General features: G+C 59.6%; 83 protein-coding genes (1 of these 83 running past the window's edge). 60 read left to right on the forward strand and 23 right to left on the reverse strand.

Annotated features, from left to right (window positions below):
• Positions 1-294 precede the first annotated feature (294 nt).
• Positions 295-1,689: an O-antigen ligase family protein gene (locus IG627_RS00865; protein WP_193189258.1), complete on the forward strand. Its 1,395-nt coding sequence runs from the start codon at positions 295-297 to the stop codon at positions 1,687-1,689.
• Between the two features lie 56 nt (positions 1,690-1,745).
• Here IG627_RS00865 and IG627_RS00870 read toward each other — a convergent pair whose 3' ends face one another.
• The gene (locus IG627_RS00870) at positions 1,746-3,089 is read right to left on the reverse strand and encodes a UDP-glucose dehydrogenase family protein (RefSeq protein ID WP_193189259.1); all 1,344 of its coding nucleotides are present in this window, start codon (positions 3,087-3,089) and stop codon (positions 1,746-1,748) included.
• 282 nt (positions 3,090-3,371) lie between these two features.
• Here IG627_RS00870 and IG627_RS00875 point away from each other — a divergent pair, with 282 nt between their 5' ends.
• Positions 3,372-4,268, forward strand: a complete 897-nt coding sequence (locus IG627_RS00875) for an ELM1/GtrOC1 family putative glycosyltransferase (RefSeq protein ID WP_226864578.1) — start codon at positions 3,372-3,374, stop codon at positions 4,266-4,268.
• Between the two features lie 319 nt (positions 4,269-4,587).
• Here the strand turns inward: IG627_RS00875 and IG627_RS00880 are convergent, their stop codons facing one another.
• Positions 4,588-5,253, reverse strand: a complete 666-nt coding sequence (locus IG627_RS00880; RefSeq protein ID WP_193189260.1) for a YrbL family protein — start codon at positions 5,251-5,253, stop codon at positions 4,588-4,590.
• On the reverse strand, positions 5,246-6,364 hold the full coding sequence (locus IG627_RS00885) for a glycosyltransferase family 4 protein (RefSeq protein WP_319024472.1): 1,119 nt from the start codon (positions 6,362-6,364) through the stop codon (positions 5,246-5,248). The genes IG627_RS00880 and IG627_RS00885 overlap by 8 nt, the downstream gene beginning before the upstream one ends.
• 181 nt (positions 6,365-6,545) lie before the next feature.
• Here IG627_RS00885 and waaA point away from each other — a divergent pair, with 181 nt between their 5' ends.
• Positions 6,546-7,835 (forward strand): lipid IV(A) 3-deoxy-D-manno-octulosonic acid transferase, encoded by a 1,290-nt coding sequence (gene waaA / locus IG627_RS00890; RefSeq protein WP_193189262.1) that lies wholly within the window; start codon positions 6,546-6,548, stop codon positions 7,833-7,835.
• 38 nt (positions 7,836-7,873) lie between these two features.
• On the opposite strand, the gene IG627_RS00895 is transcribed toward waaA, so the two are convergent.
• Entirely contained in the window at positions 7,874-9,283 is a 1,410-nt protein-coding gene (locus tag IG627_RS00895; RefSeq protein WP_226864579.1) for a TolC family outer membrane protein, read from the reverse strand.
• Positions 9,284-9,574: 291 nt separating this feature from the next.
• Between IG627_RS00895 and IG627_RS00900 the strand changes: the two genes are divergently transcribed.
• The 6 genes from IG627_RS00900 (at position 9,575) to IG627_RS00925 (ending at position 14,794) form a co-directional block, all read left to right on the forward strand.
• Positions 9,575-9,799: a hypothetical protein gene (locus IG627_RS00900; RefSeq protein ID WP_193189264.1), complete on the forward strand. Its 225-nt coding sequence runs from the start codon at positions 9,575-9,577 to the stop codon at positions 9,797-9,799.
• On the forward strand, positions 9,780-10,448 hold the full coding sequence (locus tag IG627_RS00905; protein WP_193189265.1) for a paraquat-inducible protein A: 669 nt from the start codon (positions 9,780-9,782) through the stop codon (positions 10,446-10,448). Before IG627_RS00900 ends, IG627_RS00905 begins: the two co-directional genes overlap by 20 nt.
• The gene (locus IG627_RS00910) at positions 10,445-11,113 is read left to right on the forward strand and encodes a paraquat-inducible protein A (protein ID WP_193189266.1); all 669 of its coding nucleotides are present in this window, start codon (positions 10,445-10,447) and stop codon (positions 11,111-11,113) included. The genes IG627_RS00905 and IG627_RS00910 overlap by 4 nt, the downstream gene beginning before the upstream one ends.
• Positions 11,106-13,472, forward strand: coding sequence for a PqiB family protein (locus IG627_RS00915; protein ID WP_193189267.1), 2,367 nt, complete (start codon positions 11,106-11,108; stop codon positions 13,470-13,472). The genes IG627_RS00910 and IG627_RS00915 overlap by 8 nt, the downstream gene beginning before the upstream one ends.
• A 35-nt stretch (positions 13,473-13,507) precedes the next feature.
• On the forward strand, positions 13,508-14,053 hold the full coding sequence (locus tag IG627_RS00920; RefSeq protein ID WP_193189268.1) for a DUF4136 domain-containing protein: 546 nt from the start codon (positions 13,508-13,510) through the stop codon (positions 14,051-14,053).
• A gap of 204 nt (positions 14,054-14,257) precedes the next feature.
• A complete protein-coding gene (locus tag IG627_RS00925) occupies positions 14,258-14,794 on the forward strand; it encodes a DUF4136 domain-containing protein (protein ID WP_193189269.1) in 537 nt (178 codons plus the stop codon).
• An 86-nt stretch (positions 14,795-14,880) separates the two neighbouring features.
• Here the strand turns inward: IG627_RS00925 and IG627_RS00930 are convergent, their stop codons facing one another.
• Together IG627_RS00930 and IG627_RS00935 are read right to left on the reverse strand one after the other, a co-directional pair.
• Positions 14,881-15,939 (reverse strand): glycosyltransferase, encoded by a 1,059-nt coding sequence (locus IG627_RS00930; RefSeq protein WP_193189270.1) that lies wholly within the window; start codon positions 15,937-15,939, stop codon positions 14,881-14,883.
• A 34-nt stretch (positions 15,940-15,973) separates the two neighbouring features.
• Complete coding sequence (locus tag IG627_RS00935) at positions 15,974-17,029, reverse strand: glycosyltransferase family protein (RefSeq protein WP_193189271.1); 1,056 nt, start codon at positions 17,027-17,029, stop codon at positions 15,974-15,976.
• A 251-nt stretch (positions 17,030-17,280) separates the two neighbouring features.
• Between IG627_RS00935 and IG627_RS00940 the strand changes: the two genes are divergently transcribed.
• The 6 genes from IG627_RS00940 (at position 17,281) to parE (ending at position 23,040) form a co-directional block, all read left to right on the forward strand.
• On the forward strand, positions 17,281-17,970 hold the full coding sequence (locus IG627_RS00940; protein WP_193189272.1) for an NUDIX domain-containing protein: 690 nt from the start codon (positions 17,281-17,283) through the stop codon (positions 17,968-17,970).
• Between the two features lie 87 nt (positions 17,971-18,057).
• On the forward strand, positions 18,058-18,591 hold the full coding sequence (locus IG627_RS00945) for a DUF1249 domain-containing protein (RefSeq protein ID WP_193189273.1): 534 nt from the start codon (positions 18,058-18,060) through the stop codon (positions 18,589-18,591).
• A 41-nt stretch (positions 18,592-18,632) separates the two neighbouring features.
• Positions 18,633-19,445, forward strand: a complete 813-nt coding sequence (gene cpdA, locus IG627_RS00950) for a 3',5'-cyclic-AMP phosphodiesterase (protein WP_319024457.1) — start codon at positions 18,633-18,635, stop codon at positions 19,443-19,445.
• 137 nt (positions 19,446-19,582) lie between these two features.
• Positions 19,583-20,257, forward strand: a complete 675-nt coding sequence (locus tag IG627_RS00955; RefSeq protein ID WP_193189274.1) for a hypothetical protein — start codon at positions 19,583-19,585, stop codon at positions 20,255-20,257.
• 133 nt (positions 20,258-20,390) lie between these two features.
• Positions 20,391-21,011: a YqiA/YcfP family alpha/beta fold hydrolase gene (locus IG627_RS00960; RefSeq protein ID WP_193189275.1), complete on the forward strand. Its 621-nt coding sequence runs from the start codon at positions 20,391-20,393 to the stop codon at positions 21,009-21,011.
• A gap of 142 nt (positions 21,012-21,153) precedes the next feature.
• The gene (gene parE / locus IG627_RS00965) at positions 21,154-23,040 is read left to right on the forward strand and encodes a DNA topoisomerase IV subunit B (RefSeq protein ID WP_193189276.1); all 1,887 of its coding nucleotides are present in this window, start codon (positions 21,154-21,156) and stop codon (positions 23,038-23,040) included.
• 205 nt (positions 23,041-23,245) lie between these two features.
• Here the strand turns inward: parE and IG627_RS00970 are convergent, their stop codons facing one another.
• On the reverse strand, positions 23,246-23,566 hold the full coding sequence (locus tag IG627_RS00970) for an NAD-binding protein (RefSeq protein ID WP_319024473.1): 321 nt from the start codon (positions 23,564-23,566) through the stop codon (positions 23,246-23,248).
• A 336-nt stretch (positions 23,567-23,902) separates the two neighbouring features.
• Positions 23,903-24,889, reverse strand: a complete 987-nt coding sequence (locus IG627_RS00975) for a transposase (protein WP_193189278.1) — start codon at positions 24,887-24,889, stop codon at positions 23,903-23,905.
• 572 nt (positions 24,890-25,461) lie between these two features.
• Between IG627_RS00975 and IG627_RS00980 the strand changes: the two genes are divergently transcribed.
• Together IG627_RS00980 and IG627_RS00985 are read left to right on the forward strand one after the other, a co-directional pair.
• Entirely contained in the window at positions 25,462-26,934 is a 1,473-nt protein-coding gene (locus tag IG627_RS00980; RefSeq protein WP_193189279.1) for a hypothetical protein, read from the forward strand.
• 133 nt (positions 26,935-27,067) lie between these two features.
• Positions 27,068-27,730 (forward strand): hypothetical protein, encoded by a 663-nt coding sequence (locus IG627_RS00985; RefSeq protein ID WP_193189280.1) that lies wholly within the window; start codon positions 27,068-27,070, stop codon positions 27,728-27,730.
• A gap of 312 nt (positions 27,731-28,042) precedes the next feature.
• On the opposite strand, the gene mmsB is transcribed toward IG627_RS00985, so the two are convergent.
• From mmsB to IG627_RS01000, 3 genes are all read right to left on the reverse strand, one after another.
• Positions 28,043-28,936 carry a 3-hydroxyisobutyrate dehydrogenase gene (mmsB, locus tag IG627_RS00990; RefSeq protein ID WP_193189281.1) on the reverse strand — a complete coding sequence of 298 codons (894 nt, stop codon included), beginning with the start codon at positions 28,934-28,936 and terminating at the stop codon, positions 28,043-28,045.
• Positions 28,937-29,051: 115 nt separating this feature from the next.
• Entirely contained in the window at positions 29,052-30,575 is a 1,524-nt protein-coding gene (locus tag IG627_RS00995) for a CoA-acylating methylmalonate-semialdehyde dehydrogenase (RefSeq protein WP_226864580.1), read from the reverse strand.
• Between the two features lie 120 nt (positions 30,576-30,695).
• Entirely contained in the window at positions 30,696-31,292 is a 597-nt protein-coding gene (locus IG627_RS01000) for a GNAT family N-acetyltransferase (protein WP_226864581.1), read from the reverse strand.
• Positions 31,293-31,575: 283 nt separating this feature from the next.
• On the opposite strand from IG627_RS01000, the gene IG627_RS01005 reads away from it, so the two are divergent.
• Both IG627_RS01005 and IG627_RS01010 read left to right on the forward strand, forming a co-directional pair.
• Positions 31,576-33,282: an alkaline phosphatase D family protein gene (locus IG627_RS01005; RefSeq protein WP_193189283.1), complete on the forward strand. Its 1,707-nt coding sequence runs from the start codon at positions 31,576-31,578 to the stop codon at positions 33,280-33,282.
• A gap of 314 nt (positions 33,283-33,596) precedes the next feature.
• The gene (locus tag IG627_RS01010) at positions 33,597-34,925 is read left to right on the forward strand and encodes a DEAD/DEAH box helicase (RefSeq protein WP_193189284.1); all 1,329 of its coding nucleotides are present in this window, start codon (positions 33,597-33,599) and stop codon (positions 34,923-34,925) included.
• Between the two features lie 143 nt (positions 34,926-35,068).
• On the opposite strand, the gene IG627_RS01015 is transcribed toward IG627_RS01010, so the two are convergent.
• Positions 35,069-36,382: a M20 family metallopeptidase gene (locus IG627_RS01015; protein WP_319024458.1), complete on the reverse strand. Its 1,314-nt coding sequence runs from the start codon at positions 36,380-36,382 to the stop codon at positions 35,069-35,071.
• Positions 36,383-36,444: 62 nt separating this feature from the next.
• Between IG627_RS01015 and IG627_RS01020 the strand changes: the two genes are divergently transcribed.
• The 14 genes from IG627_RS01020 (at position 36,445) to IG627_RS20790 (ending at position 66,590) form a co-directional block, all read left to right on the forward strand.
• Positions 36,445-36,774: a tetratricopeptide repeat protein gene (locus IG627_RS01020; RefSeq protein WP_193189285.1), complete on the forward strand. Its 330-nt coding sequence runs from the start codon at positions 36,445-36,447 to the stop codon at positions 36,772-36,774.
• Positions 36,775-36,843: 69 nt separating this feature from the next.
• Entirely contained in the window at positions 36,844-37,956 is a 1,113-nt protein-coding gene (locus IG627_RS01025) for an ABC transporter ATP-binding protein (RefSeq protein WP_193189286.1), read from the forward strand.
• The gene (locus IG627_RS01030) at positions 37,950-40,196 is read left to right on the forward strand and encodes an extracellular solute-binding protein (RefSeq protein ID WP_193189287.1); all 2,247 of its coding nucleotides are present in this window, start codon (positions 37,950-37,952) and stop codon (positions 40,194-40,196) included. The genes IG627_RS01025 and IG627_RS01030 overlap by 7 nt, the downstream gene beginning before the upstream one ends.
• Entirely contained in the window at positions 40,193-41,068 is an 876-nt protein-coding gene (locus tag IG627_RS01035) for a sugar ABC transporter permease (RefSeq protein WP_193189288.1), read from the forward strand. Before IG627_RS01030 ends, IG627_RS01035 begins: the two co-directional genes overlap by 4 nt.
• 218 nt (positions 41,069-41,286) lie before the next feature.
• Positions 41,287-44,277 (forward strand): TonB-dependent receptor, encoded by a 2,991-nt coding sequence (locus IG627_RS01040; RefSeq protein WP_193189289.1) that lies wholly within the window; start codon positions 41,287-41,289, stop codon positions 44,275-44,277.
• 106 nt (positions 44,278-44,383) lie between these two features.
• Entirely contained in the window at positions 44,384-45,919 is a 1,536-nt protein-coding gene (locus tag IG627_RS01045) for a tryptophan halogenase family protein (RefSeq protein ID WP_193189290.1), read from the forward strand.
• Positions 45,916-47,478 carry a tryptophan halogenase family protein gene (locus tag IG627_RS01050; RefSeq protein WP_193189291.1) on the forward strand — a complete coding sequence of 521 codons (1,563 nt, stop codon included), beginning with the start codon at positions 45,916-45,918 and terminating at the stop codon, positions 47,476-47,478. The genes IG627_RS01045 and IG627_RS01050 overlap by 4 nt, the downstream gene beginning before the upstream one ends.
• Positions 47,479-47,705: 227 nt before the next feature.
• Positions 47,706-50,216, forward strand: coding sequence for a glycoside hydrolase family 3 protein (locus IG627_RS01055; protein ID WP_226864583.1), 2,511 nt, complete (start codon positions 47,706-47,708; stop codon positions 50,214-50,216).
• Between the two features lie 236 nt (positions 50,217-50,452).
• A complete protein-coding gene (locus IG627_RS01060; RefSeq protein ID WP_193189293.1) occupies positions 50,453-52,636 on the forward strand; it encodes a type I secretion system permease/ATPase in 2,184 nt (727 codons plus the stop codon).
• Positions 52,633-54,003, forward strand: a complete 1,371-nt coding sequence (locus IG627_RS01065; protein ID WP_319024459.1) for an HlyD family type I secretion periplasmic adaptor subunit — start codon at positions 52,633-52,635, stop codon at positions 54,001-54,003. The genes IG627_RS01060 and IG627_RS01065 overlap by 4 nt, the downstream gene beginning before the upstream one ends.
• Before the next feature lie 210 nt (positions 54,004-54,213).
• Positions 54,214-54,750, forward strand: coding sequence for a hypothetical protein (locus tag IG627_RS01070; RefSeq protein WP_193189294.1), 537 nt, complete (start codon positions 54,214-54,216; stop codon positions 54,748-54,750).
• A gap of 337 nt (positions 54,751-55,087) precedes the next feature.
• Positions 55,088-55,999 (forward strand): hypothetical protein, encoded by a 912-nt coding sequence (locus IG627_RS01075; RefSeq protein WP_193189295.1) that lies wholly within the window; start codon positions 55,088-55,090, stop codon positions 55,997-55,999.
• 440 nt (positions 56,000-56,439) lie between these two features.
• The gene (locus IG627_RS01080; RefSeq protein WP_193189296.1) at positions 56,440-57,069 is read left to right on the forward strand and encodes a hypothetical protein; all 630 of its coding nucleotides are present in this window, start codon (positions 56,440-56,442) and stop codon (positions 57,067-57,069) included.
• A 638-nt stretch (positions 57,070-57,707) separates the two neighbouring features.
• Entirely contained in the window at positions 57,708-66,590 is an 8,883-nt protein-coding gene (locus tag IG627_RS20790) for a calcium-binding protein (RefSeq protein WP_319024460.1), read from the forward strand.
• Between the two features lie 126 nt (positions 66,591-66,716).
• On the opposite strand, the gene IG627_RS01170 is transcribed toward IG627_RS20790, so the two are convergent.
• Positions 66,717-67,871 carry an AraC family transcriptional regulator gene (locus IG627_RS01170; protein ID WP_193189297.1) on the reverse strand — a complete coding sequence of 385 codons (1,155 nt, stop codon included), beginning with the start codon at positions 67,869-67,871 and terminating at the stop codon, positions 66,717-66,719.
• Positions 67,872-68,126: 255 nt separating this feature from the next.
• On the opposite strand from IG627_RS01170, the gene IG627_RS01175 reads away from it, so the two are divergent.
• The 5 genes from IG627_RS01175 (at position 68,127) to IG627_RS01195 (ending at position 78,455) form a co-directional block, all read left to right on the forward strand.
• Positions 68,127-70,952, forward strand: coding sequence for a glycosyl hydrolase (locus IG627_RS01175; RefSeq protein WP_193189298.1), 2,826 nt, complete (start codon positions 68,127-68,129; stop codon positions 70,950-70,952).
• 92 nt (positions 70,953-71,044) lie between these two features.
• Positions 71,045-72,622 (forward strand): sodium:solute symporter family transporter, encoded by a 1,578-nt coding sequence (locus IG627_RS01180; RefSeq protein ID WP_193189299.1) that lies wholly within the window; start codon positions 71,045-71,047, stop codon positions 72,620-72,622.
• Between the two features lie 220 nt (positions 72,623-72,842).
• On the forward strand, positions 72,843-73,805 hold the full coding sequence (gene glk / locus IG627_RS01185) for a glucokinase (RefSeq protein ID WP_193189300.1): 963 nt from the start codon (positions 72,843-72,845) through the stop codon (positions 73,803-73,805).
• A 174-nt stretch (positions 73,806-73,979) separates the two neighbouring features.
• Entirely contained in the window at positions 73,980-76,802 is a 2,823-nt protein-coding gene (locus IG627_RS01190; RefSeq protein WP_193189301.1) for a TonB-dependent receptor, read from the forward strand.
• Between the two features lie 144 nt (positions 76,803-76,946).
• On the forward strand, positions 76,947-78,455 hold the full coding sequence (locus IG627_RS01195) for a tryptophan halogenase family protein (RefSeq protein WP_193189302.1): 1,509 nt from the start codon (positions 76,947-76,949) through the stop codon (positions 78,453-78,455).
• Positions 78,456-78,577: 122 nt separating this feature from the next.
• On the opposite strand, the gene IG627_RS01200 is transcribed toward IG627_RS01195, so the two are convergent.
• From IG627_RS01200 to IG627_RS01210, 3 genes are all read right to left on the reverse strand, one after another.
• Positions 78,578-79,465, reverse strand: coding sequence for a universal stress protein (locus IG627_RS01200; RefSeq protein WP_193189303.1), 888 nt, complete (start codon positions 79,463-79,465; stop codon positions 78,578-78,580).
• 105 nt (positions 79,466-79,570) lie between these two features.
• Positions 79,571-80,392 carry a DUF3014 domain-containing protein gene (locus tag IG627_RS01205; protein WP_193189304.1) on the reverse strand — a complete coding sequence of 274 codons (822 nt, stop codon included), beginning with the start codon at positions 80,390-80,392 and terminating at the stop codon, positions 79,571-79,573.
• Positions 80,393-80,495: 103 nt separating this feature from the next.
• Entirely contained in the window at positions 80,496-81,428 is a 933-nt protein-coding gene (locus IG627_RS01210) for an alpha/beta hydrolase (protein WP_193189305.1), read from the reverse strand.
• Between the two features lie 152 nt (positions 81,429-81,580).
• Here IG627_RS01210 and IG627_RS01215 point away from each other — a divergent pair, with 152 nt between their 5' ends.
• The 4 genes from IG627_RS01215 to pulA all read left to right on the forward strand — a co-directional run bounded on the left by IG627_RS01215 (position 81,581) and on the right by pulA (position 91,453).
• Positions 81,581-83,242, forward strand: coding sequence for an alpha-amylase family glycosyl hydrolase (locus IG627_RS01215; RefSeq protein WP_193189306.1), 1,662 nt, complete (start codon positions 81,581-81,583; stop codon positions 83,240-83,242).
• A 216-nt stretch (positions 83,243-83,458) separates the two neighbouring features.
• The gene (locus tag IG627_RS01220; protein ID WP_193189307.1) at positions 83,459-86,173 is read left to right on the forward strand and encodes an alpha-amylase family glycosyl hydrolase; all 2,715 of its coding nucleotides are present in this window, start codon (positions 83,459-83,461) and stop codon (positions 86,171-86,173) included.
• Positions 86,174-86,209: 36 nt separating this feature from the next.
• Positions 86,210-88,759 carry an alpha amylase C-terminal domain-containing protein gene (locus IG627_RS01225; RefSeq protein WP_193189308.1) on the forward strand — a complete coding sequence of 850 codons (2,550 nt, stop codon included), beginning with the start codon at positions 86,210-86,212 and terminating at the stop codon, positions 88,757-88,759.
• A 195-nt stretch (positions 88,760-88,954) separates the two neighbouring features.
• On the forward strand, positions 88,955-91,453 hold the full coding sequence (gene pulA, locus IG627_RS01230) for a type I pullulanase (RefSeq protein WP_193189309.1): 2,499 nt from the start codon (positions 88,955-88,957) through the stop codon (positions 91,451-91,453).
• 174 nt (positions 91,454-91,627) lie between these two features.
• Here the strand turns inward: pulA and IG627_RS01235 are convergent, their stop codons facing one another.
• Together IG627_RS01235 and IG627_RS01240 are read right to left on the reverse strand one after the other, a co-directional pair.
• Positions 91,628-93,469 (reverse strand): alpha-amylase family protein, encoded by a 1,842-nt coding sequence (locus IG627_RS01235; protein ID WP_193189310.1) that lies wholly within the window; start codon positions 93,467-93,469, stop codon positions 91,628-91,630.
• A 26-nt stretch (positions 93,470-93,495) separates the two neighbouring features.
• Positions 93,496-95,943, reverse strand: a complete 2,448-nt coding sequence (locus IG627_RS01240) for a glycoside hydrolase family 31 protein (protein ID WP_193189311.1) — start codon at positions 95,941-95,943, stop codon at positions 93,496-93,498.
• A 177-nt stretch (positions 95,944-96,120) separates the two neighbouring features.
• On the opposite strand from IG627_RS01240, the gene IG627_RS01245 reads away from it, so the two are divergent.
• Together IG627_RS01245 and IG627_RS01250 are read left to right on the forward strand one after the other, a co-directional pair.
• On the forward strand, positions 96,121-97,641 hold the full coding sequence (locus IG627_RS01245; protein ID WP_193189312.1) for an MFS transporter: 1,521 nt from the start codon (positions 96,121-96,123) through the stop codon (positions 97,639-97,641).
• A 307-nt stretch (positions 97,642-97,948) separates the two neighbouring features.
• Positions 97,949-99,355, forward strand: a complete 1,407-nt coding sequence (locus IG627_RS01250; RefSeq protein WP_193189313.1) for an alanine/glycine:cation symporter family protein — start codon at positions 97,949-97,951, stop codon at positions 99,353-99,355.
• A gap of 107 nt (positions 99,356-99,462) precedes the next feature.
• Here the strand turns inward: IG627_RS01250 and IG627_RS01255 are convergent, their stop codons facing one another.
• On the reverse strand, positions 99,463-100,068 hold the full coding sequence (locus tag IG627_RS01255) for a L,D-transpeptidase family protein (RefSeq protein ID WP_226864584.1): 606 nt from the start codon (positions 100,066-100,068) through the stop codon (positions 99,463-99,465).
• Between the two features lie 313 nt (positions 100,069-100,381).
• On the opposite strand from IG627_RS01255, the gene IG627_RS01260 reads away from it, so the two are divergent.
• From IG627_RS01260 to IG627_RS21150, 13 genes are all read left to right on the forward strand, one after another.
• The gene (locus tag IG627_RS01260) at positions 100,382-101,116 is read left to right on the forward strand and encodes an AraC family transcriptional regulator (protein ID WP_193189314.1); all 735 of its coding nucleotides are present in this window, start codon (positions 100,382-100,384) and stop codon (positions 101,114-101,116) included.
• Between the two features lie 164 nt (positions 101,117-101,280).
• Positions 101,281-102,198, forward strand: a complete 918-nt coding sequence (yddG, locus tag IG627_RS21145; protein WP_319024461.1) for an aromatic amino acid exporter YddG — start codon at positions 101,281-101,283, stop codon at positions 102,196-102,198.
• A gap of 302 nt (positions 102,199-102,500) precedes the next feature.
• A complete protein-coding gene (locus IG627_RS01270; protein WP_193189316.1) occupies positions 102,501-102,959 on the forward strand; it encodes a hypothetical protein in 459 nt (152 codons plus the stop codon).
• Positions 102,960-103,108: 149 nt separating this feature from the next.
• On the forward strand, positions 103,109-103,978 hold the full coding sequence (locus tag IG627_RS01275; RefSeq protein WP_193189317.1) for a hypothetical protein: 870 nt from the start codon (positions 103,109-103,111) through the stop codon (positions 103,976-103,978).
• Between the two features lie 16 nt (positions 103,979-103,994).
• A complete protein-coding gene (locus tag IG627_RS01280) occupies positions 103,995-104,204 on the forward strand; it encodes a GNAT family N-acetyltransferase (protein ID WP_377482817.1) in 210 nt (69 codons plus the stop codon).
• 531 nt (positions 104,205-104,735) lie between these two features.
• On the forward strand, positions 104,736-105,236 hold the full coding sequence (locus tag IG627_RS01285; protein ID WP_193189318.1) for a GNAT family N-acetyltransferase: 501 nt from the start codon (positions 104,736-104,738) through the stop codon (positions 105,234-105,236).
• Between the two features lie 43 nt (positions 105,237-105,279).
• A complete protein-coding gene (locus IG627_RS01290; RefSeq protein WP_193189319.1) occupies positions 105,280-105,777 on the forward strand; it encodes a hypothetical protein in 498 nt (165 codons plus the stop codon).
• A gap of 73 nt (positions 105,778-105,850) precedes the next feature.
• A complete protein-coding gene (locus tag IG627_RS01295) occupies positions 105,851-106,006 on the forward strand; it encodes a transposase (protein ID WP_226864586.1) in 156 nt (51 codons plus the stop codon).
• A gap of 174 nt (positions 106,007-106,180) precedes the next feature.
• Positions 106,181-106,597 (forward strand): PaaI family thioesterase, encoded by a 417-nt coding sequence (locus tag IG627_RS01300; RefSeq protein WP_193189321.1) that lies wholly within the window; start codon positions 106,181-106,183, stop codon positions 106,595-106,597.
• Positions 106,598-106,711: 114 nt separating this feature from the next.
• Positions 106,712-107,299 (forward strand): GNAT family N-acetyltransferase, encoded by a 588-nt coding sequence (locus tag IG627_RS01305; RefSeq protein ID WP_193189322.1) that lies wholly within the window; start codon positions 106,712-106,714, stop codon positions 107,297-107,299.
• Between the two features lie 44 nt (positions 107,300-107,343).
• Positions 107,344-107,709 carry a hypothetical protein gene (locus IG627_RS01310; RefSeq protein WP_226864587.1) on the forward strand — a complete coding sequence of 122 codons (366 nt, stop codon included), beginning with the start codon at positions 107,344-107,346 and terminating at the stop codon, positions 107,707-107,709.
• A gap of 262 nt (positions 107,710-107,971) precedes the next feature.
• Positions 107,972-108,373: a VOC family protein gene (locus IG627_RS01315; protein WP_193189324.1), complete on the forward strand. Its 402-nt coding sequence runs from the start codon at positions 107,972-107,974 to the stop codon at positions 108,371-108,373.
• 234 nt (positions 108,374-108,607) lie between these two features.
• Positions 108,608-109,213 (forward strand): YdeI/OmpD-associated family protein, encoded by a 606-nt coding sequence (locus tag IG627_RS21150; protein ID WP_319024462.1) that lies wholly within the window; start codon positions 108,608-108,610, stop codon positions 109,211-109,213.
• Positions 109,214-109,250: 37 nt separating this feature from the next.
• On the opposite strand, the gene IG627_RS01325 is transcribed toward IG627_RS21150, so the two are convergent.
• Positions 109,251-109,913 (reverse strand): glutathione S-transferase N-terminal domain-containing protein, encoded by a 663-nt coding sequence (locus IG627_RS01325; protein WP_193189325.1) that lies wholly within the window; start codon positions 109,911-109,913, stop codon positions 109,251-109,253.
• A gap of 19 nt (positions 109,914-109,932) precedes the next feature.
• A complete protein-coding gene (locus IG627_RS01330) occupies positions 109,933-110,391 on the reverse strand; it encodes a cupin domain-containing protein (RefSeq protein ID WP_193189326.1) in 459 nt (152 codons plus the stop codon).
• Between the two features lie 216 nt (positions 110,392-110,607).
• Between IG627_RS01330 and pdxR the strand changes: the two genes are divergently transcribed.
• The 3 genes from pdxR to IG627_RS01345 all read left to right on the forward strand — a co-directional run bounded on the left by pdxR (position 110,608) and on the right by IG627_RS01345 (position 113,318).
• Positions 110,608-112,089: a MocR-like pyridoxine biosynthesis transcription factor PdxR gene (gene pdxR, locus IG627_RS01335; RefSeq protein WP_193189327.1), complete on the forward strand. Its 1,482-nt coding sequence runs from the start codon at positions 110,608-110,610 to the stop codon at positions 112,087-112,089.
• An 18-nt stretch (positions 112,090-112,107) separates the two neighbouring features.
• Complete coding sequence (locus IG627_RS01340; RefSeq protein WP_226864588.1) at positions 112,108-112,872, forward strand: NAD(P)-dependent oxidoreductase; 765 nt, start codon at positions 112,108-112,110, stop codon at positions 112,870-112,872.
• Between the two features lie 65 nt (positions 112,873-112,937).
• Entirely contained in the window at positions 112,938-113,318 is a 381-nt protein-coding gene (locus IG627_RS01345) for a VOC family protein (protein WP_193189328.1), read from the forward strand.
• 95 nt (positions 113,319-113,413) lie between these two features.
• On the opposite strand, the gene IG627_RS01350 is transcribed toward IG627_RS01345, so the two are convergent.
• Together IG627_RS01350 and IG627_RS01355 are read right to left on the reverse strand one after the other, a co-directional pair.
• Positions 113,414-114,292: a polyphosphate kinase 2 family protein gene (locus tag IG627_RS01350; RefSeq protein WP_193189329.1), complete on the reverse strand. Its 879-nt coding sequence runs from the start codon at positions 114,290-114,292 to the stop codon at positions 113,414-113,416.
• A protein-coding gene (locus tag IG627_RS01355) for a plasma-membrane proton-efflux P-type ATPase (RefSeq protein ID WP_193189330.1) crosses the window boundary here: on the reverse strand, positions 114,289-115,343 show its final stretch. The gene runs 1,495 nt beyond the window's last position; 1,055 of the gene's 2,550 nt are visible here — the last part of the coding sequence; its start codon lies off the right edge, out of view; its stop codon occupies positions 114,289-114,291. The genes IG627_RS01350 and IG627_RS01355 overlap by 4 nt, the downstream gene beginning before the upstream one ends.

Genomic DNA, 115,343 nt, shown 5'->3' on the forward strand with positions numbered 1-115,343 from the left:
CGAGTGGATTCCCCCCCCCCCGATGCCCGATTAACCGCCCTCCGAGGGGTGCCTGTTTTTTTACGCCAGTCCTTTACGCCGCGCCTGGAAATCTGCTGGCGATGTGTGTCGGTGCTGGTCTCAGGGAGGAGCGTCGGAAAGACGAGCGGGACTGCCTGCAGCCGCACAGTGGCAATAAATACGGGCGCGGGGCAACTCTCTGGTACGACAAGCTTTCGTACTGTTGTGGTGTCTCACGCTGATTCGACCAGGGGCCGACAAGGCCGGCGCGACAGCGATTGACGGGAGCGGGATTTGCATTCTCCAGGTAGTATTTCGGAAAGGCCGTTCCTCGTCGGGCGCCCCCTCTGGCAGCGCAACCGCCTGCTGGACATCTCCCCTTCCCTACAGCTGTTTGGCTGCCTGGTTATTCTGCTCAGTGCATTTATATGGCCGCTGGCGGAAGACTGGGCCGGCCCCCTGGAAATACTGCTGGTACTGGTCACCGGCTGGGGGGTGCTTCGCCACGGCCGCCAACTGCTCCGCGCCCCGGTGGCCTGGCTGTTTGCCGCCTCCATCCTGGTGCAGATACTGTCCTGGGCCGGCGTGCTACTCGAACATCCGCAGTGGGCCGAATCCTCCCCCAAGATGCATCGCCTGGGACACTGGTTCGCCTTTGCCGCCATCGCCTGCTGGCTCGGTGGCAGTACCCGCAACACACTGATGCTATGGCTGCTGGCACTGGTATCGCTGCTGCTGGCCCCCTGGGTAGTCGGCGGCGGCTTCGCCGAGTGGGCGCTGGGCGCCGACGGCCAGCGCATCGATTTCGGGCTGCACAACGCCCAGCACACCGCCATGCTGTTTGGCACCGCACTGATCGGGCTGCTGGTGCTGGCGCCGCGACTGATCCGTACCGCGAAAGGCTTTTCCTCCCCTGCCGTGGCCGTGGCCGGGCTGCTGTGGCTGGCGGCCGTCGCTATCTGCATGCTGGCGGTACTCTACTCCCAGACCCGCGCCGTGTGGCTGGGGCTGCTTGTGGCGGCGCTGTTTCTCTGTGGAGTGGGCCTGCGCGCCGCATTTCTCAAATACGGATCCAACAGCTGGCCGCGCCTGCTGGCTGCGACAGCCCTGTGTATTGCGCTGCTGGGCGCCCTGGGGGCAAGGTTTGGCGATATCGTTGCCGAGCGGCTGGGCTACGAGAGCGACACCATCAACCTGGTGCTGGCGGGGAATATCGAGGCGGCCCCCTACACCAGTACCGGTATCCGCGTGCACTCCTGGATGGAGGCGCTGTCCTGGATACAGGAGCGCCCACTGTTGGGCTGGGGAGGCAAGGGCCGCAGCCTGGTGATAGAGCACTCCGAGTCCATGCCCCGGCACCTGAAAGATACCATCGGGCATCTGCATAACAGCTACCTGGATCTGCAGGTGAACAATGGTCTGCTGGGAAGCCTGCTGTTTCTGGCGCTGCTCATCTGGCTGCTGCGGGCGGCCGTCAGGACCTGGCGGCGGGGCGAACTGCCCGGGGACCTGCTGCTGTTCTTCCTCTGCTTTATCCTCTACTGGCTGGTGACCAACTGCTTCGAGTCCTATCTGTTTTTTGCCAGCGGCAGCTATGTATTCGGGCTGGTGTGCGCCGGGGTGGCGACCCACATTTTGCGGGCCGGTTTTCCTGCCCGCGGAATTGGAAAACAGAAAACTAAACATTAAAAAGGGGCGCCGCGGCGCCCCTCTTCGTTACCTGACTCGTTACCTGGCAGTCTCGGTTACTGCGCAGCCTGCCTCGACGGGCGACCGACACAGTGATACTCGATGCCGTCGCGGGCCAGTTGCTTTGGATCGTAGAGGTTGCGGCCGTCGAAAATCACAGGCTTCTTCAGCCCGCCGGTGACCGCCTTGATGTCGATGGCCTTGAACTGCTGCCACTCGGTGGCGATGATCAGGGCGTCGGCGCCGGCCAGGGCACTCTCCTTGGTGCCGCACAGCTGCAGGTCGCCGCGCACGCCGTAGATACGCTGGCACTCCTCCATCGCCTGCGGGTCGAACGCCTGTACCTTGGCACCGCGCTCCCACAATTGCTCCATCAGCACGCGGCTCGGCGCCTCGCGCATATCGTCGGTGTTGGGTTTGAAGGCCAGGCCCCACAGGGCGAAGGTCTTGCCGGACAGGTCGTCGCCGAAGTGCGCCTCTATCTTGTCCAGTAGGTAGTGTTTCTGCCGGTGGTTGCGCTGCTCCACGGAATTGAGGATATCCGCTGCCAGGCCCAGCTTGCTGGCGGTGGTGATCAGCGCTTTGACGTCCTTGGGGAAACAGGAACCGCCGTAGCCGATACCGGCGTAGATAAACTGGTAGCCGATGCGCGGGTCCGAGCCTATGCCCTGGCGCACCTGCTCGATATCCGCGCCGACACTGTCTGCGATCTCCGCCATCTCGTTCATAAAGCTGATCTTGGTCGCCAGCATGCAGTTGGCCGCGTACTTGGCCAGTTCCGCACTGCGCACGTCCATGGCCATGATCTTTTCGTGGTTGCGGTTGAAGGGCGCGTACAGCTGGCGCAGTGCCTCCTCGGCCTCCCTGCTGTCGGTGCCGATGATGATGCGGTCCGGGCGCGTGCAGTCGGCGACGGCGGAGCCCTCCTTGAGGAATTCCGGATTGGAAACCACATTGAACGGCAGATCCTGCAGGCCGCGCTTATCCAGCGCACTTTTGATGGCCTCGCGCACCTTGTCGGCGGTACCGACAGGTACCGTGGACTTGTTGACCACTACCTTCGGCTCGCCCATATGCTCGGCGATGGTCCTGGCCACGGCCAGCACGTGGCGCAGGTCCGCAGAGCCGTCCTCGTCCGGCGGTGTGCCCACGGCGATAAAGATGATCTCGCCGTGCTCGACACCGGTCCTGGCATCGGTGGTGAATTGCAGATTGCTGGTGGCGATATTGCGCTCCACCAGCTGCGTCAGGCCAGGTTCGTAAATGGGCACCAGGCCCTTCTTCAGCCCCTCGATCTTTCCCTCATCGATATCGATACAGAAGACTTTATGGCCGGCTTCGGCCAGTACCGCCGCCTGAACCAGGCCCACATAGCCGGTGCCAAATACAGTTACATTCATTCGCGTGTCTCAATTCCAGTCGATGGAGTGAATAATGCGTTGTCCGCTGTGAACACCGAGTCGCCGGGCCACCAGGCCGCCGGAATTGTACCCGAGAAGTGTGAAATTTCCTGAACGGGGACTATGCATAGACGGGGCTGGGGTGGAGGAGCTGGGTGTTCGTGGCGCAGCTGTTCCTACTCGCGCGGCAGTCGGCATTATACTGTGCCCCCCCGGGGCTTCAACATAAGTGCCAAGCTGGGCTATGCTTCCGGGCCTTCCCGATAGTTAGAGGCTATTTCCTTGCAATTGACCGTCTGGCGCTTCCTCGACGGCAACCGCGCCCACGAAAAGCAGAGCGCGGCACTGGTGGCCGGCCTGCGCAGCAGCTTTCCCGGCAGCCTCGACTGCTTCGATATTCCCTGTTCGACCTCCATACGCGAGCTGCTGTTTGGCGACCCACCGCAGCTGCGCGAACTGCCGCGGCCGGATTTCCTGATCGGCACCGGTCGCCGCAGTCGCTGGCCGATGCTGGCGGCGCGCAGGCGCTTCGGCGGTCGCGCGGTGGCGATCAACCTGCCGCTGCTGCCGTTCCGCTGGTTCGATATCGCCATAGTGCCGGAGCATGACCGCCCGCCCCCCCTGGCCAATATCATTCTCAGCCAGGGCGCGCTCACCGAGCCGCTGCCGCAGGACAGGATGCAGCCCGGGCGCGGCCTGATTCTGCTGGGTGGGCCCAGCAAGCACTTCGATTGGGATGCCCAGTCGGTGCAACACCAGGTACTGCGGCTGCTGCAGGCGCCGCTCCAGTGGCAGCTGTCCGACAGCCGGCGCACACCGGCGGGTACACTCGGCCGGTTTTCCACTGCCGGGGTGCGGGTCGCCGACTGGCGCGACTGCCCGCCGGGCTGGGTGCAGGAACAGATGGCCGCGGCGGAGCAGATCTGGGTCAGCGAGGACAGTATCTCGATGGTGTTCGAATCGCTGCAGAGCCGCGCGCGGGTAGGGGTTATCCGCACGCCGAGCCGCGGGCGGGCGAACAAGGTGCGCGCCGCGGTGCAGCGGCTGGTGGATCAGGGGTTGGTCACCGACCGGGTAGAGGATGTGGCTGCGCCCTTTGAGTCGGTCCGCGAGCCGCTCAATCAGTATCTGGTCTGCGCGCGGGCGCTGTTGCACCGCTGCGGGCTGCCGGTGCGTTAGCCCGGATATTGCACCGCGGGCCCCGCCCTCGCTTGATCTCTGCACGCTCAGCGCATTTTCGCGGCTGATACGTGCAATAAGCATGCATGTACGCCGCAAAAATACACTGAGCGCACAGATCTCGGCGCGATCATCGCGGCCCGCGATGCATTATCCGGGCTAGTGGGCCATGCGGAAAGTTGTGTAACAGTTCGCGTCGCCAAAGCGCCCAGCTCTGCGTTGAGAAAGCTTGAAATAACGCTGCTATTCCTGCGCTTTCTCGCCTTGATCTGAACGCTTTGGCTGTGCTCCTTTGTTACCGAACTTCCAGCATGGCCCACTAGCGCCTCAGGCCGCGCGCTTCAAACTTGCGCCACGGAATCTTTTTGTCGGAAATTTCCCAATCCACCCGCAGCCACATGCGCTCTATACGGCGCTGGATATAGCGCCCGGCAAAAAAATCGGAAATTTCCGGTAGCGGCAGGAAGGCGGCACTGCCGAGGCCGTCGATCAGGTAGATCACGAGCTGGCCCTGCTCCTCGCGCAGCACCAGGTTGTGTGCGATCAGGTTCTTGGTCAGTACCCTGTTTTGCAAAAGCCAGTCGGCAAAGCGTTGCAGTGCCGCGCGCACCTTATTGTCCAGGCCGTGCTGGTTCAGGTAGTGACGCAGCGTCGGCGCCGCCGCGCCGGAATCGTCCAGGATCAGATCGGTGACTGCGCCCGGTCCGAGGCTCGTTTCCTGTATCCCGTACCAGCGCGGCAGGTGTCGCCACAGGGATTCGTCGTCGCGCTGCAGGGCGCGTTGTGAATAGCCCTCCAGCTCGCGCAGGTTATCGTCGAAATAGTCCTCGCCGCGCCAGCGCTTGTACCAGGGCGCGCGCCCCAGCAACTCTGCCGTGCGTCCCGGGCGCATCACTTTCACGCACAGCTGTGGATCCTGTGGGTGGCAGTAGCAGAAGCGGTTGCCGCCGCTGGCGAAGGGCTCGCTGTTGCTCAGGTCAATCACGGGTGTCCGCTCCCTGCTGTGCCAGCAGCGACTGGTATATCTCGATGGTGCGCTGCGCCTGGGTCCGCAGGGTAAATTCCGCTGTGAGCACAGATTTTGCTGCGGGGCCGTCGAGCAGCGCACTGACCGTCCGGTAGAGAGCCTCCGCATCGGACTTGTCCACCAGCCCCCGGGGAAAGCAGGCGCGCAGGGATTCCGCCGGGCCGCCGATATCGTAGCCGACAATCGGCGTGCCTATGGCTGCAGCCTCGATGACTGTGCGACCGAAGGGTTCGGGGCGCTGGGACAGGTTGAACACCATCGCCGATTGTTTGTACCAGTAGCGAATATCGGCGCGGTGGCCGACAAAGGTGACGCGGTCCGCGATACCGAGATCGCGCACCCGCTGCTTCAGTTCTTCTTCGTAGTGCGCCTTGTTCGGTTCGCTGCCGCCGAGGATTACACCGTGGATATCTGAATAATTCTGTGCGAGGCGCGCCACTAGGTCGATAAAATCCTCCTGTCCCTTCCAGCGCGTCAGGCGCCCGGGCAGCAACAGCCAGCGCTTGTCGCGCAACTGCGGAAATTCCGTGCAGTTCTTTTCCAGCCAGTCCTGCGGCAGTTGCAGTTCGGGATAAAACTCCCGCGTATCCACACCGCGGTAGACAACCTGCGGCGGCCTGCGCAAATCCCCGGGGTAATTCTGCAGCAGGTAGTCGCGCACGCATTCGGAGATGGCAATCACCTGCTCGCTCTTCGCCATGATGGCGCTGTAGCGATTGATCGAGTAGAGGCCGTGGGCGGTACTGACCAGCCTGGGGCGGTTGGTTGCGGGCATTTTTTTCCAGGCCAGGTAGCTCAGCCAGGCCGGTACCCGCGAGCGCACATGCACTATATCCGCGTTCAGTTCGGTGAAGAGCCTGCGCAGCGGGCGCACCTGCCACAGGCTGGCGAGGGACTTTCTGTGGATCGGCAGGGTGATATGGCGCGAGCCCTCGCGCTGCAGCTGCTCGACCATGCGGCCGCCGCTGGAGACAACGATGGACTCGTGCCCGGCCTCCACCAGGGCGCGGGCGAAATCCACGGTGCCGCGTTCAACGCCGCCCGAATTCAAGGCGGGCAGCAGTTGCACTACCTTCAAAGGTTCAACTCCGATATCAGAAGAGGAAAGTTTCCCGTCGATGATATGATGGGCCCGGATTGGGGCGGCCGGACAGGGCGCCCATTATAGGCAGCGGAGCCATATCCCGTACAGGCGACGGCACCGCAATTCCCGTCAACCCGTTTTTATTTGGTTACCTGCAAAGTCGTCGATGCGCACTCTCTACACCTGGTTATTTCGAGCCGCTCTTCCCCTGGTCCTGTTGCGTCTCTGGTGGCGCGGCCGGGTGCAGCCGGAATACCGCCAGCGGTTGCGCGAGCGCATGGGGCGGGTGCCGGCGCGGGCCAGTCGTGCGCCCCTGACCTGGGTACACTCGGTATCGGTGGGGGAGACGCTGGCGGCGGTGCCGGTGATAGAGCAGCTGGCAGCGCGCCACCCGGACTGGCAGTGGCTGGTCACCACCACTACGCCCACCGGTTCCGAGCGGGTGCGGGCGGCATTGAAGCCCCTGCTCGGCGGGCGGCTGCTGCACTACTACCTGCCCTACGACCTGCCCGAGTGCCTGGGGCCATTTCTCGATGCGCTGCGCCCGGACAGGCTGGTGATTATCGAAACCGAACTTTGGCCCAACCTTCTCTCTATCTGCGCAAGGCGAAGCATTCCCACGCTGCTGGCCAACGCGCGCCTCAGTGAAAAATCCGCGCGGGGCTATGGGCGCTTCCCCCGATTGACGAAGGCCATGCTCGGTAACCTGAGTCGCGTTGTGGCCCAGTATCCCGCCGACGCCGAGCGCTTCGTGGCGCTGGGGCTGCCGCCGGAGCGGGTAACGGCCAGCGGCAATATCAAGTTCGACCTGAGTATCGACCCGGGCCTGGAAAGCGAGGCCCAGGCGGTGGCGCACCAGTGGCGCGGCCGCAGCGGGCGGAAGGTGTGGCTGGCGGCCAGCACCCACTCGGGGGAGGAGGAAATAGTCCTGGATGCGCTGGCGCAGCTGCGGGCGGAATTTCCCGGTCTGTTGCTGGTACTGGTGCCGCGCCACCCGCAGCGCTTCGACAGCGTCGCACGCCTGTGCCGCGAGCGCGGCTTCAAGCTGCTGCGTCGCAGCAGCGGCGGCCTGCCGCAACCGGAACACCAGATACTGCTCGGCGACACCATGGGCGAGCTGTTGAAATTCTATGGCGCCTGCGATGTGGCTTTTGTCGGCGGCAGCCTGGTGCCGGTCGGCGGGCACAATATGATCGAGCCGGCCGCCTGGGGGATACCGGTGGCCTGCGGTCCGCACCTGCACAATTTTGCCACCGTGGCGGAATTGCTGTCACGGGCGGGCGCTATGGCCGTGGTGGAGGATGCCGAACAGCTGGCGGACGAGCTGGAGGGCTGGCTGAACAGTGACGGCGAGCGGCACAGCGCCGGCGCGCGCGGCCGGGAGGTCGCGGAGGAGAACAGCGGTGCGCTGCAGCGGTTGCTGGATGAAATAGAAGGTGTGGCAGCTGGTCGGTGATGGATGGCCGGCGGCCGTAGCCGCCGACCAGTGACCGCTTACTTGACCGGTGCCGCAGTGGCGCTGGCCTCTGCGACCCGAGTCACCGGCACCGCAGGATTCAGCTTGACCTCCAGTTGCTGCAGGTCGTCCGGTGCCAGTAGACCCGCCACCCGCTTCAGGCTCAGGGTGTTGAGGATGTAGTCGTAGAGGGCATTGGCATAGTCGGTCTGGTTCTGGAACAGGGTGCGCTGGGCCAGCAACACGTCGACGATATTGCGTGTGCCCACCTCGTAACCGGCGCGGGTCGCGTCCAGGGCGCTCCTGGCGGAAATCACCGCCTGTTCGCGGGCCCGAACCCGGGATACATCGGTTACCACGGCGCGGTGCAGTGTGCGGGTGTTTTGCACCGTGTCGCGCTCGGCCAGATTGCTCAGGTCCTCGGCCTGGAAGGCCTGGTTGCGCGCCTCGCGGCGGCTGGCACTGAGACGGCCGCCGGTGTAAATGGGCATCTCTAGTGTAATGGCCGCTATCGTGGTTTCTCTACTGGTGTCCACAGGTTGGGATGAGCGTTCTTCTCTACCCAGCGTGGGGAAAGTCAGAGTCGAGCTTGTATCCCCGTCTTCCTCGAGGTTTCGGTAAGTCACCGAACCTGTCAGGGTCGGCAGGTGCTCACTGGCGGCGGCGCGGGCACCGTAGCGGGCACCATCGGCGGCCAGGCGCGCGGCCTTGAGATCGAAATTGTTGGCCAGGGCGAAGTCCACCCAGGCGGCGCGCTCTACCGGCTCCGGCGGTGCCACTTTAAAGCTCTGGACCAGAGGCGCGACATTGTCGTGATGCGTGCCGGTGAGAACCGACAGGGCGTCGAAATTGCTCAGCAGGTTGTCCTGGGCAGTCAGGCGGCGCGCAACGGCGCTGTCGTAGGCGGCCTGGGAGTCGTAGACATCGGTGATCGCGGTCAGGCCCACCTCAAAGCGCTGCTGGGTCTGCTCCAGCTGCTTGGCCAGTGCCTCCTCCTCGGCGATGGCGGCTTCCAGCACATCGTGAGCGCGCAGCACATCGAAATAGGCGGTGGCCACGCGCAGCATCATTTCCTGCTGGTTGGCGCTGAATTCCGCCGCGGCCTGTTCGCTGACCTTTTTGCCCTGTTTGTAGCCAAACCAGGCGGGCATATCAAAAATGGCCTGGTCCAGTCTGGCACTGTAGATACGGCCGTCTACATCGCTGTCCCCTACGGTCCTGGTATCGACCAGACCGAAGAGATCGTCGAACTGGGTGCCGATAGTGTCAAAATCGGTTTTGGTTCTGTTGACCTCTGCGCTGGCATTGATCTGTGGCAGCAGCGCAGAGCGGCCCAGGTTCTTCGCCTCCAGGCCCGCGTGGTAAGCGGCGCGGTCGGCGGCCAGCTGCTGGTCGTTGTCCAGTGCCTGCAGGTAGATCTCCCACAGGGTGTCGGCCTGGGCCTGCATGGCACCGAGTCCCAGTAAGGCGGCGGCCAGTGGAGCCTTCAGCGCGGTGGCAATAGGAGCCCTCAGCGCGGCTGTAAAATAAGTTTTCAGCGGGCGCAATTGTCTGCCTCGCGATTCTGAGCAATCACTTCTTTTCATCTGTTTCAACTTCCTGTGGCGGGTGCGGTCTTAAAGCTTCAGCTTTGCCGTTCGGGGTATGTCCCAGTCGATCTGGAGAACTTATTGGCCCCCTGAACTCTCAAAGTGAGAAATGCTGCCAGTCTCCCCAAAAGCAGTCGCGAGAGTGTACCCGTGGGCCGCATGGCCGTCGAGGCGACGCTTGCGGCTTTTTGGTATATCTTCGTTAAACCGACGCGAATGTGCGGTTACTGGCGAACGTCCGGCAATTACGCTGCGGCTGTGGATATGGCCGCGACGCAATATTTCAATAGACGCGCTCGCAACCTGTTTGGATGCGGCAATCATCGTGCAGAAAAAGGCAAGGATTTCCCGGCGTATGCAAGACGGGCGAAATGAGGCAGCGACACCCTGGCAGCGCGCCTGTCACGAGTGCGACCTGCTGCTGGCGAAAGCAGTGGCACCGACCGGTCAGAAACTGGTGTGCCCGCGCTGCAATGCCACCCTGCACCGCAAGGCAAAACACGGTATCCGTTATACCGCGGCCCTGAGCCTTACCGGATTGTTGCTGTTTATTCCCGCGGCATCGTTGCCGCTGCTGCAATTTTCCCTATTCGCCTTCGGTGCGGAAAACACCCTGTTGAACGGCGTCATGTCCCTGTTCGACGCCGGTTATTACTGGCTGTCGTCACTGGTGCTTTTCTGCAGCGTACTGGCGCCACTGTGGAAATTCCTGTTACTGGCTTTTGTTTGCTGGGGCAGCAACTGGGCTTTTCTCGATCGCCCTGTTGCGGCCTCGGTGCGCTGGTATCAGCACCTGAAAGAGTGGGGCATGCTGGACGTATATATGCTCGGGATACTGGTGGCGCTGGTGAAAATGAGCGACCTGGGCAAGATGGAGATAGAGCCGGGCCTCTATTGTTTTGTGGCCATGATGTTGATCGCCAACCTGACCACACTCAGTTTCGATCCCGAGGCGATCTGGGAGCGTATTGCCCATCGGCGAGCGCTTCGCATTGCGGCTGCGGCCCCTGGGGGTTCGACGTGAGACGCCCGCACAAGGCACTGCAGCAGGGACTCACCGCCTGTCTCTGCTGTCACAAGCTGGTGACACTGCCGGCGTCCGGCCGCTGCATCTGCCCGCGCTGCGGTGCCAGGGTACACGGGCGTATCGACGGCAGCCTGATGCTGACCTGGGCCCTGACCATCACCGGCGCACTGTTGTTATTACCCGCCAATATCCTGCCAATCATGACGGTCATCTACCTGGGCTCCGGTGAGCCCAGCACCATAATCAGCGGCGTGATGCAGCTGTATAACGCCGGCCTCTGGGGCATAGCGCTGATTGTCTTCGTCGCCAGCATTGCGGTTCCGGTAATGAAGCTCGTGGGGCTGGCACTGCTGCTGGTGCAGATCCAGCTGCGCCTGCCGCTGATTCCGCTGCAGGCGATGAGGCTCTATCGGGTGGTTTCCGGTATCGGTCGCTGGTCGCTGCTGGACCTGTTCATGATTTCCATTCTGGTGGCGCTGGTGGATATGGGGGCCATAGCCCAGGTCGAGGCCGGTCCCGGCAGCACCGCCTTTGCCACCGTGGTGGTGGTCACCATGATGGCAGCGCGCAGCTTCGATCCGCGCCTGATCTGGGATATCTACGACGAGAATCTGGAAGTGGAAGCCGAAAGCGAGAACAAGGGAGTCGCCGGGAATGGCTGAAGGCTTGCCCCAGGGAGAGGGATCCGGCGAAAGCGGACCCCAGCAGGGACTGGTAAGGACCAGTCGCGGCCTGCCGCTGGTGTGGATTCTGCCGCTGATTGCCGCGCTGATCGCCGTGTGGCTGCTGTACCGGGATTTTACCCAGGGCGATATCAAGGCCACCATCCTGTTCCGCTCCGGCGACGGCCTGGTCAAGGGCAAGACGGTGGTGAAGTACTCCGGCGTCGATATCGGTGTGGTGCGGGATTTTCGCCTGGTGCCCCAGGCCGAGGGCCTGAATGGCGAGGATGGCGTGCTGGCGGAGGTGGACTTCAACCGCAGCGCCGAGCACCTGCTGGTGGAGGGCACCGACTTCTGGGTGGTCAAACCGGAGTTCACGATTACCGGGGTGCGCGGCCTGGAGACACTGGTGTCGGGCAACTATATCGCCGTCGAACCCGGCAGCGGCGAACGCAAGCGCAAGTTCACGGCCCTGGACAGGCCGCCGGCCTTTGTGCGCGGCGATGGCCTGCGCGTGGTATTGAAGGCGCCCAGGCTCGGCTCGCTGAACCGCGGTTCGCCGGTCTACTACCGCCAGCTGCGGGTCGGCCAGGTGGAGGATTTCAGCCTCAGTGAGGATGCCGGCCGGGTAGAGATAAACCTGTTTATCCGCCGCGAGTACGCTCACCTGGTGCACCGCGGCAGTCGCTTCTGGAACAGTTCCGGGCTCTCCGTCGAGGGCGGCATCGGCGGCATCACGGTCAACATGGAATCCCTCGCCGCGCTGGTGGCCGGCGGTGTCAGCTTTCACACTCCCGAGGCGCAGCGCCAGTCGCCACTGGCGGTCAACGGTACCGAATACAAACTGTTCAAGAGTTTTGCCGCCGCCGATGCCGGCATTCCGGTGACCCTCAATTTCGACCGCGGCATCAATGTCACCGCCGGCACCACCAGGGTCTACTACCAGGGGATCCAGGTGGGCGAAGTGAGCGGCGCCAAGGCCAGCCGCCAGATGGACGGCATGGAAGTGCGTGTGCTGATGGACCCGATCACCGACGACCTGCTCAGCGAGAATACCCGTTTCTGGCTGGCGCCGCCGACCCTGGATTTCACCAGCGGCCTCGACGACCTGCTCAAGGGCAACCGTATCGAGGTGGACCTGCGCCGCGGCCAGCGCTCCCAGCGCACCTTCGACGCGCGCGCCTCGGCGCCGCCGATGGACCCCCGTGTGCCCGGCCTGCACCTGCGCCTGACGGCGCGCAATCCCGGCTCCCTGCAGCGAGGCGCCTCGGTCTATTACCGGCGCATCGAAGTGGGCACAGTGCAGGGAATGGAGCTGCGCGAGGGGGGTGACGGCGTCGAGGTCTATGTGGTGATAGAGCCGCGCTACGCGCACCTGGTCAACAGGGAATCCCGTTTCTGGAATGTCAGCGGCCTGCGCGCCACGGCCAGCCTGAGCGGCATAGAGGTGGAGGCCGACTCGCTGCTGTCGCTGGTGCGCGGCGGTATTGCCTTCGGCAGCCCCGCGCGCGCGCGGGAAAACGCCGCGCCGGCACGCAGTGGGGAGCGCTTCCCGCTCTACAGCAGTCGCGAGGCGGCGCTGGAGGAGGGAGTGCAGATACAGATATCGCTACCGGATGCCGAGGGCCTCAAGGAGGGCTCGCCGCTGCGCTACCGGGGTATCCAGGTGGGCGAGATCACCCGCCTGCGCCTGGAGCGGGACCTGACCTCGGTGCGCGCCCGCGCCAAGCTCTACCACCGCGGCGAGCACTTCGCCCGCGAGGGCACGCGTATCTGGGTGGTGTCGCCACAACTGGGCATCAGCAAGGTGGCCAACCTGGATACCCTGATCACGGGCCGCTACCTGGCGCTGGAGCCGGGCACCGGTGCGGAGAAGACCGAGTTCGTCGCCCTGGCGGAGCCGCCAAAAGAAGACCTGGCGGACACCATGAGCCGCCCCGGGCTGACGGTGATTCTCGACGCGGCGCGGCGCGGTTCCCTGGTCGCGGGCAGTCCCGTCTACTACCGCCAGGTGCAGGTGGGCGAGGTAACCGGCTTCGCGCTGGGGGAACTGGCGGACCGGGTTTACATCTATGTACATATCCAGCCGTGCTATCGTCCCCTGGTGCGCGAACACACGGTGTTCTGGAACGCCAGCGGCGTGGAAGTGAATTTCGGCCTCAAGACCGGCCTCAAGATCAATACCGAGTCCACCCAGGCGCTGCTCGCCGGTGGTCTCACCTTTGCGACACCGGAGCCGCCGCAGATGGGTTTCGAGGTGGAATCGGGCAGCCATTTCCCGCTCTATCCCGAGGCCGAACCGGAGTGGTACAGCTGGAGTCCTAAAATAGAGATTTGCAGTGCCGAGCCGGCCAAGTAGGGTCGAAATACAACGAGAGAAGTAAGGGAGTAACTATGCGATCAATTCTGATGGGCCTGTTCGGGCTGCTGCTCGCCGGCTGCCAGGACATGGATGTGCAGCGCGTCCAGCAGGGTGCTGCTCCGGTGGCGTTTTCCACCTATGCCTGGGGCGAGGCGGCACTGAGCGATGTGCCGGAGGCCTCGGCGCAGCTGGTGGAGCTGGATGAAGAGATGCGCGCGGCGGTGACCGCCGAGCTGCGCGCGCGGGGCTACCGCGAAGTGACGGAGGCGGCGCGCGCGGACATGCTGGTGGACTACCAGGTGGCGGTGGTGGAGGAGCATTTCTCCGGCGACCCGAGCAATCCCAGTTGGGATGCCCAGTTCGATGCCAACGCCCCCCAGGATGTGGTGGAGTTGCCGTCGCGCACCGGTGCACCGCGCGTCACCGTGAGCCTGGGAATCGGTCGCGCCGGCGGTGCGCCCATCTGGGGCGGCAGCGCCACCAAGCTGCTGACCCGCCCGGAGAGCGCCCAGGAGCGCCAGCGCATTATCGGCGCGGCGGTGCGGGAGCTATTGAAGGATCTGCCGGCGGCTTACTGAAAACGATAATGTATCTCTAATCTCGTAAGCCTGCTTCTCGCTGTAGGGTGCGCCGTGCGCACCAACCCAAGCCTGGCGCAGGTTTAGAGTCTTTCGGTGCGCACGGCGCACCCTACGGTTGCAATTTATAGAGTTGCCCAATAAGGAAAACTTCTTCGGTACGGATGCCGGATCTTCAGCCATTCAGTATTGGGAGTGAGAGGCATGAGTGCCATTTTACGGGCCGGCGTTACGGCCCTGATCGTGTTGATTCTGGCGGGCTGTGTGTCCGCGCCGCCGGTTGCGGTGGACTACGATTCCCAGGCGGATTTTTCCAGCCTGCACAGCTACTACCTGCTCGATCCCCTGGCCACGGGGCCCGTATCGCCGCTGGAAATCAAGCGTGTGAAGCGGGCGGCGGACGATATGCTGCGCCGGCGCTATATGTCGGCCGACAGTCCCGAGAGCGCGGACTTCCTGGTGCGCGTGCAACTGAATTCAGTGGATAAGGTCGCTGTCTACGAGGACCACCTGGATCTCTACGGCGGCTACCGCTACTGGGGGTTCGGCTGGCGCGCACCGCTGCAGGTGCGGCAATACCGGGAGAGCACCCTGGTGATGGATGTGATGTCGACGGACAATTCGCCCCTGTGGACTGGCAGCCTGCGCTCTGCTGTTACCCGCCTGGACGATCCTGTGCAAAAGCAACAGAGATTGCGGGAGGAAATGGGGTTGTTACTGAGCCGCTTTCCGCCCAATTAAGCTCTTTCTCGCGGACAAACCCATGTAGGAGCGGCGGATGGCCGCCCCACCGCTCCTACAGGTCGCATCCTTAACTGCGGGATGATCTAGAGTTCGCGCCTTTTCGCCATCAGCTGCTGATACAGCTCGATATAGGCATCGACGATATGCTGTCGCGAATAGCCCTTCGCGTACACCTCTGCCGCGCCCTCGATCAGGCTCTGGCGCAGTTCCGGGTTGTCCAGCACTGATTTGATCGCCTGCGCCAGCGCATCGGCGTCGTCGATGGGGGTGATCAGTCCGCTGAGGCCGTCGGTAATGGCCTCACCGGGCCCCTGGGAGTTGGTCGCCACTATCGGGCAGCGGTGCGCCCAGGACTCCATGACGATGGAGCCCAGCCCCTCGTGGCGCGATGGGCACACGAATAGATCGGCGGTCCGCATCAGCGACGTCACATCATTGCGCCAGCCGAGGAAGCGCACCCGCTCGTCCAGGCCCAGCTTGTTGCACAGGGCCTTGAGGTTTTTCTCCTCGGGGCCTGTGCCGGCGAGCCACAGCATTGCGTCGGGAATCTGCACCAGGGAGTGCAGCAGTACGTCGAAGGCCTTGTTCTCGTGCAGGCGGCCGGCGGCCAGTATCAGCGGCCTGTCTTCCGGTGTGTCGAAGCTGTTTCTGGGCAGCGGTTCCACCGGTGTCTCGTCGGCGAAATTGGGGATGTGGAAGATGCGCTCCCTGGGAAAACCGCCGTCAATCATGTGCTGGCAGATACCCTTGCTGATCCCGACCCAGTAATCCGCGTGGTTGTAGTATTTCAGGTTGTAGTAGTGCCCCAGGCGGTTCACCAGCAGGTAGTCGTCGGAGTGGGGGGTGATGATACTGGCGCGTCCCATCCAGGTCATCACGATATCCGGCCGCCAGCTGCTGAGGGACTTGCGGTAAGCCTTGCGGCCGAGAAAATCCAGCTTGCCGCCGAACTTGAATCCCTCGGTTTCCACGCCGTTGTTGCGCAGCGACTGGACCCGGTGATCGTGATTGCGGATAAACGCCTTCTCATCAATTTGCGGCCGCTCGTTGAGGCCGCTGACCAGGCGCACGAAGAAGTTTTCCGCTCCGCCGTGCTCCGCCCCGGCCAGGACCTGGGCCACTCGAATTGGCTTGTCGTTCATAGTCGATCGTATCTGTGTTTATTGTCCGGCGGCGCTACTTGAGCGTGCCGTCCAGATTGATATCGCGCGCCCACACATAGTCGTGGCTGAAGGGCTGCAGGGTCGAGGCCTCGACAATGTACTGCGCGTAGAGTTTCGAATTCATTTCCGACTGGAAAAAATCCCGCGCGCGTGCGGCCCAGTCCTGGCGCTTGGCGTCGTCGTTGTGGAATTCGCGGATCTTCGCCAGCAGGTCCTGTTCGTCACTGAAGTAGACGGCGCTCTCCGGCGGCAGCAGTTGGTCGAAGTGCAGCTTGTCACTGGTGAATTGCAGGATGCCGTTACCGGCCAGCTGTGCCATGCGCGCGGACGAGTACCAGTAGTGGGTGTCCTGGCGATTGAAATTCAGGCCCATCTTGGTCTGCGCCAGGGCGCGGTCGTAGTCGCGCCCCCACACCGGCGCCTCGCCGAAACTGCCGTAGGTCTTGAAGTTCAGTTCTTCGCCGAGTGCGTCTTTCAGGTTCTTGACCATCTGCAGGCGCTTGGTGAAATTGTTGCTGTTGCTGCAAAACAGCAGATCGATGGGCAGGTCGGTGCGCCGGGCGTTGTCCAGGTTCTCGATCGAGGGGTCCACCGGATTGGGCATATGGTAGACGCGCGCACCCTTTCCCCTCGAGCCGCCGCCCTCGAATATCTTCAGCTCGCGCCGGCCGGTGGAGACAAAGATTGCGTCGACCACTTCCGCGCGGTACTTGATACGCTCCACGTTGCTGGGCACGAACAGCGGGTCGTTGTTGCAGTGGGCAATGGTGCAGTTCGGCAGTTGCCGCTTGATCACCTGCAGGGTGTCGTTGCCGATCATGTCGCAGTGCCCGGCGATGACCAGGTCGGGCTCGAAGGCCTCGACGGTTTCCAGCAGGCGCCGGTTGGCCTTCTTTACGCCCAGGTCGCGGATACCCAGCGGCGCCTCGAAGGCGGCCACATCGCGGTCGCTGAAGACCTGGGTATAGTGGTCGTTCTTGATCAGGCCAAAAGTCAGCTTCTGCGCCCAGCTGACCCGGGTCTTGCCGTAGCGGCGCAGTTGCTGGTAGGCAATATTGAGCACTCTCATAAGGTGCCTTCTCTATACATACAGGGAAAAAATGGAATAGGGTGGTTTGTGTGGCCGTTGAGTCAAAGCTGTACCAGCGAGTGCTCAGGGCCGTTTTTAGCAGCGCTCAGGGTCGTTTCTAGCAGCGCTCAGGGCTGCTTATACCAACGCTCAGGGCTGTTTCAGTGGGCGCAGAGTATAGCAGCTGCCCGGCGGCGATATAGCCCCATGACAGCGACGTCGCCGCGCCGCCAGTTCAATGAGATGCGATAATGAAGAAGAGAGATACAGAAAACGATCTGTCCCCCGAGTTTACCCGCGGTGCGGTGGATATCATTTCCCGCACGCCGGTTTTCCAGGGGTTTTTCACCATGCTGCGCCTGCGGCTGCGCCACCGGTTGTTTCGCGGTGGCTGGAGCGGCGAATTCGAGCGCGAGCTGTTCGTGCGCGACCCGGCGGTGGGAGTGCTGCTCTACGATCCCCACAATGACCTGGTGGGGCTCACAGAGCAGTTCCGCGTCGGTGCCCTGGAGCGCCCCGGCGGCCCCTGGTGCCTGGAAGTGGTCGCGGGTATGGTGGAGGCAGGCGAGTCCCTAGAGGATGTCGCCAGGCGCGAGGTGCTCGAGGAGGCCGGTCAGGAGGTGGAGCAGCTGCACTTTGTCCGCAGCTATATGCCCAGTCCCGGCGGCAGCTCGGAGCGCCTGCATCTCTACTGTGCGCTGGTGGACCTGAGCGATGCGGAGGGACACTTCGGCCTCGAGCACGAGAACGAGGATATCCGCCTGCGGGTATTCCCGCGGCAGGCGGTCGTGGATTCGATGGAACAGGAGGGTCCGGCCGGGAGCGGTCCGGCCGGGAGCGGTCCCGAGGGCTGCCCGATCGACAACGCGGCCACGGTCATCTGCATGCAGTGGCTGCAGCTGAACCGGGAAAAACTGACCGCGGAAACGGCCGCGGGCTAACCGGTCACCGAGGATTTCACTCATTTGCCCGCGAGGCGCACAAACTGAGATCTGAATCACGGCGACAATAGAATTGGAGTGCCGATAATGGCCCTACTGACAGAATCCGGGGCAGGTACCGGGCAGGAGGCGCGTAGAGACGCGAATCTGTCGCGAAAAGACAGGCAAGGGCCGGCATATCGCGTCGATCTGCCGACCTACCATGCCGACTGCGATGCCAATTACCTGCGCCTGTGCAAGCTGCTACCGGAACTGGCCAGCCGGGAGCGCTGGCGCTACCAGATGCCCCACGGGGCCCTGGAGCTTTCGGTCATGGAGCGCTCCAGGTACACGACGGAAGTGCAGCTGAGCGCGGAGGCCAATGACAGCGAGCGCCGCTGGCTGGCCCCGCCGCAGATTACCGTGCGCCTCTACCACGATGCGCGCATGGCGGAGGTGGTTGCAGTGGACGGGCGCGGGCCCGTGGGGGGCGATGGAGTGAATAATGCCTACCCCAACCCGCGCATGCAGCGCGCGGACGAACGGCAGCAGGCCAACCGCTTTCTCGGCGAGTGGCTGGGACACTGCCTCGCAAGTGGCCGCGCGGAGTTTGAATTAGTGTTGGACGGCCGGCGATTCTAGATTCGCCGACCCGCACACGGATGTGTATACAAGGTGAGCAAGTGAGTCGCGAGCGCAAAGAGTCAATCGGGTCCGTACATCGCCTGGTTCAGTTTACCGACCCCCATATTGGCGGCCGGCCGGACTACCAGTTGCTGGGCCTGGACACGGGGCACACCCTGGATCAGGTGCTGCGCGCTATTGGGCGCGAGCAGCCCGGTGCAGAGCTGCTGGTCGCCACCGGCGATATCACTGCCAACGGTTCGGAAGCCGCCTACCGCCGGTTCCTGCAGAAAATGCAGCCGGTGCGCACGCCCTGGTACTGGCTGCCCGGCAACCACGATGACGCCGCGCGTATGCAGCGGCTGGCGCCGAGTCGCAGCGTGGAAGTGGTTGCACTGGGCAACTGGCGGCTGTTATTGCTGGATACCAGCCTGGAAAACCAGATCTGCGGCGGCCTCAGCGATGTGCAGCTACAGCGATTGCAGCAGCTGTTGCAGGAGTGCCGCGAACACCCGGTAATGATCCTGATGCACCACCAGCCGGTGCCGGTGGGCAGCGACTGGATCGACGGCCACATGCTGCGTCAGGGCAGTGAGCGCTTCCTGCAGATGGTCGGCGAGGCGCAGAATGTAAAGGCCCTGGTGTGGGGCCATGTGCACCAGCAGTTCGACAGCCAGCTGGCTCACCTTGGCCTGCACGCGACACCGTCCACCTCGGTGCAATTCACTCCCGGCAGCGGCCCTTTCGCTGTGGACGACGAGATGCCGGGCTACCGCTGGTTCGAACTCAGTGACGACGGCAGCTATACCACCGGTGTGCAGCGGGTCACTGTGTCGGAGTACAGTGTCGACCTGGCCTCGGCGGGCTACTGAGCTTCCGCGATCTCGCATTCGTGAACCACTGGTCGGGGAAATCCGGCCGCCCGGCGCATTTACCCTTCTTGACCTGTCTTTCCTGACTTCCCGCCTTACAATGGAGCTTCCATTCGGTTACAGGAAGTTGTGTCGATATGCGTAATTTTTCCCTGCCATTTGTCCTGGTTTCCCTGTTTCTGGCCGCCTGTGCCCAGCAGCCGTCTCCGCAGGGCAACGCCCTGTCCGCCGCGGCCGGCGCCGATACGTCTGCCGCTGGCCTGCAGCCGCGCAAGAGCGGGCTGGATCAGGTGTCCGCAGTTTTCGCCTTCGACCTGAGCGGCGCCTCCGTCTATGTGGCGCCAGTGCAGATCGACTATACAAAGCGCTTTTCCGCTCCGGCCACCCTGCGCGCGCGGGACTACGAGCTGGACCAGAAAGACCGGCAGAAGCTGGATGAGGTGATGGCGCAGACCTTCAGTGAAAAATTCCTCGCCCCGCGCGGAAGCCAGCTGGCGGCGAGCCCGGCAAATGCCGACTACACGATGAAGCTGTCATTGGAAAACTTCTCCCTGGCCGCCCCGCTGGAGCCCTCTGGCTGGCTGTGGCGCGTGTACACGGAGCAGAGCGCTTACGGCGTGCTGGTCGGCACACTCTACGACCGCAACGGCAATGCGGTGATGCGTTTCCGCGACCGCCGCGATTTCGGCGATACCTTCGGCACCCTGAGTGGCCCCGGCCGCTTCGAGCGCTTTACCAGCGTCACCTTCTGGGCGGATATGCGCGTCGATCTGCGCCGCGCCTTCTCCAGCCTGGACAGGTCCCTGCGCTGATATTTTTCGGAGCTTGAAAGAATCGCCCCCCTCTCCCGCTTGCGGGAGAGGGCCCGGGCCGCAGGCCCGCCACTGATCACCCGCAACCAACCACTCACCACTTCAACAGCCATGGGCGCTATAATCCCCGCCCATGTCGCAAGCAGAACAACAAAACCGGCCGCTGCTGATCTACCTGCACGGCTTCCTCTCCTCGCCGCAGTCTTTCAAGTGCCAGCTGATGCGCGAGCGCCTCGTCGCGGATCACCCGCGCATTGTCTTCTGCGCACCCCAGGTTTCCCCCTATCCGGAGATCGCCCGACAGTCTCTCGTTGCCCTGGTGGAGAATTTCCTCGAGGGCGGGGGCTGCGGCCCCATAGGCCTGGTGGGCAGCTCCATGGGCGGCTTCTGGTCCAGCTACCTGGCGGAGCGCTACCGATTGCCGGCGGTGCTGGTAAACCCCGCGGTACATCCGGCGCGCTTTATGCCGGGCTACCTGGGGCAGGTCCTGAAGCCCTACAGCGGCGAGTCCCGGGAGTATCGCCTTACCGGGGCAGACGTTGATACCATGCGCCGTCTGGAATCCGAACTGCAGCAGCCGCTGCGCGGCCGCTACTGGCTGCTGGCCCAGCGCGGCGACGAAACCCTCGACTGCCGCGAGGCGGAGGATTTCTACCGCGGCCAGCGCCAGACCATCGAGGACGGCGGCGACCACGGTTTCCAGGGGTTCGCGCGCTACTGCGAACCCATCGTCGAATTTTTATTTAGTCTGTAGGAGCGGCGGGGCGGCCATCCGCCCATGGCCGCGATCAATGACTCGGGCTGCAAGGTCCGATCGCGGCCACCGGCGGATGGCCGCCTCGCCGCTCCTACAGGGTTAAGAACGCAGAATTTGTTAAAGAGCAGTCAATAAGAATATGGCCAACTATTCCGCCGAAGATATCGAGGTACTCACGGGACTGGACCCGGTGCGTAAGCGCCCGGGCATGTACACGGATACCACGCGCCCCAACCACCTGGCGCAGGAAGTGATCGACAACAGCGTCGACGAGGCCCTCGCAGGCCACGCCAAGAAAATCGAAGTGGTGCTGCACAAGGACCAGTCGCTGTCGGTCAGCGACGACGGCCGCGGCATGCCGGTGGATATCCACCCGGAACAGGGCCGCCCCGGGGTCGAGGTGATCCTTTCCACCCTGCACGCCGGCGGCAAATTCTCCAACAAGAACTACCAGTTCTCCGGCGGCCTGCACGGCGTCGGTGTGTCGGTGGTCAACGCCCTGTCCAGGGTGATGGAAGTCACCATCCAGCGCGAGGGCAAGGTGCACCGCATTGGCTTCCAGAACGGTGACAAGGCCTCGGACCTGGAAGTGATCGGCGACTGCGGCAAGCGCACCACCGGCACCAGCCTGCGCTTCCTGCCGGACCCGAAATATTTCGACTCGGCCAAATTCTCCGTGCCGCGCCTGCGCCACCTGCTGCGCGCCAAGGCGGTGCTCTGCCCCGGCCTGACAGTGGTGTTTATCAACGAGCAGGACGGCGAATCGGACCAGTGGTATTACGAAGACGGCCTCAAGGACTACCTGGCGGCCGCCAACCAGGGCTGGGAAATACTGCCGGCAGAGCCCTTCGTCGGCAGCTTCGCCGCATCCACCGAGGCCGCCGACTGGGCGGTACAGTGGCTGCCGGAGGGCGGTGAGGTCACCGCCGAGTCCTATGTCAACCTGATCCCCACCGCCCAGGGCGGCACCCACGTAAACGGCCTGCGCGCCGGCCTGCTGGATGCGATGCGCGACTACTGCGAGATCCGCAATCTGCTGCCGCGCGGCATCAAGCTGGGGCCGGAGGATATCTGGGGCCAGTGCTCCTATGTGCTGTCCGCCAAGCTGGCGGATCCGCAGTTCTCCGGCCAGACCAAGGAGCGGCTGTCCTCCCGTGAGGCCACCGCGTTTATTTCCGGCGTGGCCAAGGATGCTTTCAGCCTATGGCTGAACCAACACACCGAGGAGGGCGATCGCCTCGCCGAACTGTGCATCAGTAACGCGCAGAAGCGCGTGCGCTCGGCGAAAAAAGTCGCGCGTAAGAAGGTCACCCAGGGCCCGGCACTACCCGGCAAATTGGCAGACTGTTCCAGCGGTGATACGGCGCGTTCCGAGCTCTTTCTGGTGGAGGGTGACTCCGCCGGCGGCTCCGCCAAACAGGCCCGCGACCGCGAATTCCAGGCCATCATGCCCCTGCGTGGCAAGATTCTGAACACCTGGGAAGTGGACTCGGCGGAAATTCTCGCCAGCCAGGAAGTGCACGATATCGCCGTGGCGCTCGGCGTGGATCCGGGTAGCGACAACCTGGAAGGCCTGCGCTACAACAAGATCTGCATTCTCGCCGACGCCGATTCCGACGGCCTGCATATCGCCACCCTGCTGTGCGCCCTCTTCCTGCGCCACTTCCGCCCGCTCGTAACCAACGGCCACGTCTATGTCGCCATGCCGCCCCTGTTCCGCATCGATATCGGCAAGGACGTCTACTACGCGCTGGATGAGGCGGAAAAACAGGGCATTCTCGATCGCATCACCGCGGAGAAGAAAAAGGGCAAGATCCAGGTCACGCGCTTCAAGGGCCTGGGCGAGATGAACCCGCTGCAGCTGCGCGAGACCACCATGGATCCGGACACGCGCCGGCTGGTGCAGCTCTATATCGACGCTGGCGATGACAGCAATCAGCTGCTGGATATGTTGCTGGCTAAGAAGCGCGCGGGGGATCGCAAGCAGTGGCTGGAGAGTAAGGGCAACCTGGCAGAGGTAGGTTGATACTTAGTTGTCGTATCACTGAGCTTCTAATCCGATTGGTGATTTTATCAGCGATTACCAATCAGTTTTGAATGCTGGAGAAATCCAGCTCTTCACTGCCTGCCAATAAGTGCCGTCTGTAGGATGGGCAAAGGAGCGCAGCGACGTGCCCATCAGGCAGAGTGTGATGGGCACGCTACGCTTTGCCCATCCTACAAACTTTCATCTATCTTTTGATGAGTTTTTGAACACTGGAAAAATCCAGCTCTTCATTGCCCGCCAATAAGTGCAGCCCATATAGGTTGCGCGCCAGCGAGCCCATCGGTGTATAGGACTTGCTTGCGGTCGCTGTCTGCTGCGCCAGACCCAGATCCTTGCACATCAGCTTCACCATAAAGCCGCCTTCATAATTGTTGCTGGCCGGCACATTCTCCATAACGCCAGGGTATGGGTTGTATTTCTCCAGCGACCAGTTGGCGCCGGAGCTTTTCAGCATTATCTCCGGCAGCACCTTTGGGTTCAGACCGTTGTCGACACCCTCGTGCAGCTCCCAGTCGGCCGCCCGCGCAGCACCACATGGTAGTGGTTACTCATCACCGCATAGGCGCAGACATCCAGTGCAAATACTTGAGTTGGTGCCAGCAATTTGTCTTCTATCCTCTGGTAACAGAACAGGACACCCATCCAATAACAGAACAGGACACCCATCAATCAGAAAACTGATTGGAAATAGCCGCAGGCTCAGCCTAGAAAGGGTGTGAGCCCAATGCCTGGATAAATTAGCCGGGGATCCGTGTATAGCGACGCCACGCAGAATTGTTGAGGCGCTGCAATTTCTCGCAGCGAGCCTGCGATGATGCTTTTTAAGAGATAGCAGTAAAGGTTAGGAGGCAGGCGGCGGAGAGAGATAGCGTTCGCAGTCTCGGATGCCGTGGCTCCAGCGCTTGCCGAGCCGCTCGCAGGCAGCGCGCACTGAGTGGGCGGTGCCGACCAGGGAGCTGAAACGGCTCTCGAAGTTTTTGTTCAGGTAGAGCCAGTGCTGAGGATCTATCTGCAATCGATCGAGAATCGGTGGAAGCTGTTCATCAATGGCTCCGCGTTTGCCCTCGCGCAGAATGCGTCCACTCCAGGCCACCAGCTCCAAGTAATCCTGTGGCCGAAAGGGCAGTCCCGCCGACATGGGTTTCCTCGGATTACCGGCGAACGGGAACAGCTGCTCCGGCTGTTGACCATCTTTAGCCGCCGAGATGCGCCACTGGATGGAGGTGTGATCCGACGCTTCCGGTGTCTCCGCCATGTTCGCGCGGATCGGATTCAGATCCACATAAGCCAAGCAGGCGGCTAGCGCCCGCTCGTCGAGAAGCGCCTGGGACTTGAATCGGCCTTCCCAGAATCGACCCGTGCACTGGTCTTCGCGGTTCGCCTCGCGGGCGATGGACTCATTCAACATACGCATAAACCAGCTGATATTCATCAGTCTCGCTCGCCACACCTCCGCCACCTCGGTGAGCCGGTCCAGCTCCGCGGCATCCAGAGTCTCATTGCGGGCGAAGCGCTGGGAGAGCGCAGAGCCTTTGCACAACTGGTGCCAACGCTCCACCACTTCGCGCAGATCCCAGCCGGCCGCCCGCGCCTGGTTGATATGCAACACCACATGATAGTGGTTACTCATCACCGCGTAGGCACAGACATCCAGCGCGAATACCTGGGCCAGTGCCAGCATTCTGTCTTCGACCCATTGGCGGCGGTGCTCAAAGCACTGGCCGGTACGATCGTCCCCCCCGCACAGGAAGGCGCGACGTACGCAGCGGGAGACGCAGTGGTAGTAGGGCGTGGCATCGAGGGATACCAGAGCTTTGCGGGGAGGCATAACGGTATTACTCGAATATGTGTATGGGTAGCCAGTATTTTGTGAGAGGTTATAGAGATATCAATCTGGTTGGCGCGAGATAGGCCTTGCCTGATGGGTGTCCTTTTTTCTTTCTTCACAACGGGAGGTGCGGTGGTAACAGGACTTGGTCTATAGCGGTACGAGTGCTTTGCGCGGGATTTCCATGGCTGTCTATCTGCAAATATGGGTACAATAAGCAGTGCTGTGCGAAGGCTCGGAGGAATCTCGGCAGGACCGGTAAGAGACGTGTTTTCCTGGTGGGTGTGCAGTTTTTTCTACCGTGTAATTGCGTGTAATTTTATAAATGTGAGCCAGTTCCGATCTTCCTGTGAAGAGAAAAATATAAGGCCGTAAAATGGTTGCTGACTTGTGAGATGAGGATCGGGTAGAAGATTCCGCCTCCGGCGATGTTCTTCTGTGACAGTGAGTGTCTCACCCTTCTAAGTTCGTTGTACCTAGAGGTAACGATGCCTGCCCGTCAATTGCTAGAAGTTCGGGGGTGGTGAGGCAGTGATTACTAAAGATGTCTATATCTGAGTTCGAGAAGAAAAATGAAATCAATGAAGTTCTATTCTGGGGTTGCTCTACTCTCCATGGCGTTATTGCTGGCCGCATGTGGTGGCGGCTCTGGCTCTGGAGGTGATGGAGCGCAAATCGGTTCGAGTAGTTCCAGCGGATCTAGTAGTTCCGGAGGTTCCTCAAGTTCGAGCAGTTCTAGCGGCTCAAGTAGCTCGGGAGGTGCTGGCGATACTTACGCTAAGGCCTACCAGTTAGGCGAAGAGCAGTTAATTGGTGGGCGCCCGTTGGTTGCTCTTGCTGACGGTGGGATGATTTACTCAGGGAACTCAGACAACGACGATACCTTCGTGGCCAGACTAGATAAAGACGGGAATCCCAAGTGGGTTCGCTATATCGAATCGGTAGATGAGTATGAGTTCTTTAGTGAGGCTTGGGTTCATGCATCGGACGAGCTTTATCTCATAGGTCAGATGCGACACGAATCTTGGGGTGGGCTTGGCGCGGGAAGGTTGATATTAGATCTTGAAACCGGTGACCTAAAATCCAGCAAGTATCTGAAGTTGGCCGACATACAGATCTACAGTATTAAGCCAGTAGATGATAATCAAGATGGCGCGATTGATGCCGTCATTCTTGTTACTCAGAATCATGCACAAATTTCTGACTATTTTGTTGTCAAGGTTGACTTGGACCTTAGTATTATCTGGGCTAAAGAAATTTCTGCGCCAAAAGCGTTTGCAGGAGATGTAGTCTCAACTGCAGATGGCAGCGTGTTTATGACAGCACAAATAGAAGATCCAGAGGATTATACGAGAAGGAAATTGTACCTTATCAAATTCGATCGAGATGGAAATCTGCAGTTTCAAAAATCCATGGAATTTGGTGAAGGCGTGCCACGTATAGATGTTTATTCCATACATGCCATACCAGTAGGGAGTGCATCCGATGAGTATCGATTAATCCTTTCGGGCGCTGCAGAGTTTGGTGTTTCAGAAGAATTAGATCCCGATATTTGGTTTATGGGCATTGACGGCAATGGCGAGGTAATTTGGAGTAGTCAAATTGAATCTGAAATTCCGCTGTTGGTATTTGGAGCACGGAAAAATGGCAGGCTGCTAATTGGCAGGCATACAGATACCCATGTTTATTATGGGGATATTAAGTTTGATGGTTCCATAAGTTTACTCTCTGTAGAAAATACCTTGGAGATTGAAATAGATCACATGATTGAGTTGAGCGATGGAGGGTTAGCCTTAAAAGTCGATACCAATAGGTTTGATGAAGAGTATGTAGATATAATAGCGAAGATTGACAGTGAGAATAATCTCCCCAGTTTAGAAATTGATTTAGTGGCAATGGCGGCCACTATTGAAACTTTACCAATAGAAAGTTCCTCTAAGGATGAGGTTTTTTCGGTGATGAATTGGGCCGTGGAGGCCCCGATTGACTCCGAAAGGGTTAATAGGGAGGTAGAGTTGTACGTTACAGACTTGGTGATTAAATAGATTTAAGATGACAGGGTTTATATTTAATTTGAATTGATAAATACAAGGAGAGGGAACCATTCTGCTATTAAAATAAGATTTAACATTACTATACCTTTATAGTCTATAGGCCTAAATAACCCTTGGGGGAAAAATGATAAAGAAGCTAATCATCCTGAGCCTCGCTCTCACCGCAGTTGGCTGTGCCGGTGTCAAAACTGTCCCATTGTCGGAAGAGTCGATCCCTATGATCGAGGGGCGTGCCATCAGTGGCTCCTTCTCCAATGAGAAGCCAGGTTTCGCAGCGATGACAGCCGGGAAAGGTGCATTTGGTGCTCTTGGCGCCGTGGCCATGATCTCGGCAGGCAATAAATTGATTGCGGAGAATAATGTTGAAGATCCCGCTGATTACATCTATGAAGCTCTGGCCACTGAGTTGGCCAAACAATACGCACTTCGCCTACTTGAGGGCAGCAGGGTTGAAACCTCTGGTGCCAAATTGGATGAACTTAGTGCGCAAGTCAATGATTCAAGGTTGCTGCTGGATGTTCGCACAGTAGGTTGGAATTTTGTATATTTCCCGACAACTTGGAATAAGTACAAAGTTGGCTACAGTGCCATGTTGCGATTGATCGATACCTCCACGAAGGAAGTGCTTGCCGAATCCATGTGTAGCAAAACCAGTCATGAGGACAGCGATACAGCACCGACTTATGATGAACTTGTAGCCAATCAGGCTGAACGTCTGAAGCAGGAGTTACACGCGGCTGCGAACTACTGTATTAAAGACTTTAAGGGCAACACATTGCGCCTATAGTTGGGCCTGAATAGAGGAGAGTGGCGGCGTATCTGGGATACCTTTATTTCATTTCTTAATGTCTTCAGGTGATTCCAGTAGTACGCCGCTGCTTGATGTTCTCTAAAGCGGCTGAAAGTAGTCAATAAATTCGTCGGTTTAAATTGGATGGTGTGCAGGGAGGGTGTTAATCTGATAGTTATCCCCTGGGATATGTGGGTAAATCAGTTGGATTGGTTCATGCTTGATATGGAGGTTGCCGGTTTTTCAGGAGGGTATGTCAGTTCAAACCTGAACTACTGCAAGTAATTAAATATAAGCAGGCAGCTTTTCTTAATTAGTCCTGCCGAAAATTCTTTGGATACTGGAAAAATCCAGCTTTTCGTTACCCGCCATCAAGTGCAGCCCATAGAGGTTGCGCGCCAGCGAGCCCAGCGGTGTGTAGGTTTTGCTCGCCGTAGCGGCCTGCTGTGCCAGCCCCAGATCCTTGCACATCAACTTCACCATAAATCCGCCTTCATAGTTGTTGCTGGCCGGCACATTCTCCATAACGCCAGGGTAGGGATTGTATTTCTCCAGCGACCAGTTGGCACCGGAGCTCTTCAGCATTATCTCCGACAGCACCTTTGGGTCCAGACCGTTGTCGACGCCCAACTGCAATGCCTCGGCGGTGCCGATCATATGCACGGCGAGCAGCATGTTGTTGCACATCTTCGCTGTCTGCCCTGCACCGGCGGATCCGGCATGAAATACGTTGCTGCCCATATGCTGCAGCAGCTGGCGCGCGGCGTCCACATCGGCCGCCTCGCCGCCACACATAAAACTCAGGGTGCCGGCGACGGCGCCGGCTACGCCGCCGGATACCGGTGCTTCTATTGCGCGCAGCCCGCGCTTCCGCGCTTCCGTAATCAGGCGTCTGGAGCTGGAGGCGGCGACGGTGGAGCAGTCGATGACCAGCGTTTTCCTGTTGATATGGTCCAGCAGTTTTTCATCGTCGATATACAGCGCCTCCACATCCTCGCCATTCGGCAGCATGCTCAGTACAAAGTCGGCCCCGGTGATGGTTTCCAGCGGTGAGGCCGATTTTTTCACCCCGTGCTCCGCGGCCAGATTCAGTAATTCTTTCACCGGATCGAAACCGGTCACATTGAATCCGGCTTTGATCAGATTGGCGGACATGGGGCCGCCCATATGCCCGAGGCCAAAAAATGCCACTGACTTGTTCATATCCTTTCCCGCATTCGAAGTTCCGTGCCGTAGGAGCCTGCCTGCAGGCGAATGGCAACGGAGTTCTGTTCTTTTTCGCCTGCAGGCAGGCTCCTACAATTTCGGCGCGTGTCGGCTATTTTAGGTGAATGGTCATATTCGGGTGCTCCGCGTGCTCGATATCCGTATCGAACCAGCGCGCAGTCACCGTCTTGGTTTCGGTGTAGAAACGCACCGCCTGCTTGCCGTAAGCGTGCTGGTCGCCGTAGAAGGAGGCGCGCCAGCCGGTGAAGCTGAAAAACGGTAGCGGTACCGGTATCGGCACATTGATACCCACTTGGCCGACCAGAATATCGTGCTGGTATCTGCGCGCGGCGGCGCCGCTGGCGGTGAAGATGGAGGTGCCGTTGCCGTAGGGGCAGTCGTTGATCAGCCGTATGGCGTCCTCAAGGCGGTCGGCATTGACCAGGCAGAGTACCGGGCCGAATATCTCATCTTTGTAGATGGACATCTCCGGGGTGACATCGGCGAACAGTGTCGGCCCGACCCAGTTGCCATCCGGATAGCCCTCCACACTTGCGTCGGTGCCGTCGAGCAAGCAGCTGGCACCTTCCTGTTTACCCCTGGCGATATAGTCTTTTACCCGATCGCGCGCCGCGGGTGAGATCAGCGGCCCGAAGTCCGCCTTGGGGTCCTTCCATACGCCGGGCCTGACCTTGGCCATGGTGTCGCGGATTTCCGCAATCCACTGCTGCGCCTCGCCCACCAGCACGACAACGGAGATGGCCATGCAGCGCTGGCCGGCGGCGCCCACCGAGGAGCCGACGATATTGTTCAGCACCGCCTGCTTGTTGGCGTCCGGCATCACCACCATATGGTTCTTGGCGCCGGCGAAGGCCTGCACCCGTTTCAGGTGGTCGGTGCCGGTGCGGTAGATATGCTGGCCGACCGGCACAGAGCCGACAAAAGAGATGGCCTTGATATCCGGGTGGGTGAGCAGGAAATCCACCTGCGCCTTGCCGCCGTGCACCACCTGCAGTACCCCCTTGGGCGCGCCCGCCTCGGCGAAGAGTTCCGCCAGCTTGCAGGGAGTGATCGGATCCTGTTCCGAGGGTTTGAGCACGAAGGTGTTGCCGCAGGCGATGGCCATCGGGAACATCCACAGCGGAATCATGGCCGGGAAGTTGAACGGTGTGATGCCGGTGCAGACGCCCAGCGGCTGGGTGTAGGAGTAGCAGTCGATACTCGATGCCACATTCTCCACCGTTTCCCCCATCATCAGTGCGGCGATATTGGCCGCCTGCTCCACCACCTCGATACCGCGCCAGATATCGCCCTTGGCGTCCTCGAAGGTCTTGCCGGTTTCCTCGCAGAGGATTTCTGCCAGTTCCTCCTGATGCTCCTTGAGCAGCTGCTGATACCTCAGCATCAGCCTGGCACGACTGGGTACGGGAGTCTTGCGCCAGCTCTGAAAGGCCGCACTGGCGGCATCGACTGCCCGCTGCAGTTCGTCGACGGTCGTGTAGGGCGCCCGGGTCAGCAGCTCGCCGCTGGCCGGGTTGGTGACGTCGAGCCAGTGGTCGCTGCGGGATTGAATCCATTCGCCATTGATATAGAGCGGCAGCTTTTCGGGGATAGTGGCGGGAATCGTCTTGTCCATGCGTATCTTCCAGATCGATTGGCATGAACAGTTTAGGTGCGGGTGGAAAGTGGGGCAGAAAAGTGGCGCGTCCGTTCTCGCGGACGCGCCGCCGCTTTCCTCCGCAATTTTCATCGTCGCTTAGCGGGTACGGAGCGTGACTCTGTACGCTCTATCGTCGCGACTGGCCACTGCGCGGGGCAGATCCCGTGTATAGGTCAGCAGCGTATAGTCACGCGGGTCCGCTACGCATCTGAATCCCATGGACTTGGCGAAACTTTTTACGCGCACGTTGTCGGCCGATTCGATGGAGTAGATGCGTTCCAGCCCCTGTTCACACGCGGAGTCGATCAGGCGCTGCAGCATCAGGCTGCCCAGACCCAGGCCCTGCCAGTCATCACTGACCACTACCGCGCACTCGGCAGCCTGGCCATCGTCGTCCAGCGCGTAGTGGGCCACCGCCACCGCCCTCTGCGAATGATTGCTGCCGGACACGGCGATATACGCTTCGTGCTGCTGGTGATCATTATCGGTCAACAGCTCGATCAGTTTTTCGCTCGCCTTGCAGCTACCGCCGATAAAGCGGTCGCGACGTGTTTCGGGCGACAGGTTCTCAATCAGGTCTTTTTCCAGCTGGCCGTCCTTTCTGCTCACAGGGCGTACCACCACTCTGCGTCCGTTACCCAGAGTCACTGTCTCCGTTCGGTAATCTTTGTTGGTCGTGTTGTAGGTAGACATATTCAACCTCCCGACTGCTACTGGCAGCTTGTCTACCGAAGGTTCCTCAACAGAAATTTTATTTCTACAGAGTCCTCGGCCACTTGTTGTGGTCGTGACTGAATCCTATGGTGTGTCTCTTTCGACTCCAAGGGTTCTGCGGGTCAATAAATTAAATCGTTTAACAGCGGCGGGAGCTAGAACTGCAAGTTGCTGCTGTGCAACAAATGCATCACAAAGGTTAAACACAGAGTCCCTAAGCTGCGGCGTTTCCGACAATAACAATCCAACAAAGGAATTTGTGATGAGACTTTCAACTCTCTGCAGTGTCGCTGCGCTGCTGCCCCTGTCCGCCCTGGCTGCCCCGGAGGTGCACTACGACCTGTGCCAGGAGCCCTTCTACTATCGCGGAGTGACCTACCTGGGTACTACAGACAAAGACAACGACGGCACCCAGTGGTGCTACCTGAAGACTCCGAAGTCCGGCAGCAGCTGGGGCAATGTGCGGCTGGAGACAATCCCGCCTCGAAAAACCCTGAGCGGCCAGGCGTGCAGCCAGACCACCGGCTACCAGGGAGAGACGGTATACGGCTGTACCTCCAGGAATCATCACGAGCCCTGGTGCTACCTGCCGTCGGGGGCCTGGGAGGCCTGCGAGGCCCCGGCGCCAGCCGAACCGCTGCTGGCGCACACCCAGCCACAAGCGACGCAGACAGTTTCGACCCTCGCCCTCGGTTCCTGCTTCAAGGAGCTGGGCAGTGCCGGCCAGGCTATGGAGCGGGTGATAGAGCAAGATCCCGATCTTTTTCTGTGGTTGGGGGACAATATCTACGGCGACACCACCGACATGACCCTGCTGCGCCAGAAATACGATGCCAAGAAGCGCAGCCCCTACTACGAAAGATTTCTCGAGGCGGAAATCCCGGTGATGGCCACCTGGGATGACCACGACTACGGGGCCAACAACAGCGGCGCCGAATATTCCAGGCGCGCGGAGAGCCAGCTGGAGTTTCTGCGCCACTTCGATATTCCCGAGGGTGACCCGCGCTACGGCAGTCGCGATGGCGTCTACAGTGCGCAGCTGTTCGGCAGTGGCGACCGGCAACTACACGTGATCATGCTGGATGCCCGCTATCACCGCTCTCCCACCTTTTCCGACTACGGTCGCTGTGAGGGCGATAACTCCAGTATGCTGGGCGAAGCACAGTGGGCCTGGCTGGAACAGGAACTCGCCCGGCCGTCTGAGATCAAGGTGATAGGGTCCGGTATCCAGGTGTTGCCGCCGCTGCATCGCGACCGCAACCTGAACCAGTACTGCGCCTACGGCGATGGCAAGAAGTTCAATCAGGCGATTGCCAACCTGGACGAGGAGACACTCTCCGGCACCGAGTACGAATCCTGGGCGGAATTCCCCCTGGAGCGGGAGCGGTTGCTGCGCCTGGTGCAGAAGAGTATCAACGAAGGCAACGCAAAGACGATCGTCTTTGTCAGCGGCGACCAGCACTGGGGTGAGCTGTTACAGAAGGATCTGCCCGCATCTGCCGAGTATGGCGATGCCGCCACCCTCTACGAGATCACGGCCTCCGGCTTTGGCCAGAACTGGCCCTATGCAGTGCCCAATCCCAACCGCATGCCGGTGTGGGCGGACTACCGCGGCAGTGGCAGCTATGACAAGCGCTGTGTCTTCCCCTTCAGTTATGGCGGTGTTCAGTACCGGCGCTGTACCAGCGAGGACCACGATCGCCCCTGGTGTTATCTGTCCGTGGATGCCTCCGGCAAGGGCGTGGCCGGCGAGTGGGGCAACTGCGCCGCGGAGGGGGCGACGATTCCCACCGGCAGCGTGGGCGTCGTGGCCGACGATGTCGAAAGCCTCTCCACCGCCGACCGCCACCTGGTGAACAAACCCGGCAGCAATTACGGTTTTATTCGAGTGGACTGGCAGAAGCGGGAGTTGAGGCTGTCGCTGGAGACAGAGTCCGAAGAGGCGGTGTCTACCCTGGTGAAGTTTTGACGGGCCCTTTGAAATAAATCTGTTGTCGCCAGGCAGATCTGCTATAGTGGCGCGGCTGGTGTATTGCCAGCTGCGTCATCTGTAGGCCGGAATATAGATCTCCGGCACCCTCCCCGGAATTTTTTCCCAAATTCTTCCCGGAAGCCTCTACTGAATGCCGCACCATGCCGGTCTCGCTCCACAGAAGCGCCGGCTATTAGACGGCGGCGCGAACCCTGATTCTGACCAGGGATTCGCAAACTCCGAATTTTCTTATCGCCCGCAAGCGGGCGGAACTGTTTGATTGCGCTGCTGGCGTAACTCGAGGTTTTTCTATGTTGTTTGAAGATCTGGGCCTGACCCAGGAAATTGCCCGCGCCGTATCCGAGCAGGGCTATACCCAGCCCACGCCGATCCAGGCGCAGGCCATCCCCGCGGTCATGAAAGGTGGCGATATCATGGCCGCCGCGCAGACGGGTACCGGCAAGACCGCCGGCTTTACCCTGCCGCTGCTGCACCGTCTGTCCGGCGGCGAGCGCGCCCGCAATACCCAGGTGCGCGCCCTGGTGTTGACGCCGACCCGCGAACTGGCGGCGCAGGTATTCGACAATGTGCAGAGCTACAGCAAGTACCTGCCCCTGCGTCACGCGGTGGTCTTCGGCGGTGTGAAAATCAATCCGCAGATATCGCGCCTGCGCGGCGGTACCGATATTCTCGTGGCTACTCCCGGCCGCCTGCTGGACCTACACGGCCAGGGCGCGGTGCGCTTCGACAAGCTGGAAGCACTGGTGCTGGATGAAGCCGACCGCATGCTGGACATGGGCTTTATCCACGATATCAAGCGCATCCTGAAAATACTGCCGGCGAAGCGCCAGAACCTGCTCTTCTCCGCCACTTTCTCCCCGGAGATTCGCCAGCTGGCCAAGGGCCTGGTAAAGGATCCGCTGGAGATAGATGTCAGCCCGCGCAACACCACTACCGAGACGGTGCGGCAGAAATTGCACCCGGTGGACAAGGCGCGCAAGCAGAAACTGCTGAGCCACCTGATACGCGAGAACAACTGGCACCAGGCGCTGGTGTTCAGTCGCACCAAACACGGCGCCAACAAGCTGGTGAAGCAGCTGGAGGCGGACAATATCCGCGCTGCTGCCATTCACGGCAACAAGAGCCAGAATGCGCGCACAAAAGCCCTGGCGGATTTCAAGAACGGCAAGGTGCAGATACTGGTGGCGACGGACATCGCCGCGCGCGGTATCGATATCGACCAGCTGCCGCAGGTTGTGAATTTCGACTTGCCCAATGTACCCGAGGACTATGTGCACCGTATCGGCCGCACCGGCCGCGCCGGTGCCCGCGGCCAGGCGGTGTCCCTGGTGAGTGCGGACGAGATCAAGCAGCTGCGCGATATCGAGCGGCTGATCAACAAGCCGGTGCCGCGGGAAGAGATTGAGGGATTCGAACCGAGTCACGCACTGCCGGAATCCGGCAATCCCAGGCGCGGTGGCGGTGGGCAGAAACGCAGCGGTGGTGGACAGGCGCGCGGCAACGGCCAGGGGCGCGGACAGAATCGCGGCAACGGCCAGAATCGTGGCGATACACCGCGCGGCGATGCCCAGCGCCCGCGCCGCCGCAGGCGCCCGGCGCGCAGCACCGAATCCGCGTAATTTCCCGAACCCCTATCATGTAGGAGCGGCGGGGCGGCCGTCCGCCTAAGTAGGTAAAAGGTAAATCCCGTAGGGTGCGCCGCGCGCACCATTGATCCATTTGGTACGCGCGGCGCACCCTACGGTAGACCTGATTCCCGAAATTACTGCTTCTGGTTGTTGGCCATATAATCCAGCGTCAGCCGGGTAATGGTCTCGGTACCTATCTTCAGTGCACTCTCGTCGACATAGAAGCGCGGCGAGTGATTGCTGGCGGCAGTGGCCGCATCCTTGCCTGCCGGCGTCACGCCGAGGAAGTAGTAGAAACCGGGTACCTCGTTGGCGAAGAAGGAAAAGTCCTCGGCGCCGGTAATCTTCGGCACCTCTATGACTCTCTTGTCGCCGGCGACGGCTTTCACTACCGGCAGTACTTTTTCGGTCAGTGCCGGATTGTTCACCGTCACCGGATAGCCCTCGAGAATTTCCACTTCCGCCTTGGTGCCGGCGCTTTCGGCGATCAGCTCGGCGGTGGTTTTCAGCTTGTCGAAAATCTGCCGGCGGTTGTCCATATCGAAATTGCGTATTGTCCCGTTCAGGAAGACGCTGTCCGGGATGATATTGTTGCGCACGCCGCCGTCTATCTTGCCGAAGGACACCACCGCCGGCTCCTTGGTGATGTCAATCTGGCGGCTGACGATGGTCTGGGTGCCCATGACGATCTGCGCCGCGGCGGTGATGGGGTCGGCCCCGCCCCAGGGGCGCGAGCCGTGGGTCTGGCGGCCATTGACGGTAATGCGGAATTCGTCCGAGCTGGCCATCAGCGGGCCGGATCTGTAGCCGATCACACCGGAGGGCAGGGTAGAGGTCACATGCTGGCCGAAGGCCACATCCGGCTTGTACTTCCTGAACAGCCCCTCTTTCAGCATCAGCTCTGCACCGCCCTCCTCACCGTCCGGCGCGCCCTCTTCGGCGGGCTGGAAGATAAACAGCACATTGCCGGCCAGCTCTTCGCGCATATTTGCCAGCACCTCCGCTGCGCCCATCAGCATGGCCACATGGGTGTCGTGACCGCAGGCGTGCATCACTCCCACATCCTTGCCCTGGTAGCTGGTCCTGACCTTGGAGGCGAAGGGCAGATCCACCTGCTCGGTGACCGGCAGTGCGTCCATATCCGCGCGCAGCGCCACCGTAGGGCCCGGTTTGCCGCCCTTCAGCAGGCCGATGACGCCGGTGTGCGCCACGCCCGTCTCCACTTCCATGCCGAGGGATTTCAGGTGTTTCTCAATATATTTGGCGGTCTCGAATTCGCGATTGCCCAGCTCCGGATGCTGATGGATATGGCGGCGCCAATCGATCACCTTGGCTTCGGTGTTCTTCAGCAGCTGATCCGGGGCGGCGGCGGTGGCCGGATTGGCGCCCAGCGGAATGCCGCCCGACAGCGTTGCGCCCATGGCGAAAGACAGGAATACTTTTTTCACGGCTGTTTTCCTTGATTGTCGTTATCGTCGACCGATTCTAACTCGAGTCAGTAAGGTGCCCCATGACCAATCCGATCATCCCCCGCCTGCGCGCCCAACTGCAGCAGGGCAGAGATTCGCCCCTGTTGCGCTTTGGCCTCGGCAGTGCCCTGTTCAATGAGAAGAACTACCGCGAGGCGGCGGAACAGCTGTCGGTCTGCGTCGCGCAGATGCCGGATCACTCGGCGGCCTGGAAGCTACTGGGGCGCAGCCATATGGCACTGGGGGAGCGGGGCCTGGCCCGCGAGGCTTTCACCGAGGGGCTGGGTGTGGCGCGCGACAGGGGGGACAGGCAGGTGGAGCGGGAGATAGAGGTATTCCTGAAGAAACTGGGCAGACTGGCTAAAAATTGATCTTTCGCCGTTGATCAATTATTGTGCAGTCTCTTTTCGTCTACGCCAGCGCCGATAAGGGTGACCACCGTGGCCAGTATTGAATTCAAGCAGGTGGTGAAACGCTACGGAGACAGCCCGCCCACGGTGCCCGGCCTGGACCTGCACATCCGCGACGGCGAGTTGATGGTGCTGGTGGGCCCGTCCGGCTGCGGCAAGTCCACCACCCTGCGCATGATCGCCGGGCTCGAATCGGTCACATCCGGCGAGCTGTGGATCGGTGATCGCCTGGCCAACCAGCTGCCGCCGAAAGACCGCGATGTGGCCATGGTGTTCCAGAACTACGCCCTCTACCCCCATATGACCGTGTTCGAAAACCTGGCCTTCGGCTTGCGGGTGCGCAGGCAACCGCAATCCCTGATCAAGTCCAGAGTGGAGATGGCCGCGGAGAGCCTCGGCCTGGGCGACCTGCTGGCGCGCAAGCCGGGCCAGCTGTCCGGGGGCCAGTGCCAGCGGGTGGCCCTGGGCCGCGCCATGGTGCGCGACCCGCAGGTGTTCCTGTTCGACGAACCGCTGTCCAACCTGGATGCGGAACTGCGGGTGCAGATGCGCGGCAATATCGGTCGCCTGCACCGGGAACTGGCCACCACTTCCGTCTATGTGACCCACGACCAGGTAGAGGCCATGACCCTGGGCTCGCGCATCGCGATTCTCAATGGCGGTGAGCTGATGCAGGTGGGTACGCCGATGGCGCTCTACGGCGACCCGGACAATGTCTTCGTGGCGGGCTTTATGGGCGCGCCGCCGATGAACATAGTGACGGTACAGAACCGCGGTTCGGGCCTGAAGAATTCCCTGGTCGACCTGCAGCGTGACGGGGTCGAGGGCCTGGCCGGCGAACTGCTGCTCGGCCTTCGCCCGGAGAAGCTGTGTCACGCCGCCGCGGCACCGGCTCACTGGCCGCGTATCCGCGCCGCCATCGAGATGGTGGAAACACTGGGTGCGGAGATGCTGGTGCACCTGAGTGTGGGTGGAGTCCAGGGCGATGAGCGGATGATCGCGCGGCTGCCGGGTTTGCAACTGCTCACTCCGGGTGACTCGCTCGAGCTGGCCTTCGATCCCGACGCCGTCTACCTGTTCGATGCCGCCAGCCACCGGCGTATTCGCGAATCCCGGCCGGTCGCGGTGGCCGAGCCGTGCTAGCCGTAGGGTGGGCAAAGCTACTGCTTCTGCTGCTGTGCCTCGGCGCGACCAAGTCCTTTGCGACGGAAGAATTGCTGCTCTGGCACGGCTATCGCGGCGCCGAGCGCCAGGCGCTGGAGCGGCTGCTGGACGACTACAACCGCAGCCAGGTGGACGTGAGGGTCAGGGCGCTGGCGGTGCCCTACGGCGGCTACGCAGACAAACTGTCCGCGGCACTGCCGCGGGGGCAGGGGCCGGACCTGTTTATCTTCGCCCACGACCGCATCGGCGGGTGGGGCCGGGCCGGCCCCACCATCGCGCCGATCGGCGAGGTCGCCGCTCCGGAAGTGCTGCAGCGCTTCCCGGAGAAACTGCTCGGGGCCATGCGCTATCGCGGTCATCTCTACGGCCTGCCGTTCAATTTCAAGAGTACGGCGCTGATCTACAACCGCGCGCTGATCGCGCAGCCCCCGGTGGGCAGCGATGAGATGATCGCGCTGGCCCGCGCCCACACGGATCGCAAGCGGGGTCGCTTCGGGCTCGCCTACAGCTATACCGAGCCCTTCTTTCACGGCGCGCTGATGAATGCCTTCGGCCCCGGTCCCTTTGACGGCAACAATCGCCTGGCGCTGGACAGCGAGGCCAATATCCGCTCGCTGCAACTGCTGGCAGACTGGGCCAGGGGGGACGCGGTGCTGCCGGAAGAGCCCAACAGCACCCTGGTCTCGGAGCTGTTCAACCAGGGCCGCGCGGCCATGGTGATCAGCGGGCCCTGGATGCTCGGTGAGATAGCGCCGCAGATCGACTACGGCGTGGCAACCCTGCCGCTGATCAGCGAGAGCGGCCGGCCGCTGGCGCCCTGGGTGGCAGTGGAGGGGCTGTTCATGTCGCCCTGGTCCAGGCACAGGGCCGCCAGCTACCGGGTGATGGAATTCCTGACCCGGCGCAGTGCCGCCGAGACCATGGCCATCAGTGGCGGCCAGCTGCCGGCCAACCTGTCCGCCTTCGAACACCCGCAGCTGGCTGCCAATAGAGCCGCCGTGGCCTTCCGCAGCCAGCTGGATAGCGCCGTGCCGATACCCAACCTACCGGAGATGACCCTGTTGTGGGCGCCGCTGGAAAATGTGCTGAAAAAGGTGGTCAAGGGCGCGGCGCAGCCGGCGGCGGAGTTGCAGCGGCTGCAGCGCAAGCTGGAAAGGGATATCGCCGCGCTCGAGGCGTCGCGCCAGCAGGATGCTGAGCGGGGCCCACCCGTCTGGTTGCAGGGTGCGGTGCCGTTACTGCTACTGGCTGTCGTGACAGCGGTCATTCTCCGGCGTCGGCGTATCGCCGAGAGCTGGCGCCGCAACAGGACCGCCTATCTCTATGTGCTGCCGGCGATGCTGGGCATGCTGCTACTGGTGTTCTTCCCGCTACTCTACGGCCTGCTGCTCTCTTTTACCGATACCACTCTGCTGAACGAGAATTCGCCACTGGCCTCGCGCTGGCTGGGGCTGGATAACTATGTCGGCATCCTCGGAGACTGGAATCTCTGGTACGGCGAGGGCGCCGAGCGCAGTATCAATTTCGACAACTTCTACTGGACCCTGCTGGTCACCGTCTGCTGGACTGTCAGCAACGTGATCATCTCCGTCGGCCTGGCGCTGCTGCTGGCGCTGGCCCTGCACAGGCCGATATTCGGCCGCACCGGGTTCCGCCTGCTGTTGATACTGCCCTGGGCGATCCCCAACTACATCACCGCGCTGGTTTGGAAGGGCATGTTCCACCCGCAGTTCGGGGTCATCAATCAGGCGCTGCAGATTTTCGGCATTGCGCCTGTGGCCTGGTTCGATTCGGTCGGTGCCAGCTTCTTTACCGGTCTTGTCACCAATTTGTGGCTCAGCATTCCGTTTATGATGGTGGTGATTCTCGGTGGCCTGCAGTCGATACCGCGGGAACTCTACGAGGCGGCCAGGGTGGAGGGCGCCGGTCGCTGGTTCCAGTTCAGGTCCATCACTTTGCCGTTGCTGAAACCGGTGCTGGTCCCGGCCACGATTCTGTCGGTGGTCTGGACCTTCAATATGTTCAATGTCATTTATCTGGTCAGCGACGGCGCGCCGGCCGGGGCCAACGATATCCTGATCACCAGGGCCTTCCGTATCGGTTTCGAAAAATACCAGTACGCCTACGCCGCCGCCTACTCGATGGTGATACTGGCGCTGCTCTTCTGCTACGCCCTGTGGCAGACGCGCGTCTCCAGAGCTCTGGAGGTGGCGCGATGAGGAGAATACTGGGCGACATCTGTTCCTGGCGCTTCGCGTTTCTGCTGTTCGCCAGCGCGATTGTGATCTACCCGCTGCTGTGGGTGGTCAGCCTGGCTTTCTCCGGCCAGCAGTCGCTGCAGCTGGTGGTGGATCCGCCGGACGCCGGTTTCTGGGGGCAGCTGGCGGCGCTGGTGCCACTGCCTGAGCAGTGGTCCCTGGACAACTTTCGCGCGGTGCTCACCGAGCAGCTGTTTATGCGCTGGCTGTTCAACAGCCTGGTGGTCGCGCTCAGCACCACTATCGTCGGGCTGTCCCTGTCCTGCACCGCGGCCTATGCCTTCTCGCGTTTCAGCTTCCCCGGCCGCGAGCGCGGCCTGATGCTGTTTTTGATCTCGCAGATGTTCCCGGCGGTGCTGATGCTGATACCGCTCTACGTGATAGTGGTGCAGTGGCTGGGGCTGGGCAATTCCTGGCTGGGGCTGGTGCTGGTCTACTCCATCACCGCGCTGCCCTTCTGCGTGTGGATGCTGAAGGGCTACTTCGACACTCTGCCCTACGAAATCGAGGAGTCGGCGCTGCTGGAGGGTGCCTCGCGCCTGCAGATCTTCTACAGAATAATCCTGCCGCTGGCGCGCCCGGCCATTGCCGTGACCGGACTCTTCTCCTTTATGACCGCCTGGAACGAATTTATCCTCGCCTCCATCTTTATGGACGACGAATCCAGATACACGGTACCGGTGGGCCTGCGCTTTTTCGTCAGCGATTACGCCTCCGACTGGGGCTTCTTTGCCGCCGGCTCGGTACTCGTCTCCATTCCGGTGATACTGCTATTCCTCGCCCTGCAGCGTTTCCTGGTGTCCGGGTTGTCCGCCGGGGCCGTCAAGGGCTAATCTGTAACACGTTGAATTTAAAGGTAATTTCACCTTCCCACTCTGCCCCCGGGAAGGTGGGATAGCTCATCTTCCCCCCGCTGCCAAAACTGGGACGACACCTGCCGGTCGCGCCGCGGAGTATAGGCTGGCGCCAGATAGCGCTATCCTGTCGGTCCCCTGGGTAGTCATCTGCCGCCAATAAAAAATAACGACGTGATGATGGGGGAGAGAACTCCATGAACAATCAATTCGGGTTTAGGAAGAAATCCATCGCTGCGGCCGTGGCCTGTGCGCTCTCCGGCGCTGTCCTGGCGCAGGGCCAGGACAATACGCTGGAAGAGGTGACTGTGCTGGGTGTGCGCGGTGCGCAGAGCTCCGCGGTCAATCTGAAACGGGATACCCTGTCCATGGTGGACGGTATCGTGGCCGAGGATATCGGCAAGCTGCCAGACGTGACTATCGTCGACTCGTTGCAGCGAATACCCGGTATCCAGATTCAGCGCGACGCCGGCGAGGGTGCCAAGGCGAATATCCGCGGCCTGCCGCAGGTGATGACCCTGCTGAATGGCGAGCAGTACCTGGCCGCCGGCAACCTGGGCGGTGCCCAGCCCACCCTGACCGATGTGCCCTCCCAACTGATGGGAGGTGTGAACGTCTACAAGTCCACCGATCTCGACAATGCGCTGTCCGGCATTACCGGCACCATTGACCTGCGCACCCGCAGGCCGCTGCAATTCGAGCAGGGGCTGACCAGCAGTATCGCCGTGGACGCAGCGCAGGGTACAGACACCGGCGAAACCGATCCCTCCGTGAATGGCCTGCTGAACTGGCGTAACGAGCAGTTGGGCGTGATGGTCTCCGCCAGCCAGAGCGATGCCAACCTGGGGAACAATTACGCCGGTTATTCCGGCGGCGTCTTCGGTAACAACGACTGGGGTGGCAGCGGCAGCAACTTCAGCGCGCCGCACGGTTTCGACAGCTTCCACCGCGTGGTGGAGCGCAATCGCACCGGCCTCAACCTGGCCCTGGAGGCGGAGCTCGGCAGCGGGTTCAATTTTGTCGCCGAGGGCTTTTACACCGAGCTGGAAGAGTACGATCGCAAGGTGGGCCTGAATATTTCCAACCGCTGGCAGACGCTGGACTGGCTGACGCCGACGGACTACTCCGATACCGGTGTGGCCGGTAGTAACGGCGAGAGCTGGCTGGCGGTGGACGAGTACGATGTGCACGCGCAGTGGGTCAACTCCTTCACGGTCAACCGTACCTCCAAGTCGGACTCCAAAAATATCAACCTGGAACTGAATTACGACAACGGCGGCCACTTCCGCGGCGGCCTGAGAGCCATTCACGGCGAGGCCAATCGCCTGTCAATGAACGGCCAGGCCCAGGGCGACCTGTCCAACTGGCGCGATGACACACCCAAGCAGCTGGTGCCCTTCTACCCGGCAGATATCGCCAGTCGGTTTGACGTCAGCCGCTATCGCGACGACCTGGGCGTGGGCGCCGACGGCGGCCGCTTTATCGATCCCAACCCGCTCGGTTACGGCGAGACACCGGAACTGCACTACAGCATCGGTGGCAGTCACCCGCGCTGGAGCGGCTTCGACTCGCCCATAGCTGGCGGTCTGGGTGCAGGCGCAACTATGCGTGATTACATGGCAAACGTGGACAGCTACGCGGTGGCCGCTTTCTCCTCCGAGGGCAACAACGAATCGGATGCGAGCCTGGATATCTTCTCCGCGAAAGGTACCTACGAATTCGAACAGCCCGCAGGCGGATTTGTCACCCGTGTGGATTTCGGCCTGCGCCGCAGCGATCGCGAAGTGGAAATCGAGCAGTTCCACCTGTTCTCGCGTTTCTACGGCGGCAATGGCGCCACTGATGTGGCAGGTTGTGAGGCCCAGTGGAAGGCCATCGACGTGGTGATGAACCAGGATCAATGCCGGGCTGGAGAACTGGTCGATGGTGAATTCCAGGGTTACACCGTCAATCGCCCAACGCAGTTGAATGAGTACAACAATGTTGTTTTTGTCGACGACTACGGTTCCGTAACTTCCGGCCTGCCCGGCGTCTGGGCCGTGGATCCGGAAGACTTCGACGATGTGGTGGCATTCCAGAAGCGGGTCTTCGGCGATGCCTACCGGGTGATAGTGCCGGGGCAGAGTTACGACGTGGGGTTTGTCGAGGACAGCTTTACCCTGAGCGCCGATTTTGAATACGGTATTGTCAGCGGTGACATTGGCGTGCGCGTGGTGGAAACCGAGATCAGTGTGCGCCAGAACCTGACCGGTGCCATCAAGAATTACGGCGATACCAATATCGATGATGGTGACTACCACGCCGAAAATGATTACACCGATGTCCTGCCGAGCCTGAACCTGGTGGTGGCGCCGCGGGATGACCTGCTGCTGCGCTTTGCCGCCAGCGAGAACATGATGCCGCTGGATCTCGGCAATTACGGCGGTGGATTGAAAATCAATACCCAGGACTGCCCGGAGTTCGGCACCCGCTGTGTCACCAGCGCCGACTCCAGCGGTAACCCCTTCCTGGATCCCTGGCGCTCGACGAACCTGGATGCCGCCGTGGAGTACTATTTCGGCGATGCCTCCATGGTCAACTTGGCGGTATTCCATGTGGATATCGAAAGTTTCGTCGTCAACGGTGCCGGTCCCAAGCGGGCCTTTGCCGACCTGGATGGGGTAGTGCGTCGCGAGGTGCCGGTAACCGGGCCGATTCAGGGCGAGGGTGGCAATATCAAGGGTGTTGAAGTGGGTACCAAGCTGGCCTTCGGCGATTTTACCGACGGTTTCCTCGGCAACTTCGGTATCGACACCAACTACACCTATTCGCCGAGCACCCAGCAAGACGAAGATCTGAAGGGTGACAAGCTGCCGTTTGATGACAACAGCGAGCACCAGTTCAACTTCGTGGCCTGGTATCAGGACGACCGGCTGCAGGCGCGTATTGCCTACAACTACCGCAGCGACCGGCTGGAAGACGGCAATATCGGCGGTACCGGCCTGCAGGCATACCAGGATGCCACCAGTTATGTCGACGCCCAGGTGAGTTACGATGTGATGGATAATGTCACTGTGTTCCTGAACGGTTCCAACATTACCGGTGAGATAGAGAACTACTACCTCGATTTTGCCGGAGAGGACGAGCAATACCTGTGGCAGAACGAGTTTGAGCCGCGTTACTCCCTGGGGGTGCGCGCCAAGTTCTGATCCGCACCACCGCCCCCTTTGGGGGCGGCCCTGGGAACGCCGATCTGGAGCTCGGCGCTCCCAGGATTCCAAAATAACAATAAGCGCACCGCGTAAAGATGTATTCATGACGACAGACAATCGAATTCAAGACCTGGTCATCGTCGGCGGTGGCACCGCCGGCTGGATGGCGGCGGCGAGCCTGCAGCAGCACTTTGCCGGTACTCCGCTGAAAATCACATTGGTGGAATCGCCACAGATAGGCACCGTCGGTGTCGGCGAGGCGACCACGCCGACCATTCGCCGCTTCTACCAACAGCTGGGCCTGGACGACCTGCAGGTGATGCGGGCCGTGGGCGGCACCTGCAAACTGGGCATACAGTTCAATCACTGGCGCCAGCCGGGCCACAGTTTTTTTCATCCCTTTAGTGTTTTCGGCCAGGATCTCGACGGTGTGGCTTTCCACCACTACTGGTTGCGCGCCCGGGAGATTGGCCTGGATGTGCCCATCACCGACTTTTCCCTCGGCGCCAGCCTGGCGCTGGACGGTCGCTTTTCCCCACCGTCGCCGCGGCCGCCTTCCACGCTGAGTGTCTACGACTGGGCCCTGCACCTGGACGCGGGACGTTTCGCCGAGTTGCTGCGAGATATTGCGGTCGAGCGCGGTGTCACTCACCTGCGCGATACCATCGTCGATGTGCGGCAAGGCGAGAACGGGTTTATACGCAGCCTCCAACTCGCCAGCGGCGCAGAGATTTGCGGCGACCTGTTTATCGACTGCTCCGGCTTCAATGGCCTGCTGATCGAGAAAACTTTAAATACCGGTTTCGAGGATTGGGGCCACTGGCTACTGTGCGACAGCGCCTGGGTGGCACAGACAGAGCGTGGCGGCGAGCCGGCGCCCTACACAAAAGTGGATGCCCATTGTGCCGGCTGGCGCTGGCGTATCCCGCTGCAGCACCGCGACGGTAACGGCCACGTTTTCTCCAGTCGCTACCGGGATAAGGATCAGGCGCGAAAGGAATTTGTCGACAGCCTGGAAAGTGCGCCGACTGCGGAACCACGGCTGTTGCGCTTCCTGCCCGGGCGGCGCAAGCAGGCGTGGAACAGGAACGTCATAGCGCTGGGGCTCGCCGCCGGCTTCCTCGAGCCGCTGGAGAGCACTTCCATAGCGATGATCGAAACCGGCATAGCGCGCATCAAGCAGCTGTTTCCGGACAGGAGTTTCGCTCCGGAAATCATCGACGAATTCAATGAGGATACACGGCTGGAGTACGAGCGGGTGCGCGACTTCCTGATACTGCACTACGCCCTGAATCGACGCCAGGACAGCGATTTCTGGCGCGACTGCCGGCAGATGTGGCTGAATGGTGATCTACCGCAAACGTTACAGAAAAAAATGGCCCTGTTTAAATTGCGTGGACACCTGATCCGCTACCGCTGGGAAATGTTCCAGCCCGCCAGCTGGCTGGCCATCTACGCCGGCTTCGGTTTGCTGCCACAATCCTGCGATCCAGCCGCCGAGCGATTGTCCGGGAAAAAATTGGTCGAGAGCCTGCGGGCCATGCGCGCGGGCGTGCAGCAGGCCGTGCAGCAGGCACCTGCGCACGGCGAATTCCTCGCACGCTATTGCGGCACCGCAACAGAGACGGAAAAGGTATGAATAATTCCATCGGCCCGGATTTGAGAAATCCGAAAAGAATAGTGATCGTCGGCGGCGGATCCACCGGCTGGATTGCCGCCGCAGTGCTCGCCAACCAGTTCCGCCCGGAGGTGTGCAACATCACGCTGGTGGAGTCGGAGGAGATAGGCACCATCGGCGTCGGCGAATCCACGATACCGCCATTCGTCGGTCTGCTGCGGGGCCTCGGTATCGACGAGGCGGATTTTATCCGCGAGACCCAGGCCAGTTTCAAGCTGGGTATCCGCTTCGGCGACTGGCTGCAAAAGGGACAGAGTTATTTCCACCCCTTCGGCGTAATCGGCAACCGGCTCGGCACACACGAGTTCTACCAGGCCTGGCTCTGGGCGCAGCTGTGTGGTGAATCTTCACAGTTACAGGACCACGCCCCCTGTTCGGTGATGGCACAACAGGGAAAATTTTTCCTGCCGCAGAAGGCCCAGAAGACACCGATAGGCGGCGCCAGCTATGCACTGCACCTGGATGCAAAACTGGCCGGGCACTACCTGCGCCGCTACGCCGAGACGCGCGGTGTGCAGCGCGTAGAGGGCAGGGTCGAAGAAGTGTACAGTGCCGAAAACGGAGTGATCGAAAAGCTGCGGCTGGCCGACGGCCGCGAAATCGACGGGGACTTCTTTATCGACTGCAGCGGCTTTCGCGCGCTGCTGATTGAAAAACACCTGGATGTCGGGTTTGAAGACTGGAAGGACAGCCTGCCCTGTGACAGGGCCGTCGCGGTGCAGACGAGCAACACCGGCGCCACCACGCCCTACACCCAGGCCATCGCCGAGGACGCCGGCTGGCGCTGGCGAATACCGCTGCAGCACCGCACCGGCAACGGCTATGTCTACGACTCGCGCTTCGTCAGCGATGACCAGGCGCGCGCGCGACTGCTGGCGGCGGTGGACGGCGAGCCGCTTACCGAGCCGGCATTGATTCCCTTTCGCACCGGCGTCCGCCGCGAACTGTGGAAAAGCAACTGCCTGTCCCTGGGGCTGGCTGCCGGATTTATCGAGCCACTGGAGAGTACCGCGATTCACCTGGTGACGCGTGGTCTGGATTTTTTCCTGCGCTACTTCCCGGCGCATACTGCCGATACCGAAGGCAACCGCGTGCTGGCTGCCGAATACAACCGCCGCATGCGCCTCGACCACGAGGAGATCCGCGATTTTATCGTGCTGCACTACTGCCTGACCCGCCGCGACGACACTCCCTTCTGGCGCTGGTGGCAGCAGGCGGAAATCCCCCCGTCATTGCGCGAGCGCATAGCGCTCTTCCGGGCAAACGGTGCGCTGCGCGAGGGTGTCGACGAACTCTTCCGCAGCCCCAGTTGGCAGTCGGTATTCGAGGGTATGGGCGTGCGCCCATCGGCCTGCGACCCGCGCCTCGACAACCTGCCGCCGGGACAGGTACGCCGATCCCTGGACGCCGCGCGCGAGTCGATCGCGCAGATGGTGGAGACGCTGCCGAACCACGACGAGTTCCTGCGCGAGCACTGCCCGGCCGTCGATCTGTCACCGGGGTGCAGCGCCACCGGGTAAAACGTCACCCCGCTTTCCATCTGTCTTCTCCTGCTTCCCGCCCGCGATATCGCGGGCTTTTTTTGTCTGCGAGGCGGGTACTGCGAGTCCCACTTTGCATTTTTTCCGGCGCGGCAAGGTGAAATGCGCCACCTTGGCGTCAGTCGTCAAAGTGGGACGACTGGCCCGGACTGGCAGGGGTACAACGCCTGTGACAGAGGTGAAAAAAATAACAGGAGTCTATGGCGATGAAGAGGCATCTACTGCTGGGTACGATTACCGGCGCAATTCTGGGGCTGGCCGGCTGCGGCGAAAAAACCGCGAACGCGACCGTGTCCGAAATCCAAACCGAGACGAGCGCACAGTGGCCGCGAATCGCGAGCCGGGTTGCCCGCGACGAGCAGCTGGAGAAAAAGGTCGAGGCGCTGCTCGCGCGTATGAGCGATGCCGAGAAGGTGGGGCAGATAATCCAGGCCGAGCTGAAGCAGGTCACCCCGCAGGATGTGCGCGACTACCACCTGGGATCGGTACTGAACGGCGGCGGCAGCTTTCCCGACAATGACAAGTACGCGCGCCTGGATGACTGGGTGGCGCTGGCGGATGAGTTCTATCGCGCCTCCACCGACACCGCCGACGGCGGCGTGGCCATTCCCGTCATCTGGGGCACGGACGCGGTGCACGGGCACAACAACGTGATCGGCGCGACCCTGTTCCCCCACAATATTGCCCTGGGCGCCGCCAGGAATCCGCAGCTGATGCGCGAAATCGGTGCGGCCACCGCGCGGGAAGTCGCCGCCACCGGTATCGACTGGGCCTTTGCACCGACCCTGGCGGTGGTGCAGGACGACCGCTGGGGTCGTACCTATGAGTCTTTCTCCGAGGACCCGTCCATAGTCGCCAGCTACGGCGGCCCGCTGGTGGAAGGACTGCAGGGCGATCCCGAGGGCGAGGGTTTTCTCGGCAGCGCGCAGGTGATCGCCACCGCCAAGCACTTTATCGCCGACGGCGGCACCCGCGACGGTATAGACCGCGGCGATGTGCTGATCAGCGAGGAGGAACTGCTGGCAATCCACGCCCCCGGCTATTTCACCGCACTGGAGCGCGGCGCGCAGACGGTGATGGCCTCCTTCAGCAGTTGGCAGGGCAGAAAACTGCACGGCCACAAATACCTGCTCACCGATGTGCTGAAGGAGCGCATGGGTTTCGACGGCTTTGTGATCGGCGACTGGAATGGCCACGCCTTTGTCGACGGCTGCAGCGTGGTGAGCTGCCCCCAGGCGATCAATGCCGGCCTGGATATGTTTATGGCAGCGGAGGGCGACTGGAAACAGCTCTACGCCAACACCCTGAGACAGGTACAAGACGGTAGAATCCCCGGGGCGCGCCTCGACGACGCGGTGCGGCGCATACTGCGGGTGAAAATACGCGCGGGCATGTTCGACAAGAGGGCGCCGTCCACACGCCCACTGGCGGGCGACAGTGCTATCGTCGGTGCACCCGAGCACAGGGCCATAGCCCGCCGCGCGGTGCGCGAATCCCTGGTGCTGCTGAAAAACCGCGACCATTTGCTGCCCCTGGCGCGTAACCAGCGGGTGCTGGTAGCCGGCGACGGTGCCGACAATATCGGCAAGCAGGCCGGTGGCTGGACCATCAGCTGGCAGGGCACCGGCAACCGCAACAGCGATTTCCCCGGGGCCACTTCGATCTATCGCGGTATTGTCGACGCCGTCGAGTCCGCCGGCGGCGAGGCGATTCTGAGCGAGGACGGCAGCTTCGCGACAAAGCCGGATGTGGCGCTAGTGGTGTTCGGCGAGAATCCCTACGCGGAGATGCAGGGAGATATTCCCAATTTGTCCTACAAATACTCCGAGCGGGACCTGGCGCTGCTGAAAAAACTGCGGGCGCAGAATATTCCGGTGGCCTCCCTGTTCATCACCGGCCGCCCGCTGTGGGTAAATCGCGAGATCAATGCCTCGGATGCCTTCGCGGTAATCTGGCAGCCGGGCAGCGAGGGCGCTGGTGTGGCCGATGTGATCTTCCGCAAGGCGGACGGTTCGGTGAATTACGATTTCACCGGACGCCTGCCGTTTACCTGGCCCCAGACCGCCGCGCCGGAAGACAGCGGTGTTCAGTACGCTTTCGATTTCGGCCTGGACTACGACACGGAAGACCTGGCCGGGCTGCTGCCGGAAGACAGCGGCCTGGGTGAGCGGCAACTGGCCTCTGAACTGAAGGTCTTCGAGGGCCGGCCGATGGAACCCTGGAGCCTGCAGGTCACCGATATCGGCAACAAGCGTCGCTCAGTGGACAGCAGCGTTACCGAACTGGAAGGCATACGTGTGCAGGCGGTGGACCGCAATGTGCAGGAGGACAGCCGCCGCCTGACCTGGGATGGCAGCGGTGTGGCCAGCGTCGGTTTCTTTGCCAATCGGAGAACGGACCTGTCCGCCTATCTCGAGGCAGGCGGCGCGCTGGTATTTGATGTAAAAGTCGACCGCGCGCCGAGCGCCGACGTGCGCCTGGGCATGAACTGCGGTACCGGTTGCACTGCGGAACAGCCGATTTCAGATCTGCTGCGGGACTCGGAATCGGCCCAGTGGCGCACCGTTTCTGTGGCCCTGCAGTGCCTGGTGGATGGCGGTGCGCAGCTGGATATGTTGCTGTCGCCCTTCTATCTGGTGACCGATGGTGCGATGGATATTTCCCTGAACAGTATCCGCGTGGCCAGCGGCGTGGAGGCAGATATCCACTGCGGATAATTACTAATTTTTTATTGAGCGGCCAGCCATCGAACACTGGGAAGGCGTGAATGCTGAGTCACTATTTGGTTGCTTGCCGCTCTTGCGTAACCACTTCGCGGGAGCGGTCTTTCAACGATGTTACATTAATCACAAAATTCTTTTACATGGGATGGTTGCTAGTTGATTCGTTTTTGCGGCCCTGATAAGGTCGCCGCCTCCTGAAAAAAATGTAGTTCTAATAAGTAGTAAAAAGAATGGATTCTACCCAGTCCAACGGGAATTTGGACTCTGGCCTTGCTGCGCTTATTTTCCTGGCACGATTTCACCAGGTTGCGGCCGACCCGGAACAGCTGCGTCACCATTACGGCATTGGTGGGCAGAAATTCGGCGAATCCGAAATTGTACGTGCGGCGCGACGTCTTCAGCTCAAAGCCCGCAGCTTTTCTTCTTCCTGGGATAAATTATCCGACCTCGCTCAGCCGGCAATCGTCGAGTTGAACGATGGATCCTATGTTGTCCTCGCGCGAGTGTCCGGGGATAAGGTTCTGATCCAGCGCCCCTCCGGCGGCAGCCCGGAAACTCTATTGAAAGAGGCATTCCTCTCCCAATGGAATGGCCGTCTGGTGCTGGTCGCAAAACGCTCTCTGCTGCCGGGAATGAGCGGAAAGTTCGATATCAGCTGGTTTATTCCCGCCATCTTGAAGTACAAACACCTGCTGCGGGATGTCATCCTGGCCTCCTTTTTTATCCAGCTGTTTGCATTGATTACGCCGCTGTTCTTCCAGGTAATGATCGACAAGGTACTGGTACACAAGGGGCTGACTACCCTCGATGTACTGGCATTCGGTCTTATCGTGATCTCTGTTTTCGATGTACTGCTGAACGGATTGCGCAACTATCTGTTTACCCACACTACCAACAGGGTGGATGTCACCCTGGGGGCCAAGCTCTATCACCACCTGACTCATCTGCCCGTTGCCTATTTCCTCTCCCGCCAAGTGGGCAATACGGTCGCGCGCGTGCGCGAGCTGGACACTATTCGAAGTTTTATCACTAGTTCGGCGCTCACCCTGGTGATCGACCTGTTCTTTACCATCGTGTTCTTTGCGGTGATGTACTTTTACAGTCCGACACTGACCTGGATTGTTTTGGGTTCTATCCCCTTCTATGTTGCGCTGTCGGTCTACATCACGCCCATACTGCGCCGCCGGCTGGACGAAAAATTCCAGCGCGGAGCGGAAAACCAGGCCTTTCTTACCGAGTCTATCTCCGGTATCGAGACGGTAAAAGCCATGGCGGTGGAGCCACAGATGCAACGCCGCTGGGAAGAGAACCTGGCGGGCTATGTGGCCGCTTCCTTCAAGGCCAACAACCTGGGCAATATCGCGGGCCAGGTATCGCAGCTGATCAATAAAGTGGTCACAGTGCTGATCCTGTGGGTGGGGGCGACCCTGGTGATGCGCAATGACCTGAGTATCGGCCAGCTGATTGCCTTCAATATGATTGCCGGGCGAGTCAGCGCCCCCATCCTCAAGCTGGTGCAGCTCTGGCAGGACTTCCAGCAGGCGGGAATCTCCATAGAGCGGCTGGGGGATATTCTCAATACCCCGACCGAACCCGGTCACAACCCCAACCGCACCACACTGCCGCGGGTTCAGGGAAGGGTAACTTTCGACAATGTCTCCTTCCGCTACGGGCCGGACCAGCCCCATATCCTGCGCCAGCTCTCGCTGGAAGTGAAACCGGGGGAAGTGGTGGGCATTGTCGGCCGCTCCGGATCGGGAAAGAGCACCCTGACCAAGCTGGTCCAGCGCCTCTATCTGCCGGAATCCGGCCGCGTGCTGGTGGACGGTATAGATCTGGCGCAGATGGAGCCCGCCTGGCTGCGCCGCCAGGTGGGTGTGGTGTTACAGGAAAACCGTCTGTTCAATCGATCGGTCAAGGACAATATCGCCCTGGTCGATCCCAGCCTGCCAATGGAGCGGGTGGTGCAAGCTGCCAAGCTCGCCGGTGCCCACGACTTTATCGTCGAGCTGTCCGAAGGTTATGACACGCTGGTGGGTGAGCAGGGCGCCTCACTGTCCGGCGGCCAGCGACAGCGCATAGCGATTGCCCGCGCCCTGATCAGCAACCCGCGCATCCTGATCTTCGACGAGGCCACCAGCGCCCTGGACTATGAGTCGGAGCGTATTATCCAGGAGAACATGCGGCATATATGTCGGGACCGCACGGTATTCATTATCGCCCACCGCCTCTCCACCGTGCGCCACGCGGATCGCATACTGGTGGTGGACAAGGGCCGGATTGTCGAGAGTGGTCCCCACGACCAGTTGCTGGAGCAGGAAGGTTATTACGCGCGGTTGCACAGCTACCAGAATCACACGCCGGTCTTGAAGGCGGTATCCATCGATAGCGGTGCGGGGAGGCAGCAGTCGTGAAGCTACCGTCTTTGGGTGCGGAAAAACAGGCGTTACTGACCGACAGGGATATCCACAGCTTCCGCCCCGCCGCGATAGAAATCGAGCAGACACCGCCCTCGCCCCTGGGGCGAGCATTCCTGTGGGCGATTGTGGCGCTGTTTGTGATTGCCCTGTTGTGGGCCTGCTTCGGCCGCATCGATATCGTTGCCACCGCCCAGGGCAAGGTGATTCCCAGCGAGCGGGTAAAGACCATACAGCCGCTGGAAACCGCTGCGGTAGCGGCAATCCACGTGCGCGAGGGGCAGCGGGTTGCCTCCGGAGATCCGCTGATCACCCTGGATACCGCCATTACCGAAGCCGATGTGCGCCGCCTGAGTCAGGAGTGGCGCGATACGTCGCTAGAGCGCTACCGACTGCAGGCACTCGCCGACTGGTTTGAGGGGGGGCGACTGCAATTTCCGGTCCTGGACACTGACATCCCTGAATTCGTTCCCTTTCTCCCAAAATACCGGGCACTGCTGCGACAGGAGGCCGCGGAGATTGTTGCCAACCTGAACGCAATGGAGCGGGAAGCCGCGCGCATGCAGGCCGAATACCGGATGACGGAGGCCGAGGTAACCAAGAGCCAGCGTTTGTTGGAGGTATTGAATGAACGGGTGAGCGCCTACGAGCTGATGCAGCGAAAAAAGCTCGGCCCGCGCATGGAGTATCTGGAGGTCAAGCAAAGTCAGATTGAAGTGGAGCAGGATATTGGTATACAGCGGGCACAGCTGCAGCAGCTCGAAGCCTCCCTCGAGGCCAACCGGGCGCAGCAGGATGCGCTAATTCACCAGCAGTACAAAAGCACTCTGCAACAGCTGCAGGAGGCCCAAACTCGGGAGGCGTCCTTGCTGGAAGAAAAGATTAAGGCCGAACAACGCAGCAAGCAATATCACATCAAGGCGCCTATAAATGGCTCTGTGCAGCAGTTGGCTGTGCACACCATTGGCGGTGTGGTTACACCGGCCCAGGAGCTGATGCTGATTGTGCCCGAGCAGAGTGAAATGGAGGTGGAAGCCTTTATCCTAAACAAGGATATCGGGTTTGTGCAGGAAGGCCAGGCGGCGGAAGTCAAGATCGATACTTTCAACTTTACCAAATACGGAGTAATTGACGCGGAGCTTATCAACCTGTCCGATGATGCCCTGCAGGATGAGGAGCTCGGACTTATATATAAGGCGCGGCTGAGGTTAAAACAGGATGGTCTTGCGGTGGCGGGAAAGCATGCCCGACTATCGCCGGGCATGTCGGTAATGGCTGAAGTGAAAACCGGGCAGAGGCGGATAATCGAGTTTTTCCTATCGCCTTTGCTGCGACACAAAGAGGATAGCCTTAGAGAGAGATAAAAAAATAAGCGCTTATGGAAGTTGAAAAGCTTGGATCTGGATAGTGGAAACGATTTTCTTTGATTGAGGGAGTCTCGGACGGTATCAGTTGGTCACTATTTCAAGTGGATTGCGTTTGTGTTCTTCTGACTCAAGATGTTCGGTTAATGTAAATTGGGAAAGCGTGAGCGACCGAAATATCAATGATTAAAATATTATAAGGGGAGTTTGGTGTTGGGTGGAAATGAAGAGATAGAAAGTAAATATGTGGTTTTCGGCTGTTTGATTCCAGTTTTTATAAGCTTTCTATTCTATCTATTGCTGATGGCATTTTCTCTAGATGATGCTCTGTCTGAATTTTGGGCGAAGGTCTTTGTAAGGTTTCCTTTATATGTAAACGTTATTGATTTTTCTCCTTATAAATTTGAGTTTTTTTTCTTGTTCTTTTTTAGTCTGATATCAATTCCTGTATCTATGCTTTATTGGTGGAGGGTGGTTCCTTCAGGGTTTAGAGGCTGGTTGTATAGGTCAAGTGGAAAATTTGTTGTTAAGTTAGTTTTGTCAGTAATTTTTTTAGCCCTTATCTTTGTTGGTTCTTGGTTTATAAGTGTTGAATCGTTAAGCGATAGAAGGGCTGGGTTTTTCAGGTATTCATTTGAAAATCCAGTGCTTTATTACACCCTCTTCATTTTTCCGGTATCGCTTGTTAGCTGGTTTTCTGCTGGTGCTGCAAAGTTCGCGTATTTTAAGTATAAAAACACATATTAAATGGAGGTTTATATGTCCGATAGTCAAGAGTCATTAGATAACAATAATATACTCTACTTTTAATCATGGAGGGTATGGTGTCAATAGAGCTTTTAGGCGCTGAGGGGATGGTGTTGACTTCAACAGTATTGGCATCGCTGTGTTAAGTAGGTTGTTTTGGCCTCTTTGTTTTTATGGGTTTTAAGGCTGATGAAAAATATACTGTTTTTTGGAGTTGGTGATGAATAGGTCTTCAATTGGTTCATGCAGGCCTTATTTTATACTTTTTCTTTGCGTGCTCGGGTGGGATTGTGTTGCTAAAGATTTGAGATTCTCTGTGAATACGGTACGAGATCGTATGGAGAATGACTCCGTATACTCACACGATGCGGTTTATTATTTAACCAAAGGTAGCGCCCAAATAGGAATTTACTCTAGACAACCCTATAAACGCATTGGATCAATCTGCTGCCATAGAGGGAAATTTACAGATGAGTATTTTTTGAAAGGGGGCTTTGGCGATTATCGTCTGCTTCAAGCAGTTAAAAGCGGAGACGGTTTAGAGGAGCTCCTGGTATCAATTTATAGTGTTGAAGGTGATCTGTTAGCAGGGCCAAAGAAGTCGCATTCTGTTCGTGAGGGGCTGCTAGCAGTTGATAGGGAGAGAACACATTTTGCCGTGCTTAACGAAAAGAGCATAGAGGTTTACGACTCTGATTTGAATAGAGTAAAGGAGCATCTCTTTTCGGCTGACTTAATAGATGTTGAATCCGTTGCGATATCAAACAAGGTTAGTGGGGCACTTATTAAAGATGCTGAGAGCCTTGTTTTTATAGATTTTCGCACGGGCGAAGAGACTTTTATTGATTCGTGCAATATGCCCAAAGGAACTCAGTTTAGGATGGTTTCTTATGAAGCTACATTAAATAAGTTTCTTATGGTTTCCCAGTCAGGTAGCTCCTGTGTTATTGACGAAAATGTTGTTCAAGAATTTGAGGTGGATGTAACAGGAAAGTTAGGAAGCGTCTACGCAACGAATGATGTTTTGCTTGTTGTGACATCGGATACAGTTGCAGCTCTCGATGCAAATACTTTTACTTTGAATGGCCTGTTTGAGTTAAAAACATACTATGAAAATAAGTTTGGTAAGGATCCTGCAGTAAGGCCGTTCTTTGTTCAGAATGAGTACGATTATTCAAGTAATACCATGTATCTTAGTGGTGGTGGAAATACAGGTTCTTTTTTTGAATTAAAACCTATCAAGCAGTAAATCAAGGAGCGAATCAATGAGTGTTTTAGATGGTCAAGGCGGCCAGGGTAATGTTCAAAGGTTTCCGGGAAAAACACTGACAGAGCGATCTGGATCGCGACTCTGGTTGACTCGATACTCGGAACGATACGGCGCAGATCAGAACGTTAAATAAGCAGCCGTCGAAAGACGGCATGCTGCATATACATTTCAGGCTCGGAGTTCGCACGGAAGATAAACTGATAAAATTATGGTCATTGATTTTCTGGCAAGGGTCATCAGCGGGCTGAAGTTAAAATATGAAGATGGGGTGACAGTAGCCGATCAGAGCGCTGATTGATTAGGTTTCTGATCGTAGAATTGACGATATTTACATATGAATATGATTCTCGTATTTCATGATCTATGTGATCTGTATTTTGTTGTGAATTTTCTATTTGGATATGTTGAGGAAGAATTTTATGGGAAAGTCATTTTGGTGCTTATGTAAGTTTTCCATTTATTTTTCTTTGTTGTTTCATTTACTCATTGGTGTCTTTTATTTTATAGGCTCTAAATGCTTTTATAAGTCATACGAACCCCTAGACAATTTCTCGGAGGGGGTTTTATCTGGCGTTAAGGTCTTCGATGTTCGTGAGGTTTCGCTGCAGGATGAGGATGTATATTTAAAAGTACCTGATGCCCCTAGTGAGCTTCGGGTGGGTAGAAAGGATAGGGGGAGTGTGGCCACAAAGCTGGTTTGTAATGGGGTTGTCATCAATGATGAAATGCGCAGGCTAAATGGCGACTATGCCTTATCGAGTCGCGCTGTCTACATACCCTTGTTGAAAGATGTGTCTGCTTCGGACTGTGCCATGGAAATTAGATTAAGCTCGGCAGCTTTTGTGGATTTATCCGTTGAAATGGTTCCAGTGGTAAAAAAATATGGGTGTGATTTTTTAAGTGGATCTCCAGTTCTATCGGGAGTGCTTGGTTTGGGGTTTTACTTTTCAGGTTGGTACATAAGTTTTCTCTATGGTCTTCCTGTTATTTTGGGTGTGCTATTAACAGTGGTATCTATTGTTTTTGTAAAAAAAGGATGTAAGCAATGAGCTATTCAGTAACCACTTACACTGACTCCAGTTTGACTGATGGTCAGGGCTTTGTTCATACATGGATTGAGGTAACAAATCATGAGACAGGGGATACTACTACTTATAGTTATGGCCCAGAGAGTGGAAGTGACACTTTTAATGGTAACGGGGATTGGGCTGATCAGGAGAATCCAGACAGAATAAGTGAGGACAGAACTCAAGAAATCACGAAAGATCAATATGACGCAATTAGAAAGGAAGGTGATCGCCTGAGAGATAATCCGCCTACTTATGATTTATTTCCGGAAAGGGAAGATGGAGAGCATAATTGCGTTACGATGTCTGATCATTTATTGCAGCAGGCTGGGATAAATGACTTGGATGGTTTAGAGACGCCGGGTAGTGTTGAAGACAGGCTTAGAGAGTTAAATGAAAATGACGCTAATGGAGGTGCTGGTGGAGCTGCTGGAGATTCAGCCGAAGCTGGCAGTGGTGGATCTAATCGTGGTATTCCCAGAGATCCTTTAGTTTTGGATTTAGATGGGGATGGAATAGAGTTGTCATCATTAGCTGAAAGTGATGCCTATTTCGATCTTAATGGTGATGGTTTCGCAACACGCACCTCATGGCTGAATGGTGATGATGGCTTCCTGGCCTTGGATCGCAATGCAGATGGCACCATCAACGACATCAGTGAGCTGTTTGGCAGCCCCGAGCGCACCGGTTACGAAGAGCTTTCCGATCTGGATAGCAATGCCGATGGCATGATCGACGCGAATGACGAGCGCTTTGCCGAGCTACAGATCTGGCAGGATGTCAATGGTGATGGTGTAAGCCAATCTGACGAGCTTCAGTCACTGACAGATCTGGGGATAGCCAAAATTAGCTTGGCTTATGCGGAGGTCGATGAGCAGGCTGGTGCGGATGCACAAATTGCACGGCAAGGTACTTTTACCTGGTCCGATGGTTCACAGGGAGTAGCGGCCGAGACGTCAGGCATTGCCGCCGACGTTCTGTTCGCATCCGATCCCACCTTCACACACTTTGTTGGTGAGGTAACCCTGGACCCCGATGTATTGGCGGTTTCCGATATCAAGGGATATGGACAGATGCCCAACTTGCATCAGGCCATGAGTCTTGACAGCGACTTGAAAGACTATGCGCTCAGCCTGCTTAGTGCGCCGACCGCAGAATCATTGCTGGCTGGCTTTGAAGGCTTGCTCGTCAAATGGGCGGGCGTCGAAGGTATTGCCATCGACGATATAGACCCCAATCATCGGCTCAACGTCAATTCCGAAACAGGCCTCGTCGATTTCCGCTTGGCAGGTGAATCCTTTACCTTGGAGCAATTGGGAATAATCAAGCAGTACGCCGGCTTGGATGCATTGCTGTTGGGTGATGGGCAGTGGCGCGAAGATGGAAAACTTGTCACCACCGGGGGGTATTATCGCCAGGCCTACAATGAGCTGTCCCGAAATCTACTGGTGAAGCTCTCGGTGGCCAGTGGCTTACTGGCGGATATCGCCCCCGGATTGTCTTACGATTCGGCCACCGACTTGCTCACTACCAGTACCGATATTGGCGCTCCAGTACTCGACGATGCGCTGGCCGATATCGCCGCTGCGTTGGGTGACGAGGAGGTGATAGCCAAACAGTGGCTGAAGCTGACCGCATTAGTGGAGATAGATCCGTCCGCTCGCCCTGAGCTCTCGGATGCAATTGGCCGTATCGTCTCCTCATACGGTGATATCGAGTCATTGCTGCCGGCTTTCGAGAATCCGGTATTTGAATACTTGGATATCGACTCCAGCATTGGGTCCTCCGGTGCCGATATTATCTATGGTGGTGAGCCCGAGGACGTAATCGTCGGTTTCGACGGCAACGACCGCCTGTACGGGCGTTCCGGCGATGATGCATTGTATGGCAATGGCGACGACGATTACCTCTATGGGGAGGCGGGCAGTGATATCCTCGATGGCGGCGATGGCCGCGATCGGCTGTACGGTGGTGACGGCGACGATACTCTGCGCGGTGGTACGGGCGTGAATGACTATCTGTCGGGTGGTGCCGGCAGCGACACTTACTTGTTCGGTGCCGGAGACGGCAACACCACTGTGTACAACTACGACAAGGGTGCGGAGCGCAGCGATGTTCTGCGCTTCCTGGAAGGAGTAGAGGCGAGTGACGTCGTAGCCACGCGTAACAGTAACAACCTTTTACTGACCATCGGTGCAACCGGTGAGGTGATTACCGTCTCGAACTACTTCAACAGCGACGGCGCCGGTGGTTACGCCCTGAATACCATCGAGTTCGTCGATGGCACCGCCTGGGATGTTGATACTGTCAAGCAAAAAGTGCTCACCCCCACTGAAGGCTCTGATGAGATCTGGGGCTATGATGCCACCGATGACAACTTGGAAGGGCTCGGCGGTAATGACCAACTGCGTGGTCAAGCAGGCGCCGACACATTGGATGGTGGCACCGGTAACGATACGATCTACGGTGGCGAGGGCAACGATGACCTGAGCGGCGGCGAAGGCCGGGATTACCTGTATGGTGATGCCGGAGATGATGTTCTCAATGGTGGTGCCGGTAATGACTCCCTGAGAGGTGGGGGCGGCAACGATATCTACGATATTGTCAGCGGCGACGGCCACGACACCATCTGGGAGGTCTCCAACGCAGAAGATAATGACAGGTTGCGTCTGGGGGAAAACATTCTGCCGGAAAATACGGTACTACTTCGCCGCGGTTGGGATCTTCTGATCGAAATTGATACTGGCGAGCAGTCCGTTCGAGTTTCCAACTATTTCCGTGACGACGCGACTAGCGGCCAAGCGGTGGATGCCATCGAGTTTTCTGATGGCACTGTCTGGGATATCGATACCGTCAAACAAAAAGTACTGGTTCCCACCGAAGGCGCCGACGAAATATGGGGTTACGATGCCACAGACGATAACCTGCAAGGCCTCGGCGGTAGTGACCAATTACGCGGACAGGCGGGCGCCGATGTTTTGGATGGCGGTGCGGGCAACGATGCGATCTACGGCGGCGATGGAAACGACCAACTGATCGGGGGCGAAGGCCGGGATTCCCTGCGCGGCGATGCCGGGGATGATCTTCTCAGCGGTGGCACCGGTAATGATTCCCTGATGGGAGGTGCCGGCAATGACGTCTACGATATCGCCAGCGGCGATGGCCATGACACCATCCAGGAGATCTCCAGTGCAGACGACAATGACAGGCTGCGCCTGGGAGAAAATATCCTGCCGGAGAATACCGTACTGCTCCGTCGCGGTTGGGATCTTCTGATCGAAATCGACAGTGGTGGCCAATCTGTTCGGGTCTCCAATTATTTCCGTGATGATGCCACCAGCGGCCAGGCAATTGATGCTATCGAGTTTGCCGATGGCACCGTTTGGGATATCGATACTGTCAAGGAGAAGGTGCTTATACCCACAGAGGGCGCCGATGAAATCTGGGGTTATGATGCAACGGATGACCAGCTTACAGGTCTGGCCGGAAACGATTTTATAGAAGGCCAGGCAGGCAACGATACGATCGACGCCGGTGATGGCGAAGATCGTATTTATGGCGGCGATGGCAACGATTTTCTGTCAGGCGGTAAAGGCAACGACACCCTGTACGGTGAACAGGGAAGCGATACTTATATCTTCAGCCTCGGCGATGGTATCGACACCATCCTGGATCGGAACCAGAGTGGGGCCGATATCAATACCCTGCAGTTTGGACCGGATATCACTTCGGATGACCTCTGGGTGCGCCGCAGTGGCGACGACCTGGTGCTCTATCACCAGAATATGCAGGACCGGGTAACTGTCCAGCGCTACTTTGAAGAGGACGGGCTTGGCGAATACGCCCTGAGCCATATCCGCTTCGATGACGGCACTGAACTGGACCTGGCGGCGCTGAAGGAGCGCGCCATTCAGCCCACGGAAGAAAGCGATACCATTTACGGATTTTCCACCAACGATGTGCTCACCGGCCTGGGGGGGAATGACAATCTCCATGGCCAGCAGGGCGACGACATAATCCTCGGTCAGGACGGCGAGGACCGTCTATATGGCGAGGAAGGTCAGGACGAACTGCAGGGTGGCCTGGGTGACGACACACTGAATGGCGGCAAGGACAGCGATCGTTTGTTTGGCCAGGAGGGTAACGACTCTCTCTACGGCAACGATGGCGACGACCAGTTGTCGGGCGGGCTGGGCGATGACTACCTGGAGGGCGGTGCTGGCGACGACAAGTACTACTTCACCGCGGGTGATGGCCAGGACACTATTGTCGATAGCGGCACCATCTATATCTATGTCAGCGATATTGAGCTTGAGGATGTTGTTTTCCGCCGGGACGGCCTCGATCTCAATGTGCTTTTTAAGCAAAGTGAGTCTGACAAAATTACCATCCGCGATTACTTCCCCGATTATAGCGGTATTGCCGGAAGGAAAATTGGATTCCATCAGGCACTCTACGGCACGTCTTGGGATGTTTCTGCTGAGGAAATAAATAGCAAGATGCTAGAGGGTACTGAAAATGCAGATTACATTTTTGGTAACGTCAACTCCAATATAGTAGATGGCTTGACGGGTGATGACATCATAGATGGCTATGATGGAGACGATGAACTTAGTGGAAATATAGGTAATGACCGCCTCATCGGTGGTAAGGGTGACGATCTCCTGATAGGCGGTGTCGGTGATGATGTCTTGACTGGTGGTGAGGGAAGTGATCTCTATCAGTTTAGCAGTGGTGATGGAAAAGATCAGATCAATAATAGTGATACTGATGGAACAGATCAGATCAATAATAGTGATACTGATGGAACAGATCAGATCAATAATAGTGATACTGATGGAACAGATCAGATCAATAATAGTGATACTGATGGAACAGATCAGATCAATAATAGTGATACTGATGGAACAGATCAGATCAATAATAGTGATACTGATGGAACAGATCAGATCAATAATAGTGATACTGATGGAACAGACACTGTGGTATTTACTGCAGATGTATCACCGGAATCCGTTTCCGTCTCCCGCTCGGGCGACAACCTGTTGCTGGATTACGGCTCCGGGGACCAGGTGCTGGTGCACAACTTTTTCCGCGAAGAGGGGGCCAGCAGCTATGCCATCGACGAGGTCCGCTTCGACGACGGTACTGTCTGGGATCGGGAAGCCCTGCTGGATATGGCGCTGATCGGCGCCGACAGCGACGACAACCTGATCGGCTACAGCACGGACGATGTGCTGGAAGGTCATGGCGGCGCCGATGTGCTGCAAGCCCACGCAGGCAACGACAGCCTGTCCGGTGGTGCCGGTGATGACCGGCTGTACGGCGGTGAGGGCAACGACATCCTTGTGGGTGGCACAGGCAGCGACGAGCTGTCCGGCGGCTCCGGTGATGATATTTACCGCTTCACCCGCGGCGATGGTCTGGACACGCTTGCTGATACCGGCGGTGCGGATCGGGTGGAGTTCACTGATATCGCCTCCAGCGAGGTGCGCGTACGCCGCGAGGGCGCGAACCTGGTGATCAGCCTGCCGGGCACTGCGGACAAATTGATCCTTTCCAGCCAGTACCAGGGTGAGGAGTTGAGCGCAGCCGATACCAGTTTTGAATCCGTCTCCTTTAGCGACGGCGTCACCTGGGATTTCGCCGCATTGATGGACAGAGCCATTGCCGGCAGTACGGACGGCGATGTGATCCAGGGCTTCAGTGCCGACGAAGTGATCGAAACCCTCGGCGGAGACGATAGCGTACATGCCGGTGCCGGTAGCGACCGGGTCGACGGCGGTGCGGGCAGTGATGTGCTGTATGGCGAGCTCGGCAATGACCATCTGCTGGGTGGCGACGGTGTCGATACCTTGCACGGCGGTGGCGGTGATGACGAGCTGTTCGGCCAAGCGGGTGCCGATATCCTCCATGGGGATAGTGGCGACGACCAGCTGTACGGCGGACTGGATAACGACGAGCTATCCGGCGGCAGCGGCGCAGACACGCTTTCCGGGGGCACAGGTGATGATCTGCTGCGCGGCGGCAGTGACAACGATAGCCTCCACGGCGACGCCGGCAACGACAAGCTCTACGGCGATAGTGGCGAGGACTCGCTGCACGGTGGCGATGGCGACGACGAACTCTATGGTTCGGGCCAGCTGTATGGCGACGCCGGCGCGGACTTGTTGGAGGGCACCGGAACCCTGGCCGGTGGTGCGGACAATGACGAACTGCGCGGTCTGGGTTCTGCCACCCTGCTGGGCGGGGCCGGTGACGACACTCTGATTGCCGATATCGATCCCTGGTCCGGCAGCGCCAGCACCCTCGCCGGCGGCACCGGCGACGACACCCTGTACGGCTCCTTCGGCGACGATATTTACCAGTTCAATCTCGGCGACGGCCGCGACACGCTGATCGAGCGCCGCGACGGTGAGGCTTACAGCAATGTCGATCCGTCCGCGGATACCCTGCAGTTCGGCGCCGGCATCGATGCCGAGGACCTGCAGTTTGTTCGCACCGGTGACGACCTGCAGGTGCAACACAGCAACGGCACCGATGCGATCACCATCCGCAATTGGTTCCAGGAGCCGACCGATCACTACAAGGTAAACCGCTTCGAGTTTGCCGGCGGCACTGTGCTCACCGACACGGATGTGGAAGCGCGCACAGTGACCCTGGGAACCGATGGGGCGGACACCCTGCTGGGCTACCGCGATTTGCACGAGGAAATCCGTGCGGGTGCCGGCGACGACCAAGTCTGGGGTCGCACCGGCAACGACGAAATCCACGGCGAAGCCGGGAACGACTACCTGGACGGCGAAGAGGGCGACGATCGCCTGTTCGGCGGCGACGGTGTCGACAACCTGGTGGGGCGCAGTGGCGACGATCACATCGAGGGTGGCCTGGGCGGTGACAGCCTCCAGGGTGGCACCGGGGCCGATCAGCTGTTCGGCCAGGAGGGTGCAGACAAGTTGTTCGGCGGTGACGGAGACGATTACCTGGATGGCGGCGCCGACGATGACTATTTCGAGGCGGGTGCCGGCAACGACACACTGCTCGGCGGAAGTGGCAACGATCAGCTCAGCGGTAATGGCGGTGACGACCAACTGTCCGGCGGTGCCGGCGATGATAAATATGTCTTCGGTGCCGGTAATGGCCACGATGTGATCCTCAACGGCGACGGTGGTGTCGACGGTATCCTCTTCACCGGCGGCCTGTCCGAAGAACGCCTGACCTTTACCCGAGACGGCGACGACCTGCTGGTCCTGATCGACGACGGCAGCGTCGACAGCGTGCGCGTCCGCGATCATTTCCTCGGCGGCGAGACTGCCATCGACTGGGTGCAGCCGGACGGCGGTTTCATGATTTCCACTGCGCAGATCAACCAGCGTGTCGGTGGCGGGCAGACCGGTGACTACGACAGCGTGGTCGAAGGTACCGCCGCTGGCGAACAGCTGGTGGGCAGTGGCGGCAAGGATCTGGTGCAGGGCCTCGGGGGCGACGATACCGTCTTTGCCATGGGCGGCGACGACCGCATCGAGGGTGGTGACGGCAACGACCAGCTTTACGGCGGCAACGGTGGCGGTGTCGGCACCGGCAACGACGTGATTGTCGGCGGCGCCGGCAACGATATCCTGGTCGGTGAGGACGGCGACGATCAACTGGCCGGGGGTACCGGTGACGACAGCTACTACTACAAGGCCGGTCACGGCGTTGATGTGATCGACAACAGCGGCGGCGGCACCGATGGCGTCTTCTTCCTCGACGGCCTGGAGCGCTCCCGCCTCAGCTACCACCGCGACGGTGACGATCTGGTGGTACTGGTCGACGGCGACCTGCAGCAGCAGGTGCGGGTCACGGACCACTTCCTCGGCGGCGATTACGCCATCAGCTATATCCAGCCCACAGACGGCGGCAACGCGATTATGGCTTCCGAACTGGACGGATTGCTGACGCCGCTGCCCGATGGCAATGGCGGTGACAACGGCGGCGGTGAAACCGATCCGGACGAAGGCGACGGTGGAAATGGCGGCGACAATGAGCCGTCACCGGAACCCGGTCTGGGCGGAGACGATGTCATTAACGGTACGGCCGCCAGTGAAACCTTGGTGGCAGGTTCCGGCAACGATACCTTGTCCGGCGGCGCTGGCAACGACCGTCTGCTCGGCGGTGAGGGCGACGACGTATACGTCTTTACCGGTGGGCAGGACCTGATTGATGAGTCGGCAGGGGCGGATACGCTGAGGTTCTCTGCCGGCATTACCTTCAACCAGGTGGCTTCCGGGCTGCTCAAGTCCAGCGACGACCTGGTGTTGCGGGTGGACGGCGGCCCCGACCAGGTAACACTGACGGACTTCTTCCTCGGCGGAGGCGCATTGGTGGAGACCATTGAGTTCGAAAGTGGTGGCCAGCTGACCGCGGAGCAGATATTCGGCGCCTTCGGCCTGCCGATGCCGACGCCGCAGGAAGGCTACGCACAGACCCTGGATGGCAGCACCGGAGACGATGCAGCCCTGGACGGTGGCTCGGATGCCGACCTGATCCGGGGCTTCAATGGTAACGACCAGTTGCGCGGCGCCGCAGGAAGCGACCGCCTAGAGGGTGGCAACGGCGCCGACAGGCTGACCGGCGGCAGCGGCGACGATCTGCTGATTGGCGGACGCGGTGATGACACCTATTTCTTCAATGCGGGAGACGGCCAGGATGTGGTCGACAATACCGGCGGAGGCCTGGATGTGCTGCGCTTTGAAGGTATCGGCTTCAGTGATGTGGCCAGCGGCCTGTTGAAGTCCGGTGACAACCTGGTGTTGCAGGTAAGCGGTGGCAGCGACCAGGTAACCCTGCGCGACTTTTTCAAGGGCGGCGATCACGCCATTGATCGCATCGAGTTCTCGTCCGGCGGTGAACTGACGGCCGGCCAGATCTTTGGGGCCTTCGGTTTGAGCAACCCGGATCCCCAGGGTTCGCCGGAATACCAGGGGCTTCCGGATGAGCGCGCTTTCGGTACTGTGACTGTCGGTGACGCGGCAGATGAGATTTTACTCGCATCGTCCGATGCCGATTTCATCGATGCCGGTGCGGGTAACGACCAGCTGCATGGAAGCCTCGGCGACGACTACCTGATCGGCGGTGAGGGTGACGATACCTACCACATCGCCGCCGGAGGAGGCGTCGATACCATCAACAACTTCTCCAGCTTGGCGGGTAACGATGAGTTGCAGTTGGCCGATGGTATCGAAGAGTCGGAACTGTGGTTCCACCGCGATGGCGACGATCTGGTCGTGGACCTGCTCGGCACCGAGGATCAGGTGCGGGTGCAGGATTGGTATCTGGACGCCGCCAACCAGCTGGATGCCGTGCGCACCGATGACTCGGTGATTACCGCCAGTGAGATCGAGCAGCTGGTAACGGCGATGGCCGCGTTCGGCGCGCCCGCCGGCGGTGAGGTCAACTTGACTTCGGAAGAGCAGAGTCAGGTGAATGCGGCTATTACGGCTGCCTGGCAGGCCAGCGCCTAAGCGGTAAGACCCCGGCCCGGAATTCTAGTTTTCCGGGCCTGGGCCACAGTCCACAATTGGTGCGATCCATGTCCGCGATCAGAATTCGGTGCGTGCATCGAGTCAGATCGCGGTCATGGGCCGCTGCTACACAGAGGCCACTTCTTTCTTGTTCAGCGCCTGCCTACGGTACTCGGTAGGCGACATACCCACCAACCTGCTGAAAAACCGGTGAAACGCCGACTTGCTGTTGAAACCGGATTCCATCAATACATCCAGGACGGTCATATCCGCCCTGCCCGCATCCGCCAGCAGTGCCTTGGCCTCCTCCACCCGGTAGGAATTGATAAATTCGAAGAAGTTGGTGCCGAAGTGTTTGTTGATCACCGCTGAGACCTCTTTTGCCGGCAATTCGATGCGGCCGGAAAACTGTTCCAGGTTCAGGTTTTTTTTCAGGTAGAGTTTCTCCACTTCCATCGCCTGGCGCACCTTGGTGATGGCGCTGTCCGAGGGTTCACCCGGGGCCGATTCGCGGCTGCTCGAGGGGCGGGTGACCAGCAGCTGGTGGGCGTAGCTGAGGCTGTAGGCGAAGAAGGCGTTGATCAGGATAAAGGTGACATAGTTGTCGGCGATACCGAGCAGGTCGGCGGTCTCCACCGACGAGTACTTGGCCAGCACGTGTACCGCCAGGGTCCAGCCCCAGCTGATCAGTACGCCGTAGGTGAGAATATTCAGCCAGTGCAGTTCGGTGGTGGAGAAATGCGAGTACTCGTCTTCCAGCTCGCCCCGGTAGCGGCGCAGCGACAGCACCGCCGCCAGCGCATAGGCCAGCGGCACCGCGGTGGATATATCCCACACCAGGTCCACAGCGCTTTCCGGGAAGCCCTGGCCGGCGATGGCGATGCGACGCAGGTCGTCGCTGCTGAGGTCGAAGATGAACAGGTAGAGCACCAGTAGCAGCGCCGGGACCAGGTGCAGCGCGTGGTGTCGCTGCAGGCGCAGGTTCTGCTGGGTAAGGGCAGACACATAGAGGTAGATGGCCGGTCCCTTCAGCATCAGGGCGCCGAAGAGCAAATAGGGCAGCAGTGTCTGGCCGAACAGCGGCGCCACCTGGAACTGGTCGTTCCACATGACCAGGGTACAGGCGGAGGCGGTTGCCACTATCAGCAGGAAGGCGGTCAGCAGCAGGCCGTAATTGCGTGCGCGGATCGGCAGCACCTGCTGGAAGATCGACAGCAGCAGGCACTCCGCCGCGGTCATCAACAGAACCACGTCGTGAACATTGAAGATGTAGTCTTTCATCAGCGCACCGGTACAGCATTTTTTATAGGAGTTATGGCCGCTGAGTATACCCGAAAGCGCCCCGGTGGGCGGCCACAACGGCTGTCCCTGTTTGATGGCGACAAAGTGATACGCCCCGTCTAGCGCCGTACTTGGCCCTGCATTGCGCCCCACTTTGCGCGAGACGACAAAGTGGGGCGACGCCCCCGGCCCCCGGCGGGATGATGCCTTCCTGAGTAGTCCCCAAAAACGATAAATACTCAGGCGGAATCAGCGATGAAACTTCTCAGCAAAACCTTCTGGCTGGGCATGGCCCTGTCAGCGGCGCCTCTCGCACAGGCGGACTTTTCCAGCCATGGCGCCGGCAATATCAGCGACACCATCAACCCGGCCGGCTACGGCTGTGTGGTCGATCACGGCACCTGGATTCACAACGCGGGGGTGGTGGAACCGGGCGTCAGCTCCTGCAACCCGATTGGCGCACCGACGCCGCGCTACCCGCAGCTGGTGGCGCCGGCCAGCCAGAAGCCCACCATGACCCACCGCTGGTGGGGCTCGGTATCCTTCCTCGGTGAGATGACCGTGGGCGATTCCGCGGACGCGGCCTATATCACCCCGGACCCGGTCACCGCGCGTATCAGCAACCGCGGCGCGCGACTCCTGTCGATCCCCGCCGGCATCCGCACCGCGGGCATCGAGAGCAGCTACCCGATTCCCGACCCCTTCAGCGAGGTGTTCGACGGTATCGCGGTGGGCAACTCGGCCCACGCCGACATGGACGCCTACCTGAAGGATTACAGCGATGGCTCTGTCACCGTGCAGTGGCGCAGCGGCGCCACCCCGGTGATGGAGGCGACCTTCGTCTACGGTTCGCCCTATGTGTATTTCACCGCGCTGCAGGGACAGCTGGTGCTGCGCACCAAGGCCGGTGACGGACCGGAGAAGGGGACCTTCTACAGCGACGGCAACAGTCTCGGTGTCTGGACCGATGTGGCCAGCGTGCGCAACCACTTCCTCGCCGTCGGCGATGGCAGCACCCAGTTCAACAATGCCAGCGGCTCGGAAATTACCGTCAGCGGCAGCAGCACCCTCACCGTCGCCTGGTTGCCGGATACCGGTGCCGGCACCATCCAGACCTTTGCCCAGTATGCGCAACAGTCGGTAGATGAAGTCTTTATCGATTACTCGGTTGAGCGCAGCGACAACTCGGTGACCGTCTCCCACCAGTACCGCTACCAGGGCACGCCGGTGAATACCCTCGCCGGCCTGATGCCGCTGCAGTGGAAGAATTCCGCCCAGCCGCTCACCGGCTACAAGGCGCGCAGCGCCCGCGGCGTGGTGCAGTTTGCGGCCACCAGCCAGTTCAGCTACCAGCTGCCGTTTGTCGGCCTGCTGCCCTATTTCCCCGAGGGCATCGGCGACTACGACCAGAACCAATTGCAGCAGCTGGTGCAGGAATTTATCGATGGCGGCAACTGGAACACCCACACCGATACCTACTGGTCCGGCAAGAATTACGGCAAGGTGGCGGAGCTGGCGGCCATAGCGCGCAGCAATGGCATGAGCGCCCAGGCGGACCAGCTGCTCAACTGGCTGAAGGCGGAGCTGGAGGACTGGTTCCGCGCGAACACCAGCGGCTCGCTGGATATCAACAAGTACTTCGTCTACGACGACAACTGGAACACGCTGCTCGGCTTCGACGAATCCTTCGGCGCCCAGCAGCAGCTGAACGACCACCACTTCCACTACGGTTATTTCGTGCGCGCGGCGGCGGAGATCTGCCGCGTGGATCCAGGCTGGTGCTCACCCTCCGTCTGGGGGCCGATGGTGGAACTGCTGATCCGCGATTACGCCGGCGGTCGCAACGACAGCATGTTCCCCTACCTGCGCAATTTCGATCCGGCCAACGGCTTTTCCTGGGCCTCGGGCCACGCCAATTTCGTGCTCGGCAACAACAATGAATCTACCTCCGAGGCGGCCAACGCCTACGGCGCCATCATCCTGTACGGCCTGATTACCGGCGACGAGGCGCTGGTGGACCGCGGCATCTACCTGCACGCTTCCTCCACCGCGGCCTACTGGGAGTACTGGAACAATATCGATCGCTACCGCGGCCTCGGCGGCGACTACGACAACTTCCTGCCCGACTATACGCGCATGACCACCTCGATTATCTGGGGCAACGGCCATGTGTTCTCCACCTGGTTCAGCGGTGCCTACGCGCATATTCTCGGTATCCAGGGACTGCCGCTGAGCCCACTGGTGCTGCATATCGGCCAGCAGCCGGATTACCTGCAGGACTATGTGGCGCTGGGCATGAGCGGTGAATCCAGCAACGGCAAACCCTCGGGCCTGCCCGCCGACCACTGGCGCGATGTCTGGTGGAATATCTGGGCCATGACCGACGGCGCCGCCGCAGTGGCCGACTTCAATACGATGAATTTCAATTACACCCCGGAACAGGGAGAGACCAGGGCGCACACCTACCACTGGATTCACACCTACAAAAACCTGGGTCACCTGGCCAGCGGCAATGGCAGCCTGAGTGCCGACTACCCGGCGGCGCTGGCCTTCGACAACAATGGCCAGAAGACCTACTTGGCCTACAACTTCGGCGCCACTGCGCGCACGGTCAATTTCTCCGACGGCACCAGCTTTTCCGTCCCCGCCGGGCAGATGTCGGTCAACGGCTCCGGCAGCGAGCCACCGCCGCCGGCATTCGATCTGACCATCCAGGCCGAAGACTACACCGCTATGGCCGGTGTGCAGACAGAAGCCACAACGGACAGCGGCGGCGGCCTGAATGTGGGCTGGATCGATGCGGGCGACTGGCTGGCCTATGCCAATGTGCAGATTCCCGAGACCGGCAACTACCGCATCGAGTACCGCGTGGCCAGCGAATCAGCCGGCGGCCGCCTGTCCCTGGACAAGGACGCGGGCCAGGTATTGCTGGGCCAGGTGGATATTCCGGTGACCGGCGGCTGGCAGAACTGGACCACGGTGCAGCACACGGTGCAGCTGCCGGCGGGCAATTACCAGCTGGGGATTTTTGCGGAGCAGGGCGGCTGGAATATCAACTGGTTCCGTATCGTAAAAATATAAACAACCCTAAAGAGTCGTCACTCCGGCCTGCGCCGGGGTGACGACCGTCGTTATTAAGATATCTCAAAAATTATAAAAACCTGGTGAGAGAAATGCAGTTAGCAGCAATCGATATTCTGATCTTCGCCGTCTACGTGGCCGCCCTGGTGACCATCGGCATCCTGGTCTCGCGGGAGAAATCCGGTCACCAGAAAAATACCCAGGACTATTTCCTGGCCGGCAAGGGCCTGCCCTGGTGGGCGGTGGGGGCCTCGCTGATTGCGGCCAATATATCCGCCGAGCAGATCATCGGTATGTCCGGTTCCGGCTATGCATTGGGTCTGGCGATCGCCTCCTACGAGTGGATGGCGGCCATCACGCTCATTTTGGTCGGTAAATATTTCCTGCCGGTATTCGTGCGCAAGAAAATCTTTACCATGCCGCAGTTCCTCGAGCAGCGTTACGACCACCGGGTTAAAGTGGTGCTGGCGATCTTCTGGCTGGGCGTCTACACCTTCGTGAATTTGACCGCGGTGCTGTGGCTGGGTGCGCTGGCGATCAATGCCATCGCCGGCGTCGAGCTGTTGTTCGGCCTGCTGTTCCTCGGGCTCTTCTCCGCGGCCTATTCCCTCTACGGCGGCCTCAAGGCGGTGGCACTGACCGATATTATCCAGGTAGTGCTGCTGGTGTTCGGCGGCCTGCTGCTGTCCTACCTGGCCCTGGACCTGATCGCCAATGGCAATGGCCCCATTGCGGGCTTTGTCGAACTCACGCGCCAGGCGCCGGAAAAATTCGACATGATCCTGGCGAAAGACAATCCGCACTACGCCAGCCTGCCGGGACTCTCCGTTTTGGTTGGCGGTATGTGGGTGATGAATTTCTCCTACTGGGGCTTCAACCAGTACATAGTGCAGCGCGCGCTGGCAGCGAAGAGCCTGGAGGAGGGGCAGAAGGGCATTGCCTTCGCCGCCTACCTGAAACTGCTGATGCCGATCATCGTCGTGCTGCCGGGTATTGCCGCGGTCGTGCTGATCCCGGATCTGGAACGCCCGGACCAGGCCTATCCGCAGCTGATGAACCTGATGCCGGTGGGCTTCAAGGGGCTGGTGTTCGCGGCCCTGGTGGCGGCTATAGTGTCGTCGCTGGCGTCCATGACCAACAGCATCGCCACCATCTTTACCATGGATATCTACGCCCGCTACCAACCGCAGCAGAGCGAGCGCCACTATGTGACCGTGGGCCGGGTCGCCAGCCTGGTGTCCCTGCTGCTGGCGATGCTCTGCGCCCAGCCTTTACTGGGGCAGTTCGAGCAGGCCTTCCAGTATATCCAGGAGTTCACCGGCTTCTTCACGCCGGGCATTGTGGTGCTCTTCGTGCTCGGCGTCTTCTGGCCCCGCGCCACCGCCAACTCCGCACTGGCCGCTGCCATCGCCTCGGCGCTGCTGTCGCTGGGGCTCAAGCTGTGGTGGCCGGAGCTGCCGTTTATCGATCGGGTGGGTCTGGTGTTCCTCTGCTGCACCGGCCTGGCGGTGGCGGTGTCCCTGCTGCAGGGGCGGGGCCGGTTGCTGGTGAGCAGCGCCGGAGGTGCAGTGGCCCTGCGTGAAATCAATTTCTCCACCAGCCAGGGCTTCAACCTGGCCGCGCTGGGGGTCACCCTGGTACTGGCAGCCCTCTACGCCACCTGGTGGTAGGGCTTCTTCCGGGCAATCCCAGGGTTTGCCCCCTCTTTCCCAGCCGGCCTCAGCGCCGGCTTTTTTAGTGCCAGGATCGCGGTAGTGGCGCCCTGTCCTCCTCTGGGCGCGGGGGTGGAGGCTATATCGCGGTCCCGTTATGGGGCTGGGGGGCTGGTTTTATTTTGCCCGACACCGTACCTTATACCGCCGTTTTTTGGGGTCTGGAACAGGGATAAAGATGACAAGTATCGTAGCGGATATCGGCGGCACCAATGCCCGTTTTGCCATAGCCAAACCAGTGGCGGGAGGCTACCAGCTGGAGTCGCTGAAAGTGGTCGACTGCAGGCGCTTCGGCGGTTTCGACGCGGCACTGCGCCACTGGCTGGAGGAACTGGAGCAGCCGCGCCCGCAGAGGGCCTGTATCGCCGCGGCCGGGCCACTGGAAAAGACCGACAGCGGCAGCCGCGTCTATATGACCAACCTGGGCTGGACCATCACCACCGAACCCCTGCAGCAGGAATTCGGCTTCACGCAACTGGAGCTGATCAACGATTTCGCCGCCCTGGCGCTGTCGCTGCCGCGGCTGACCGGGGACGACTACCAGGTGCTGCGGGACCAGCCGCGGGCGTCGGGCGCGGCCATGGTGGTATTGGGGCCCGGCACCGGCCTGGGCGTGGCCGGTCTCGGCGTGGACAACGGTCACTATCATGTGCTGGCCGGCGAGGGCGGCCACGCCAACCTGGCCGCTTCCACCGAGCGCGAGCTGCAACTGCTGCAGATACTGATGCAGTCCCGCCAGCCGGTGTTCAACGAGTGGGTGCTGTCCGGCAGCGGCCTGGTCAACCTCTATCGCGCCGTGTGCGCACTGAACGGTCGCCAGCCCGAGGAGCTGACGCCACCGGACGTCAGCGCCCGCGGCCTGGACAATTCGGACCCCCTGTGCCGGGAGACGCTGCTGGATTTCCTCAACTTCCTCGGCAGCGCCGCCGGCGATGCAGCCCTCTACCTGGGCGCCCGCGGCGGCGTATTCCTCGGTGGTGGTATACTGCCCCGAATCGCCGAGCTGCTGCCGGAGAGTGACTTCGAGCAGCGCTTCCTGAACAAGGGCAGGGTGGAGCAGTGGATGGCAACTGTCCCCCTCTACGCCCTCAACGCCGGCTACCAGGCCCTGATCGGCGCCGCCGCGCACCTGGAAGACTGAAGTCGGCAAATGCCAAAGCTTAAATAAATCAAAGAGTTACGGTGTTTTTAGGCGCCCCTGTCGCGGGCGTCACGGATTCTCCCACCTCCTCCCCCCTCGGGGGAGGATGTTACGGATATCGGGCAGGCCTAGGATGCAAGGTCTCACCATAACGATAAATCCAGGGAGAAGATGATGAGTCTATCCAACAAAAGCAAAGGGGCCTTTCGGCCGACTTTGCTGTCAGCGGCTGTCGCGGCCTCTGTGACGGCCTCTTTTGGGGTCTATGCGCAGGAGAGCCAGGAGGCGCTGGAAGAGGTTACCGTTACCGGCATTCGCACCAGTGTGCTGGATTCCCTTGAAGCCAAGCGCAATGCCGATGTAGTCGCCGACGTGGTCGACGCCGGCGCGCTGGGTTCCCTGCCGGACCAGTCCATCGCCGACGCCCTGGGCCGCCTGCCGGGCGTGACCACCGTGCGCTCCAATGGCCAGTCCTCGCAGCTGAACATTCGCGGCATGAACGGCGACTTCCTGCAGACCACCCTGAACGGTCGCGAGCAGGCTTCCACCGCCGGTTACACCGAGAGCACCCGCTGGATTTCCTTCGACCAGTACCCGGCCGAGCTGATCAGCCAGGCTGCGGTATACAAGTCGCCCAAGGCTTCCCTGATCGAGGGCGGTGTTGCCGGCTCCGTAGAGCTGAAGACCGCCAACCCGCTGGATGCCGCCAATCCGCACAACTTCAATGCCAATGTGCGTATGTCCTACAACGACGGCGCCGACGCCGTCGGCGCGGACGAGTTCGGCCAGCGCGTGACCATGTCCTATATGGGCAAGTTTATGGACGACAAGCTGGGCGTTGCGCTGGGTTACTCCAATCTGGAGCAGCCGAACAGCTTTAACAAGGCCCGTGCCGGTGCCGATGACCTGAACGGATATGTCGAGGGCGCCGACGGCAACTACCGCCCGCAGGCCTTCCAGTGGCAGGCCGGCAACGGTACCGATACACGCAATGGCTACCTGGCCAGTGTGGTTTTCCAGCCCACCGATAACCTGAAAGCGCAGTTGGACTACTTCAAGTCCGACTTCGAGCGCGAGGACACTCGCCACGGTATTACCGCCAGCGGCCTCACCCGCATCGACTCCAGCAATGCCAGCGTCAGCGGCGGTGTCGAGAGCAGTGCAACCGTGGGCATCGGCGATCCCACCGCTACCAGCCCCTGGTTTGAGGCGCGCACCGAGGACCAGTCCACCCAGGCGGACACCGACAGCCTCGGCCTCAACCTCGAGTGGAATATCGACGATCGCAATACCATCGTATTCGACTACTCCACCAGCGAAGGCACCAAGACCCGCAAGGACCAGATTGTGTCCATGCACGCCTACGACCTGACCACCGATGGCAGCGGCAACCTGGTCGCCTGGCAGGAAGCAACTGGCCAGGAGCTGACTTACGCGCTGAACGGCGAAGAATTCCCCAGCGCAAACTTCAGCGGTGTGGACTTTACCGACCTGGACACCATGCGCCTGTCGCGCTACGAGGAATACCCGCACAAGTACACCGATGAAGTGGAATCCTTCAAGGTGGATTACAAGTTCGATCTCGAGTGGGGTGCTATTGCCTCCATCGAAGCGGGTTTCCGCAGTTCCGAGCGCACCTTCGATTCCGATCGCGGCGCCTTCCTGTACGGCAGCCGCGATGGTCAGTACAACGGTTACTGTGCCGACAACCTGTCCAGCATCGACTGCATGCCGCAGGAGCTGGATGGCTTTGTCAAAGTCGAGTCGGTCTCCGGCGCACCGGATCATCTGGTGATCACCGATATGGATGCCCTGGCGACAAGCATCTTCGGCGCGGGCAACTACGCGGGTAAAAAGGTATTCAGCCAGGACTGGACTTTCGTCGAATCCGGCGCTGTCACCGAAGAGGTGTTTGCCTACTACCTGATGGCCAATATCGACACCCAGCTGGGCAGTATCCCGGTCACCGGTAACTTCGGTGTGCGCGTGGTCGATACCGACGTGAAATCCAGCGGCGTACAGAATGTTGGCGACGGCAACGGTATTGAAATCACCGATGACGTGGGCGTTACCCGCAACAACTACGACCACGTGACCTACGGTCCCGAGTACACCGATACCCTGCCGTCCCTGAACCTGAACTTCGAGCTGACCGAGCAGGATTACATCCGCTTCGCCGCAGCCAAGGTCATGGGGCGCCCGCCGGTCGGCCAGTTGAAAGGTGGTGCCGGTTCCTGGAACACCACTGGCACCAACGAGTACAACGTCTGGACCAAAGGTTCTCCCTACCTGGATCCGTTCCGCGCCAACCAGATCGACCTGGCCTACGAGCACTACTTCGAGGACGGCGGTGCGGTAACCGCGGCGCTGTTCTGGAAAGACATCGAGAGCCTGGTGGAGAAGCAGTACATCTATCTCGATTCACAGGCGGACAGAACCGCGCTGTTCAATGAGCTGGGTATCGATATTCCGGAAGGCGATGTTGCCGGCGCCTTCGAAACCTTCGTCAACAATGACAAGGGCGGCTACATCCGCGGTATCGAACTGGCCGGCACCAAGACCTTCGATCAACTGCCGGGAGTCTTTGCCGGCCTGGGTCTGACCGCCAGCTACTCCTACACCGAGAGTGAAACCGAAGTGACCGGGGGCAATCTGTACGGCCAGAACCTGCCGCTGCCGGGCCTGTCCGAGAATGTGTGGAGCACCACTGTCTTCTGGGATATCGGTAACTTCAGCTCTCACGTGAACGTGCGCTACCGCGATGAGTTCATCCTGAATATGCCGATTCCGGGCAGCTCCACCCCGGTCATGGCCCAGGAGTACACTACGGTTGATGCGCAGGTATCCTACGCCTTCAACAACGGTATCGATGTGGTCTTCTCGGCCAATAACCTGACCGACGAAGGTGACGTTGTCGAATATGGAGTCGACAACGCCTTCGGCGAGTACACCGAGTTCGGCCGCCAGTATTACCTGGGTGTGAACTACAAGTATTAAGCGTCAGTGGTTTTCCCGGGGACTACCCCCGGGGTCTCACAGGGAACCGCCCGTCGAGCCTGGCTTGCCGGGCGGTTTTTGTTTTCTGGCCCCGAAACTTCCAGGCTGGCCATAGCGCGGGCCTGCAGACATTGAAGAGGTACCATGAATAACGATAAGAAAAGCATCATCATCCTCGGCGGTGGCACCGCCGGTTGGATTACTGCCAACCTGATGGCCACCAACTGGCAGGACAAGGGTTTCGATATCACCCTGGTGGAATCGCCGGATATCGGCATTATCGGTGTCGGCGAGGGCTCCACGCCGCCACTCAAGGGCTTTATGGATACCATCGGTGTCGAGGAGTCCGAGTGGATGCCGGAGTGTAATGCCACCTACAAGGTCGGCATTACTTTTCGGGACTGGTCCACCAAGCCGGGCTTTACCCAGTATGTCCACCCCTTCCTGGCGCAGCCGGACCAGTTCACGGTACCCGCTTTTTTCCACAACAGCTTCCTGCGCCGCAAGGGTATCGACCTGGAAGGACACCCGGATCACTTCTTCCTCGCCACCGAACTGATCAAACAGAAACTGGCGCCGGTCACGCCGGAAAACTTCCCGTTTGAAATCGCCTACGGCTACCACTTCGATTCCGGCCTGCTGGGCAAATTCCTCGCGCGCACCGCGGCGAAGAAGGGCGTTAAATACAAGACCGCCAAAGTGACGGACGCGCTGCTGGATCCGCAGGGCAATATCGACTGCCTCAAAACCGCCGAGGGCGAGACGTTAAAGGCCGACCTCTATGTGGACTGTTCCGGTTTCCGCGGCCAGCTGATCCAGCAGGTCCTTAAAGTGCCTTTCCAGAGCTGTGCCGAGAGCCTGTTCAATGATTCCGCAGTGGTGTTCCCGACGGAGCAGGAGGGCGACTTCGGACCGCACACCATTTCCACTGCGCTGAAATACGGCTGGGCCTGGAAGATTCCACTGACCAATCGCAACGGCAACGGCTATGTGTACAGTTCCGGCTTTGTCGACGATGACAAGGCCGAGACAGAGTTTCGCCAGTACCTGGGGCTGCTCGACAGCGATGTCGAGGCGCGCCGCCTGAAGTTCAAGGTAGGACGCGTCGAACAGCACTGGGCCAAAAATTGCCTGGCGGTGGGGCTGTCACAGGGCTTTATCGAGCCGCTGGAAGCGACGGCACTTGATATGGTGCAGGAAACGGTGGTGCGCTTTATCGAGGCCTACAACAACGGCAACCACACCGATAAATTCCGCAGTGAATTCAATGATCGCATCAGTGCCCGCTTCGATGCGGTGCGCGATTATATTGTCTGCCACTACCGCATCACCTCGCGCACGGACACCGATTACTGGATCGCAAATGGCAGCAACGAGAAAATATCCCCGTCGCTGCGCTCTATCCTGATGGCCTGGATGGCCGGCAAGAATATTACCGATGAATTGCTGGACCAGAAGCTGGATGTCTATTTCCCCAACGTGTCCTGGAACTGCCTGCTGACCGGCAAGGGGATTTACCCGGCACAGGAGCAACTGCGTCCGGGCAACGAGATGGCCCATCAATACAATGTTGACGAGTTGCGCGAGTTTATCCGCCGCTGTGCGCTGAACTTCAGGCCGCACCTGGAGCAGCTTGAATCGCTGCGGCAGTAACCACGGTGGATATCTTGAAACCCGTCGGGGCTAAGTTTTTTCGGGCAATAAAAAACCGCGGCGACAGGCCGCGGTTTTTGTCGGACTTTCTTCTAATATCCTGATACTGCCAGGGTAGGCAATTAACTCAGGGCGTCCTCGGTTCCGATGTCGGCTTGTGCCTTTGGTGCTTCGGTACTGGTAAATTCGTTACACACCATCACATCCACATCCAGTGACCCTATCACCCGCTCCGCGGTATTGCCGCGCAGCAGCGAGCCGGTTTCGCCGTACTGGTTGAGGGTGCCCATTACCACCAGATCCGCATCTATGTCCTTTGCCACCTCGGCCACCACTTCGTTGGTATAACCCCGCTTGACGTGGATGCGGCTGGTGGGCACGCCGGTCTTGTCCGCCAGCTTGGCCAGGGCGCCGCGGTCCGGGTAGAGCATGGAGTCGAGGAAGGCGTTGACCAGGTGCAGCTCGGCGCCGTAGACGTTGGCGATATAGTTGGCGCGCTCGGTGATCTGGCGGTTGAGCTGGCGCTGCTGGTTGGTCTGGGCCTGGTAGTTGACCGTGGCCAGCACCACCTTGCGTCTGTCCTTGGCCCCGGGACGGATGAGTACCACCGGGCACCTGGCGCTCTTCAATACCTGCCACTTGGATTCGGCGAAAGTGAAACGGCGGCTGGACGTGGCGTGGACCGGCAGGTAGACCATCTCGGCGTTGTAGCGCTTGGATTCCTGGATAATGGCACCCTGCCAGTCGCTGGACCAGCACACCAGCAGTTCGCACTCCAGCCCCGCGTCTTCCACCGGCTTGCGGATCTGTTCCCTGAACCAGGACTCGTCGCGGAAAAGGTGATCGTTGGTTGCGCGGGTGTCCACTGCCTCGCCGTCGACAGCGACGAAAATGACCAGTTTTGGTTGGGGAGTGCGCAGTTTGGCGGTGGTGAGGGCGCGTTCCAGCGCTACCTGCTGGTCGTCGTTGGGGTCTACGACGATAAAGATGCTTTTCTGCTCGGCTTGCATTGTCTCTCCTCGGCTGGAAAAGGTTTCCCTGTTTTTCCGTGCCGCGTCGGCCGCGCATACCCCTCGGCCGGCAGCGGCCGGCTCGGGGTGGAGATTAACACAAGCCTAGTCGGATTGTTGCAGCGGAATCTGCTCCAGTTCCGTTTTCAGTTCTTGCAGTTTTTCCTTTACCCGCGCCGCGTTGTCCGGCCCCATGCGGATCATCAGCTTGTGCAGCCCGGGCAGCTTCTCCAGCTTGGGATCGGCAAATTTGTAATAGACAGACGGGCGCACCAGTTGGATGGGCTCGTCGACCTGCGGCGCCGCCAGTACCTGGTCTATGGCCTCCAGTACTTCCTGGTGGAAATTCTTGTTGCGGATACCCAGTTCGCCGTAGGCCTGGGCCAGGCGCGGGTACCAGTAGCGGTAGATCTCCACCGCCGTGCCTGTGTCCATCATTGCGAAGAGGCGCACCGGCTGGTCGTAGCGGTGGTAGTTGTCTGCGGACAGGCGCATGCCGGTAGCGCCCTCCTCGGCGACCAGGATCGGGCCCTTGATGGTTTTCAGCGGACGGTGTTTGTGAATCAGCTCGCCGCGGGAGCCGGCGTTGACCGCGGCCACCCATTTGCGCACCACCTCGTCCGGTACCAGCCACTGCGCCAGGGCGCCATCCGGGGCCAGGCTCAGCAGCTCCTTGTAGGCGGTTTCGTCGCTTTCATTCAGCGGTGGGGGAGGGCCCTTCTCTGGCTCGGGAGCGGGTGCCGGCTCCGGGGGAGGCGGTGCCTCGATTTCAGGCATGGGTTCGGGTGTGGGCTCGGGTTCTTCCACCACTGCCGAGGGCGGGGCCTCGGCCTTTTTCCCGGACAGAAACCAGTAGGCCCCCGCCGCCAGTGCGGCGACGACGACCAGGCCTATGATCCAACCCTGATTCGACTGGTGATCCGACATTCCCTGCCTCCTGTAGCTGCGGTATGGTCATTGGACCCCTGCGGACGCCGGCGGTTTCACGCCGGAACGGGTGCGGTGCCTCTCGTAAACCTCAGCCGCTACATTACTCTGCGCCGGGGCGGGTCGCAAAACTTTCGCCGGGGTCGAACAGCCACAGGATTGCCTCCGCCAGCTCGCTGCGCCAGAAGCCCTCGTTGTGCTCACCGCTTTCAACCAGCTTCGCGCGCCAGCCCTCTGTCGGGTGGCGGCGGGCCAGCAGCTTACCCATCTGCTCGAAGTTGCCCACCATGTCCTCACCTTCGCGACCGCCCATCAACAGGTAGAGGCGGGTGTCTGCGGGCAGTTTCTGTTCGGCACGGGAAAAGATCTGCGGGCCGACCCAGTAGGCGGGTGAGAAGATGCCGGCCTTGCTGAATACCTGCGGGTGGCGGCCGATGGCGTAGTGGGAGATGAGGCCTCCCATGGAGCTGCCCATGATGGCTGTGTTGTCCCTGTCCGGCAGGGTGCGGTAGTCGCGATCGACCCGCGGTTTCAGCTGCCCGACGACGAAGTCCAGGTAGGCGTCGCCCTGGCCCTTGCCGAACCTGTCATTATCGAAGGGATTCAGCTCGGTCATACGGTGGTCGCCGCCGTGGTCTATGCCGACCACGATCAGCTCCAGGCCGTGAGATTCCGCCAGTGCATTCAGTGTCTCGTCCACTCCCCATTCGCCCACAAAGGAGGTGGCGTCATCGAACAGATTCTGGCCGTCGTGCATATAGAGTACCGGGTAGCGCCGGTCGGAATCTGCATAGGACGGCGGCAGGTAGATGCGCACATGGCGCTCGCGCTGCAGGGTTTCGATGGTCAGCGGTGGCTGGGTGCTGACGTTCTCCTGCGCCGTGGAGGCGACGGTGTCGGTGTCGCTGGAGTCGCAGGCTACGAGCAGGGCGGCCAGGAATCCGGCGAGCAGGCCGCCGAGGGTGCGCCGCCAGCGCTGGTATCCGGGAGTCTGTTGTCCGTTACTGCATCTGGCTGGAATTATTTTTCTGTTCATGCCGGCTTCCTCTGCTATCGGTTGCGGGAATGTACATATTAGGCGCGGCCAAAGCATGCGTGCCTACGCCCCCCGAGCGGGAGGATGCGGGATTTCCCAGCGTCATTAGAGTAACCTGATCAAAGTGCGATCGATGAGACCGAGAGAAAATAATGAAAAGATTCGCCAGCCTGTGCATGGCGCTGTGCCTGGGTGGCGCGCTGCCGGCCTGCAGTGCGCCCGAGAAAGTCGAGCGAGCGGGGAGCGACCCCTTCTGGCGCGGTGCCACTGTCTACTTCCTGCTGCCGGACCGCTTCCACAACGGCGACCCGGGCAACGACCTGGCCTACGGGCGCGCGGACGATGCGGACCGGCTGCGCGGTTTCCACGGCGGTGATCTGCAGGGTGTACTCGACAGGCTGAACGAGGGCTACTTCGACAGGCTGGGCGTGGATGTATTGTGGATGTCCCCCTTTTACGAACAGATTCACGGCGCCACCGACGAGGGTACCGGCCGCACCTACGCCTACCACGGTTACTGGCCCAGGGACTGGACGGCGGTGGACCGCAATTTTGGCAGCGAGGCGCTGCTGGCGGAGCTGGTGGAGACGGCCCACCGGCGCGGCATTCGCGTGCTGCTGGACGTCATCGTCAACCATATCGGCCCGGTGACCGATAAGGACTCACCCTGGCCGTCGGAATGGAATCGCACCGAATCGGTATGCGACTGGTCCGGCTTTGCCGGAACCGTTAGCTGCATGCTGGTCGACAATCTGCCGGATATTCGCACCGAGCGCGATGAGGCGGTGGCACTGCCGCCGCAACTGCTCGAGAAGTGGCAGCGGGAAGGGCGCCTGCAGCAGGAGCGGGCAGAACTGGATGCGTTTTTCGAGCGCACCGGTTACCCGCGCGCGCCCAAATACTACCTGGTGAAGTGGGCCACCGACTGGGTGCGCGAATACGGCGTGGACGGTTTCCGTGTGGATACGGTCAAGCATGTGGAGCCGGAAGTCTGGCGGGCACTCAAAGAGGAGGCGAGCCTCGCCCTGGCGGACTGGAAGGCGCGCAACCCGGACCGGAAACTCGACGACCGCGGTTTTTATATGGTGGGGGAAGTCTACGGCTATGGTATTGCCGGCGGGCGCGACTACGACTTCGGCGATCGCAAGGTGGACTTCTTCGACTACGGCTTCGACAGCCTGATCAATTTCGATATGGCGCCGCGGGTCAAGCGGGAAAACATGGAGCCTGTTTTCTCCCGCTATTCCGATATGCTGCACGGTGGAGACCTAGACGGCGTGGGGGTGCTCAACTACCTGACCTCCCACGACGATATGAACTCTTACGATCGCGAGCGCAAGAATGCGTGGGATGCGGCGCTCACGCTGATGCTGGCTCCGGGTGCCGCACAGATCTACTACGGTGACGAACTGGCCCGTCCGCTTACGGATAACGCCGCCGAGGGCGATGCCCAACTGCGCAGTCCGATGAACTGGAGCGACCTGGAGAAAGGCGAAACCCGCGCGCTGCTGGCGCACTGGCAGAAGCTGGGACAGTTCCGCCGCGCGCATCCGGCGGTGGGGGCCGGGGTGCACCGGAAACTGCAGGACAAGCCCTATACCTTTGCGCGGACGCTGGATGATGACGAGCGGGTACTGGTGGCCATTGGTACCGGTACTGGCGAGAAATCCCTGTCCGTGCACGGCCTGTTTACCGACGGCACTCTGCTGAAGGACCACTACTCCGGCACTGTGGCCCGGGTTGCAGACGGCGCGGTCAGCTTCGATACCGCCTTCGACCTGCTGCTGCTGGCCCGGACCAGCGACAACCACTGAACCCTCTCGAGAGCACAACCCCGCTATTCCGGTAGCGGGGATTTTGTGCCCCCTGTCGCATTTCTCCGCTACGCCCCCTTTTGGGGAGGATGTGCCCCAAAGTCTGGCTTTCATAAGCTGTGTGATCAGCGGTTGTATTCAGCCGAAGACACAGCAGTACCGTGCCGTTCGGCCCATAAAAATTTAATTCAATAATAATTAATACGGTACATAGCGATGAGAGAGTCCCTGTTCGGCGGCCGGTCCCGGCTGCTTGCCGTTCCCTGCCTGTTGATTGCCGGCTACTCGAGCGGCGCCGCGGCGGAATGGTTTTTCCGCGGAACCCCCAACAACTGGAGTGCCACCGCGCTCGAATCTGCTGGCGGTACCGAATACACCACCTGCCAGAGCTTCGCCAGCGGTGGCGATCCGCGCTTCAAGATAGACCGCTACGCCGACTGGGCAGAGAGTTACCCGGCTGCCGATTTCGCCGTTACCGGCAACAAGAGCTACGAGATCACCTTCGACAGCGGCAGCCACAGTATTTCCGTCAGCGAAGTGGCCAGTTGCGACGGCGGCAGCGGCGGCTTTGCCAGCAACTTCCCGTCACTGTATTTCCGCGGCACGCCCAACGGCTGGGGCAGCTCGTCCATGCAGCTGGTGGCGGACAATATCTGGGAGCTGACTGTGGCCTTCGACGGTCAGCCGGATCAGCGCTACAAGCTGGATCTCTACGGCGACTGGAGCCAGGACTACGGCGACAACAACGGCGACGGCGTGCTGGAGGCGGGCGGTGGGGATATCCCTGCGAGTGTTTCCGGCACTTACCTGCTGCGGGTCGACGACAGCGACCTGAGTTATGAACTGGTTGGCGAGAGCAATGGCGGTGGCACAGACAGCTGGTATTTCCGCGGCACCGCCAACGGCTGGGCCGCGACTGAGATGAGCAGCAGCGACGGCATCAACTTCTGCACCGAGCAGAGTTTCGCCAGCGGCGACGCCGGCGGCGGTCCGCGTTTCAAGATCGACCACCACGGCGACTGGGTTGAGAGCTACCCGACCGCCGACTATTCGGTAAATGCCAATACCGATTACGAGATCTGCTTCGACGCCGACAGCCATGACATTACCGCGACTGCGGTCGGTACACCGCCGCCGCCCCCGCCGGTCGGCGAAGGCAGCGACTTCCGCTCCGAGACCATCTACTTCCTGCTCACCGCGCGTTTCTATGACGGTGACCAGAGCAACAACTACTACAACCGTGACCGTATCATGCCCGGCGACCCCCACTGGCGCGGCGACTTCAAGGGGCTGATCGAGAAGCTCGATTACATTGTGGATCTGGGCTTCAGCGCCATCTGGATAACGCCGCCGGTGGAAAACCGCAGCGGTCTCGATTACCACGGTTACCACGCCTACGACTGGACCAGGGTCGACCCGCGCCTGGAATCCCCCGGCGCGACCTACCAGGATTTTATCGACGCGGCGCACGCCAGGGGCCTGAAAGTAATTCAGGATGTGGTGGTCAATCACTCCAGCCAGTACGGCATCCGCGACCAGGTGTGGATAGACCACCTGCCGATCAAATACTACGTGCCCGAGGGCAGCAGCCAGGGCATGATCAGCAACAATCCCTATTTCGACAACCTGGGCGATTACCAGAGCACATTCCGCGATGACAACGACAATCCGCTGGCGCCGCAGTGGTTTCGCGATCGCCACACATCCGACCCCGACGGCACAGAGCCGCTGGTGGATCCGAAGACCGGCGTCACTGTGCCGCTGGCCGGTTACGACCCCAACCGCTTCTTCGGCATAGACGCCGGCAACCTGGATCCCGCCTGGTACCACCTGGACGGCTTTATGGCAGGCGGCGACTGGGAAAATCCCACCGCACTGCAGAACAAACATATGGCCGGCGACACCATCGACCTGGCCACCGGCAACCAGAACGTCAAAGACTATATCAACGGCGCCATCAAGCAGTATCTGGATATGGGCGTGGACGCCATCCGCGTGGACACGGTCAAACACGTGGAGCGCGACGAGTTGCTGAGCTATGTGCACGAGTGGCAGGCGCACAAGCCGGATCTGTTCGTGTTCGGCGAGGCGCTGGTGTTCGGTCTCGGTTTCGGCTCCGAACTGGGCAACGACAATGCCTCTGCGGTCATCCGCCCCTGGTGGTTTACGCGCACCGGTGCCGACCCGTCCAACCCCCAGGGGGATTCGGACCTGGCGGTGATCGACTTCCCGCTCTTCTCCACCTTCCGCGACAACGTCACCCGCGGCAGCTTCGGCGGCGTCAAGGGCGCGCTGGATATGGACTGGACCTACGCCGATCCCACCGAGCTGGTGACCTTCTTCCAGAACCACGACGTGGGCCCGGACAACGATTTCAAATACCGCTTCGGCGGCGCCGAGCAGGATGCCGCCCTGGCCTACAACCTGCTGTGGACCATTCGCGGTATTCCGACGCTCTACTACGGCGAGGAAATCATGTTCCAGGCCGGTCTCGGCCAGGATATCCACTCCGCCAACGACACCATCGACCAGACCGGCCGCGCCTACTTCGGCCCGCACCTGGACGACCTGGCCACCACCCAGAGCCACAACCTGTACCGCCATATCCAGCGCCTGAACCAGATACGGCATGCAGTACCGGCACTACAGAAAGGGCAGATGGAAAAAGTCAGCGAGTGGGGCGCGGGTATGAGTTTCGTGCGCAATGATTCGAGTGGCAATTCCTATGCGGTGGTGGGGCTCGCCGCCGGAAGTGATCAGGGTATCTCCGTTTCCGGTGTTCCCAACGGCAGCTACACCGATGTGGTGACCGGTGCGCAGCTGCAGGTAAACAACGGCAGCCTCACTTTCACCGTCAAGGCCTACTCGGCTGGTATCTATGTGCTGAACGGTTCGGGAAAGATCGGTACGGACGGCGCCTATCTGCGCTAGCGCCACAAAATAACAAAGAGAGAAAGGGAAACTGCAATGAAAAAACCACAGCGACTCAGAAGCTGGCTCACCGGTGCGGGTCTCGCACTGGGTGCACTCTCCGCCGGCAATGCCAGTGCCGGTACCGCCTTTGTGCACCTGTTCGAGTGGCGCTGGAACGATATCGCCAGCGAGTGCGAAAACTTTCTCGGTCCCAAGGGCTTCGATGCGGTACAGATATCCCCACCGCAGGAACACATCAGCCTGGACACCTGGTGGGCGCGCTATCAGCCGGTTACCTATACCAACCTGAGCAGCCGCAGCGGCACCGAGGCGGAGCTGGCGAGCATGATCCAGCGCTGCCACGCCGTCGGGGTGAAAGTCTATGCGGATATGGTGATCAACCACACCGCCGCCTGGGACCAGGGCGGCACCGGCTGGGGTGGTACGCCCTGGACTGTGACCAATCACCCGGAATTCTCGCCGCAGGACTACCATTCCAACTGCACCATCAGTAACTACGGCGATGCCAACCATGTGTGGAGCTGTCGACTCAGCGGGCTGCCGGATCTGAATACCGGCTCCGGCTATGTGCAGGACACACTGGCGGCCTACTTCAACAAGCTGGAGGGCCTGGGGATGGACGGCTTCCGCATAGATGCGGTCAAGCATATGTCGCCCGGAGACCTGCAGGCCATTCTCAGCAAGGCCGGTAACCCCTGGGTCTTCTCTGAAGTCATCGGCGCGGCCGGCGAGGCGGCGGAGATCCAGCCGGGGAATTACACCTACCTGGGCCATGTCACCGAGTTCAAGTACGGCAACGACCTGGCCAGCAACTTCAACGGCCAGATCAAAAATCTCGCCACTATCGGTGAGTCCTGGGGGCTGCTGCCGTCGGACAAGTCGGTCCACTTCGTCGACAACCACGATCGCGAGCGCGGCCACGGTGGCGGCGGCAACCTGACCTACAAGGACGGGGCCAAATACAATCTCGCCAATGTGTTTATGCTCGCGCACCCTTACGGCTACCCGAAGGTAATGTCCGGCTACAGCTTCACCGACACCGATATAGGCCCGCCCGCCAGCGGTCCACAGGACTGCGATAACGGCGAGTGGGTGTGCCAGCACCGCTGGGGCAATATCGCCAATATGGTCGGCTTCCGTAATTACGTCGACGGCGCGGCCATGGCCAACTGGTGGGACAACGGCAACAACCAGATCGCCTTCGGCCGCGGCAACAGGGGCTTTGTGGTGATTAACAACGAGGGCGGCAGTCTCAGCCAGACGCTGTACACGGGCCTGCCCGCCGGCGACTACTGCAATGTGCTCGCCGGTGACGACGCCTGCAGCGGCCAGACGATTACCGTCGACGGCAGCGGCTACGCCACCTTCAATGTCGGCGCCAATGCCGCGGCGGCCATTCACGGCGGCGCCATAGCGACGCCCTGCAGCGAGTGCGTCGCGCAGAATCTGCCGCAGCTGAACTTCCGCGGCACCGCCAACGACTGGGCGGCGGGCGCCATGGAGCTGGTCGCCGACCACACCTGGCAGATTGCGGTGACCTTCGACGGCCAGGCGGACCAGCGCTTCAAATTCGATGTGTACGGGGACTGGAGTGAAAATTACGGCGACGACGGTGCCGACGGAATTCTCGATCAGACCGGAGCGGATATCTACACGTCCGTGAGCGGCGACTACCGGGTGGAAGTCAATGATCAGAGCATGACCTACAGCCTCACACCCACCGGGCCTGTACAGCAGGCGCCGAGCGCGTTGGTCACGCCGCCCAGCGTATCGGTGCAGATCGACCAGAGCTTTACCCTGGACGCCAGCGCTTCCAGTGACAGCGACGGCAGTATCGTGTCCTACAGCTGGAGCAGCGGCGGCAGCGGTGTCAGCAAATCGCTGAGCTTTGTCAGCGCCGGCACCTATACCGAGACAGTCACCGTGACCGACAACGACGGCCTCACGGATACGGCCACGGCCACCATTACCGTCACCGACCCCGGCGCCGGCTACGCGGCCAATTTTGCCTCGCTGAATTTCCGCGGCACACCCAACGCCTGGGGCACCCAGGCCATGACCCTGGTGGCGGATCACATCTGGCAGGCGACGGTGGTGTTCGACGGCAGTGCCGGCCAGCGCTTCAAGTTCGATGTCCACGGTGACTGGAGTCAGGACTACGGTGACAGCAATGGTGACGGCACCCTGGAATCCGGCGGCGGCGATATTTCCACCGCGGTCAGCGGCACCTATCTGGTAAGCGTCAACGACCAGACACTGACCTACAGCCTGAGCTGCACTGACTGCAGCGGTTACCAGTCGAACCTCACCTCCCTCAATTTCCGCGGCACGCCAAATAGCTGGGGCAATTCCGCCATGCAACTGGTGGCGGACCACACCTGGGAAATCACCGTGGTGTTCGACGGCCAGGCACAGCAGCGCTTCAAGTTCGACGTCAACGGCGACTGGGGCGAGAACTACGGTGATAACAACAGCGATGGCCTGCTGGAGCAGAGTGGTGCGGATATCTACACGGCAGTTGCCGGTTCATACAGGGTCACCGTCAACGACCAGGATATGAGTTACAGCATCAGCCCACAGTAACTATTCGTATTGCCCTGTAGGAACGGCGGATGGCCGCCCCGCCGCTCCTACAGAGTACAGTCGTCATTCCGGCGCAGGCGGGAATCCCGGTGCTACCAAACTGGATACCGGCCTGCGCCGGTATGACGAGCGAACAACAGCTTGACCCAAAACAGAGTAACTACAAATTCCTATAAAAATAATTTGGAAAGAGCGATGAAGAGAAAACTAATGATCAGCGCGCTGCTAGTGTGCAGCGCCAATGCCAGCGCCGACTGGTATTTCCGCGGAACCCCCAACGACTGGAGTGCCGAGGCGCTGGATTTTGTCGGCGGCAGCCAGTACAAAACCTGCCAGAGCTTCGCCAGCGGCGACGCCGGCGGCGGTCCGCGCTTCAAGATCGACCGATTCGGTGACTGGCAGCAGGCCTATCCGACGTCCGATTACGCGGTGACCGGCAATAAAAGCTACGAAATATTTTTTGACAGCGACAGCCAGTCGATCCAGATCAGCGAGGTGGCCAGTTGTGACGGCGGCGGAATGGCCAGTAATTTCCCCAGTCTGTATTTCCGCGGTACCGCCAACGGCTGGGGCACCAGTGCCATGGCGCTGGTGGCGGACAACACCTGGCAGATCGAAGTCAATTTTGATGGCCAGACCAACCAGCGCTTCAAGCTGGATGTGCAGGGCGACTGGAGTCAGAACTACGGCGACGACAATAGCGATGGCACCCTGGAGCAGACGGGTGCGGATATCTATACCCCGGTGAGTGGCGACCACCTGCTCACGGTGGACGATGCCAGCCTCGGCTACTCCCTCGAGCCGCTGGGCTGCACGCAGAACTGCGGCGGTGTGCAGAGCCTGGGGGCCGTCTATTCGGTGAATGAAACCACCTTCTCGCTCTGGTCGCCGGATCACAGCGAGGTGCAGCTGGTGCTGGATGGGCAGAGCCATGCGTTGAACAAAGTCCCCAATTCGAACGGAATGACCGATATCTATTCCGTTACCGTGCCAGGCGACTGGAAACTGAAACCCTACTATTTCGTCGTCAACGGCGTGGTGGTGCGCGACCCCTACGGAAAAATGGCGGAACCCAATAGCGACAACAATATCGTCATGGATCCCGACGGCACCGACCCGCCGGGCGGCTGGTCGGCGCGACCGGCACTGGCCGAGCGCGAGGATGCGGTTATTTACGAAGTGCACGTGCGCGATTTCACCATAGCGCCGGAATCCGGCGTCAGCGCGAACAAGCGCGGCAAATTTCTCGGTATGGTGGAGGGCGGCACTCGTTTCAATGGCGTCGCGACCGGTATCGATCACCTGAAGGAACTGGGGGTGACCCATGTGCAGCTGATGCCGGCCTACGACTTCGGTTCCTGTCCCGATCTGGCCGATAGCAGCTGTTACAACTGGGGCTACGATCCGCGCAACTACAGTGTGCCGGAGGAGCGCTATTCGCAGACGCCCTACGACTACGAGAACCGCGTGCGCGAATTCAAGCAGATGGTGGACGAATTCCACCAGGCGGGCATCCGCGTGATCATGGATGTGGTCTACAACCACACCTACTCGAAGGAGATGTTTGAGCCGATCTCGACCAGCTATTACACGCCCACCGACCTGTCCGGCACTGGCAACAGCATCGACGCCAATGTGCCCATGGTCAGTCGCATGATTCGCGACTCCCTCGAGTACTGGGTGGACGAATACAACATCGACGGCTTCCGCTTCGACCTGATCGGAATCTTCGATTACGACGAGGTGGAGGACTGGGCCAGCCACCTGAACGACAAGTTCCCGGACAGAAACCTGCTGATCTACGGCGAGCCCTGGAACGGCTATGCATCGGATCCGCGCGAATCCGAACGGGTGCGCCTCGGCACCATCGGTCGTATTCATCAGTCCCGCGTGGGCGTGTTCAATCCGAAATTCCGCGAGGCCATCAAGGGCCAGAACGACAACGGCGGCTGTAACAGCGGCGACTGCTTCGCGATGAACAACAGCCCGGATACCTGGCGTATCGAAGTGGGCAGCCGTGCTGGTATCCGCTTTGCAAACGACAAGGATGCAGTGATCGACACCTGGGATCCGATGTTTGCGATGGACCCGGAGCAGAGCATCAATTACGTCTCCGCCCACGACAATCTCAGCCTGCGCGACAAACTACTGCAGTGGGCCGACCTGAACGGTGTCGACCGGGGGGATCCCTACCTGCGCCGTATGCAGATGTTTGCCAACGGCATAGTACTCACCAGCCAGGGGATTCCCTTCCTGCACGGCGGTGTGGAACTGATGCGCGACAAGCAGGAGGACCACAACAGCTACCAGTCACCGGACGCAATCAATCAGTACTACTGGCAGTGGAAGATCGACAACGCGGATGTTTTTGCCTACTACCGGGATGCCATTGCACTGCGCCGCGCCCACCCGGCCTTCCGCCTGACCAGCTGGGATGCCATCAACCAGCATATGACCAGCAGCCGCCCGCGCTACGGCGTGGTGGTGAATCGTATCGACGGTGCGGCGGTGGGGGACAGCTGGAGCGAGATTATCGTGATCTACAACAGCGCCGACAATTACACCCATAGCTTGCCGGCCGGCGATTGGAAGGTGGCGATGGAGAAGTCGGATCCGGCGGCGGGGAATGGACGTGTCGTGAGCGGGTCGGTGGTCGCCGAGGGTACCGCGGTGACCGTGCTCTACCGCGATTGAGGTGGGGCCGAACCTTGTAGGAGCGGCCCATGGCCGCGATAAGTCTGTACTGCGAAGCGAGATCTATCGTGGCCACCGGCGGATGGCCGCCCCACCGCTCCTACAAAGTTCCTTCGTCATGCCGGCGCAGGCCGGCATCCAGTCTGGATTGCAGTCTGCGCCGCAATGACGACTTTAGTTTACGCGGAAAATATGGCTGGCCAGCGGCTCAAGCTGCAGGGAAATTTCCCCCTCGCCTTCGCTGACAACAAGCTCGCCCTTCGCAGCGCTGAGCTGGTCGGCAATTGCAAAGCTGCCATTGCCCAGCTGCCACTGCTGCAGTAATTCCGGCGGCAGTTGCAATTTCACGGCTTTCTCTTCCCCGCCAAAGTTGGCGATCACCAGCAACTTCTCCTGCCCGGCCCAGCGCGCAAACGCAAACAGCTGTTCGTCGTAGCCCTGGCTGCGCTCGCGGTTGTAACGGTGCAGGTCCCGATAGTCGCCGCGCAGGGCTTCACTGCTGGCGGAGAAATTCATCAGGCGCTGATAGAAATCGCGCAGCTGTTTTTCTTCCGCGGTGGATTCGCCCTGCAGCCAGCGGCGCACGCTGGGTACTGACCAGTAGTCGAAGATGGTGGTGCGGCTGGCCTTGCCGAAACCGGCGTCCTCACTCGCGACTTCGCCCAGCTCCTGGCCGAAGTAGACCAGGGTCGGCGCCGCGGACAGGGTGGCGGAAACCAGCATGGCGGGCCTGCCGGCTTTGGCGCTGCCGGCAAATTCCGGGCTGGCGATACGCTGCTCGTCGTGGTTTTCCATAAAGTGCAGCATATGCGGGGCTATGTCCTGCAGCGCTGTCTGGATTTCCGCGACCTTGTCCGTGCTGCCCTTACCCTCCATCACCGCGCGAACAGCGTCGTAAGTGCCCACCTTGTCGTAGAGGAAATCCATCTTGCCCAGGTGGATATAGTCGCGGTAGCGCTCCGGGGTGTAGATCTCGGCGAGCAGCAGTGCATCCGGCTTTTTCATTTTGATCGACGAGTTTAGGTAGCTCCAGAACTCCACCGGCACCATGCCGGCCATGTCGTAGCGGAAACCGTCCACGCCGAAGTCGAGCCAGTAGAGGGCGATAGCGCGGAACTTCTGCCAGGATTCCGGCACCTCCTTGTCCGCCCAGAATGCTGCGTGGGCGCTGTAGTCCCGCTGCGCAAATTCCGCCGACAGCTCGGGGAAATCTTTACTGCCGTCCGGGCGCACACCGAAATTGATTTTTACCGTCTCGTACCAGTCGTCGATGGCCGGCTGCGCCGCGCGCGCGCCGTTGCCGGTCCACTTGGCCGGGCTCTCCGCAAAGCGGTCGTCCACCAGCGGATTCCTCTCGCCATTTAAAGGGCGATAGCCGGCGTCGGATACCGGTACCCGGAAGTCCTCGCCGATCACGTAATAGAAGTTGTTGTCGCGGGCATAGGTGCGCGAGGTGTCGTCGTCAGCGCCGAAATCGCGCACACCCTCGGGCTTGTCCAGCGACTGATAGGCGCGCGCCACATGGTTGGGCACTATATCGATTATGACCCTGAGGCCCTGTTCGTGGCTGCGCGCTACCAGGGCGCGGAATTCCTGCAATCGCTCGGCCGGGTTGTCCGCGAGGTCGGGGTTTACGCTGTAGTAATCCTTGATCGCATAGGGGGAGCCGGCGCGGCCCTTGACCACGTCCGGGTCATCGTTGCCGATACCGTACTGGGTGTAGTCTCCGACGAGTGCGTGGTGCAGGGCACCGGTATACCAGATATGGGTGGCGCCCAGTTCGCGGATATCCTGCAGCCGTTGCGGGGTAAAGTCACTGAACTTGCCCACGCCGTTTTCTTCCAGGGTGCCCCAGGGTTTGTTGGTGGAATTGGTGTTGCCGAACAGGCGCGTCATCACCTGGTAGATCACCGGCTTTTCCGCCGCAGTGATTTCTGAACGGCTTTCCTGCTTTTCCGCACAGCCAGTCGCGGTGGCGAGCAGGGCCGCGGCAAACAGGGATTGGATCTTGTTCATTGATTCGTATGCCCTCGAATTTTTTATCAGTTTTTGACAGCCAGTTGCAGCGCTTGCTGACGCCAGGCGAATTTCACCAGCAGCTGGTCACTGCGTTTGTCATACCAGGCCCCCTGCGCAGCGCGGGCGAAGTCTTTCTCGCGCTGGTGCAGCTGTATTGTCTGGCCGCCGGCCTCGATCGCCGCCGGTGCCTGCTGCCAGTTGTGGATTTTCAGGGTGATTTGCCGCTGCGCCGGCATGCCTTCGTAGCCGTCGCCGCTGCGCTGGAAATCAAAGGCAATGCCATCGCCGTTTCTGCTGGCGGAGAAGGCCAGCTTTTCGTATTGGCCGCGATCGTATGCGTTCACGGTCGCACCGTCGTCCTCGTATATATAGCCGTTGGAGCGAACGGCGGTCGGGTGGGCGTAGTAGTCCAGTGTCAGCTTTGCGCTGGAATAGTCGCGGGTGCTGGTCATGTCCTCGACCGTGGGAATAAAGGCACCGGCGCGCACCAGTACCGGGATGGATTCCAGGTCCACTTTCACCTGCGCCGTCTCGCCGCCGTACTGATCGTCGTTCCAGTAATCGAACCAGACACCGCCGGGCAGTTGGACTTCCACCGCGTCGACACCGGCTTCGGTCACCGGCGCTACCAGGAAGTCGTTGCCCCACAGATAGGCATCCTTGTAATCGATCAGCGCGGTATCGCTGTCATTTTCGAAGAACAGCGGGCGCATCAGCGGCATGCCGGTGCGGCTGTTCTCGAAGGCCAGGGTGTAGTTGTAGGGCAGCAGGCGGTAGCGCAGCTTGATGAACTCGCGGGTGATATCGCGGGTCTTGCGGTCGTGGAAGACCGGCTCCGAGGCGATATGCTCCTGTGCGTGCGGGCGGTAGACCGGCTGGAAGGTGCCGTACTGCAGCCAGCGGATATACAGCTCGCGGTCGAACTCCTCACCGCCGGCGAAGCCGCCCAGATCCGAGTGGGTATAGCCGAAGCCGAGCAGGCTCATGGACAGCGCCAGTTCCACCTGCGGCTGCAGGCCGCCCCATTCGCGCGCCACGTCGCCGGTCCAGGGAATCATGCCGTAGCGCTGGGAGCCGGCAAAGCCGGCGCGCATCATGATAAAGGGGCGCTCGGCCGGGTTTTCGGACTTCTCGTTTTCGTACAGCATCTGCGCCCAGCGGTGGCCGTAGGCGTTGTGTATCTCGTCGGCCATGCCGATCGCGTGCACCGTATCCGACGGATGCACTTCCGGCTCGCCCAGGTCGCCCCACCAGCCGGCTACCCCCTGTTGCTTGAGGCCGCGGTAGATATTCCAGAACCAGTCGCGGCCGTCCTCGGCGAAGACATCGATCAGGCCGGTATTGCCGAAATAGAAGTCGAAGCGCTTGGGCTTGCCGGTGAGGTCCTTCGCCAGGGCGTTGCTGGCCACTGCCTCGTCCCAGCGCTCGGAGGTGGAGAGGACAAATGGCTCGGTGACCAGAATGGTGTTGATGCCGCGCTCCTTGAGGTCGGCGATCATCTTCTCCGGCTCGGGGAAAGCGTTCTTGTCCCAGGCCAGGTTACCCATATGGCCCTTGATATCCGCGCCGAACCAGTAGAGATCCAGCACCAGCGCGTCCAGCGGAAAATCCTCCTCGGCGAACTTATCCACGGTGTCGCGCACCTGCTGCTCGGTGCGGTAGCCGAAGCGGGAGGCGAAATTGCCCAGCGCCCAGCGCGGCGGCAGTGGCTGCCTGCCGGTGACCGAGACATAGTTCTCGATCAGCTGTGGATAGCTGTCGCCGGCGACGATGATGTAGGCGGTGCGACCGCCAACCGCCTCGAATTGCAGCACATCCTTCTCGCTGGCACCCAGGTCCAGGTTGCCGGTGGCGGAGTTGTCGAACAGCAGTATGTATTTGTTGCTCGACATGACCGCCGGCAGGGAGAAATACATCTGGTTGGATTCGGTGGTGTAGCCGTAGTGGGCCTTGTTGTACAGCGGCAGGCGCTGGCCGCGACGGTCCATACCCAATACCCGCTCGCCGCCGCCGAGGAGTTTTTCCTCCGCGGCCAGGGCAAAGCGGAAGCCGCGCAGCGTCTCGTTGGCAAAGAAGCCGAGCTCCTCGCCGGTCAGTCGCTGCGCGCCGCGCAGGTACTCGATGTAGAAGGGCGATTTGTGAATCACTGCCTTGAGCTGGTCAGTGCCGTACTCCAGCCTGTCTCTCTTCTCGTCCAGCCGCGCGGCGCCGGGTGCCCGCTCGGCGATGGCAAAGGAGGGCAGCTGTTTGAGCCCCTCGCGTTGGTAGTGCACCTCCAGCGCCCCTTTCCTTAGCGGGGTCAGGGTGACAGTGCCGTCACTGGTCTCTACGGTGAGTGAGTGCTCGCTGAGCTGGTGATTGCGGTAGACTCGCTGGTCGGCGGCCTGAACCTGGGCGGCAGTGCAGAGTGCGGCGAAGCACAGTGCGGCGGCGAGGCCCTGCAGACGCAAAAGAGAGGATTTCAAGATCATCGCGCAGACTTCATCTTTATGTTGTTGGGTATCGGCACCGTGCGGGCGCAGGATGCCTGAGCCTATGCTAGAGCCGTGACCGCCGCCCGCATCCTCCCCCGCGGGGGAGGATGGCCCAGGCTATCCCCGGTGCCACAATCTGCGTATAACCATAATCAGTTATCAGCGGTGATCCCCATGACCGAATCAACATCCGGCGCCTCGGCGCGGCCCGTGAAACAGCCCAAGTTGCCTTTCTGGCAGGTGTGGAACGTCAGCCTCGGCTTTCTCGGCGTGCAGTTCGGTTTTGCGCTGCAGAATGCCAACGCCAGCCGTATCCTCTCCGATCTGGGCGCCGACCTGCACTCGCTGTCGCTCTTCTGGATTGTGGCTCCGCTGATGGGCCTACTGGTGCAGCCGATCGTCGGCTCGGCCTCCGACCGCACCTGGAACCGCTTCGGTCGCCGCAACCCCTATATCCTGTTCGGTGCCATCGCCGCCGCCCTGGGCATGGCGTTTATGCCCAATGCCGGCATAGTGGTGGCCTTCGTCGCGCCGATCCTGTTCGGCGGCGTGATGCTGGCGCTGATGGACGCCGCCTTCAATGTGACCATGCAGCCCTTCCGCGCCCTGGTATCCGATATGGTGCCCTCGGAGCAGCGCACCCTGGGTTACTCGGTGCAGTCGCTGTTGATCAATATCGGCGCTGTGTTCGGCTCCATGCTGCCGTTTATCCTGACCAATGTCATCGGTCTGGAAAACACCGCCCAGGCGGGCGAAGTGGCGCCGTCGGTGATCTGGGCCTTCTATATCGGTGCAACCGTATTGCTGGGTTCGGTGCTGTGGACGGTTTTCCGCACCAAAGAGTACGCACCGGAGCAGTACAACGCCTACAAGGGGATCGATGCCGAGCAGCTGGCGCGCGAGCAGGCCGAGCGCCAGTCCCTGCCGCAGCGGATCAAAGGTTTCTTCCGGCTGCTGATCACCATGCCCAAGACCATGCGCCAGCTGGCGCTGGTGCAATTCTTCTCCTGGTTCGCGCTCTTTATCATGTGGGTCTACACCACACCGGCCATCACCCAGCACGTCTGGGGTGTGGAGGCCAAGTGGTTCGACTCCCACTACCTGGAGAGCGTCGGTCAGATCCCCGCGCATATCGCCGCGGCCAAGGGCGCAGCCGGCGACTGGGTGGGGATTATCTTTGCCGCCTACTCCCTGTTCGCCGCGATTTTCTCCATCGTCCTGGTCAAGGTCGCCAACACTCTGGGACGAAAGCCCACCTACGCACTGTCCCTGCTGCTGGGTGGTCTGGGCTATATCAGCTTCCTGCTGTTCCAGGGCGGTGAGGCGACCCAGGTGGATCTGCTGATTACCCAGGTCACTGTGCCCAGCGGTGCGCTCGGCCTGCTGCTGCCGATGGTGGGCGTGGGTATCGCCTGGGCGGCGATCCTGGCCATGCCCTATGCGATACTCTCCGACTCGCTGCCGGCTTCCAAGACCGGCGTGTATATGGGGATTTTCAATTTCACCATCGCCGCGCCGCAGATTATCTCGGCGTTGCTGGCGGGCCAGATTCTGAAGGGCGTTTTCGACAACCAGGCGATCTACATTATCGTGCTGGCCGGGGTGTGCATGATACTCGGCGCTGTGTCTGTGTTCTTCGTCCGTGAACAGCAGGCAGAGGAGGGCAGTAGGGTGAAAGAGGCGGTCGCCGCCTGACGCGGGCGAACACAAGTTTCGTTCCGGCCGCTCCAGGTATTCACGGCGCCTTCGGCCCCTACGGATTACTATCGTCATTCCGGCGAAGGCCGGAATTCAGGCACCTCGGAACTGGATACCGGCCTGCGCCGGCATGGCGAGCCAATGAACTCTCGATCTGAATCAGACTCCTGCGCATGTGCAGGAGGTGGGTGGCTCCGTCTCTCGCCCAGGCCTGAAAATCCGTTTTGTTGGCAGCGGTCAACTTTGACAAGCCGCTGCGACCGTCCCTAGACTGGTTCGCTAACTAATAATTAGCGAATAACGCATGTCCTTTCTCTCTGCCATCGATTCCGCCCTCGCCGCCTTCGCCAATTTCGTCTGGGGCCCCCCGCTGCTGGTTCTGCTGGTGGGTGGTGGCCTGGCGCTGCTGATCTATTCCCGCGGCCGTCCCTACCGGCATCTGGGTCACAGTATCGACTTGCTGCGCGGCAAGTATGACGACCCCAATGACCCGGGTCAGGTGCCGCACCGACAGGCGCTCTCCACGGCCCTGTCCGGCACCCTGGGCCTCGGCAATATCGCCGGGGTGGCCATCGCCATCAGCACCGGCGGGCCGGGGGCCATCTTCTGGATGTGGGTGACGGCGTTGGTGGGGGTGGCCACCAAGTTTTATACCGGCTCGCTGGCTGTGATGTTCCGCGGGCGCGACGCCGCCGGTGAGCTGCAGGGCGGCCCCATGTACGTGATCCGCGAGGGGCTGGGCAAAAAATGGATGCCGCTGGCACTGCTGTTTGCGGTGGCCGGCCTGTGCGGCATGTTACCGGTATTCCAGTCCAACCAGACGGCGCAACTGCTGCGGGAATCCTTCGCGGTGCCCCTGGGCTGGGTGCCGGCGGACGGCTCGCTGATGTTCGATTTCGTTGTCGGCCTGGTGTTGGCCGTTGCGGCGGCGGTGGTGATTGCCGGGCGCATACAGCGCATTGGCAAATTCGCAGTGCGGGTGGTGCCGGGTATGGTGCTCTTCTACCTGGCGCTGACGCTGATCGTGATCGGCTATTTCTGGCAGCAGGTGCCGGCCGCCTTCGCGCTGATTTTCAGCGATGCTTTCAGTGGCAAGGCGGTAGCCGGCGGCGCGCTGGGTGCGGTGATCGCCACTGGTATCAGCCGCGGGGCCTTTTCCAACGAGGCCGGTATCGGCACCGAGTCCCTGGCCCACGGCGCTGCCAAGACCCGCGAGCCGATTCGCGAGGGCGTGGTGGCCATGCTCGGGCCGATTGTCGATACCCTGGTGATCTGCACCTGTACCGCGCTGGTGATTCTGCTCACCGGCGTCTGGCAGCAGGGCGAGGGCATTGCCGGGGTGACCCTGACCGCGAATGCGTTTTCCCAGGTGTTCGGCCACGTGGGGCCGATACTGCTGCTGCTGATGGTGTTGCCGCTGGCGTTCAGCACCATGGTCACCTTCTGGTATTACGGCGTTAAGTGTTTCGTCTTCCTGTTCGGCAGTCGCTGGCAGGGACTTTATACCGCCGCCTATATCGCGCTGATCGTGATCGGTGCCGTGGCGTCGCTCAACGCGGTCAACAGCATCATTATCGGCATGTACGCGATTATGGCGATCCCGACCATGACCTCCACGCTGCTGCTGGCCAGGCACGTCAATCGCGCGGCCCACGACTATTTTGTGCGGCTGGCGGAAAGCGAAAAGGCCGCGTTGAAAGACCCCACCTGAAAAAGCCGAGGGCGAACATCGGTTCGCCCTCGTATCCTACTGTCGTCATTCCGGCGCAGAGCCTGTGCCGGGCTTGATCCGGTACCGGAACCCAACTTCCGCCGCGCTTAGGGCACCACGGTAACCTTGGTGCCCACGGTGGCATTCTGGAAGAAAATCTTCGCCATATGCCAGGGCAGGCGCACACAGCCGTGCGAGGCAGGGTAGCCGGGTACGCGCCCGGCGTGCATGGTCACCGCACCGTTGAAACGCATCATGTAGTCCATCGAGGCGCCGCGGAAAACGGAACCGGCCGGTCTGCGATGGCGGCGCACGTCCACGTTGCTCCGCATCACATAGCCGCTGGGCGCCACATAGTGCCCGTAGAGGTTGGAGCGGTGGTTAATTTTCTTTTGGGTGACTCGGAAGCTGCCGGTGGGTGTCTTGTATCCGGCCATGCCGGTGGACACCGGGGAAATCCCAGCCAGGCGCCCGCCCTTGTAGAAATAGGCCTTCTGCTCGCTCAGCACAATCCTGATATGCGCGGCGCCGCCGACGACTTCAGGCCGCCACCAGGCCCGGCCGACAAAGCGATCCTGGTAAGTGGTGCCCCTCTGCAGGAACTGGTAACCATAGTCGACCGCTTGGGCCACCGAGCTGAAAAATGCACTGCTGCCGAGCAGCAGGGCCCCCATAATGAACCCATTTCTGAGCAGCGAAGATCGTTTTTGCATTGCGCACCTCTCATTGCAAATGGACATTGCAAACTACAGCGATTTGCGAGCAGTACCCGCAGCGCGCGCATCAGCGGGGCAAACGGTTCCCACGCGTCCTGGCGGCGCAACAACAGGCAGTGAATTTCCCCAGAGCAGCTTGCCGATATATTCCGGCATTCGCCGCGGAATGGGACTGCTGCGGCAGTTACCACAGCGAGTGGGAACGATGGTAGGGTCGCCAGCCGGGGGCAATTACATCAAAAAGTAATGAGGGTGGATTTGGTTAGAGCTGGCGCTGCTTGGGTATTGGTTGCGGTGCTATGATGGCTCCATGTCCAGTGCCAGCCTGTTGATCGACCTGCGCAGCTACGACCGGGAAACCCGGCGGCATCACCACGACTACCACCAGCTGGTACTGCCGCTGGCGGGTGCTCTCGAAACCAGTATCGCCGGGCGCGATGGCTGTGTCGGCGCCGCACAGGCCGCATTGATTTCCGCGGGTGCGGAGCACGCCTTTGCCGCGACCGGCGAGGAGAACCGCTTTATCGTCGCCGACATCCCTTTCGCGCTGGCACCGGAGCTGGAACGGCTGCCGGCGTTTATTCCGCTGGATACGGCCCTGGGCCACTACACCGCCTTCCTGCACTCCGAACTGGAGCACAACCGATCCGGCAGCCACGCACAACGCCAGATGCTGCTGTTGCTGGTGCAGCTTCTGACCGAGCGCTTCGGTGGCGAACTGCAGATTGACCGGCGGGTTCTGGCTGCGCGGGCCTGGATCGACGAACATCTGGATCAGCCGCTGCCGCTCGCCCGCCTGGCGGCCATCGCCAACCTGAGCCCGCGCCGGCTCACCCAGCTGTTCAAGAGCTGCTTCGACATGACGCCGCAACAGTACCTGCTGGAGCGCCGTATGCAGCTGGCCTGGACACTGCTGGAGCGCGGCGACCTGAGTGTGCAGCGCGTTGCCGAACGAGCCGGATACGGCAACCTGGCCGCCTTCAGCGATCGTTTCCGCCGCCATTTCGGCAAGTCACCGCGCTATTTCCGGGGACCGAAAGAATAGCTCCTACCGCCCTCCGGGAGAGCGCTGGGGGAGAGAAGCCGGGGATTGAAGTCGTCAATCGAGCCCTCCGCCATTCCAGCAAAGTTTTCTGCACATTTGCCAAAGTCACTGTCGCTCGGCTGCGTTAATGTCCTGTGCTCCGGAACTTCTGTGGAGCGCACAGCGTGAACAAGGCAAGGGCCACCGCCATCGGCAGTATTTCAATTCTACTCTGGGGCACACTCGCGCTGCTGACGCAGCTGACCGAAAACCGCCTGCCGCCATTTCAACTGCTGGCCATGACCTTCACCATCGCCTGGTTGCTGATGTTCACCAAGGGACTGCTGTTCGGCCCTCCACCATTGGCGGCGCTGCGCCAGCCGCCCCGGGCCTGGTTGCTGGGCGTCGGCGGGCTCTTCGGCTACCACGCCTGTTACTTCGCCGCCATGGCCCTGGCGCCGGCGGTAGAGGTGAGCCTGCTGGCCTATTTATGGCCGCTCCTGATAGTGCTGCTCTCCGCCTTGCTGCCGGGGCAAAAACTGCAGCTTGCGCATATTGCCGGTGCGCTGCTGGCACTGGCCGGCTGCTGGCTTTTACTGGATCGGGGCGACGGCGGTTTCGAATGGCGATACTGGCCCGGCTATGCGCTAGCCATCGGCTGCGCGCTGCTCTGGTCCGGTTACTCGGTGGCCAGCCGCCTGCTGGCCCAGGGGCGGGAAGAGGCAGCGACCGATGCGGTCGGCGGCCACTGCGCCGCCACCGCCGCACTGGGTTTCACCTGCCACCTGCTGTGGGAAACCTGGGCCTGGCCGCAAGGCACGCTGCAGTGGCTGGGCATCGTCGGCCTGGGGCTCGGGCCCGTCGGCGTCGCCTTCTACACCTGGGATTACGGCATCAAGCGCGGCGACCTGCGCCTGCTGGGGGTGCTGGCCTACGGCGCGCCGCTGGTTTCGACATTGCTGCTGGTACTCTGGGGCTACGCCGAATCCAGCTGGGGCCTGGCCCTGTCCTGCCTGCTGATCGTTGGCGGCGCCCTGCTGGCCGGCATGGGTCCACGCCTGTGGGGCCGCCAAACGGATCGCGATACCGCGACGCCTGCGTGATTGCCAACGGCGGCGTAAAAACACTCTGGAAAAACGGTCGCGGGGACTGCTATTTCGAAACGGGGCCGGAAACAACGAGAAAAGTCAATTTGTTCAGGAAGTTACGTGCTATCGGTGCGTTCGGGATAGGAGGCTCGACGACCGTTTTGTCCTGGACGGAGAAGAGCGGTAATATCTCTGAAAGCTATACGTCTCGCGGTTCTCGACGTGTTATGGGGTGAATCGTACCAATTGGTATATGAGGCGGGGGATAGTGGTCGTTACGACTACGATACAAATGTTATGTTTGAAGGAGAGAAACATTGGAAACTTTTGGAACAGTAATTTTATCAATAGTCGGATTTATCGTAGCTTTCTACATCCTTCTATATGGCTTGTCTTTTGGGATGCGTAGAGCTGCAAAAAAATTTCTAAAATCCTTGAGAGATAAAAATTATACAAAAGCTTTTACTATATTGTCAGAGAAGATTCAGAGGGACGTATGGGTTGAAGGGAGTGAGCGTTTTCTCTATAGAAGATACATGGATGATTTTTCGGCATACAGAGGTAGTGATTTTAGTGTGGCTGCTGACGGAACATCAGGTACTTTCAAAACGTACTTAATGCTTAGAAATGAAACAATGGTTCCTCTTAAGCTACAGTTTATGAAAATTTCTGGGAAATGGAAAATCTGTGCAATCGATATTCAATTTCGCGTCGCCGATAGCATCATAAAAAACAATGTAGAAAAATTTGAGCAACCAAAGCAGAAAGCAACATAACCATTCGATCCAGGGGACATCGTACAATATGCACCTTTTTGTGCGGTCGCTGCGCTCCCATTTTCGCACAAAAAGGTGCATATTGTACGATGTCCCTGATCTCGGCGTTAATGCGATAATTGGTTTCGTTGAAATATAAAGAGAAGACTATGAAACAATTTAGTATTCAAATTATTCTGCTTATTTTTATCCTCACTATGAGTAACAGAAACTATGGTCAAGATGAGTTATCGGTCCTCGAAGGGCCCTACCTTGGCCAACAACCACCAGGCTTGATACCTAAACTATTCGCACCCGGTATTATTTCAACTGAAAATCTTGAAATTGAAGGTGTCTTTGCTCCTGGCATGAATGAGTTCTACTTTACCCGACAGGTTAGAGGCAACGAAGTTAAAACCCACGCCTTTCAATATGAAGATGGTGTGTGGAAAAAGTTTATGGATGAGCCCCGCTCAGGTGAAGTTTTCATATCGACTGACGGCAATACGATGTATCTGGGTAACAAATATAGAGAGAGAACAGCATCAGGATGGTCGGAAGTCAAAAGCTTAGGGCCAATTTTCGAAGAGTTTCCTATTATGCGCCTTACCGCTTCAGAGGATGATACTTATATTTTTGATGAACGAGACGAAATCGGGACCATCCGATACTCCCGATTGATTGATGGAAAGCGTGAGGAGTCGAAGGTGCTTAACAATGAATTTAATACAGGAAAACAAACAGGTCATCCCTACATTTCACCAGATGAAAGTTACATAATCTGGGATAGCATAAGGGAAGATGGGTACGGAAATGCAGATTTATACATAAGTTTTCGGCAAGAAGATCACTCGTGGGGCCTTGCTATTAATATGGGCGAGGATATAAATACTGAGCATGAGGACAGATATGGCAGTGTTACCTCGGATGGAAAGTATTTCTTCTTTCACAGAATTGAGTGGCAGGAAGGGAAGATAGAAAAGGCCAACATTTACTGGGTCGATGCACAGATTATCGAAGATATCTCGCCCAAGCCCTAGTATCAACTTTGAAGTTGTGGATGTTGCAGTTGACCCAGATTATCAAGGTCAAGGGCTTGGCCGAAAAGTGATGCAATACATAGATAGTTATTTGTCGTCCGTTGCTTTAAAAGGCTCTTATGTATCAATGATCGCAGATGAGCCAGAATTCTACGAGAAATTAGGTTACAAGCTTGTTTCTCCATCGAGTCAAGGCATGACCAAAAAGTTCCAGCCGCACGCATAACAAGCGTTCAAGGGGACATTCAACGCTTAGGATTTTTGGTTTCTAGTTTGGCCTTAGTGTTTATATCACAATGGTTTAGGTTATGTGGCAGCGTTGTCTACCCATTAACGCGGCGTTAAGCATTCTATGGTAAAGATTGATACACAGTCAGTCGTATATTTTTCTCAGTTAGATGAGTCAAGCTTTTTCAGCTGGTCTGCGCAAATTGATTGCATTAAATGTATTGATAGAGGGATTCTTCATATTGACCCGGTTTCATTGAATGAAGAATCCTTGAGGGAAATATTGGCTTTTTTCGAAAGGTATAGGCTTCCAACGAAAGAGCTATCTTCGTTGCGTGTTTCTGAGAATGAAGAGTGGCTAATAAATCCGGATGGCTTCTGGTACCATGAGCTATTTGGCAATGCTTAACTAGGCCAGGCTGTCCGCTACGGTGCTGCGCGCCTCCGCGGGACGGCCTACGCTATACGCTTCGCGCATAAACAACGCAGGCCGCCCCAGCTGGCAACGTTAGGCTTTAAGGACGAATCAGTGGAAGTTAATCTAAGAAACGCAGTACAAACGGATGCTCAGGAAATCGCAGAAATTCACGTAAACTCGTGGAAATCTGCATTCGATGGGTTAATGCCGGAAGGCTATATTAATGGTTTTACAATGTCATCTCGCATAGAAGAGTGGCAGAGTACAATTAGAACGAATACCGAGTCAGTAGTTGTAGCTGAACGTGGAAACCAGATTGTTGGGTTTATGTCTTACTTTGTTCATCCCGAAAATACAGAAACTATAGAACTAAGCAAACTTTATTTATGTCCTAATTTTTATGGTCAAAGGTTGGGTAGTAAGTTTATAACCCATCTAGAGCGAGAGTCCCAAGCACTAGGGGTGAAAACTATTAAGTTGTATGTGCTCGACAACAACGAAGCAGCAATTCAGTTTTATTCTAAACACGGTTTCGAGTTCGCAGATGGTTTTATGTCTGAGGAGTTTGAAGGTGCAGTTATTATCGATCTGCTGATGATCAAGCGAGTTTAAGCCTAACAAGCGACTGTGGTTCAAGTGCTAGCGAAAATATCTAGTGCGCCCACTCCCGACCATCCCGTACCATGGCATTCAGAATCGTCAAAAACTTCCTTATTGCGGCTGTCAGGGCTACAACGGTATCGCCGCCGTCGACAAGAAACACCAGATCATCGTCGAAGCTCAGGCCTTTGGTGCGGGTCAGGAGCAGCATACATTAAAGGCCATGCTCGATGGCCTTCGAGGACGCTATCGCCGCACCCGGATCGATGAGGACATTCTGGTATCCGACGCTATCGTTACCGCCAATACCGGCTTCTCCAGCGACGAGAACAATGACTATATAGAGGAAGAGGGGATCAACGCCTACATTCCGGGTAACCAGTTTCGTTCCAGGGGCAAAGGCTTCAAGGGACAAAAAAACAAAAATATGGCAAGCGCCACCAGAAGGATGCCAAGGATCAGTTTAAGGAGATTCCCTCCAGTGAGTTCCAGTTGGATGCGCGCAACCCGAGTCTGCCGATACGCGCGATGGGCACAGGCGGCAGGTATCTAATGGTCGCACCGGTACCGACTGGATGAAGCGACGTGTGGGCAGTCGCCAGGACTAGGTGATTTACGGGCACCGCATGTCCGTAGTGGATCCGGTTTTCGGCAATATCGGTACCAACAAGGGCCTGAATCGCCTCTCGCTGCGTGGGCGCGACAAGGTTCAGGGCCAATGGCGGATGTTCTGTTTGGTGCAAAATATCGAAAAACTGATGAATTGCGGGGCGATCCATTGAATCCACTGGGATATCCACAAAGTCACTCGTCGAGTGTATGGAATGGGTGATAATGTAAAAGGAATATGGTTAAATCATAGTCAGTGATAATTTGAGGAATGGCTGTAGGGTGGTGTTCTCGTGAACCTGTTTTTCTGCAGTCTCGTTAGATTTCCAATATTCAAATAGTGGAGTATGCAATTGGATGCCACGTTAAAAGTTGGGAAAGAGATACTGGCCCAGCAACCTTTCAGTACATTATTGGGCGCAGAGCTTGAAAAGTTCGAAGAAGGTTATGCAGAGCTAAGTTTAGAAATTAAGGAAGATCTAAAGCAGAATAACGGTTTCGCTCATGGTGGTGTGGTTAGCTACATGGCTGATAACTGCATAACATTTGCGGGTGCGTCTGTGCTAGGTGCATGTGTAACATCAGAATACAAAATAAATTACGTCCGTCCTTCAATTGGAGATCGTTTGATCGCAAAGGCGAACGTTTTGCATGCAGGTAAACGTCAATCTACTTGTGAATGTAAGGTCTTCGTTCGGGACGGCGGTGAGGAAAAATTGGTCGCTGTTGCCCTGGGTACTATAAGCAAGATTCAAGCCTCATAATCTAACAGGCCAGGCTGTATGCTCCGGCGCCATGCGCCGCCTACGCTATGTGCTGCGCGCATAGACAGCGCAGGCCGCCCCAGCTGGAAACGTATTCGTAAAAATGGAGAAGTGATGTCGAAAGAGCTGTTTTTTCCAGTTATTGAAACCGAGCGACTAACACTTAAAGCCTTAGTAATTGGTGACTCGGATGACCTGTTGGAAATTTTTTCTGATCCTGAGGTTATGCGTTACTGGAATACTGCACCTTGGTCAACAGTTCAGGATTCCTTTGACTTCATTAAGGAGAGTAACGATTCGATGCAGCGTCGAGAGTCGCTTATTCTCGGCGTGTATCTAAATTCTACAGGTGAATTGGCTGGAAAATGTATGTTGTTTAATTACGACAAAGAGTCCAAACGTGCCGAGATCGGTTTTGGTTTGGGGCGATCTTGTTGGGGGAAGGGCTACATCAGTGAGGCAGGCGAGGCGCTAATTCAGTACGGATTCAAATCATTGGGACTTCGGCGAATTGAAGCGGAGATCGACCCAGACAACCAGTCCTCCGCGATGGCGCTAGAGAAACTTGGATTCTCCCGGGAGGGCCTGTTAAGGCAGCGTTGGGAAATTAACGGCATCGTGTCTGACTCGGCAATGTATGGGAGGCTGGTAAGTGACCATCCAGAACGGAATAACCAGGTAATTTACACGACAAACGCGTGATTGCAGCGTTATACGATTCCAGACCAAGAACTAAAATTTCAACTATGGAAAAGAGGAAATATAGGCGAGTAAGCTATAGAGAGGCTTATAGGAGGGGGCGAGAAGCTGGAAATTCATACATAATGTATAAAATTCAAAGTGCCTCTATAGCGCTAGCAATTGCTCTCCCCTTTATGTCGTTGTGGCAGCTATACAAGCAGCTAAACACTCATGAAAATTTCGGCGAAATCCACCCCGTATATTGGTTTACTATGGCTACTGCATTCGCTGCCGTTGCCTTGGGTTATCTGCTTTCTAGGTATGCAAAGAAAGCAAAAACTACAATTAAGCAGTGGATCTCAGCTTTTGCGTTCCTAGGCGTTTTTACTGTTGGGTTTTCTGGGTTTGCATTCATAGGTGCACTCCGATAATGCGCATAACCAATCAACTATGCGCCTGTGGCGCCAGGCGCGAGAAAAGCTGCGCGTCGGTTATTGGAGCGTTCATGCTGTTAAAAAACGCGAGAGATTTTTGGATGGGCAATTTTTTTTGTGCGGATAGTGCTCTGAAATACTTTCCGGTACCCAAAACAGAATCAGAATTCATGTAGGATCGTGATTTTCTGGTAAGAATGCAACCAGGAAGAAAAGGCTGGAGTTTTCTACAACTTCGTTGGGCGAAAGGGATAAACATATGTACAGCCACGTGACATTGGGTTGCTCGGATTTGGAGCAAGCGGCTACTTTCTACGACGCGGTCCTCGATGAGTTGGGCTTCGAGCGGCGACCGGTAACTCCCGACGGCGGACCGGCTTCAGCGTGCTGGGTCCTGCCGGGCAAGTCGCTACCGCGCTTCTACGTGTACATCCCATTTGACGGAAAGCCAGCCAGTGTCGGCAACGGCAGTATGGTAGCCTTCGCTGCGTCGTCTCCGGCCGCTGTAGACGCTGCATACAATGCGGCATTGGCAGCCGGCGCAAAGGACGAAGGAGAACCGGGCGAACGCAGGCACTATGGCACCGGCTACTACGGAGCGTATTTCCGTGATCCGGACGGAAACAAGGTTCACGTCGTGTATCGCGGTGACGTCGAGTGAGTGTCGTGGCTGTAGCCTGGCCGCGCCCAACAAGGCGCTCCAGCCGACGCTCGACCGCGTCGGGCCTTTGTTGCTACAAAGGCCCGCTGTCCTCAAGCGCGGCTGGGCTTTAAATTTAGGCAGCCAATTTCCTCAACCAAAAGGGTACTCCTGATTACTAGCTAGCGAGGTGTATCCTTTTGGTGGGGAAGTTCAGCGCATGTTGTTTATTCATGTACGACAAGGACTTGTAAAGTGAAGCAGGACATTGGCAATAAAACAAATACCAAGGTAGATGCATTTCTCGGCAGGGCCAAGAAGTGGCGGGGGGAGTATGAGCTGTTGAGAGATATCCTGCTCGATTCTCCGCTGTCCGAGGAATTCAAGTGGGGGAAGCCCTGTTACTCGCTCGATGGAAAAAATGTTGTCCTGATGCACGGCTTCAAGGAGTACTGTGCGCTGCTGTTTATGAAAGGCGCACTGCTAAGCGATACCGAGGGTGTCCTCGTTGCGCAAACGGAGAATGTTCAGTCGGCTCGGCAGATTCGCTTCAGAAGTGCTCGGGAAATAGAGGAGATGGAGTCCATCTTGAAGGCCTATGTCAATAATGCCATCAAGGTGGAAAAAGCCGGGTTGGAAGTGGCCTTCAAGAAGACAGAGGAATTCAACATGCCGGCGGAGTTCCAGAGCAGGCTGGATGATGACCCGGCCCTGAAAGATGCTTTTGAGGCTTTAACGCCCGGCCGCCAGAGGGGTTACCTACTCCACTTTTCCGCTGCCAAGCAATCCAGGACGCGGGAGTCCCGGATTGAAAAATGTATCCCGAAAATTCTCGACGGCGTGGGGTTGAACGACCGCTGACGAGCGCCGCGGGGGCTTCGCAAGGCGGTGCCCGCGATCAGGTCTTCTCAGTTACCGGCTTCCCCGCACTGAGATAGACATCCTCGACACCGGCGTAGCTTCTCTGCACGGCAGGCCTTTCGCCCAGGGCAGAGAACCAGCGCTGCAGGTTGGGGAAATCACGTAGATTCTGGCCGTGGGCGCTGTGCGGGACTATCCACGGGTAGCAGGCCATATCGGCGATGGAGTAATCGCCGGCGATATAGTCCCGCCCCGCCAGCCGTCGGTCCAGCACACCGTACAGCCGCGTCGTTTCCCGGCAGTAGCGCTCGATGGCAAAAGGTATTTTTTGCGTTGCATAGACGTTGAAATAGCCCATCTGGCCCGCCATGGGTCCCAGGCCGGCCATCTGCCAGAAAAGCCATTGCAGTACTTCATTGCGCCCGCGCGGATTGGCGGGAATAAATAGTCCGGTTTTTTCCGCCAGGTACTGCAGTATGGCGCCCGACTCGAACAGCGTCGCAGGCTCTCCGCCGTCGGCGGGACTGTTGTCGACGATCGCCGGAATCTTGCTGTTGGGTGAGATGGCCAGGAAACCCACCGAGAACTGCTCACCGCGGCTCAGGCTTACCGGGATGGGCCGGTAGGCGAGGCCTGTCTCTTCGAGGAAGATTTTGACCTTGAGTCCGTTTGGGGTGCCGGAGAAATAGAAGTCGATCATCGCTGATTTCCGAAAGCGGTTATTCCGTGAGATCCAGCATTTCCAGTCCCTCTTGTTCACAGTGCTGTCGGTAGAGGTCCAGCAGTGTCCCTGCGCTGTAGCGCCCACTTACTTCGCCATCTGCTCCCAGGTAGTCCACGGCGCCCATTACCACCACCAGTACCACCAGGGGCACTTCGCCGACAGCTTGCCACTTGTCGATATTGCCTGGTGGCTCGTACACATAGTCGCCGGGGCTAATGCGTTCGCCCGTGTGCAGTTCCCGTGACCCCTGCAGGTTATAGGCATGTACTTCACCGGTGTGACGGTGCCAGCCTATTTCCACGCCGGGTTCAAGGCGCAGCAGCTCCACAAAGCCGCGGTTGTCGGCCAGGAAGCGCAGTGGTTTGAAGGCCTTGCCTTCGCCGAGGGGGACCCAGGGGGCTTTGCTGCCGGCTGTATCGAGTGATGGCAGCTTTTCAATTGTGACTTCATTCATGATGTCTACCTCTATAACCAGTGTTGCATTCGTCGGGTGAGGGTTGTCTCGCTGCATTGCTCGGGCGCGACTGCTTGTGGCGGCTACCCGGAGCGGCCAGAATAGAGCCGGTAAAACCAATGCCTTCATCAGGCCTTCTCCATCGGCGAGGGACTCAGCATAGGGGGCGCGGTGGGGCGGCGGTAGATCCATTACCGGCCGCCCAATGGATCCTTTATGAAAACGACCAGCGGTATTCCATTCAGCACCATTGTCTTTCAGGAAAATAGCGATGCGCCGCGTTACCGCCAGCTGTACGCCTATATCCGCGATCTGATACTGGACGGCAGCCTGCAGGCCGGTGTGCACTTGCCCTCCTCGCGGGAACTGGCGGCGGAAATCGGTGTTGCGCGCAATACGGTAATCGCCGCCTATGAACTGTTGGCGGACGAGCAGTTTGTCGATTCGGCGGTGGGGCGCGGAACTCTTGTGCGCACACTGCCGCACCTGAAGCGGAGCTCGGCGGCGCCGGGTACCGGGAGTGCGTCCACAGAGCGGGCAGCTCCCCTGCGTATGGGCTTTGCCCTGCCGGATACCGAGCACTTCCCGTCGCCCGCCTGGGAGAGGACACTGCGCGGCGCCCAGCGGCAGGCGACTGCGGCCAGCGCCAGGCCGCCCCTGGCCGGTATCCGGCGCCTGCGCAAGCTGGTCTGTGCCTACCTGGGGGCCTACCGCGGCGTGCACTGTCGCGAGGAGCGGGTATTAATCACCAGCGGCGGCCAGCAGGGCCTCTACCTGGCCGCGCAGGTGCTGCGCCAGTTCAGCGAACAGATCTACGTGGAGGACCCTGGCTACCTGGACGCTCGCCGTGCTTTCAGTGCCTGCGGCTTCCAGCTGAGTCCGCTGCCGGTAGACGAACAGGGAGTGCGGCTCGACGGCGTCCTGCAGTCGCCTGACCCGGGCCCCCGCGCAATCTGCCTGACGCCGTCGCACCAGTTTCCCCTGGGTGCCACTTTGAGCCTGGAGCGGCGACTGCAGTTGCTGAACTGGGCAGGCGCGTGCGATGGGTGGATTGTCGAGGACGACTACGATGCGGAGTACCGCTACGACGGCGAGCCACTCACTGCGCTGGCGGGGCTGGATGGCGCCCAGCGGGTGATTTACGTGGGTACCTTTTCCAAGGTGCTGTCCCCGGAGTTGCGTGTGGGCTATGTGGTGGTACCGGAGGCACTGCTGCCGCAGTTTCGCGCTGCCAAGGCAGTGAGTGACGGTGCCGGCGCGGTGCTGATGCAGAATACGGTTGCGGATTTTATCCAGGGTGGCTATTTCCAGGCGCATCTGCGCGAGACCCGCGCCCTATACCGTCGCAAGCGCGACCGGTTTCTGCAGGTCTTGCGCGACCAGCAGTTGCCGGTCGCGGTGAAAACGCCCCCGAACGGGATGCATGTCACCCTGATGCTGGACGATTCGCAATCCGATCGCGAGGTGGCGCGACAGATGGTGGCGCGCGGATTTGAAGTGCTGGCACTGAGCAAACACTACTTGGCCGCAGGGGCATCACAGCAGGGATTGGTGGTAGGCTTTACCAGTGCACTCGGTACGGACTACGAGGATTTCGCCAGCAATCTGGCCGGGGTTCTGCACCGCGGAGAGGATACCAATCGGCACCCGGGCGCAGGGCGCCAGTGCCCTGTACAGCCCGGCCGCAACGAATTTTGACAGCAGGAGGCTAGAGGAATGGATTCTACGGAAGTGAGGCCGGTGACGGCACTGGTGGTGGGCGCGAGCGGTGCTACGGGGCAGTTGCTGGTGCGGCAGTTACTGGAGCGCGGCGCCAATGTCAGGACCATAGTGCGGTCGCCGGAGGGGCTGCCGCAGGATTTCCACAACCACGAAAGGCTCACCATTACCCAGGCGAGCCTGCTCGAGCTGAGCGACGGGGAAATGTCCGAGCAGGTACGCGACTGCGATGCCGTGGCCTCCTGCCTGGGGCACAACCTGAGTTTCAAGGGCGTATACGGCCATCCGCGCAGGCTGGTGACCGATGCCACGCGCAGGCTGTGCAATGCGGTCAGGGCGAACGGGCCGCAGGGCCCTGTCAGGTTTGTGCTGATGAATACCGCCGGCAACAGCAACAGGGATATTCCCGAGCGGGTCTCGTTTGCGCAGCGGTGCCTGGTCGGGCTGATCCGCGTCCTGCTGCCGCCCCATCCGGACAACGAGCGGGCGGCGGATTTCCTGCGCACGGAAGTCGGGCGGCGGCATGCCTGTATCGAGTGGTCAGTGGTGCGCCCGGACAGCCTGATTGACGAGGATAAGGTGAGCGAGTACGACGTCCGGACATCGCCGACCAGGAGTGCCATCTTTGATCCGGGTAAAACAAGCCGAATCAATGTGGGCCATTTTATGGCCGAGCTGATCACCAATGAGCAGCTGTGGCGCCAGTGGGAGGGCCAGATGCCGGTGCTCTACAACAGGGAGCCGCTCCGGCAAAGCAGCTAGTGGTTGCAGTGTGCAGATTGCCGCAGTTCACAGGAAAATCCCGCACGATTGGAGAGCGCTAATATATGAATCTCAACCAGGTCACCCTGCCCGTCACCGACATGGAGACGGCCACCGGTTTCTACCGTTTGATGGGCTTTGTGCAGATAGTGGATACGCCGCACTATGCCCGCTTCGAGTGCCCCGATGGCGGCGCCACTTTTTCACTGGCATTGACGGATGAGCCGTTTGTGAACGGCAGCGTGATCTATTTTGAGCACACAGAGCTCGACGAACTGGTGGCGGAATTGAAAGCAAAGGGTCTCGAGTTTGAGCAGGAGCCGACGGCTATGCGCTACCTGTGGCGCGAAGCCGTGCTGCGCGATCCGTCCGGGAACAAGATCAAACTCTACTGGGCCGGCGAAAACCGCCTGAACCCGCCCTGGCGCGTGGAGCGCCGGGGCTAGCCGTTGATTCCATTGATCCTGCGATTCTTTGCAGGCACAGACGGAAACCTGCCCGTTACAAAACCAGAATATCGGCCCGGTAGTTCGGGGCATATCTATTTGGGGGATTTGCTTTTATTCTTCGGAACCTTGCCCTCCCGCGCTTCGGCCCTGTTCAGGGCGTGATACTTCTTCCTGATACTCTCGATATCCACGGTGGGTGCCGGAAACGCCATATTCAGGGACTCCAGGGCGCGGGTCACTATGTGTGATATGGCCAGGTTGCGGAACCACTTGTGGTTAGCCGGAATCACGAACCAGGGCGCATGGTCGGTGCTGCATTTTTCCAGGGCGTCCTCGAAGGCTGCCGTGTATTCATCCCAGTAGCTGGCCTCGCGGTAGTCGCTCTCGCTGATTTTCCAGTGGCGCGCCGGGTCATCGATGCGCTGTTTGAAGCGCGACAACTGCTCTTCCGGGTCTATATGCAGGTAGAATTTGAGCACCAGCGTGTCGTTGTCGGTGAGCAGCTTCTCGAAGTGGTTGATATGCTCGTAGCGTTTGGACCACACCTTCCTGGGGACCATTTTGTGGACCCGCTGTACCAGCACGTCCTCATAGTGGGAGCGATTGAATATCGCCACATGCCCGCGCCGCGGCACCGCCTTGTGGCAGCGCCACAGGAAATCGTGATCCGCTTCCTCCGCGGACGGCTGCTTGAAACCGGTTACCGTGCATCCCTGTGGATTCATGGCGCCGAGTACGTGATTGATGGTACCGTCCTTGCCGGCAGCGTCGCGTCCCTGCAGGCAGATCAGCAGCGAATGTTTCTGTTCGGCGTACATCAGGTACTGCAGGTCGCGAATCTTGCGGTCGTACTGCTGGATTTCCGGCAGCGCCGACTTGTGATTCTCGTGCTCTCCCTTGAAGGAAGTATCGATTTTCGACAGCTGCACTCTGCTGCCCGGCTTAACCCGAAACTGTTTAAAGTAATTCATGGCTTGGTACCGTTTGAGTAGGCGGACTCGCGCAGATAGTGGTTGAGCGCGCGCTTCACCAGGTCGAGTACAAACATCCAGGCAATCATATACAGCCACACCAGGCCGATGACGGCCCAGGGAATCGCGGGCACCAGCCAGCCGAAGCCGCACATCAGCACGGTGAGTATCTGGGTGCCGACGATGGCGGCGAAGAGTCGCGACGCCGGCCATGGCCTGGAGAAGAAAAAGCCGCGGGCGCGTACCACGAACAGCAGCAGGTGGCCGCCGGCCACTATCTGCAGGAACACCACGGTCTGGATCTGCTCTTTGGAGAGCTCGATCCAGGATTGCCAGTGCTCGTTGCCCAGCCACTCCATGCCAATCAGCAGCACACCCAGTGTCTGCGCGATTGAAAACAGTCCGATTACGCTGGAGCCGAGCAGCAGGTGACGCATCTGCCAGTGCACCGGTTTGGCGGGCACCAGGGTATTGTCGTAGGCGATGGTCATGATGGGCACATCGTCCAGCAGTGCCACCAGCACTATCATGATCGGCGTCAGTGGAGAGAAGCCGAAAAATACCGTGGCGAAGACCACCACCACCATGATGTCCAGGGTCATGGATACGCGGAAGAGCACGTAATTGATGATGCGTTCGAAAATCTTGCGCGCCTCGTCGATGGCGTCGACGACGGTGGACAGGCCCGGAGCGGTCAGGATGATGGCCGCGGCTGCGCGCGCCGCGTCGGTGGCGCCGCTCACGGCGATACCGCAATCGGCCTGCTTCAGCGCCGGCGCGTCGTTGACACCGTCGCCGGTCATGGCGACCTGGTGTCCGCGACCCTGCAGCGCCTTGACGATGGCGTATTTGTGCTCCGGAAATACCCGCCCGAATCCATCTGCCGTCTCCACACAGTCGACGATTCTGTTCGGCAGGTGATCCATATCCACGTCTTTCGTGAATACGTCGCCGGCGGTGAGGATGTTCGGCCCTATGCCCACCTGCGCGGCAATCTCCTTGCCAATGGCGACATCGTCGCCGGTAATCATCTTCACCCGCAGCCCGTGGT

Origin of the sequence: Microbulbifer taiwanensis (genome assembly GCF_014904815.1) — a bacterium.
Lineage (GTDB): Bacteria > Pseudomonadota > Gammaproteobacteria > Pseudomonadales > Cellvibrionaceae > Microbulbifer > Microbulbifer taiwanensis.

Excerpts from the sequence above, each read along its gene's own strand:
- IG627_RS00870 (WP_193189259.1), bottom strand. The coding sequence starts at position 3,089 with ATGAATGTAACTGTATTTGGCACCGGCTATGTGGGCCTGGTTCAGGCG.
- waaA (WP_193189262.1), top strand. The coding sequence starts at position 6,546 with ATGCGCACTCTCTACACCTGGTTATTTCGAGCCGCTCTTCCCCTGGTC.
- IG627_RS00895 (WP_226864579.1), bottom strand. The coding sequence starts at position 9,283 with ATGCAGGCCCAGGCCGACACCCTGTGGGAGATCTACCTGCAGGCACTG.
- IG627_RS00905 (WP_193189265.1), top strand. The coding sequence starts at position 9,780 with ATGCAAGACGGGCGAAATGAGGCAGCGACACCCTGGCAGCGCGCCTGT.
- IG627_RS00915 (WP_193189267.1), top strand. The coding sequence starts at position 11,106 with ATGGCTGAAGGCTTGCCCCAGGGAGAGGGATCCGGCGAAAGCGGACCC.
- IG627_RS00920 (WP_193189268.1), top strand. The coding sequence starts at position 13,508 with ATGCGATCAATTCTGATGGGCCTGTTCGGGCTGCTGCTCGCCGGCTGC.
- IG627_RS00925 (WP_193189269.1), top strand. The coding sequence starts at position 14,258 with ATGAGTGCCATTTTACGGGCCGGCGTTACGGCCCTGATCGTGTTGATT.
- IG627_RS00930 (WP_193189270.1), bottom strand. The coding sequence starts at position 15,939 with ATGAACGACAAGCCAATTCGAGTGGCCCAGGTCCTGGCCGGGGCGGAG.
- IG627_RS00935 (WP_193189271.1), bottom strand. The coding sequence starts at position 17,029 with ATGAGAGTGCTCAATATTGCCTACCAGCAACTGCGCCGCTACGGCAAG.
- IG627_RS00940 (WP_193189272.1), top strand. The coding sequence starts at position 17,281 with ATGAAGAAGAGAGATACAGAAAACGATCTGTCCCCCGAGTTTACCCGC.
- IG627_RS00945 (WP_193189273.1), top strand. The coding sequence starts at position 18,058 with ATGGCCCTACTGACAGAATCCGGGGCAGGTACCGGGCAGGAGGCGCGT.
- IG627_RS00955 (WP_193189274.1), top strand. The coding sequence starts at position 19,583 with ATGCGTAATTTTTCCCTGCCATTTGTCCTGGTTTCCCTGTTTCTGGCC.
- IG627_RS00960 (WP_193189275.1), top strand. The coding sequence starts at position 20,391 with ATGTCGCAAGCAGAACAACAAAACCGGCCGCTGCTGATCTACCTGCAC.
- parE (WP_193189276.1), top strand. The coding sequence starts at position 21,154 with ATGGCCAACTATTCCGCCGAAGATATCGAGGTACTCACGGGACTGGAC.
- IG627_RS00975 (WP_193189278.1), bottom strand. The coding sequence starts at position 24,889 with ATGCCTCCCCGCAAAGCTCTGGTATCCCTCGATGCCACGCCCTACTAC.
- IG627_RS00980 (WP_193189279.1), top strand. The coding sequence starts at position 25,462 with ATGAAATCAATGAAGTTCTATTCTGGGGTTGCTCTACTCTCCATGGCG.
- IG627_RS00985 (WP_193189280.1), top strand. The coding sequence starts at position 27,068 with ATGATAAAGAAGCTAATCATCCTGAGCCTCGCTCTCACCGCAGTTGGC.
- mmsB (WP_193189281.1), bottom strand. The coding sequence starts at position 28,936 with ATGAACAAGTCAGTGGCATTTTTTGGCCTCGGGCATATGGGCGGCCCC.
- IG627_RS00995 (WP_226864580.1), bottom strand. The coding sequence starts at position 30,575 with ATGGACAAGACGATTCCCGCCACTATCCCCGAAAAGCTGCCGCTCTAT.
- IG627_RS01000 (WP_226864581.1), bottom strand. The coding sequence starts at position 31,292 with ATGTCTACCTACAACACGACCAACAAAGATTACCGAACGGAGACAGTG.
- IG627_RS01005 (WP_193189283.1), top strand. The coding sequence starts at position 31,576 with ATGAGACTTTCAACTCTCTGCAGTGTCGCTGCGCTGCTGCCCCTGTCC.
- IG627_RS01010 (WP_193189284.1), top strand. The coding sequence starts at position 33,597 with ATGTTGTTTGAAGATCTGGGCCTGACCCAGGAAATTGCCCGCGCCGTA.
- IG627_RS01020 (WP_193189285.1), top strand. The coding sequence starts at position 36,445 with ATGACCAATCCGATCATCCCCCGCCTGCGCGCCCAACTGCAGCAGGGC.
- IG627_RS01035 (WP_193189288.1), top strand. The coding sequence starts at position 40,193 with ATGAGGAGAATACTGGGCGACATCTGTTCCTGGCGCTTCGCGTTTCTG.
- IG627_RS01040 (WP_193189289.1), top strand. The coding sequence starts at position 41,287 with ATGAACAATCAATTCGGGTTTAGGAAGAAATCCATCGCTGCGGCCGTG.
- IG627_RS01045 (WP_193189290.1), top strand. The coding sequence starts at position 44,384 with ATGACGACAGACAATCGAATTCAAGACCTGGTCATCGTCGGCGGTGGC.
- IG627_RS01050 (WP_193189291.1), top strand. The coding sequence starts at position 45,916 with ATGAATAATTCCATCGGCCCGGATTTGAGAAATCCGAAAAGAATAGTG.
- IG627_RS01055 (WP_226864583.1), top strand. The coding sequence starts at position 47,706 with ATGAAGAGGCATCTACTGCTGGGTACGATTACCGGCGCAATTCTGGGG.
- IG627_RS01060 (WP_193189293.1), top strand. The coding sequence starts at position 50,453 with ATGGATTCTACCCAGTCCAACGGGAATTTGGACTCTGGCCTTGCTGCG.
- IG627_RS01075 (WP_193189295.1), top strand. The coding sequence starts at position 55,088 with ATGGAGAATGACTCCGTATACTCACACGATGCGGTTTATTATTTAACC.
- IG627_RS01080 (WP_193189296.1), top strand. The coding sequence starts at position 56,440 with ATGGGAAAGTCATTTTGGTGCTTATGTAAGTTTTCCATTTATTTTTCT.
- IG627_RS01170 (WP_193189297.1), bottom strand. The coding sequence starts at position 67,871 with ATGAAAGACTACATCTTCAATGTTCACGACGTGGTTCTGTTGATGACC.
- IG627_RS01175 (WP_193189298.1), top strand. The coding sequence starts at position 68,127 with ATGAAACTTCTCAGCAAAACCTTCTGGCTGGGCATGGCCCTGTCAGCG.
- IG627_RS01180 (WP_193189299.1), top strand. The coding sequence starts at position 71,045 with ATGCAGTTAGCAGCAATCGATATTCTGATCTTCGCCGTCTACGTGGCC.
- glk (WP_193189300.1), top strand. The coding sequence starts at position 72,843 with ATGACAAGTATCGTAGCGGATATCGGCGGCACCAATGCCCGTTTTGCC.
- IG627_RS01190 (WP_193189301.1), top strand. The coding sequence starts at position 73,980 with ATGAGTCTATCCAACAAAAGCAAAGGGGCCTTTCGGCCGACTTTGCTG.
- IG627_RS01195 (WP_193189302.1), top strand. The coding sequence starts at position 76,947 with ATGAATAACGATAAGAAAAGCATCATCATCCTCGGCGGTGGCACCGCC.
- IG627_RS01200 (WP_193189303.1), bottom strand. The coding sequence starts at position 79,465 with ATGCAAGCCGAGCAGAAAAGCATCTTTATCGTCGTAGACCCCAACGAC.
- IG627_RS01205 (WP_193189304.1), bottom strand. The coding sequence starts at position 80,392 with ATGTCGGATCACCAGTCGAATCAGGGTTGGATCATAGGCCTGGTCGTC.
- IG627_RS01210 (WP_193189305.1), bottom strand. The coding sequence starts at position 81,428 with ATGAACAGAAAAATAATTCCAGCCAGATGCAGTAACGGACAACAGACT.
- IG627_RS01215 (WP_193189306.1), top strand. The coding sequence starts at position 81,581 with ATGAAAAGATTCGCCAGCCTGTGCATGGCGCTGTGCCTGGGTGGCGCG.
- IG627_RS01220 (WP_193189307.1), top strand. The coding sequence starts at position 83,459 with ATGAGAGAGTCCCTGTTCGGCGGCCGGTCCCGGCTGCTTGCCGTTCCC.
- IG627_RS01225 (WP_193189308.1), top strand. The coding sequence starts at position 86,210 with ATGAAAAAACCACAGCGACTCAGAAGCTGGCTCACCGGTGCGGGTCTC.
- pulA (WP_193189309.1), top strand. The coding sequence starts at position 88,955 with ATGAAGAGAAAACTAATGATCAGCGCGCTGCTAGTGTGCAGCGCCAAT.
- IG627_RS01235 (WP_193189310.1), bottom strand. The coding sequence starts at position 93,469 with ATGAACAAGATCCAATCCCTGTTTGCCGCGGCCCTGCTCGCCACCGCG.
- IG627_RS01240 (WP_193189311.1), bottom strand. The coding sequence starts at position 95,943 with ATGATCTTGAAATCCTCTCTTTTGCGTCTGCAGGGCCTCGCCGCCGCA.
- IG627_RS01245 (WP_193189312.1), top strand. The coding sequence starts at position 96,121 with ATGACCGAATCAACATCCGGCGCCTCGGCGCGGCCCGTGAAACAGCCC.
- IG627_RS01250 (WP_193189313.1), top strand. The coding sequence starts at position 97,949 with ATGTCCTTTCTCTCTGCCATCGATTCCGCCCTCGCCGCCTTCGCCAAT.
- IG627_RS01255 (WP_226864584.1), bottom strand. The coding sequence starts at position 100,068 with ATGCAAAAACGATCTTCGCTGCTCAGAAATGGGTTCATTATGGGGGCC.
- IG627_RS01260 (WP_193189314.1), top strand. The coding sequence starts at position 100,382 with ATGTCCAGTGCCAGCCTGTTGATCGACCTGCGCAGCTACGACCGGGAA.
- IG627_RS01275 (WP_193189317.1), top strand. The coding sequence starts at position 103,109 with ATGAAACAATTTAGTATTCAAATTATTCTGCTTATTTTTATCCTCACT.
- IG627_RS01295 (WP_226864586.1), top strand. The coding sequence starts at position 105,851 with ATGTCCGTAGTGGATCCGGTTTTCGGCAATATCGGTACCAACAAGGGC.
- IG627_RS01300 (WP_193189321.1), top strand. The coding sequence starts at position 106,181 with ATGCAATTGGATGCCACGTTAAAAGTTGGGAAAGAGATACTGGCCCAG.
- IG627_RS01305 (WP_193189322.1), top strand. The coding sequence starts at position 106,712 with ATGTCGAAAGAGCTGTTTTTTCCAGTTATTGAAACCGAGCGACTAACA.
- IG627_RS01310 (WP_226864587.1), top strand. The coding sequence starts at position 107,344 with ATGGAAAAGAGGAAATATAGGCGAGTAAGCTATAGAGAGGCTTATAGG.
- IG627_RS01315 (WP_193189324.1), top strand. The coding sequence starts at position 107,972 with ATGTACAGCCACGTGACATTGGGTTGCTCGGATTTGGAGCAAGCGGCT.
- IG627_RS01325 (WP_193189325.1), bottom strand. The coding sequence starts at position 109,913 with ATGATCGACTTCTATTTCTCCGGCACCCCAAACGGACTCAAGGTCAAA.
- IG627_RS01330 (WP_193189326.1), bottom strand. The coding sequence starts at position 110,391 with ATGAATGAAGTCACAATTGAAAAGCTGCCATCACTCGATACAGCCGGC.
- pdxR (WP_193189327.1), top strand. The coding sequence starts at position 110,608 with ATGAAAACGACCAGCGGTATTCCATTCAGCACCATTGTCTTTCAGGAA.
- IG627_RS01340 (WP_226864588.1), top strand. The coding sequence starts at position 112,108 with ATGGATTCTACGGAAGTGAGGCCGGTGACGGCACTGGTGGTGGGCGCG.
- IG627_RS01345 (WP_193189328.1), top strand. The coding sequence starts at position 112,938 with ATGAATCTCAACCAGGTCACCCTGCCCGTCACCGACATGGAGACGGCC.
- IG627_RS01350 (WP_193189329.1), bottom strand. The coding sequence starts at position 114,292 with ATGAATTACTTTAAACAGTTTCGGGTTAAGCCGGGCAGCAGAGTGCAG.